Origin of the sequence: Bacillus sp. FSL E2-8868, from assembly GCF_038005505.1 — a bacterium.
Taxonomy (GTDB): domain Bacteria; phylum Bacillota; class Bacilli; order Bacillales; family Bacillaceae_G; genus Bacillus_A; species Bacillus_A mycoides.
In genome coordinates, this window is record NZ_JBBOTI010000005.1 from 57,672 (window position 1) to 173,014 (window position 115,343).

Consider the following 115,343-nt stretch of genomic DNA (forward strand, 5'->3'; position numbering starts at 1 on the left):
AATTATGAAAAGAGGCTAAAAATATGCACTTAAAAGAAAAAATCGCAACTATTATTCAAGGTCAACGCACTGGTGTATTATCTACTGTACGTAACGATAAGCCACATAGCGCCTTTATGATGTTTTTCCACGAAGATTTTGTACTATATGTTGCAACAGATCGAAATTCAAAAAAGATAACAGATATTGAAAAAAACCCCAATGTACATGTACTACTTGGACGTGAAGGAAAGAAATTAGATGAGGATTACATTGAAGTTGAAGGCATAGCTTCCATCGAAGAAGATCAAACATTAAAAAACAAATTTTGGACTAATAGCTTAAAACGCTGGTTACTCGGTGCGGAAGACCCTAATTACGTACTAATAAAAATCAATCCCGATACAATTTATTACATCGATAGTGCTGGTACGACCGAGCCCGAGTTTTTACGACTATAAAATAAAAACAAGCCCCCCTTAGGTGGGCTTGTTTTGTCGAAAGGTTCTTCTGAAAAAAACAATAAAATAGGTGGAACTTTCTAAAGATTCTGTTATATAATAGCAGTAACTTAAATAAACTGTATTAAAACAGATTGAGGGGAGAAATTAAAATTGATGAAAAGAGAAGAACGAAAAAACATGATTGAGTTTATTGAAAAGAAAAAAGGGATTGAACGTGACGAATTATTATTTATGACGGATGATGAAGTAGAGCATATTTATAATGTAACGTACTTTTTATATGAAGAAATAGCAGAGTAGTATAATAAACCCCCACCTTATTAAAAATATAGGGCGGGGGTTTATTTCGTTTTTATACATGAGAATGATTTTCATGTATAATAATGTAAGATTGGAGGAGTTTCACTATGAGTTCATGGCTATTATTCGCACTATTATCAGCAATTGCTGCTGCCCTCGTATCTATTTTCGGAAAGATTGGCTTAGATGGAATCGATGCCAACGTCGCAACAACGGTTCGCTCTATTATTATGGCATTATTTATGGTAGGAGTTATTATTATACAAGGCAAATTTCAAAATATCGGTGATGTCCTCCTAAATAAAAAAGCACTGCTATTTATCACATTAAGTGGAATCGCTGGTGCTTCGTCATGGCTATTTTATTTTCTTGCGTTAAAAACAGGAAAAGTTTCACAAGTAGCACCTATCGATAAATTAAGTGTAGTATTTTCCATTATTCTCGCGATGATTATATTAGGTGAAAAGTTAAACTTTATGACCGGTATTGGTGTAGTCTTTATTACAGCTGGTGTAGTATTTATCGCTTTCAGCTAAAAAAACCGCTATTATTAGCGGTTTTTTCTTTTCCTTATGTAAATCCACACAATCAATATTACAATTGCCGAAACTAATAAAATCCATATTCCATAATGATGTAAACTATATTCAACAAAGCGCCACTTCTCTCCCAGTTTCCAACCTAAGCCAATAAAAACACTTATCCAAATTAGTGCACCACCGTAAGCATACAAACAAAATCGCCACAATGTTAAATTTGAAACTCCAGCAAAATATGCTGTTAAATGACGTACTCCCGGTATAAAGTAGCCAATCATTAAAAGAAATGGACCGTATTTTTCAAATAAAATATGTGTTTTTTCAATATGATTTTCCTTAATTCTAACTTTCGGACCATATTTTTTTAAAACAGGGAGCCCAAGTTTTAAACCTAATATGTAACTTAATGTAATGCCAAGCATTGCACCTGCCATTCCACTTAAAAAAGCAGCTGTTCCTGACATAACTCCTTTTGAAATGTTATATCCAATAAAAGTCAATAAAAACTCATCCGGTATAGGTAATCCAACAATCCCGCCAGCTAAAGCTATAATAATTCCAAAATATCCATAATGTGCGATTAACTCGCCAATATGTTGTTCCATTCGGAAGACACATCCTATACACGATCGTTATCCCATATTGTGCCCATTCTATCTTTAAGACAAACATGGTATACATATTCACTATACATTGTTTTTATAATGAACTCTACTTCTATTCCATTCCTTAAATAGAGATTTAATCAGTGGTTTTTTATCCATCCCCACTGATTATTAGCCTGAACCAATCGGGATTTTACGGGCAGCAGGGCCCCCACTTAACTTCCTTGCATTCGCTCAATTTTGGAGTAGGAGTCTTACTTCCTATAAATAGCGAGATAAAAAAATAAAAATTCATAGGCTTATTTTTTTGTTACAATAAAGGGAAGTTACTTTTTGCAACGGTTTAACTCTCAAGAAAAATGATATATCTAGCAAAAACATAGTTTGGTCTATATAATGCAACTTCTACCTATTAGAGTAACATGCACCCTTTTACATACAACATCATTTTTCTAAATTATACAGGGGGAACGAACATGACCATTGAAAAACAATTTATCCAAAAGATTTACTATAAAACATTTTTAACAGAAGACTCTTCCATTCCGGTAGCGGAAGTACTCGGTGAAGCATATATAAATGAATCAAAAAATGAATTCTCCAATATATCTAATATTCGCTTTGCACAAGGTGAAGTTTATTTTCAAACTAACGACTTTGAAGCCGCTATATTCAAATGGGAGAAAGTAAATAATGAACTTGCTCTCTGGGCTATGAAGAATATTGCAGATGCTTATTTCGAATTAGATTTCTTGCCAAAAGCAGAAGAAATTTATACATCTATCCAAACAGAAGATACAACTCTTACAATGGAAGTTTCCCTACAACTTCTTTCCCTTTATATAGAGCAAAATCGTTTAGGACTAGCATTTAAGACGATTAGCGAGGCTGTTGCATTTCAACCAGACTATCCAAATATTACTGCAATCGCTCGATCGTTCTATGAAAAACAAGAAGATTGGAATAATGCTATTGAACTCGCTGTTCAAGAAGGAATTCGAACAAAATCATTACACTGGTTCGATACTTTAATCAATTATGTGAACAGAGGCTTTACTAAAAAAATTAAACCTGAGTATTTCTATGAATCTTTAAAAGCCTTATATACAATTGATCAAGTTCAATTTAAAGAGCTTGTTATCTCACTTTGGAACAGCTATGAAAATGAATCATTCCATCTCCCTTGGATTCAAACAATAAATCACCTATTCTTACATGTTGAAGTAGATGCTCATGACGATTGGAATGAAATTTCTACTCGCTATCAAGAGACGTACTTCGAATTGATTACTGGACAACATTTCATGCACGAATTACAAGGACTTGTACCAGATTTATTAACAAATTGGTTTAGTTTAATGAGAGCGGAAGATTCTTTACTTGTCTCCGCAGCAGTATTAGCATGGAATGAAGTTTCACCGACAACTCTAGAATCATTACTCGTAAAAAGCGCAGGTGCCTTACTTTCAAATGCATCAGCTCATGCAAATGTTGATATGGCAGACGTATCAGCATTATTTGAAACGATTGCTGTATGGGCTGAGAAGAATGATGTAGATTTAGGTCATCAATTCACACTACTTGTTCGTGAGTTATACGATTTAACTGTTACACAACTTCTAGTAGCAGGAGCTAGCGATTATGATAAATCAGCCTTTATTAACTCTATACTAGGAGAAAATATATTAAATGAGGCTATAACAACTTCAATTACATTTAAAGATGATAGTCAAACTGAAATAACTGAGCTTACAGAACTAGATATACGAAATATACCAAACTTTGACGAACTTCATAACATACTAGCCGTACCTTCTCAGTCAAAACTAGAAAGAAAATGTATTGAAGTTAAATTACCAAGTAGATTTTTACGAAAAAATAAGTTTTCATTCCTTGTCACACCTACTGTGCATGGACAACTTGACAAAAACAGCTCTCACTTTGAATACTTACAGGCAGCAGATAGTCTCATCTATGTCCTAAATTCAGCTTCACCATTACATGATGAAGAGCTCGATACATTATTATATATTCGTGAGCAAGTACCAAATTTACAAATTAAATTCGTCTTACAAACAATTGATACGAATACTAGTGAAAATATCACGAACAGCATTAAAAAGAAAATACTCATACATTTCCCAGAAGCACACTTTTTCCCTTACTCTCCTTCACAAGAGAGTAGTGAACAGCTAGGTAATGTAACAGACTCTATTCTTTCTAACCTTACTCAGCGTAACATGGAAAAAGAACGCATTGAAAAATTATTATGGTTTATCCAAAAAACAATTGCATACCTTGTAAATGAACGTGTGGAATTAGAAAATACGTTAGTGAAATCCGTTCGCTGGAATAAACATATTTTAGTAAAACTTGATGGTTTTATTAATAATCTTACTGCCATTCAAAAAGATAAAATTCGTTCTATTACAGAATCTTATCTCTTAACGAAAGAAGAGATTACGCAGGATATACATTCTCAAATTCCTGAATTGTTGCAGAGTTGCTCTGACCTCGTTCAAGAAGATAGTGATTTCAAACTGGTCCATGAAGAACTAAATGTAGCAATGAATGAAAGAATTCAAAAACATGTACAGCAAGTGCTTCTTCCTAAATTTACTGGGTCTATTCAAGAATGGATTGAAACTGCTCATAATGAATTCATTCAAGCTCAGGCTTATTTAGATGAAATGAGCGATACCTTTAATAAGCTCTATGAGGAAGAGCGTATTAAACTTCCTTGTGATTTCAAATTACTAGATGACTGGGATAGAGATGTTGCAAGAATGACGAATAGAATTACAGTAGCTAACATCAATATTTTATTACGCTTTACACCGACACAATTTTTCTTAAAGAGTGCAGGGAAATTATTCGGTAATATGCAAAAAAATCAATCTATGCTATCAAATAAATATAAACAATATATTGAAACAGAAGATTATACAGAAGTTGCTCAGATGATTTCAAAACAATTCTTCCTTCAATTTGAAGTATTTGAAGGTGCGCTAGAACGGGATATCATGATGTTCTTTAAAGACCCTCTTAGCATATTGAAACAAACCGTAGAAGCGGCCCAACTTGAAATACAAGAAGATGAGCAAACATTAACAAAGCTAAGAACAAACCCAGAAACTTATCATGATCCTTTAACACTCTTTAAATTGCAATTGTTACAACGAAAATTCATGTTAAATATCGACCAAAATAATGAACATATTGCTTCACAAGAAACAATAAATAAAACACCAACTGTTTAAATAAGAAAAACCAAGCAACTAATTCGCTTGGTTTTTCTTATTTTTAATCTACAATTTTCACATGTTCAAATGGATAATATATCGCCATGAACTTTCCTAATACTTCTGTTCTATCAATGAGCCCTAAGCCGTTCCTACTATCCCTACTAACTAAACGATTATCTCCCATCACAAAAATTTTATTTTTAGGAATTGTAATCGGTCCAAAATCTTCAGTTAAATTGATAAGTAATTTTTCTGCCTGTTTTTTATTATTCTTTAAATACTCTTCATTTTTCACTTGATGATTAACATATAATTGATCATTCTTCATCTCAATTACATCTCCTGGTAATCCAATAACTCTCTTCACATAGAAATTATCTGTCTTCACGACAATAATATCCTCTCTCTCATAACTTTCAAATCTCTTTGCAAGTTTATTAATAATTACTTTATCTCCATCTTGTAACGTCGGCCTCATCGATGCTCCTTTTACAGTCGTAGGGAAAAACAAAAAGATTTTTGCCAAAAACACTAATAAACATGCAATTGCAATTATTTCAAAGAATTCACGCAAACGTTTTTTCTTTTGCATCATTCCACCATCTCATCATCTTTTTATTTTTATTATAAGTACTCCGACTGGTTAATTTCCACAAAATTCTGAATTATAACATTAGAATATTACAAATATAAAAATAACAATCCCTATAAATTCACTATTTTTATATACTATGTTTTTCATCTATCAAACAGGACTTTTCCTATGAAATTTATGCTTAGAAAGTATAAGATACTGCACAAATTAAACAAACAAATATAATAGCATAGCAATAAAAAAGATACTCTCAAAATAGTCTATCAACTATTTTTGAGAGTATCTTTTTATAATCCTACATATACAATACACATCTGCGCTGCGACATATGTAAACCAAATCCAAAGCGGTTCATACTTCAGTTTGCGCCCTCCGATATCTGTCACGCCGATAATAAAATCAGAAATCACAAACAGTAAACCACCAAGTGCTGGTATCCACCATATTCCTATATTCTCGTAATATAAGGCGAATGCAAAACATGCCATTCCTCCAACCCACAAACCGTAAATTAGAGCGCCTATTGTAAAAAGTTTGTCTTGTTTTTCATTTCGAATAAAGAAAAACCACCCTATAATTAGAAAGAGTCCGTATACGAATAAACCGATCCAAAAACCATTCCATGAAATACCTGTTTGTAAAAATGCTTTCACATAGAAACAATGTGCAAGAGCGAAAGTAACCATTCCTCCAATTAATCGATGACCAATTGGAATTAATCCTGCCATAAATAAATCCCCTACAGTTGATAAAGTCATACCGAGTGCAACCCACGTACTGTACTCAGCCGATGGATCTTGTAACCATATCCAAATTGCACTTCCTGTTAAAGAAAAACTAAGAATAAGACGAACTGCTAAAGGTAACGGCATATTATTTCTCGTTCTCTTCGTCTGTCCTATTGCATAAATTGCTCCCATTAAAAAAAGAATAATTTGCCCGACTAACACAATGTAAAGTACATTCATAATATGTTCTCCTCAATAAATGCTTTATTCTATCTTTTTTCGTTACATATATCACGTTCTCCTTTTTCTATGTAAAAAAAGAAGAACAATACTGTTCTTCCATTTTAATCGTTTTTCTGTTCTCTATGCTACTTGTTTTTCTTGCTCAACTTTCTTTTTAACCGGGTTACGATTTACTACAATAATTCCCGCTGCGACACATGCTAAACCAAATAGTACAAAGGAATGGATTGCTTCCCCTAAAATTAGACTTGATAGTAGCACACCAAACACTGGTATAAAGAACATATACATCGAGACTTTCCCTACTTTGTTATACTTCATAATTGTATTCCATATACAGAATCCAGCTGCTGATAAGAACGATAAATATATGAGCATAAGTATTGCATGTAGATTAAATGTGAATGGCATCATTCCAACTTGAAATGCACCTATACATAGCAACCCAATTGATCCGAAAATCATCTGATATGCTGTCATATACCCAATATCTAATGTTTTACTACCTTCTTTCGCTAATATGTTTCCATACGAATACATCATGGCTGCCCCAAGAAGTAATAAGCTACCTATTCCAAAATGAAATGATAAACTTCCATCACTCGGTACATTCACTAAAATCACACCGCAAAAACCGATAGCTACTCCAATTACTTTTCGCCTATTTAGAGCATCATCTTTATATAAAAAGTGTGCGAGTAAAATTTGAAAGAATGATGATGTTCCTGAAATAATCGCTCCTTCAATTCCTGAGCTATAACTCATTCCAATATAAAAACATATATATTGAAGAAAAGTTTGAAACAAGCCAATTTGAACTAACTGCTTTCCTGTTCCTTTTTTGAACTTCATATCTTTTCCTAACGCTTTAAAAAATAATAAGAGCATTACACCAGATAAGAAAAAGCGATAGCCAGCAAATAATATTTGTTCCCCGACTTCTTGTGGCTGAATTCCAAGTTCAGCATAGCTTAATTTAATAAAGGGAAATGCGCTTCCCCATAAAAATGTTGCTACTATTGCAGCAATAAACACGCCAATCGGATGGGTAAAAAATTTCTCTGTCTTCAACTTGATGTCTTCCTTTCCGACCTTTTTATGAACAATATTCATATATACCAAAGGAAATGCGAAAACACAAGTTTTCAGTTTATCCCGCTATTCGCCGGGCAGTAAAACTCCCACCTCCAAATTCGGCTGGGGCAAAGAAGTTAGGTGGGAGCCCTGTTGCCCGTAAAATCCCGATTGGCGAGGGCTAATAATCAGCGTGGGATGAACAAAACCACCACTAATTAAAGTTTCACTTTATACTAAAACAAAAACATATCATCTAAGAAAAACATATGCTATACTATAGAATAATTACAACATAATAACTATTAAAATCAGATTCAACAGAAATGCTGCTATCCATTATGGATGGCAGCTTTCGTCGTTTTATAGGGGTTTCGATTTTGATTCTTTTTCTCAATAAGAATTCGGAAGGAGCGAGTATTAATGAACGCAGAAGTAAAAACATTACAAGCACAAAAAGATATTTCTAATCCCTCTTTATGGGATACATTAAAGAAACATTATGAACTTATATTTGCAATCGCATCTGGTATTTTTATTTTAGCTGGTTGGTTATTCACAAAAAATGATGTAATAAGTGCAGGTATTACTTTATATATCCTTGCTTATGTAATTGGAGGATTTGCAAAAGCGAAAGAAGGTATTGAAGACACAATTGAAGAGAAAGAGCTAAATGTTGAAATGCTCATGATTTTTGCAGCTATCGGTGCCGCAGTTATTGGTTACTGGGCAGAGGGTGCTATTTTAATCTTCATCTTTGCATTAAGCGGAGCAATGGAATCTTATACATTAAGTAAAAGCCAAAAAGAAATTTCAGCGCTTCTTGATCTACAACCTGAAGAAGCATTACGTATTTCAAACGGAACTCCGGAACGTGTTCCAGTTGAACAATTACAAATTAACGATATTATTTTAATTAAGCCAGGTGAGCGAGTTCCTGCTGATGGCACAATTCATACTGGTGAAACAAATATTGATGAAGCTGCTATTACAGGAGAACCCATTCCGAATGAGAAAAAATTCGGCGATGAAGTATTTGCCGGCACTGTAAATTTACGTGGTGCTATTGAAGTTAAAATTACGAAGCCGAGCGATCAAACATTATTCCAAAAGATTATTCGTCTCGTTCAAAGTGCACAAAGCGAAAAATCCCCATCACAACTATTCATCGAAAAATTTGAAGGAACATACGTAAAAGGTGTACTACTTGTTGTTGCTCTTATGATGTTTGTTCCTCATTTCTTACTTGATTGGAGTTGGAATGAAACGTTTTATCGCGCGATGATCTTACTTGTAGTCGCTTCTCCTTGTGCGCTAGTTGCAGCCATTACACCGGCAACTTTATCAGCAATTTCAAACGGAGCGAGAAACGGTATTCTCTTTAAAGGTGGTATTCATTTAGAACGTCTAGCTTCAGTAAAGGCGATTGCCTTTGATAAAACAGGAACATTAACACAAGGAAAACCTACTGTAACAGATGTATATGTTCGAGAAGGCATAGCAGAAAGTGAAGTACTTTCTATTACAGCAGCGATTGAAAGTCACTCTACACATCCTTTAGCAGAAGCGATTGTTAAATATGCAAAACATGCTTACGACATTACGATAAAAAAACCAGAAAACGTTGAAGATGTAACTGGTTTTGGATTAAAAGGAATATTAGAAAACAAATCTTATAAAATTGGTAAAGCTGATTTTATTGGAGAAGAAACAAAGACATTTCATAATGGCATTTCTGCTTCACTTGAAAAAGAGGGGAAAACTGTCGTTTATATTAGTGATGAGGATGGTATTCTTGGACTGATCGCTTTAAAAGATACCCTTCGCCAAGAAACGATAGCGGCTATTCGTGATTTGCAAAGCATTGGTGTCGAAGCAATCATGATTACTGGTGATAATGAAGAAACAGCAAAAGCAATTGCCAATGAAAGTAATATAAAAGAATATTACGCATCATGTTTACCGGAAACAAAAGTTGAAACGATAAAGCAGTTAAAAGAAAAGTACGGCATAGTCGCCATGGTTGGAGATGGTATAAACGATGCACCTGCACTCGCTACTTCTAGTATTGGTGTTGCAATGGGTGAAGGAACAGACGTAGCATTAGAGACTGCAGACGTTGTTCTTATGAAAAACGAATTATCTCGTCTCTCTCAAGCAATCCGTTTATCAAAACGAATGAACCGTATTGTGAAGCAAAACGTTATCTTCTCTTTAGCTGTCATTGCAATGCTGATTTGTTCTAATTTCTTGCAGTTTTTAGCTCTTCCATTCGGTGTTATTGGACATGAAGGAAGTACCATTCTTGTAATCTTGAATGGCTTACGATTATTAAAAGGAAATAAGTAACGGGTCCCTGATAAAGGACCCGTTTTTTTTAATGGTAGCTATTGTGACCGTTCGCACTACTGCTCGTTTTATGCTTTGGATGCGAACTGCTCTTTTGTTTATTATTACTTTTATTATTGTGGTTCTTTTTATTATTACTCATGAAATATCCCCCCTGTTCCCTTTTATTATGGAACAAGAGCTCATTTTTCATTACGGGAATTATTGTCACCCGTTCTATAATGATGGAGTAAACCATTAATTTCACCGCCAAGTAAAATTACCCACGCAGTTAAGTAAAACCATAACATTAAAATAATGATACCACCGAGACCACCATATGTATTAGCGTAATTTGCAAATTTATCTACATAATAGGCAAATGAGTACGATACCACAATCCATCCTACAGTAGCAAATATTGCTCCCGATATGACTTCTCTTCGCTTTAATTTCCGATCAGGCGCAAATGTATATAAAAAGCTAAGCAAAGCGATTAAGACAAAGAAACTTGCTACTAAACGCGTAATACTCCAAACATAAGAAAAACTATCCGATAAACCAATTGCTTTAAACACGGCTGCCCCAATCACTTGTCCAAATACTGGGACGATTAGTGCAAACACAATCATAAAAATTATCGCTAACGTGAACACGATAGATAAAGCTCTTGTTTTAATAAAGGAACGGGTTTCTGTTACATCATAAGCGCGGTTAAAAGCGTTCATAACCGCATTCACCCCGTTTGAAGCAAACCATAACATCGATAGTAAACCGAATGATAATAAACCACCATTTTGTTCGTTTACAACTTTATCTACGTTTACTTCAATTAAGTTCATCGCATCTTCTGGTACGTACGGTTCTAATAAATTGAGCACACTTTCTGTTTGAAGGTCAATAAAGCCAAGAAGCGTAATTAAGAAAACAAGCCCAGGGAAAATCGCAAGCAAGAAGAAATAAGCGAGCTGTGCTGCTAAGCCCGCTACATCATCGCGCATCGTCCGGTCATATAAATCTTTCCCAAACGAAAAAGTGCGATTTCTTTTTGCTTTTTCTAGAAATTTCCTCATATTTTTTAGACGCTTTTCTTCTCTTCTTTATTTTGCTTTAGCTCAATGTATGCTTCAGTTTTTTTTTCCTCTGCATTTGAGTCCTTCATAAATAATTCACGCGCTTCTTTCATACCACCATCTTCAGCTACTACTGGCTCTTCTTCTGCTTTAAGCTCATCTACCTTTGGAGATACAGCTTGAATTTCAATCGTTTCCGGCTTTTCTACTGGCACGATTTTTTTCTTACTAAAAATTTCTTTCGTTTCTTTTAACGTTTCTACAACAGACGGCGTCAATTTTTTGATTTCTGCTACTTTCGCTTTTACTACATTGAAATCAGCAAGTTCGCGTCCTTTATCTGTAACAGTTTGCACTTTTTCTTTTATCTTCGAATTTTCACCAATTTCAATCATCTTTGTTTTTGCTTTTTCTGCCGTGTTTTTTACTTTTTCACGGTTTTCTTTCTTTAACATAGATACAGCTACACCTGCAGCTACACCAATCGCAATGTTTCGAGCAATATTATTTTTCTTTGCCATATTCCTTCACCCTTTCATTTCTTATATTAGAAAGTATTACTTTCTAAGCTTCCTCATATTCCTTGTTCATTTCGAATGAAAGCTACTAGCTTTGCACACCCTTCTGTTACAAGGTCATACACTTCTTGGAAGTTCCCTGTAAAGTAAGGGTCAGGAACGTCTGTCCAGCCACCGTCTGGAACAAAATCGGACAGTCTACCAATATAGCCTTCAGTTTTACCAAAACTTTTTAAATCCGCTATATTCTTGTTGTCCATGGCAATAATATAATCAAACTTTGTTAAGTCTTCTTTTTCTACTTGCCGTGCTTTAATTCCTTCAAAAGAGACTTCATTTTCTTTTAAAATTTTTTTTGTTCCTTTATGTGGCGGATGACCAATATGCCAATCTCCAGTTCCTGCAGAATCAATGACAATTTTCTCTTCGAGTCCCTCTTTTACGACAAGATCCCGAAAAATTGCTTCTGCCATTGGAGAACGACAAATGTTCCCAAGACAAACAAACAATACTCGGACCATATTTTTGTTTCTTCCCTTCTTGGTGCATTTCTTACTATATACTTATATAGTATAAACAACCAATTATTAATTATAAAGGAAATCCCTACTAATTTAATAGGATTGAAAAGTTTCATTAACGAAAATGATAAAAAAATGTTAAGATAACCTTATGTTATTTTAAAGGGGGACACTTCGGTGGATTTATCCGTAAAATCAGAAGCAAACGTTGAATATATGGTAGAAGCTATTAAAGAAAAATTACGCATGGTTAATGCTGGAGCAATGAGAGCTGCTAGTTTTAACGAAGAAATGTACGAGGACTTACGTGACATTTATGAGCACGTTATGAAACGTGAAACATTCAGTATTAGTGAAATGCAAGCTATTACTGAGGAATTAGGTACATTAATTAAAAAATGACAAAGAGCCTCACGTATTCGAGGCTCTTTTAATTTCAACAAATTCATGACAACTCTTCTCTTTTCCTCCTCACATTCTAAATTACTGTACAATGAAAGTAGAACCTCACCTTAGATTTTTTCTCCATACATACTACTCTCAAAAAATTGCCACACTACCATTGCTAACTGTTTTTACTGGAGGTGCTTACTTATGAGCAATTGGTACAGTAAGACGAAAAATCAAACATTAATCGACCTAGAAACAAATGAACAACACGGTTTAACAGATAAAATCGTAAATGAACGTTTAAAGCAATATGGTTATAATGAATTAGCTACCAAACAAAAACGTACTTTATGGCAGCGCGTTTTCGCCCAAATTAATGACGTCCTCGTATATGTCCTTATTATCGCGTCCCTTATTTCCGCCTTTGTAGGTGAATGGGCTGATGCAAGTATTATCGCGCTCGTTGTAGTTTTAAATGCTGTTATCGGTGTAATCCAAGAATCGAAAGCGGAACAGGCTTTAGAAGCATTGAAAAAGATGGCAACACCTAAAGCTATCGTAAAGCGAGATGGTGAACTAAAAGAGATTCCATCTGAGCACGTCGTTCCAGGTGATATCGTCATGCTTGATGCCGGGCGGTATATCCCCTGCGATTTACGACTTATCGAAACTGCGAATTTAAAAATTGAAGAATCTGCTCTAACTGGTGAATCTGTCCCTGTAGATAAAGATGCAGTCTACCACCCTTCCATGCAAAATGATGAGCAAGTACCATTAGGTGATCAAAAAAACATGGCCTTTATGTCGACGTTAGTAACATACGGACGTGGCATCGGTGTTGCTGTTGAAACTGGGATGCATTCACAAATTGGCAAGATCGCTACCCTTTTACATGAAGCAGACGATGATATGACACCACTTCAAAAAAGCTTAGCACAAGTAGGAAAATATTTAGGATTTGTCGCTGTAGCTATTTGCACTACTATGTTTCTCATCGGTTTTTTACAGGGCCGGGATACGTTAGAAATGTTTATGACCGCAATTAGTTTAGCTGTTGCAGCCATTCCAGAAGGCTTACCAGCTATCGTTTCCATCGTTCTTGCAATTGGTGTTCAGCGTATGATTAAACAAAACGTTATCATTCGTAAACTACCAGCTGTTGAAGCTCTCGGTTCTGTCACAATTATTTGTTCAGATAAAACAGGTACATTAACTCAAAATAAAATGACCGTTACTCACTTTTATAGTGATCGCACATACGACCAGCTAGAAAATTTGAATGTAAATAATGATGCACACCGTCTATTATTAGAAAATATGGTTTTATGTAACGATGCCTCTTACGGTGCCGACTCACAAACAGGGGATCCTACAGAAATTGCCCTTCTTGTTGCCGGAAGCTCTTTTAACATTCAAAAAGATCATTTAGAAAATAAACATGAACGTGTTAACGAATTGCCTTTCGATTCTGATCGTAAAATGATGTCAACTGTACATACGTACGATGAAGGCTACTATAGCATGACGAAAGGTGCTAGTGATAAACTTTTACCTCACTGTACCCATATCTTTATAAATAATAAACTTGAGGTCCTAAAAGATTCTGATAAAAATCAAATATTAGAAGCTGCCGGGTCAATGTCGCAAGAAGCATTAAGAGTACTTTCATTCGCATATAAACGATACGACTTAAACGATATGGATATAAATCATCTCGAAGAAAATCTCATCTTTATCGGTCTTGTTGGTATGATTGATCCACCACGTACAGAAGTAAAAGATTCAATTACAGAATGTAAAAAGGCTGGTATTCGCACAGTTATGATTACTGGCGATCATAAGGATACCGCCTTTGCAATTGCCAAAGAACTTGGCATTGCTGAAGAAATATCTGAAATCATGATTGGGACTGAATTAGATAACATTCCAGATACAGAACTAGCAAGTAAAATTAATCACTTAAATGTATTCGCTAGGGTCTCTCCAGAACATAAAGTGAAGATTATAAAAGCATTACGTGCTAAAGGAAATATCGTTTCCATGACTGGTGACGGTGTAAATGATGCTCCATCTTTAAAACAAGCAGATGTTGGAGTAGCAATGGGAATTACAGGAACAGATGTCGCAAAAGGTGCAGCAGATGTAGTTTTAACAGATGATAACTTCTCATCTATTGTGAAAGCTGTTGAAGAAGGAAGAAATATTTATCGTAATATTAAAAAGTCTATTCTCTTCCTACTCTCTTGTAACTTCGGCGAAATTATAGCTCTCTTTTTAGCTATTTTACTCGGCTGGGCAACACCACTACGCCCTATTCACATTTTGTGGGTAAATTTAATTACAGATACACTGCCTGCATTATCACTCGGTGTTGATCCTGAAGATCCAGATGTGATGAAGGAAAAACCACGACATGCGAAAGAAAGCTTATTTAGCGGCAGCGTTCCTTTTCTTATTTTCAATGGGGTTGTAATTGGACTTCTTACTTTAACAGCCTTTATCGTTGGGGCAAAGCTCTATACAGGAGATACAAATTTATTTCCTCTCTTCCCAGAGCAAATTGATGAAGACGCGCTATTACACGCTCAAACGATGGCATTTGTCGTTCTTAGTTTCTCTCAACTCGTTCATTCATTTAACTTACGTTCAAGAACGAAATCAATTTTTTCAATTGGGATATTTACAAATAAATATTTAGTCTTCTCACTTCTAATCGGTGTTCTTATGCAAGTGTGTATTATCTCCATCCCACCTCTTGCCAATATATTTGGTGTGCATGCATTAACAATGCGAGATTGGGGATTTGTTCTCTTGTTAAGTATCATTCCGCTTGTTGTGAATGAAATCATTAAATTATTTAAGAGAAAATAAAAGGCAATGAGGAATATTCCTCATTGCCTTTTTGTTTATCCCGCTATTTGCCGTGCAGTAAGACTCCCACCTCAAAATTCGGCTGGAGCAAAGAAGTTAGGCGGGAGATGAACATCTCCCACTGATTAAAGTTTCACTTTATCCTTGTAATTCTTTTTTGATATTCTCTGTTAATGTAGCCATACGCTTGCGACTTTCTTCACGCTCACGTTTATTTTGCTCTTCAATTTGTTGTGTTTCTTGCATACCTCTTGAAATAATGTTCCAAGTTTCCTCAAGTGTTTCCATCTTAATACTAGAAGAACCTGATAATCTCGCTACTTCCACACTCTGAGTTGCGATATTTTGTGCATTTTTCTTAAGTAATTCATTTGTACGGCGATCAAGTTCAGCCATAGAGTCCGCAACAAGCTTTTGACGTTTCGCATTTACCGCTTGAATGATACCATTTTTAAAGATAGGAATCGTTGTAATAAATGCCGTATTGATTTTACCGATTAATTTATTGTTACCGCGTTGAATCATACGAATTTGTGGTGCTGTTAATAGAGCAACCATACGTGCTTTTTCTAAATCATCAATACGCTGTTCTAAAATTTCAACAGAGTTTTTAAGCGATTCTAATTCAATACCCGCTAACTGATCATTATTACGTATGCGCTCTTCGTACATCGGAACTAACTCTGTATTTAAACGCTCTAATAACATTTCCCCTGCTACTACATATTTTTCTAAGTCTAAATAATACTTTAAGTTTTGCTCATATAAACCATCTAACGTACCAATTGATTTTTTCATTTCATCTTGATACTTCGTAATTTCTACGTATACTTTATCCATTTCGCGACCCATCGTCTGATACTTACTAAAGATTTGTTCAATCATTTTATCTGCTTTTTTGAACATACGTGAGAAGAAACCACTTTTCTCTTCCGCAAAGTCTTTACTATCAAATCTGTCCATAATTTTACCAAGCTGCTTTAATAATTCACCAGAGTCTTCTACTTTCGATAAAGACATTGTATGTAAAATTTGATCAGCGAAACGTGAAATTTCCATAGAAGGTTCTTTTCCGAGTTCAATTAATTCTAATTGATCTTTAATGTCTACTGCGTTATAAATACGTTGCACTTCTGCATCTTGTCTAAGTTGCAAGCGAACATCTTGTGCGGTTTGCTCATTCAATTCTGTTTTCGAATCTAGTACGACTGGGTTATTCATATGGTATTCTCCCTTTCCTTATAAAAATGGACGAAATAGTCCTTTTATTGTTTGTGATAAATTTTTATAGGCTGATGAACCATGAAATTCAAGATCGAAATTAACTTCTTCAAGCCAATGTGAATCAAATGCTCCTGATTCAATATACGGTTCAATATCGTTTCTCCCCGTTGGATTAAAGTGGAATACATCTACTCCAATTTGATTTAAAAATAGTAATAACACAGCATCAGAACGACTTAATTCTCCGCTCTTCTCATTATTAAATATAACAATTTTCGGTACTTCTTGCGAATAATCAAATTTCTCAAGCTGCTCTAAAATGTTCGGTGGTATTTGAGAGAGTTGTGCGAAAACATACAGCGCTACATCTTGTTTCGTCTCTTTCGCAATTGGTTTACACATTTCACTTTCACACGTATGGATCATTGCTTCTGCAATACCATGTTGTAATCCTTCTGGTAAACGCTTATGCGGCCACCAATGGCTGTTCATAATTAAATCCGGATGTAACTTCCCCCCGCGGTCCAATGCATCTCGATAATGATATTGGAAATTCGCTTTTTGTTCTTTCGTAAACGGGAATGTATTAATTAATAAACTGTTATCAAATGATGTAACAGCCTTTAGTCGCTGAAAATATTCTTTATCATTCTTTGAAACACCTGATATTTTTGCAAATAAAGAAGGAATATAAATATGCTTATTTTCAACAAAGAATGTTGGGCGTACAAATGCCTTTTCTTTCGTAATTAAAAAGAGTTCATCGTACGTCGTTTTGAGCGTACGGGCTACAGGTGTATACGAACGGAATTGCCACGGTTTGTATAATAATGAATTATCGTGGTGAAGTACTTGCTCGATTTCTTTTGAAGCTTGATAAGCTACCGTTGCGACGCGTTCACGACGCCGATCAGGAAATGGTTCCAATGAAATACGGCCTGAATGAGATACGACAAATGTCTTTCCTTCCTCATCTACACTCTCAAATCCATCTTTTCCTTCTGGGTGATAATAAAGCACATCACAGCCGAGCATAATAAGAAAGTATAAGAAATATATACGACTCTCCGTCGCATCACCGTACCAAACGATACGTGGCATTTGTTTCTTATAATTAATCGTAGAGAACCACTTCGCTACGTAATTTTCACTTAATTTAATCATATCGATTAAGAAACGCCGGAATCCTTCTGTTTTTAAAGATTGATTATGTTGTTTCTCATACAATTTCAATACAGAAATAAACGTCGTATGTATATAATGCTGTAAATCAGGATTGTCTACTTGCGGTAATAGTTGTTTTCCAGACAGATGGGCGACAAGCCTATTTACTGTAAGGCCATTCGGTGCTTCTTGATGTAATGTAAAAACCTCTTGAATATGGCGCAGTTTTTCGGGATCAATCACCTTATTTAAATTTTGTTCATGCAAAACCACGATCCCTTTCACTTCGCTATAATCAAATAGCTCATTGAAATATTCATCTACATCATTAGGAACACCAAGAATACGAGTTGCTATATAACTAAACTTCATCTCATTCTCTGTCAGTTCATATTGTGGGCGTTTTTCTAAAAGCGCTTCAAATTGCTTTAAATCTGATTCGTCTTTTAATGCACATGGTTGAAGTGTAAAACGTGAAAACACAACAGTTCACCTCCAAAAACATTTACTTTTTTTATAAAGTCTCTCTTCTATTATAAACTATTTTTAGTTATAAAAAATGGGCGCTCGCATAACGAGCAAACCCATTTCAATTATTTATGATTATTTTTAGTAGCTGCAACTTCTTCTTTAGCTTGTCCAGAATTCTTCATGTAGTGAAGTATAAACGTTGCTCCAAATGCTACAACTAAAATAATAAAGAATAGCGTATGGCTTACTTCAATATGAATAACAGACAGTAACATTTTTGCTGCAATAATTAAGATTAAAATATATGCTGTCGTTTCAAGTTCTGGAATACGCTCTAACAATTTTAAGAATACGCCAGCGATACCGCGCATCATTAAAATACCAAGCATTCCACCTAATAATAGAATCCAAACTTGATTTGATACACCAAATGCAGCAAGTACGCTATCTACAGAGAACGCGATATCCATTAATTCAACCATCGCAACTGTTCCCCAGAAGACACCAAACATTCTGAAGAGAATACTGTTTTGGTTCATACCATGAGCTTCCTCTTCTTCTGCATTACCTTTTCTTTTATCAATGAAGTATTTAACTGAAAGCCAAGCTAAGTAAAGTGCACCTAACACTTTTACCCATGCTAATTTAATTAAGAACATTCCAATTCCAATTGCAATAAAACGGAATACATAAGCTCCAATCAGTCCATAGAATAATGCTTTTTTTCGTTTTTCTTCTGGAAGATGTTTTACCATTACCGCTAGCACAAGTGCATTGTCAGCAGATAATAACCCTTCAAGTACAACAAGTGTACCTATTAACCCCCAAGATACTGGATCTTGTAACACTTTAATCCACATGTCCAAGTCGAAAAACTGAGCATACGTATCAAGGATTCCTTGCAAAATACTCATCTTACCTTTATCCCCTATTCTTTGCTAGATTTATAGAAAGGTCAAAAAAAGGAAACGAATGTCGTTTCCCTTCTTATGCATCCAAGCCATACGCTTTTACAAGCGCACCTAATCCACCTTGGAACCCGCTTCCTACTGCACTAAACTTCCACTGTCCATTATGACGATATAATTCACAAAAGACAACTGCTGTTTCAATGGAGAAATCTTCCCCTAAATCAAAACGAAGAACTTCTTCGTTTGTTTCTTCATTTGCTAAACGAACGAATGCATTTGCAACCTGTCCAAAGTTTTGATTACGGCCTTCACCATCATAAATTGTAACTGTAATAGCAATTTTATGAACATCTGCTGGAACCTTTTTCAAATCGACAACAAGTTGCTCATCATCACCGTCACCTGCACCTGTACGGTTATCTCCTGTATGTAAAACTGATTCACAAGGAGACTGTAAATTATTATAGAAAATAAAATCAGTTTCCTTCGTACATTTCCCGTTCGCATCTAATAAAAAGGCAGATGCATCTAAATCGAAATCAGATCCACCATCATAAGATTTAATATCCCATCCAAGACCAATTACTGCTCTTGATAAACCTGGGCTTGTTTTAGCTAAATCAATTTTCTGTCCTTTTTGCAATTGAATAACCATATATATTCACCTCTATATTTTAATTTTTAAAAATATATCCATCAGTAATTACGCGTTTCACTGATGGATATATAAATCTATTACTCTACATCTAAACCAAAGTTATTACATAGAGAACCTAATCCACCTTGGAATCCACTTCCGATTGCATTGAATTTCCATTCACCTGCGTGACGGTATAATTCGCTCACTACTACAGCTGTTTCAATAGAGAAATCTTCTCCTAAATCGTAACGAATTAATTCTGCATTCTTTTCTTCATCCATAATACGTACGAAAGAATTAGAAACTTGTCCGAAGTTTTGGCTGCGGCCTTCTCCATCATAAATTGTAATTGTGAAACAAATACGCTCAATGTTAGCAGGAACATTTTTTAAGTCTATTTTAATTGTTTCATCGTCGCCTTCACCTTCACCTGTACGGTTATCTCCTAAATGCTCTACAGCACCATTCGCACCTTTTGGATTATTATAGAAGACGAAATCCTCTGCACCTGAAACTTTACCGTTAGCACCTACTAAGAAGATACTAACATCTAAATCGAAATCATTTTGTCCGTCATAACGATTCGTATCCCAACCAAGTCCTACAAGAACTTTCGAAAGACCTGGATTTGTTTTTGTTAAGTCTACCTTTTGTCCTTTTTTCAATGAAATAGATGCCATATTATACTATTCCTCCTTGGTTTATTTTATTGGTAACGTGATACAATCTCACTTAAGTTTTTATCTTGTGTTCCTTCTCCCACTGCTGAAAACTTCCATTCGTTTCCGTCTCGGTACATTTCACCTGCAATTAAAGTCATTTTACCAGCATAATTATCTGACAAGTTATAACGCGCTAATTCTTCACCTGTTTGTGGGTTTTGAATACGAATATATGCATTGCGAATCATCCCAAAGTCTTGACGACGATTTACACAGTCATAAATATTTACAACGAATACTAAACGATTAATACGGCTCGGAACCTTATGTAATTCTACGAAAATTGTTTCGTCGTCACCAGCGCCTTCACCTGTTAAATTATCTCCTGAATGAATAATACTACCACAAGTAGAAAGTTTGTTGCCGAAGTAAACTAGATCATTTTTGTTTAAAAAACGATCCCCTTCTAACATAACGACAGATGCATCACAATCTACACTTGGTTTACTTCCAAATAAAGAAGACAGAAACCCACCTGATTGCCCAATTGGATCCCAGCCTAAGCCAACCTGTAGTTTCGCTACTCTCGGTTGTCCTTTCGTTAAATCAATCTTTTGTCCTTTTTCTAAAATAATAGGCATGAAGTTTCTTCCTTTCTACAAAGCATTTTCCAACTCGGAAAACATTGTATTCTTCTCTTATATTGTAGCATTATTTATCTAATGAGAAAAAGGATAAATTCTCAATTATATGAAAACAGATACTATATTTATTTATACTGATGTAATAAGTGGTAAATAGAGCCAATCATTCCTGCACAATTACCGCTTTGCGCAAGTTTAATCTCACAATTACTATAAATCTCTTGATTTAAGTATGTTCCTATCTCTTCCTTCACTTCATTTAAGAAATCATCTCCTCTTTCAGTAATTCCCCCACCAATAATAATCATTTTCGGATTAAAAATATAAGCAAGATTGCTAATACCAATCGCCAAATGTTTAAAGAAAATCTTCACGGCTTGAGTAACACCGCTATCACCCTTATCATATAATTCGAAAATTGTTTTACCATCCCACTCCTTTTTACCTTTATATCTTCGTACGAGATGAATTAATCCTGAAATTGAGGCAACCTCCTCAAAAGTTTTCCCTTCTATTAACATGTTCCCCCATTCCCCAGCGCCAAACGAATGTCCACGGTATAACTCTCCATTTATAACAATTGCTCCACCAATGCCCGTTCCAAGCGTAAGCATAATAAAATCGCTTTCTCCCCTCCCTGTACCTTTCCATTTCTCACCTAAGGCTGCACAATTAACATCATTTTCAATAGATACAGGAACTTTTAATACTTCTTGTAATCTCTCAACAATAGAAATATTAGCATAACGTGGAATATGATCCACACCTCCCGTTATAACTCCTTTATCAATATCAACAATTCCCGCTGTACTAATACCAATTCCGGAAATAGTATGTTCAGTCATTAACTTTTTTGATAAACATATAAGTTTTTGAACAATTTGTTCCCCGCCCAAGTGAATTTCTGTTGGGACCTTTTTATGTATTAGTACTACCCCTATTTCTGAAACAATTCCATATTTAATTTGCGTACCACCAATATCAAATGCAATATATTCTTTCATCCGTTGCCACTTCCTCTACTGTTATGAGTGTAAATTCTCCATCACTCTACTATTTGCAAGGAATTTACATTAACTCTTTTCTCCCTTTAGAAATACACCACCTTTTTCTATATATAGTTTTTTTTGCATAAAACTCTTTTTCCTATGAAATATTACAAAGGGGTGTATTTTAGATGGAACAATAATTTTTTCTTCAGGAGGAAAACAATGACAAAAATCTTCATTTTAGCATCAACACTTTCTTTATCCTTTTTTAGCGGCTTAAATATTGGTAATGCTGCAACTGAAAACTTCCATCCAATAACAAACGCTATTGTACAAAATAACGATACTTTAGCAGAAGGTAATTCAAAAGATAATAATAAACCTCCAGGAAACAATGGTTCTCAGGACGATAGTGGTTCTGGTGGCAATGGTTCTGGTGGCAACGGTTCTGGTGGCAGTGGTTCTGGCGGCAATGGTTCTGGTGGCAGTGGTTCTGACGGCAGTGGTTCTGACGGCAACGGTTCTGACGGCAACGGTTCTGGCGGCAATGGTTCTGGCGGCAACTGGCGGCAACGGTTCTGGCGGCAATGGTTCTGGCGGCAGTGGTTCTGGCGGCAATGGTTCTGGTGGCACGATGGTTCTGACGGCAGTGGTTCTGGTGGCAACGGTTCTGGTGGCAATGGCTCTGGTGGCAGTGGTTCTGGTGGCAACGGTTCTGACGGCAATGGTTCTGGTGGCAACGGTTCTGGTGGCAACGGTTCTGGTGGCAGTGGTTCTGGTGGCAGTGGTTCTGGTGGCAATGGCTCTGGTGGCAGTGGTTCTGGTGGCAATGGTTCTGACGGCAATGGTTCTGGTGGCAACGGTTCTGGTGGCAACGGTTCTGGTGGCAGTGGTGGCTGGTGGTTCTGGTGGCAACGGTTCTGACGGCAATGGTTCTGGTGGCAGTGGTTCTGGTGGCAACGGTTCTGGTGGCAATGGTTCTGGCGGCAGTGGTTCTGGTGGCAACGGTTCTGGTGGCAGTGGTTCTGGCGGCAGTGGCTCTCAGGGCGGCAACCGTGTTAAAGGCGACAGCAGTTCTCAAGGTGGCAATGGCTCTCAGGGAGGCAACCGTGTTAAAGGCGATAGCGGCTCTCAAAGCGGTAACGCAAAAGATAATGCAACAAAACAAGGCAATAAATTGCCTAATACTGCAACGCATTATCCTGCATCTATTTTAATTGGTCTTTCGACATTCCTAATTGGTGTGTTACTATTTATTCGTCGTAAAAACGCAAAATAAAAAAATCATCCTTCCATCTAAAAATACATGAAACAGATTATAAAGTGAAACTTTAATCAGTGGGGATTTTGTTCATCCCCCACTGATTATTAGCCTTCACCAATCGGGCTTTTACGGGCAGCAGGGCTCCCACCTAACTTCTTAGCTCCAGCCGAATTTTGAAGTGGGAGTTTTACTACCTGGCAAATAGCGGGATAAAACTAAAAAGACTTTGATTGCATTTTATTATGCAATCAAAGTCCTTTTTGTCATCTAGTAGAAAGAGTATTAATACGCTTTTCCCCAATACACCATCTGCTTCGCTTTTTTACTACAGCAAATACATTCGTCAGCTAAACTTTCTTGTTCGAACGGAATACAACGTGAAGATACTCCAACTTCTTCTTTTAATTTTTCTTCACAAGCTAGTTCTCCACACCACATCGCTTTAATAAAACCTTGCTTTTCATCAGCCGCTTTTTTCATCTCTTCGAAATTCGTCACACTATACGTATTCTCATCGCGAAATACTTTTGCTTTGCTAAATAAAGAATGGTGAATTTCCTCAAGTAGTACTGGAATGCGTTCTTCTAATTGATCCATTGATATAAACTCTTTTTCTTTCGTATCTCGCCTTACAAGTACAACTTGATTCTTTTCAATATCCTTTGGACCAACTTCTAATCTAATTGGAACACCCTTCATTTCATACTCATTAAATTTCCAGCCAGGTGTTTTATTGCTAACATCTATTTTTACACGTGCAACCTTCTGAATACGTCCTTGCAACTCTGTTGCTTTTTCTAACACACCTTCTTTGTGCTGAGCAATAGGAACGATAACAACTTGTACTGGAGCGACTTTCGGTGGCATTACAAGTCCGTTATTATCGCTATGAACCATAATAAGTCCACCTATCATTCTTGTTGATACACCCCAAGATGTTTGATGTACGTATTGCCATTTACCGTTACGGTCTAAAAACTTAATATCAAATGCTTCAGAGAAATTCGTTCCAAAGTTATGAGATGTTCCTGTTTGAAGTGCTTTTCCATCATGCATTAAACTTTCAATTGTATAAGTTGCCTTCGCTCCTGCAAACTTTTCTTTTTCTGTTTTTTGCCCTTTAATAACCGGAATCGCTAAATACTCTTCACAAAAAGCAGCATATAGATTTAAAATATTTAATGTTTCAATTTGAGATTCTTCTGCCGTTTCATGAATCGTATGACCTTCTTGCCATAAAAATTCAGTTGTACGAAGGAATGGTCTCGTCGTCTTCTCCCAACGAACTACTGAACACCACTGGTTATATAACTTTGGTAAATCATTATATGATTGAACAATTTTTGAAAAATGCTCACAGAATAGAGTTTCAGATGTAGGACGTATACAAAGTCTTTCTACCAATTTCTCATCTCCGCCATGAGTAACCCATGCTACTTCAGGAGCAAATCCTTCAACATGATCTTTCTCTTTTTGTAATAAACTCTCTGGAATAAACATTGGCATGTACACATTTTCATGACCAGATTCTTTTAATTTTTCATCCATCACTTTCTGCATATTTTCCCATAATGCATAACCGTATGGACGTAAAATCATACAACCTTTCACACTTGAATAATCAACAAGCTCCGCTTTTTTTACAATATCGGTATACCACTGAGCAAAGTCTTCTTCCATTTTCGTAATGGCTTGTACTTGTTCTTTTACCATAGTTATTCTTCCTCCTTTAGAAAATAGAAAAAGCCCGCGTCCCCAAATAGGGACCGAGCTTTGTCGGCGTTACCACCCTGATTCATACACAAAAAAATTGAGTATGCTCTCTTTTTGATAACGGGAATTTCCCGCTGCATATGCAGAACTCAAAGGTAGGTTCCATATCGCCTCTTTAAGAATCTTCCAGCCAAAAGGATTCTCTCTCTGCAAAAAGGTAAGACATGTACTATTCCTTTTTCATCGTTATAACAAAATAAATTTGTTGAATATCATAATATAAATTTTATTTCAAAACAAGAGTCAATTTTCTTATTTTTATACATTTTTTTCAATTATCACTGTTTTATACGTAACTTTTCCGAACTATTTTTACAAGTTGATGAGCAACCATACCAATTAGTGTACCAATTAAAACGAAGAAACAAATAAATCCGTATCCCATTCCTTCCCAACCACCAATAGCGATCATTGTTACAGGAAAGAAAGCTAAACAAAGAAGTACTAAACTAAGTGCAAATATAATATCAAACTGTTTATCTGGAAAACGTTTCTTTAGTAAATATGACATAAAAAATACAAGGAGAACGGTGACTCCACCAATGATGTAAAAGATACCAAATCCATCTAGCCAATCCATAGTATTCCCTCCTTCCATTCATTCCCTTATACTTATTATATGTTTAATTTTTCTGAAAATAAATAACGAAATTTTATTCAAAAATATATTTTTATTACCAGGTATTAATAGTAATATATAAGAATAGGTTTTATATAATCAGGAGGGAAACTTTATGGATAAAGCATTAACAAATCGCGTCATTATTTTATCTTTCGACTGCTTATCAGCTTTAGATTTTCCTATATTACAAAAACTACCTAATTTCCAAACTTTAATAAAAAAGGGCGCGATTGCGAAAAAAGTGGAGCCAATTTATCCTTCTGTAACATATCCAAGCCACTCAACAATCGTAACCGGTAATTATCCTAATAAGCATGGCGTTGTCAGCAATACATTACTTCAACCAGGACGTGATTCACCAGATTGGCATTGGTACCGAAAGTCCATTAAAGGAACAACTTTATATGATGAAGCACGCAAAGCAAATTTAACGACAGCAGCCCTTCTATGGCCTGTTACTGGAAGAGCAAATATCGATTACAATTTACCAGAAATTTTTCCAAATAGACCATGGCAAAATCAAATTTTAGTTTCATTATTTAGCGGTAGCCCGCTATATCAATTAGATTTAAATCATCGTTTCGGCCATATACGAAATGGATTGTCACAGCCTGAGCTTGATAATTTCGTCCTTGCTTCTGCCCTACATACAATTCAGACAAAAAAGCCTAATGTTATGTTTGTACATTTTACTGATTTAGATACTCAAAGACATTACCATGGCTTCGAGTCTGAGGAAACAGTAGCTGCAATCCACAGACACGACGAACGCCTAGGAAAAATTATCCATACATTAAAAAAAAGTGGTATATACGAAGAAAGTACAATTATTGCACTTGGTGACCATAGCGCTTTAAGTGAAAACAAGGCAATCCAATTAAATGTCCTATTCTGTCAAAAAGGGCTTATATCCGTAAATAAACGTGGAAAAATACACGATTGGAAAGCTTATTGCCAAAGCTGTGATGGATCTGCCTACGTACATGTAAAGGATAAAAATGATACTGAAACGATTAAAGAGATTCAACTTCTTCTTGAAGAGCTTCTTCAGGATAAACAAAATGGAATTGAATTTATTCTGCACGATGAAGATGCAAAAGAACGTGGCGCTGATGGTAATTGCTTATTTATGCTAGAGGCCATGGAAGGTTATTACTTCATTGAAAATTATACAGGTGATTTCATAAAAGAAATTAATAAAGAAGATGTTAATTCTAGTAAGAAATATACATTTGGAACGCATGGATATTCCCCAACAAAACCTAACTATGAAACAATTTTTATGGCTGCTGGGAAAGGCATTCAAAGCGGCGTTACAATTCCGTATATGAGACTGATTGATGAGGGTCCGACTATCGCTAGGTTACTCGGCTTGCACTTAGGTGAAACAGACGGCGCAATTGTAGAGGATTTACTTCAATTGTAAAGAACTGTGTATATATGTAAAAGTTATGTAAAAATCATCACTGTTTCTCTTTTTATAATTTTTATTTTTGTACACTGTTAGTAGAACAAATTTAAGGGGGAACATTATATGAAAAAAATGTCCAGACAAGAAAAAAGCTGGATATTGTACGATTGGGCGAACTCGGTATATTCGCTCGTCATTACAACTGCATTATTTCCAATTTACTTTAAAGCAGCTGCAAAAGAAGCTGGACTATCTGGTGCAACTTCAACAGCCTATTGGGGATATGCAAACTCGTTCGCTACACTTTTAATTTCTATACTCGCTCCTATTCTCGGCACGGTTGCTGATTATAAGGGATTTAAAAAACGATTTTTCACATTCTTCTTTGGACTCGGTATCGTATTTACAAGTATGCTAGCAGTTGTTCCAACATCTCAGTGGTACTTATTACTAGGATGCTATATGCTCGCATTAGTTGGCTTTGCTGGAGCAAATATTTTTTATGATGCATTTCTAGTAGATGTTACCTCTGGGGATAGAATGGACCGAATTTCTACGCGAGGTTTTGCATTAGGTTACATTGGGAGCACAATTCCTTTTATCGGTTGTATTGCTCTTATTATTCTTGCTCAAAAAGGAACTATCCCCTTATCAGTCGGAATTGCTAGTCAAATTTCCTTTGCAATAACAGCTCTTTGGTGGGGACTATTTACGATACCAATGCTAAAAAATGTAGAGCAAACACACTATATTGAACGTCATCCAAGACCAATTGCAATGAGCTTCAAGCGCCTTGCTAATACGTTTAAAAATATTAAAGAATATAAAACTGTATTTATGTTCCTAATAGCTTACTTTTTCTACATTGATGGGGTAGATACAATTATCACTATGTCTACTGCTTACGGAACAGATCTCGGTATTAGTGCAACCAATCTATTAATCATCTTATTTGTAACACAAATTGTCGCTTGTCCATTTGCTTTATTATATGGAAAACTATCGGAAACATTTACCGGTAAAAAAATGCTATATGTCGGCATTATCATTTATATCATTATTTGCACATATGCTTATTTCTTAAAAACGACGTTTGATTTCTGGATTTTAGCAATGTTAGTTGCTACTTCTCAGGGCGGGATTCAAGCACTTAGCCGTTCTTATTTCGCAAAACTAGTACCGAAAGAATCTGCAAATGAATTCTTCGGATTTTATAATATCTTTGGTAAATTCGCGGCAATTATGGGTCCGGTATTAGTTGGTGTCACAACACAATTAACAGGAAAAACAAACGCTGGTGTCCTTAGTATTATTGTCTTATTTATTATCGGTGGATTCTTATTAACTAGAGTACCCGAAAATGATACGTCCGTTACACCACCTAATCCGAAAACTAAAACAATATAAGAGAAAGATCCCCTTCACACAAGAAGGGGATCTTTTTCTTATATTTTTAACGATAACGCCCCACAATTAAAAACTCTAAAGCTTGTACAAAAATAGTTTATCGACAGTTGTTCCTAATACTTCTGCTAACCGGAATGCTAGTGCTAAGCTTGGATCATATTTATTATTCTCAATTGCATTTATCGTCTGTCTTGATACGTTACACTTATCCGCTAATGCACCTTGTGAAATATTATTTGCAGTGCGCAATTCATAGATTTGATTTTTCACACCGTTTCTCCTAACCTGTAAAATCGTTTTTACATCATCAGTATATAGTTGGTACATGTCATTGTCAAAAGATTGCCACAAGAAAAGGGAGCAATTCTGCTCCCTTACAATAGCTATTTCGAAACTAATCAATTCGTCATTTCCTCTCGATTCACAATATCTTCTTTCTTTATTTGCATACGTAAAACCGGACCTATCGCAAATAAAATAAGTGCCATTGCTATACAAAATACAGTAACTAGTGAGGTCATCTCCTTCAATCCTCCAGCTAGTGAAGTTCCAATTAACATTGCCCCCATGAACAGTGGTAAAATCGTTCCATTTACTCTGCCAATCATATTTTCTGGTACAAGTTGAATCATAAGCGTACCGACAACGATATTGACACAGGCTAAACAAATACCTGTTCCAAATCTCATGAAACTAGTAATCCAAAATGATGTAGATAACCCTTCTACTAAAAATGACATCGCTAATATGCTCATACCGAATACAAACATCTTTTTCGGATTCACTTTTGAAGCGAAAACTGCAGCAACAATACCACCAATTAACATACCGATTCCATCAGCTGCGGCTAAATATTGAACGGCTTCCTTTTCCATTCCAAGCCTTTCTATTACAAGAAACACTTCTAATGGATTCGTTAGTCCAACAGCTAAGCCCATAATGGTGAAAGTGATCGTAATCATACGTAAATTTTTCGTATGAAGAACGTATTTCCAACCTTCTTTTATATCATTTTTTAATGAACCTCTCGCCACTTGCTCTTGTTCCACCCATTTTGGTAAAAATGAAAGAGCGATAGCAGATAACAAAAATAAAATAATTAAGCTATATAGTGACGTAAATAAACCAAGTTGTGTGTACACAAGCGATCCTACCACTGGTCCAAAAATCATAAATAGCGACTGTAATGTTTGATTAAATGCAATCGCATTTGCTACCTGTTCTTCTTTTACATAGCGTTTAAATATACGCGAAGATGATGGCTGTGAAAACTGACCTACAATCGCGGAAATGAGTGTTGCAAAAAATATAGCCTGCCAATAATCCAGCTTTAGCAACAAGACAATTCCTACAATAGACAGTACGCTTAATACATCTCCAGCGACCATCGTTCTTTTCGGATTCCAGCGATCAGCTAGCGCCCCACCGATAAACGAGAAAATAAAAATAGGTGCATATTCCATAACCGATAACAAAGAAACTGAAACTGGATCATTATTCGTTCGCTCCATTATGAAATACAAAAGAGCCATATTTCTGATCCAAATTGCAAATTGTTGTAAAATATCAGATGCCATAACGAGCATAAATGCTCGGTTTTTAAATAAAGCGTTCATTTTCATTCCCCTTTCATAAACCGACCGTTCGGTCTAATTTATTTTGTAAGAAAAGCAACTGACCTATTATTCAGCTGCCATTCCTTTTAACAATACATCTATTGCCTTTTTATAAATACGTTTCAGCTCTTTATAATCTAACTCGTAGTAAAGTACTCCAAGCCCCGATAATAATCCATTCACAATATACATAAGATCACGCGTATCATCTTCTTGAAACTCTCCAGACTGTATACCTGCTTCAATTAATTTCTCAACCATAACATATGATTCTCTAGTTAAAGCTAACAGTTCATCCAGAATTTCTTTACTTACAACTTGGCTCATAGAGAATTCCTCTATTGCATTTGAAATGGGTTGCTGTATGTCCTCTACATAATATTCCGCGAGACCATATAGTTTTTCAGTACTAGTACTATACAACTTCTCTTTTTCATTCCATTTTTCAAGCCAATCATACGTATGCTGTTTCACTACAAATAAAAATAATTCTTCTTTACTTTTAAAGTGATAATAAATGCTTCCTTTACTTCTCTCTGTAATTTCACAAATCTCTTCCATAGATGTAGCTGCATAGCCCTTCTGTGAAAACAGACTTTCTGCTTTATAGGCAATTTCTTTCTTTATCTCTTCTGCGCTTCTTCTCATATTCACACCTCTTTAAACCGACCGTTCAGTCTAATAATAACAAATAAAAAACCTCTATCGCAAGAGGCTATACTCCTTATTTAAGAAAACGTACTTTCAAACCACATTCGAATCATATGTATTATTCCAAATTTAAATCCTAATTTAGTAAGAAATACGGTTCCCTTTTCATTTCCCCTAGCATGTTAAAAATATTTAATCAAACGTTTGTTTAACTGTTTTTATGCATGTGGAAGCCAACTAATCAAACGTTTGTTTAAAAAGAAATACGCCCCCTATAGGGCGTATTCTCATCAATCACCGCCGCCTCCACCACCGCAGCTACCTCCACTATCTCCACCAAAAGAACCTCCGCAATCATGTGAACCTCCATCGTGCGAGCTATCATTATCCGATCCAGCAAAGAAAAATAATGGTGATGAGCTGTTGGATGAATTATGAATGTTATTTTGTTTTGTAAGATTTACCTTCTTTTTGTTTGATCGAACTGCTGTTGCGATCGTTCCAACTACAACAAATAATAGTATGACAATAATAAATTCCATATAAAAGCCTCCCTTAACCTTCGAATAATTGAATGGTTCTCTCTAAATTTTCAAGTGAAATGAAGCGCGATTCACGAAGGATCTCTTTTCCAGTATAAAATAATAAAACTGTTGGCCCTGTAAATACTGCATATCGCCCCGCAATCTCTTGCATGTCTTGTAGTAATATTTCTACTTTCTCTACGTAATCATAATTCTCTAATACGCAATTTACTTTTCTTAACATAACATCACAAACACCACAATTTTCCGTTTTAATAAACAGCAGTACCAATTGTTGTCCTTCAATATATGTCGCTAATTCTTCTATCGTTTCAAATGTATTCATCTTATCCCTCTTAGCGTAATTTACGAAATACTTTATCCTGATACATACGAAAAGCCGAACTATCTTTAATCTTTCTCTTTTCCATTACCTGCTGAAAACGCAGCGTTTTTGCTGTTAACTCTTCTTGTAATTCTTTTCTCTCTACTTCATCATAACAGCACGCAATTAAGTCTTCTATTTTTAATATATCTTTTTGTAGTTCCATTTCTGGTGGAATCATACCTGCATTTTTCAAGATTTTATAACTCATTCTAAGTTCTGGAGGTACCATTGAAAGGTCTTCTAATTGTAGTGGTTTTCCTTTCCCCGGAATATGATCGAGATCACCATTCCGTATTGCTTGTCGAATTTTTTCTTCAGCAATGTTCAAAAAGACATCCACACCATTCGCTCCTTTACATATTTTTACTATTATTTTACATGATATTTTCTCATCTTGCTACGCTATTACAAATTGACTTTATACAATTTTTTCTCAAATTTAATTACAAGGAGCCTTTTCCTCCCTAATCAATATTTTATTTTCATGTGTAGTCTGTATTAGAGCCATTTAATATTGAGAAAATCTTTGCGAATCAAATAAAGCGTTTACACCAAATCTTGCATTTGCTACGATTTAATCACCCCCAGCTCCCTTGTATAGACTTCGTGATGTCTGATCATTTTTATCTAGACGTTTCATACGTCTAGATTCACTTTGGTTTATTGGCGCATGCCTTTAAATATATCTTTTATTTTGAAAGGAGAAATGACTATGAGATCAAAAAAATTCACGCTACTATTACTATCCCTACTACTTTTCTTACCTCTTTTTCTCACAAACTTTATTACTCCAAATTTCGCATTAGCAGATTCACCAAAGCAAGGTCAAAAAATTGTTGGGTATTTTCCTTCATGGGGCGTTTACGGACGTAATTATCAAGTTGCAGACATTGATGCATCAAAGCTAACTCATTTAAACTATGCTTTCGCTGATATTTGCTGGAATGGAAAACATGGAAACCCTTCTACTCACCCCGATAATCCAAATAAACAAACGTGGAACTGTAAAGAATCTGGTGTACCACTGCAAAATAAAGAGGTCCCTAATGGTACTCTCGTACTCGGTGAACCATGGGCTGATGTCACAAAATCTTATCCGGGATCGGGTACAACTTGGGAAGATTGTGATAAATATGCCCGCTGTGGAAATTTCGGAGAACTGAAACGATTAAAAGCTAAGTATCCTCACTTAAAAACAATTATTTCAGTTGGTGGCTGGACTTGGTCTAACCGCTTTTCTGATATGGCCGCTGATGAAAAAACAAGAAAAGTATTCGCTGAATCTACAGTAGCTTTTCTTCGCGAATATGGATTTGACGGCGTTGATTTAGACTGGGAATACCCGGGTGTTGAAACGATTCCTGGTGGTAGTTATCGTCCTGAAGATAAACAAAACTTCACCCTTCTGCTTCAAGATGTTCGAAATGCATTAATGAAAGCTGGTGCAGAAGATGGTAAACAATATTTACTAACAATCGCGTCAGGTGCAAGCCAACGTTATGCGGATCATACAGAGCTAAAGAAGATTTCTCAAATACTGGATTGGATTAATATTATGACATACGATTTCCACGGTGGGTGGGAAGCTACTTCTAACCATAATGCTGCACTATACAAAGATCCAAATGACCCCGCAGCGGATACGAAATTTTACGTAGATGGTGCGATAGACATTTATACAAATGAAGGGGTTCCAGCGGATAAACTCGTATTAGGTGTACCTTTTTACGGACGTGGATGGAAAAGTTGCGGAAAAGAAAATAATGGGCAATACCAACCTTGTAAACCAGGTAGTGACGGAAAGCTCGCTTCTAAAGGCACTTGGGATGATTATTCTACCGGTGACACAGGTGTGTACGATTATGGTGATTTAGCATCTAATTATGTGAATAAAAATGGTTTTGTTCGCGGATGGAACGATGTAGCGAAAGTACCTTATTTATATAATGCGACTACAGGAACCTTTATTAGCTATGATGACAATGAATCTATGAAATATAAAACAGACTATATAAAGACAAAGGGTTTAAGTGGCGCAATGTTTTGGGAACTAAGCGGGGATTGCCGTACAAGTCCAAAATATAGTTGTAGTGGACCAAAATTACTTGATACGCTAGTAAAAGAATTACTTGGTGGACCTATTACTCAAAAAGATACTGAACCACCAACAAACGTAAAAAATATTACTGTTACAAATAAAAATTCAAACTCAGTTCAATTAAACTGGACTGCATCTACTGATAACGTAGGCGTTACTGAATATGAAATTACTGCCGGAGAAGAGAAATGGAGTACAACAACAAATAGCATTACAATTAAAAACTTGAAACCTAATACAGAATACACATTTTCAGTATTAGCAAAAGATGCCGCTGGTAACAAATCACAACCTACTTCTATTCTTATAAAAACAGATGATGCTAACACAACACCTCCTGGTGGAAATGGCAATGCTACCTTTTCAGTCACTTCAAATTGGGGAAGTGGTTACAACTTCTCAATTATAATTAAAAATAGCGGAACGACCCCTATTAAAAACTGGAAATTAGAATTTGATTATAACGGCAATTTAACACAAGTTTGGGATTCTAAAATTAGTAGTAAAATAAATAATCATTACGTAATTACGAATGCAGGATGGAATGGTGAAATTCCTCCTGGTGGATCAGTTACAATCGGAGGGGCAGGAACAGGCAATCCCGCCGAACTTGTAAATGCATCCATTAATGAAAACTAAACGTAACCTCCATTAATTATTTCACTAAAGTTTGAATTTAGGTTTGAGTGCTCTATCCTAAATTCAAACTTTTAATTTTATGAAAAATCACAATTTATATTATAATAACCTATTATAATTATATTTAGTTTCTAATATGAAGTTCGCGTGAAGTTCATCTGAATTTTACATGAATTTCCTTTAAGTTCTATTGTCTTCCCATACTAATCACATTATCCTTTATATATAGGAATCATTTCCATTCCATTTCAAACTATCTATATATATAAAAAAGATAGTAGCCTATTAGGGAAAGGCATCTAGTATTATTATAAATATAACCAAAGAAAAAGAACTCTTATGGTGCGCTTATAAGCGCACCATAAGAGTTCTTTTTCTTACAATTCTCATTTGAGAGTTCTCGAAAATCATGTTAATCACAAAGAAAAGGCATTAGCTCATAAAAGCTAACGCCTTTTCTTTGTGATTATTGTTAAACGTTCCATTTTTCGATATTCCATATTTTCGTTATCCATGCTTCATAGAAAGAGGGCTCATGTGAAACAATTAAAACTGTACCTTTATATTGTTTTAACGCTTCCTGTAAATCCGTCTTAGTCTCTGTATCCAAATGGTTAGTTGGTTCATCTAAAATTAAAACATTGCTTTTAGTTACGATAAGTTCGCATAATCGTACTTTTGTTTGTTCTCCTCCACTTAATAACTGGATAGGTTTTAATACATGTTCTTCTTTCAATCCGCACTTTGCTAATGCTTGTCGGATTTCTTTTCTTGTCATATCTGGTCTCCCTGCCCATACTCTTTCTAGTGCAGTTATTTCTGAGGAAAATTCCTCTTGTGCAAAATAAGCGGGTTTTACTCGTTCCCCAACAGAAACTGAGCCGCCTAACGGTTTTATTTGTCCTAGTAATGTTTTTAACATTGTTGTTTTTCCAATCCCATTATGACCAATAATCGCAATCTTTTCCCCTTTTTTCACTTGAAAATCCAATTCTGGAAATAACGGTTCACCATAACCAATTTTCAGTTTCTCTACCTGTAATATACGACTCACTGGCTCAGTATAAACATTAAAATCAAAACGGGCGCGAGGTACATCGTTAACCTTTTCAACCTTTTTCATTTTCTCTAATACTTTTTCACGACTTTTCGCTTGTTTCGCTTTACGAATTTTATTTTTTTGAATAAAACCCTCTAAATGTGCAATTTCTTTTTGTTGTTTCGCATACGCCGCTTGTAATTGTTTCCTTTGTAATTGATAACTTTGCAAAAAGGTTTCATAATCTCCCGCATAGCGCTTAACCTTTCGTTCTTCTAGATGATAAATAACATTCGTAATATTGTTCAAAAATATTTCATCATGCGAAATGATAATATAAGCTTTTTCATACATTTGTAAATATGATTGCAACCATTCTATATGTGCTGTATCTAAATAGTTAGTTGGCTCATCTAATAATAAAACATCCGCTTTTTCTAAAAGGAGTTTCCCAAGTAACAACTTTGTCCGCTGACCACCACTTAACTTTGAAACATCCTTTTCCAATCCTATTTCAAACAAGCCTAAGCCTGTTGCTACTTCCTCAATTTCTGTATGAATTTGATAAAAATTAGAATTCTCCAATATAGTTTGTAACTCTCCATACCTTACTAACAATTTCGCTACTTCTCCTGCTCCAGCCATCTCTTCTGTAAGTTTTAACATGTCACGTTCCAACTCATACAGGTTAGAAAACGCACTTTGCAAGTATTCTTCAATTGTTATGCCTTCTTGTAAATCTATATGCTGTTGCAAAAAGCCAATCTTCACATGTGGAAACCATTCAATGTTTCCATCATCATGTATAAGTTCTCCTGTTAACAAGCGTAATAATGTGGATTTTCCAATTCCATTTTTCCCTACTAGCCCAACATGTTCGCCCTTTAATAATCGAAAGCACGCATTATATAAAATGGTTTTCTCACCATATGAATGACTTACATTTTCTACTGTTAATATACTCATCTTTTTTCTCTCCTTTTCTTATGATCCATAAGCTAAATAGAGAGAACAACAGTATAAAGCCTTATTTAGTTATACATATAAAAATGGGTAAGGTGAATACACCTTACCCATTACATATTATCGTAAGAAAGGATTAAGGTTCTTTACCTGCTGTCTTCAATTTAGCTTATTTGTTAAAAATGGGCAGACTTCTCCCGTATCAAGCTAAAACCATTTGAAGAACAGTTGATAAAGTCATTTTATCCTTTCACTCCTTTAACATTTGTTATATTAAGAGTATAAACCACTCTGTTATATTCTATTCTCTACTTTTTCTTTTGTTCCTTCTTCCAATTTATCCGATGTTAATGAACCCACTATTTCCCCTATAGATTTCATCTTTCTCCTTCAATAGAAAAAAGCCTCTTAACAGCAATTATACAAAAAACTGTTAAAAGACTTTTTTCTATTTTTTCATGTAAGGAGCCAATACTCTTAAAATTTCTTCCTTATCCTTCTTTAACTCAAGAGATGTTAACATATCCATCGTTCGCGGCCTAGGTAATTCCACTTGGACCTCGCCAACTATTGATGCTGGTCTTTGAGATAAAATAAATACGCGATCAGAAAGTAAAATTGCCTCATCTAAGTCATGTGTAACCATAACAATTGTTTGCTTTTCTTGATGCCAAGAATTTAAAAGCCAACTGTGTACTTCCATTTTTGTAAATGCATCTAATTTTCCAAAAGGCTCATCCAGCAGCATAATTGGCTTTTCACATAAATACGTACGAAGGAAACTAATTCTTTGACGCATTCCACCTGATAATTCATCTGGATAATGATCTGCATATTCATCTAGCTCAAATTGCTTTAATGCTTCCATTCCTTCTGTCAGCCTTTGTTTTTTAGGCTTCCCTTCGATTTCCAATGGAAGAACGATATTTTGCAAAGCCGATCGCCACGGTAGTAATAAATCTTGTTGTGGCATATAACTAACAACATCTTGTTTTTTTACATACTCTTCGTTATAAAACACTTCTCCGCTCGTTGGCTCTTCAACACTTGCAATCATATTTAATAATGTACTTTTTCCACAACCACTCGGACCTACAAAAGAGACAAACTCTCCCTCTTGTATAGACGCACTAATATTTGCTAATACATTCTTTCCATCGAAAGCTTTTACAATATCTTTTATTTGTAATCCACTCATTTTTCACTTGGAAGGAATTCATTTGTAAAGGCATCTTTTACATCGATTTTCTTTTTAATAACTTTGTTGTCATATAAGAAATTCATGTAATTTGTCCAAATCTCTTCCTTCTGTACTCCCCACGCTTTTGCATCATCTTGATACTTTGTACTTAACCACTTTTGGCTTTCTTGTACTAATTCTTTATTCACATCTGGAACAGCTTTAATTAAAATATCCGCAGCTTCTTTCGGTTCTTTAATTGCAAAATCATAACCTTCCGTCGTTGCCGTCATAAATTTTTTCACAAAATCTTTATCTTGCTTCGTATGTTTTTCACTTGTAATAATAACAGGACTATAGAAATCAAGCGCTGGATCTAAGTCTTTTACCATAATTGTATTTAACTCTTTTCCTTGACGCTTCGCTTCAATTCCATCCCATCCATAATAAATCCATTCAAAGTCTGCATCACGACCGATTGATTTAAAGAAATCTGTTTGTCCAAGAATAATTTTTTCAACTTTATTAAAATCAGCTTGATGTTTCTCCATAATCGTCTTTAACGTCGCTTCTTCTGCTGGTCCCCCCCAGCCGCCATAACGTTTACCTTCAAAATCTTTCGGTGACGTCATATTATCTTTTTTTAGAGATGCAAAAGCAGAGGTATTATGCTGAATAATTGCACCAACAGAAACAACTGGGATTCCTTCAACACGAGCTAATGTTACATTTTCTTGTGCGCTTATCGCAAAGTCTGCTTTCCCAGAAGCAATCATCTGCTCTGCCGTTACATTATCACCAGGCTGGATAATTTCTACATCAAGCCCTTGCTTTTTGTAATAATCTTTCGTTTGCGCTACATATAAGCCAGTATGATTCGTATTTGGAAACCAATCTAAAACGACTTTTACTTTTTTATCTTTACTTGAACTTTCTTCTTTCTTCGCCGGATTACATCCGGCAACAGTTACTGCTAATAATGCAGCTAACATAATTTTTAAACCTTTTTTCATTTTCTGCCGCCCTTTCTGTATATCCATGGTGCTGTTATTCTTGCCATAAATTCAACAATAAAGTACAGACATAATGTCACCATGACGATAATCGCTGCAACACCAAATACTCGAGCCGTTAAAAAGGATTTTGTTGCTCTTGTAAGCATAACTCCTAATCCTTCGCTGGCACCAAGCCATTCCCCAATAATCGCCCCCATCACACTATATGTAACAGCAATTTTTAAACCTGAGAAAAAGTATGGGAGTACTGCTGGAAACTTTACTTTCTGGTAAACTTGCCATTTCGTTGCCTTCATTGTTTGTAACAGTTTCAGCATATTTTTATCTACCGTTTGGAAACCTTCTAAAATGCTAAGCGCAATTGGGAAGAAACAAACAAGAATAACAACCATTACTTTTGGCAACATTCCGTATCCAAACCAAATAATAAATAATGGTGCGAGCACAACGATTGGAATTGTTTGCGAAATAACGAGCAATGGATTCATTAAAATCCGAAATAAAGGGATGACATCCATAATGATAGCAATACTCGTCCCAAGTAAAATTGCAAAAAACAACCCAATTATTACTTCCTGTAACGTTTGCACTGTATTCGGTAATAGTAAATCTTTCATTCCAATTAACTCTTGCACAATTGCAGACGGCTTCGGTAAAATCCACGGCTCAATTTTAAATAATGAAACAGATCCTTCCCATATAGCAATGAGAAGGATAAGCCAAATTGTTGTGATTATTTTAGATCGCTTCTGGTTTTGCATATTCATCACGGTACTTCCAAACTTTTTCGTCAATCGTTACGCCTGTACTTGGACGATAGTGAATTTTAATAGAAGTGATTACTTCTTCTGCTCCAGCATCGACGCAAGCTTGTTGCGCGCGTTTAATGACGTCAAGAAGTACATCTAATTCTCCTTCCAACGTTGTTTCCATTGCCCCTACTTCATAACGAACTCCCGACTGTTGTACAACTTCAATTGCTTTATCAACAACGGAATACACATCTTTGTTCTTCGCTTGTGGTACTACTGAAAATGAAATTGTAACTTGTTGTGACATAATAAAATCCCCCTTACAAAATATGGTTTCAAAAAAAGAAAAGGCTTTCCTACCATGTAGGAAAGCCTTGTATACAAGTTATTCTATAATAACTTATGCTACATCACTTTAAAGTAACTCCCTACGCTGGCATTATCCAGATCAGGTTGAGGGTCGATGTATACTTACATCCTCTCAGCCAATTGGCTCCCCGGTTCTTAATTCGTTTTCATTGTAGCATGATTTATTTTATTGAACAAACAAAAGCATGTATAATCATTTCATTTAACTTTTAAATTCCCCAATTAACTCTTGTAACTCCTGTGAAAGCCAACTTAAAGAACTAGCTAATTCAGCAATATCTTGTACAGACATTTCCTGTTCTTTCATACTCTCTTCAATATTACTACTACTATTCGCATACATATTTGCGATATGTGATAGTTCATTTACAACACGAACAATATTTTGGCCATTTTGCAAAATATCACTTGAATTGCTAGAAACAGCTCTAACTTGATTTGTAACAGATTGTGCTGATTTTGAAATTTTTTCAAAGAAAGCACCACTACTTTCAACAAGTTTAATTCCAGATTCTACTTCTTTTGAAGCTTTTTGCATTGAAACAACAGCTTCTTCCGTTTCAGCTTGTGTTTCCCCGATTAATTTTGCTATATCTTTTGCTGATGCTTCCGTCTGCTCTGCTAATTTACGCACTTCATCAGCAACAACGGCAAATCCCCTTCCGGTTTCCTCAGCACGTGAAGCTTCAATAGAAGCATTTAAAGCTAGCGAATTAGTTTGATTTGAAATACCTGTAATTACTGTTACAATATCACTAATTTCTTTTGATCTTGTTTCCAAAGAACAAATAATAGAAGATAAATCTTGTACTGCATTTTGTATTATGTTCATTTGATTAATCGTCTGTTCAATAACACCATTTCCTTTTACTGAATGATGATCCATACCTTCAGACTCTTTCGCCATTTGTTTTGCAGCATTCGTTATCTCTTCCATCTTATCTTCCATTTCATATACAATACCTAAATACTGTGGTACTGAAGTTTCTTGTGACTGAGCGCCCGCTCTTAACTCAACCATAGAACTTACGATTTCTTGAACTGCCATGCTATTCTCTTTCGTACTCACTGACAATTCTTGTGAAGATGAGTAAACCTGTTCTGCTGTCTGCTTCACTTTATCTATAATTCCTTTAAACTTCTCGATGGTATTATTAAAATACGCATTAATAGTACCAATATCATCTGGTCTTTCCTCTAATTTAATACTTAAATTACCTTCACCGACTTTGCGCAATCCTTCACGTAAATCTCGCAATGGAGCAAGTGCGTTACGCACAATTAAGAATTGAATAACAGTTGCAATTAAAACAGAAATACAAATAAACATTAAACCTTGTATAATGAATTTTTCCTTTGTACTAGGAACGATAGAGGCATCTACATCGGCTGCAACAATTGCCACAATATTATCTTCTCCATCTTTAATTGGCTCTAATATCGTTACCCATGATCCTAATTCGTCTTCATATACTTCTGTCATATTTGCTTTTTTCGTACTCATTACTTTATCATATGCTTTCATCCAACGATCTGGTTGTTTATAATAGTCTCCCGGCTTTACTTCAACAACATTTGCTAAACCTGTAGACAAACCGACGATTTGTAACTCACCTTTTTCATTTTTTTTCGCTCCAACAACATACGTTTGTCCAACACTGTTCAATTCTTTCGTTGATTCATCTAATTTCTCTGTTAATTTCTCTCTTTTTTCTCTTTCTGCCGTTGGGTCTTTTGCAACATCTCTCAATATTTCTGCGTCTAATTTATGTAATACCGTATCTCCTGTTTCAAAAGAATGCCTTTCAAATATAGACATCATACTATTTTGAAACATATTAAAACTTAACGCTCCCATAGTACCAACAAGCGTTAAAATAACGAGTACAGTTAACAATACATTCTTTTGAAGAAACGATAGCTTATGCCAATATTTTTTCATTCACATTACCTTCCTTAATTCAGTTAATACAAAATAATAATTTCAAAACACACCTTTAATTGATAACGATTCTCAAATATAAACCAAAAAAAAGACCAATGAAAAAGCATTGGCCAAGACCAACCCTATCCGTCCGGTAACTGGCTAGCTTAGCCCTTCGACCTTAGCTCCTGTAGTTTTGCGTCCTCATGTTTCCATAAGTTTGCCTTTCTCGCTGAACGAGTTGAACGATATGGGAGTTCTATGAGAATTACAATATTCTCTTCCAAATATTACAACATAAAAATTAAAATGTCCACCCATTTAAAGATGTAAATATAAAGTTTTAATGTATTATTTTTTCGAAATAATTTAACAAAATAAGTGAATGTTACATTTCTTGTGTTATATAATAAAAAACGTATATAACACAAGGATTATTCCGGATATTCATTTAATTTTCATTCAAATTAAACTATTCGAATATATCTTAACTTACGAATTTCGGAGGTAGTTTATCATGTTTTGGCTACAATTTCTTACGTTACTACTCTGCATTTTTATTGGTGCACGCCTAGGCGGAGTTGGTCTAGGAGTAATGGGTGGCGTTGGTATGGCAATACTTGTTTTCGTCTTCCACTTACAACCTACAGCTCCTCCTATTGATGTAATGCTTATGATTTTAGCAGTAATTACAGCTGCCGGTGCTTTGCAAGCTGCTGGAGGAATGGATTACCTTGTCTACCTTGCTGAGAAAGCATTACGAAAAAATCCAAAGCGTATTACATTTTTTGCTCCTATTGTTACTTATTTATTCACGCTATGCGCGGGAACTGGTCATGTCGCTTATTCTGTACTTCCCGTTATCGCCGAAGTATCTCGCGAATCAGGAATTAGACCTGAACGACCAATGTCAATTGCCGTTATCGCTTCCCAGCAGGCAATTACAGCTAGTCCAATATCGGCTGCAACAGTTGCACTTTTAGCAATGTTAGCCGACTATAAAATCACCTTGTTAGATATTTTAAAAGTCAGTATCCCTTCTACTTTTATTGCTTGTATGGTAGCTGCATTCGTTGCTAGTAAAATGGGAAAAGAATTAAATGAAGACCCTGAATACTTGAAGCGATTAAAAGAGGGAATGATCCCTAAACTTGAAGAGAAAAAAGAATTTGCGGGTGTAAAAGGCGCTAAATTATCAGTTATCCTTTTCCTAGTAGGAACTTTCCTTGTCGTACTTCTTGGTTCATTTGAAGCCCTTCGTCCGGGATGGATGGTTGACGGGAAGTTAGCTCGTCTTTCCATGCCAAACACAATTGAAATGGTCATGTTAACCATTGCTGCTCTTATTATTATTTTCTGTAAACCAAATGTGGAAAGCATTGTAACTGGTAACGTCTTTAAAGCAGGCGCAACAGCAGTTGTTGCTATTTTTGGTATCGCTTGGATGGGAGATACTTTCTTCAACGGAAACTTAAATATAATTCAAGGATCAATTCAACACTTAGTGACAAGTGCACCATGGCTATTTGCTATTGCACTATTCATTCTATCTATTTTACTGTATAGCCAAGCAGCAACAGTTCGTGCTTTAGTGCCACTCGGACTATCACTTGGTATTCCGCCGGCATTACTTATTGCGATGTTCCCTGCAGTAAATGGATATTTCTTCATTCCAAACTACGGGACAATCGTTGCTGCAATTAACTTTGACCGTACTGGTACAACAGGAATTGGTAAATATGTTTTAAATCATAGCTTTATGATTCCGGGCCTGATCGCAACCTTTACTTCTATTGGAATTGGAATGCTCTTAATTTCCATTATGTTTTAAAGAAAAAGCACAAACCTTTATTTAAAAAGGTTTGTGCTTTTTTAATCAAACGTTTGTTTAAACTTTTTTGGCAGTCTATTCCTCCATATAGCATTTAAAATATTACATGGGCTTTTTCTACAAACTTTTATTTACTTCTTCAGCTAATTTCCTCGTACTTTCATAAGCAGATTCCGCTAAACTAATTGCTGAAATAACTGAAACACCGTCCGCACCCGCTTCTATAACCGCAGCTGTATTTTCAATTGTAATCCCACCAATACCAACAATCGGCATTGTAATTCCTTGTTCTCTAAAATGAGCTAAACCTTTCGTTCCTTGCACAGCTTTCGTATCTTTTTTTGTACTCGTTGGGAAAATAGGGCCAACTCCTAAATAATCAGCCCCGTTTTCAATTGCAAAGCGTGCTTCTTCAATTGTATGGGCAGATACACCGATAATTTTATCTCCCATCTTTTCACGAACAGATGTAATTCCTTCATCATCTTGTCCAACATGCACGCCATCTGCATCTAACTCGAGGGCTAGTTCCACATCATCATTTACGATGAATGGTACACCGTACTCCTTGCAAAGCGCTTGTAGTTCTTTCGCAAAATCAATACGTTTCTCTCCCGTTAAAGCCCCTTCTCCCTTTTCACGAAGTTGAAAAATTGTTATACCACCTTCTAGTGCATCTCTCAATACTTGTAGTGGCTCCTTCGTACAATTGTTACTTCCCATAATAAAATATACTGGTAATAACCTAGACATTTCAGCCTTTGTAATACGCGGCATCTAGTTCCCCTCCTTACTGTATAACCTCAATCTTTCCATACTTCTCAATATCATCTGAAGTTGTATTCGCTAACTGATTTAAAAATTCAATTTGAAAGCTTCCTGGTCCATTCTCTACTGTTTTCGAAGCCGCTATTTCTGCTGCTACTCCATAGAATGTTAATGCGGCTACTGCTGCCTTTACATAATCCTTTTCTACCGCTACAAATGCTCCTATTACAGAAGTTAGTAAACAACCTGTTCCAGTAACTTTCGTTAAAATAGGATGTCCATTTCGAATAAGAATAGTTCGCTCTCCATCTGTAACAACATCTTCTTGTCCAGTAATTACCGCAACTGTATTTAATTCATCTGCTGCCTGTTTTGCAATATTTACAACATTACCGTTGCCAGTACCAGCGTCTACACCTTTAATTTCCCATTTCTCATTAATAACGTTAGCTATTTCAGCTGCATTTCCGCGGATAACAGCTAAATCGATTTCAGCTGGAATATATCTCGCAACTTCTGTTCGATAAGAAGTTGCTCCTGCCCCAACTGGATCAAACAATACTGGTACATCATTCTTATTTGCTGATTTACCAGCAAGTAACATCGCTTCTACCTCTTCAGGACGAAGTGTACCCATATTTAAAACAAGGGCTCCCGCAATACTAGCCATTTCTGCTACTTCTTCTTTTGCATACGCCATTACAGGTGATGCTCCTAATGCTAACAAACCGTTTGCTGTAAAATTTGTTACAACAACATTTGTAATATTATGCACGAGTGGATTAGACTCTCTCACCAAATCCACTACTTTACTAATTTCTTTCATATTCATCCTTTTCATCTCCTAACTATAGTGATGGGAGATACACAAAAAGGCACTTTGCGCGTACGCAAAGTGCCTGAACATGTGCTTTTACACTCTCCCTACGCTGGCATTATCCAACAGGTTCAAATGGTCAATGACGGACTAGTCATACTCTCAGTTTGCATCCACAAACTCCCATGTGTTTATTATTCATCTACTTCAAAGTCTACTCTTATTCTAGTAAAATAACAAGTTCTTTACTTTTATAAAATGATAGGGATCAGAACTCTCCGGGTTCAACCATTCTTCGCCTTTATATAAGTAAAACTCTCACACGTATATTTCACCACAAATAACTCAAACCGTCAGCAAGACTGAATAGAACAAAGATGTATGCTATATTTAACGTATGGAAATTTGAAAGGATGTTTTTAAATATGGCAAAAAGTATTGTAATTGCTGAAAAACCTTCTGTTGCACGTGATATCGCACGTGTACTGAAATGTGATAAAAAAGGGAACGGCTATCTTGAAGGTAGTAAATATATTGTTACTTGGGCTTTAGGTCATCTCGTTACATTAGCTGATCCAGAAAGCTATGATGTGAAATATAAACAGTGGAATTTAGAAGATTTACCAATGCTACCGGAGCGTTTAAAACTAACCGTTATTAAACAAACAGGGAAACAGTTTAACGCTGTAAAAAGTCAGCTTCTTAGAAAAGATGTAAATGAAATCATTATAGCTACTGACGCCGGTCGTGAGGGAGAGTTGGTCGCACGCTGGATTATCGATAAAGTTAAAATGCAGAAACCGATTAAACGTCTATGGATTTCATCTGTTACCGATAAAGCAATTAAAGATGGCTTCGCAAATTTAAAACCAGGAAAAGCATATGACAATCTATACGCTTCAGCTGTCGCACGTTCAGAGGCTGACTGGTATATCGGACTTAATGCGACTCGAGCATTAACTACTCGCTTTAATGCCCAACTAAATTGTGGTCGTGTTCAAACACCTACTGTAGCCATGATTGCAAGCCGTGAAGATGAAATCAAACATTTCAAAGCTCAAACTTACTATGGTATCGAAGCTCAAACAGCTGAGAGATTAAAGCTAACTTGGCAAGATACAAAAGGAAATAGCCGTAGCTTTAATAAAGAAAAAACTGATGCAATCGTGAACAAAATTAGTAAACAAAATGCTACTGTTGTAGACATTGATAAAAAACAAAAGAAATCGTTCGCTCCTGGTCTTTACGATTTAACTGAACTACAACGTGATGCGAATAAAATATTTGGTTACTCTGCGAAAGAAACATTAAACATTATGCAAAAATTATATGAACAGCATAAAGTTTTAACGTACCCTCGTACAGATTCACGCTATATTTCATCTGATATTGTCGGAACACTTCCAGAGCGTCTGAAGGCTTGCGGAGTTGGAGAATACCGTCCTTTAGCACATAAAGTATTGCAGAAACCTGTAAAATCTAATAAATCATTTGTTGATGATAGTAAAGTAAGTGATCATCACGCAATTATTCCAACAGAGAGCTATGTAAACTTCTCAGCTTTCACAGATAAAGAACGTAAAATTTATGACTTAGTTGTAAAACGTTTCTTAGCTGTTTTATTCCCGGCCTTTGAATATGAACAACTAACATTGCGCACGAAAATTGGTGACGAAACGTTCATCGCACGCGGAAAAACGATTTTACATGCTGGTTGGAAAGAGGTTTATGCAAATCGGTTTGAAGATGATGATGCAAGCGATGATGTAAAAGAACAAATCTTACCTCGCATCGAAAAAGGCGATACATTAAACATAAAACTAATTGTCCAAACATCAGGTCAAACGAAAGCACCTGCACGCTTTAATGAAGCAACATTACTTTCAGCAATGGAAAACCCAACAAAATACATGGATACGCAAAACAAACAACTTGCTGACACGTTAAAGTCAACTGGTGGATTAGGTACTGTAGCTACACGAGCTGATATTATCGACAAGTTATTCAATTCGTTCTTGCTTGAAAAACGTGGTAAAGATATTCATATTACTTCAAAAGGCCGTCAGTTACTTGATTTAGTGCCAGAAGAACTGAAATCTCCTACACTAACTGGTGAATGGGAGCAAAAGTTAGAAGCTATCGCTAAAGGAAAATTAAAGAAAGAAGTATTCATTTCAGAAATGAAGAACTATACGAAAGAAATTGTTGCTGAAATTAAATCGAGTGATAAAAAATATAAACACGACAACATTTCAACGAAGTCTTGTCCAGACTGTGGTAAACCGATGTTAGAAGTAAACGGTAAAAAAGGTAAAATGCTTGTATGCCAAGATCGCGAATGTGGTCACCGTAAAAATGTATCCCGCACTACAAACGCACGCTGTCCTCAGTGTAAAAAGAAACTAGAACTTCGTGGTGAAGGAGCGGGCCAAATTTTCGCATGTAAATGTGGCTATCGTGAGAAACTTTCTACATTCCAAGAGAGACGTAAAAAAGAATCCGGCAGCAAAGCTGATAAACGCGACGTTCAAAAATATATGAAACAACAGAACAAAGAAGAAGAACCATTAAACAATCCATTCGCAGAAGCATTAAAGAAATTAAAATTTGATTAAACAAAAAGGTTCCTACCACTATCGGTAGGAACCTTTTTATTAATGAATGATTTTACTTCCTTTTGCATTCTCAACGAATTTTTCACTTGATTTGTTAATTGGTGTTTTCAGTAATAACGCAGCAACAATCATAACTACTACGAAAACACTTAACACAAGTAAATCTCTAGTTACTATATCCCAAAGCATTCCGCCAACTGTTTCACGAATTGCACTAATTGCATATGTGAATGGTAAGAACGGATAAATCGCTTGGAAGAACGGTGGTGTCATTTGAATTGGGAATGTTCCGCCTGATCCTGCTACTTGCAGTACAAGTAAAATGATCGCCATCGATTTCCCAACGTTTCCGAAAATAGAAACGAGTGAGTATACGATACAAACAAAGACTCCCCCAATAAATAAACTAAATAACACAAACCAGAACTTATCGACTACGTACGTACCGAGTAAGAATATATCTCCCATTGATACGATAAACGCTTGTGAAAGACCTATCGTTAAGAATGTTAATAAACGTCCGAAGTAAACTTCATGGCTCTTATAATTCGCGCCCTCTTCGTGTACTTCTACCGTTAATAATGAAACCATTAATAATGCGCCTACCCATAATGCAAGCACTGTATAGAATGGTGACATTGCTGAACCGTAGTTCGGCATTGCAAATAATTTATTCTCTTTTAAATTTACTGGATTTGCAAAGTAGTCACTTTGCTTTTCAACATCGTTTTTCAATAAGCGTATGATGTCTTTTATATCCTCTTCAGATTCAAAATCACGAATTTTATCTGCTAATTCTTTAATCTTTTTCTCAGTCTCCGGCATTTCAGCTTTAATGTCTGCAATTTTCTTTTGACCATCTACTAAGCCTTTTGATGAATCTTCAAGTAATTTTTTCACATCTGGAAGCTTCTTATCTGCCTCGCCTAAAATTTGAGATGTATTTTTAGACATCTCTTTTGTACGAGCAATTGCTGCATTGAAATTTGGAGTGATTTCTGAGTCATATTTAGCTAAAATGTCACCAATTTGGCCCGAAACATTTTTAGACACTTGATTAATACTTTCAATAACATCTGCTGCTGGTTTTTGACCTTTATTAATAGCGTCAATTCCTTTATCAGTTAAATCGATTCCTTTTTGCAAACCATCTTTTAATTTATTTAACTTAGCAATTGTGCCATTAAGATTTTTTCCATTATTCACATCGGCTAAAACTTTATTTGTATTTTCCATAACAGGAATCATATCATTAACTAAATTCCACCCTGCTTGGAACTGACCATTTAAATCATTTAAGGCTACTTTTGTAGAATCTAATCCATTAACGCCTTTATTACTTAAATCTTCTTGTGCTTTTTGAAGCTCTGCTTTTATTCTGTCATAATCATTTTTCGCTGTATCATATTTACCTTTAAACTGTTCGTATGCATCTCTACCTTTTTGTATTCCACTATTAGCCTTTTGTATATCTTGATTCAAGTTTGTTTGAAGTTGCTGCGCATCTCCATGTAAATTTTCAGCTTTATTTTTCAATTGATCAGCTGTGCTTACTGCTTTTTCAAAATCAGCTACAAATGTTGCATTATAGTCCTTCTCCGCCTGATTAACTAAATTATTCACTGTGTCTAGTTTTTGATTAATACCATCTCGCACATCTTGTTTAACTTCTTGTCCCGAACTAATTAAATCTCCTACATGCTTAACTCTGTTATTAACATCCACCATAGAATTTTTAAGCACTTTTAGACTTTCCGCTCTGTTTCCAAAGAACTGCTTACCAAAGTCCGTTGAAGCTGATTCTTTAAAAGTTGTAAAGAAATCAATTAAATATGAAACACTATCAATACGGTCTTGGAGAAGTTTTGAAGCATCCTGAACGTTTTTCTGAGCTACAGCTGGGTCCACACCCTTATTTTGAAGCCCATCCATAACACTTTTCACATATGAGGTTCCAACACGAGTAGAATTGAAAACATTGTTTACAGTTTGATCAATATTTGTAGCAATATTTTTATAACCTTCACCGTTGATTTGTGGAAGTGCTGGAATTTCTGGTATCTGTGGGATAGTGAAATTGTTAGACAGTTCCGGAAGATTAGGTAACTGTGATGCATCCGGAAGATTCATATTAAAATCAAATGCCGGATTTTTTAAATAATCTGTGATTTTAGCTGCACCATCCATCCCCTGTTTCATTACGGTTAAATTGTTCTTAATAGTTCCTGGTGCACGTTTCAACGTTTCGTCATTTCTTGCAAAAAATGCATCTAAACTCTTGAGTGTATCTTGCCCATCATTAATAACACTTTCTACAACTGGCAACTCTTTCTGCGCTACTTTCACAACATCTTCTGCCCGAGTCGCATCATCTAATGCCTTATCCACAAGTGTATTCATTTCTGGGAACTGTGCTTCTAACTTAAATACGAGATCCTTGACCTTCTCAATACTCGGTAAGTTAGTTTCTAAATCGATTCCAAGGTCATTGAAGATTTTAAAAATCTCACCGTTTGCTGTTTTAACAAAGTTTTTACTAACCTCTTCTGTAAGACCCGATGCACCTTTAGCTGTAATTTTCGGTGCAATCGCATTTACTTTTTCATTTACATAGTAATCAAGTTCTGGTTTCTGTGGATTTTCATTCAAGACCGTTGCAATCTTTTCAGAAAAATCTTTTGGAATAGTAATACTTGCGGAATAATCTCCACGCTCTACTCCATAAATTGCTTGCTTTTCATCAACAAACTTCCACCCGAAATTTTTGTTCTTCTTAAGTGAATCTACAATTTCTTCCCCGATGTTAATATCTTTCCCTCTTAAATTTGATCCAACATCTTGGTTAGAAACTGCAATTTGGATTCCTTTCGTATTTCCGTAAGGATCCCAAGAAGCTTTAATGTTAAACCATGCATATAACGATGGTAAAATCATTAACCCTAAAACAATAACAATTGCAGCCCAATGTTTGGCTACATTCCGTAAATCTGTCTTATAAATACGCCAAATTTGTTTCATAAAAGTTATCACCTAATTATATATTTTTCCTTCTTTAGAAAATGATACATACATTTTGTAATTATATCACTTTCTACATCGTGGATTAAACGAAAACATACTATTTTTCCCATTAAATATTTCACTTACTTCATTATATAACGAAGTAAAAAAAGCATGCATACAAAATGACCAAATTAGTTTTACATTCAATAATAACAAATATATAGGAAATGTCATAAAAAATACAAGTATTTTCTCTTGGGAATACTTGTATTTATCAAAAAACCCTCCCAGCTTTTCATTATCTGTGAGGGTTTCTTCTATTATATATCTAATTGTACTTCTACACCGAAATGGTCAGAAATTACATTTCGATTTGTTCCAGTAAAAATGACTTTTGAAGAAGTAACTGTTTTACTTTGATTGCTTAATATTAGGTCGATTCGTAAGTTTTGTTTATTTTCATCCCAACCAGCAATCTCTCCTTGGACAGTTGTTCCTTCATCCTTCTCTATCGCTAGTTCATATGTGTCATATAAACCTTTTTGCATCATATACTCATAACCCTCTCCTTCCAAACGAGCATTGTTATTAAAATCACCCATTAAGAAGGAAAGTTCATTGCTATTTACACGCTCCATTAAACGATCAACTTGGTCTTTGAATGATTCTTCTTCATCATTCCACCAGCCAAGATGGCAAGAATAAAACGTTATATTCTTATCGTTATAAGCAATTGTTGCACTTACAATTTTGCGTGTTTTCCAATACGTTGTATCCTTATTTTCTGAGACAAAGAACGTATCTTCCTTTACAATGTTGTGCTTTGTTATAATTGCTAATCCTTCTTCGTACACATCATATCCAATATGAGAGAAATCCCAAATAATATTGTATTCTTTTACATTTAATGCTCTTAACTCTTCTAGCAGTAAAAGTCCAAAATTATCTTTTTTCTTGTTACCGCATATATTTTCAGCTTGTATAGACTGACTTACTTCTTGCAATGCGATCACATCATAATCTTCTTCTTGAATTGCTTTAGCAAGATACTTTATTTTTTCAATTTGATTCTCTTCTTGCCAAGAGTGACAATTTAAAGTTAGCAATTTCATATTATTACGCACCTAACATATCTTGAATGTCTGACTTTAATACGTCAGCTTTCGGGCCATATACGGCTTGTACACCTTTATCTTTAACAATAAGTCCTAAAGCACCATTTTGTTTCCATTGTGCTTCTGGTGCAACAACATCTAAATCTTTTACTGTTATACGTAAACGTGTCATACAAGCATCCACGTCAGCAATATTATCTTTTCCGCCCAATAAATCAATAACTTTTGTTGCTAATGAACCATCTTGTACATTTCCTGTTCCTTCTGTTGACTCATCTTCATTATCAATATAGTTACCTGCACGCCCTGGCGTTGGTAAATTGAATTTTTTAATTAAGAAGTTGAATAACGTAAAGTTAAGGCCGAAGAACACTAATGAAACAATGACAAAGTTGATTAAATCTCTCGTTAAACCTGCATTGATCATCATTGGTGTACGTGTAATTAACTCAATAAATCCAAATGCATGAACACGTAAATTAATTAAATCCGCTAATGCGAATGCAAGTCCTGTTGTAATTGCATACACAACATATAATACTGGTGCAATAAACATGAACATGAATTCAATTGGTTCTGTTACACCTGTTAAGAATACTGCTAATGCAGCTGATAAGAACATTGGTTTATATTTTGCACGTTTTTCTTTATCAACATTACGGAACATCGCAAACGCAATCCCCATTAACGCTGCCGTTGAGCCGATAACTTGTCCAGCTTTGAAACGAGCTGGTACAACGTTATTTAATAAATCGTTATATGCTTTCGTATCTCCATTTGCTAATAAGTTATTTAAATCTGTAATCCATGCAAGCCATAACGGATCTTGTCCCGCTACAATTTGTCCAACCTTTGAGCCAGTTAACATCGTATATGTTCCGCCTAGCTCTGTGTAGTTCATCGGAATTGTTAACATATGATGTAATCCAAATGGTAATAATAAACGTTCTAACGTTCCATATACAAACGGTGCAATAACTGGTGCACTATCTTTAGATGCTGCAATCCAGCGACCAAATTCATTTAATCCACTTTGGATAAATGGCCATACAAGTGATAATACAATCGCAGTGACTGTAGACCAAACAATTACAACGAATGGTACGAATCGTTTTCCATTAAAGAATGCTAATGCCTGTGGCAGTTTATTATAATTGTAGTATTTGTTATATAAAGTAGCTCCTAAGAAACCTGTGATAATCCCTACGAAAACTCCCATGTTTAATGCTGGTGCACCAAGTACAGAAGTAAAGTAATCTTTTACAAGTAAATCTCCTGCTAAAAATGAAGAAACTGTCGCTTTTGAATCCGTTAACATTTGAGCGTTTACACCAAATATAGCTCCTGTAATTCTGTTTGTTAAGACGAATGCTAATAGTGCTGCAAATGCACCACCTGCTCGATCCTTCGCCCAAGATCCCCCAATTGCTACTGCGAATAAGATGTGTAGATTTGTAATAATTGCCCAACCGATGTCTTCCATTACTCGAGCAATTGTATGAACTGCGTTAATATCCCCAGCAGACATCCCAATTAACTTACCGATGGAAATCATTAAACCAGCTGCTGGCATTACAGCTACAACCACTAATAATGCTTTCCCGAACTTTTGCCAAAAATCAAAAGACGTAATTTTCATCTGTTCTTCCTCCCCTTTATTTATAACAACATAATGATTTAAATTATAATTTCTGTTTCTCTTATGAAAACGATTCCTTATGTTACTTTTTTCTCTTTACGCAACCGTTTTCATAAATCTATTTTAATAAAAGCGTTTTCACATTGCAATAGAAATTTATTTTTTTTCATAAAAAAAGATGCTCAAGGAGCATCATTTTTTATTATGAAATGCGATAAACCCTTGTTTCATAAGGTTTCAACGTGATTGTAATTATTTGTTCATGTTCCGCAACTTCATAGTTATTTAAAAGCAAACGTTTGCGTTCTAATGCGAATAAACTCTCATTATACACAGCTTCCTCTTTTGAGATATTACTAATTACAATGACTTTTTCATCCTGTAGCGTACGTGTATATGCATAAATTTGTGGATCGTCTTCTAAAAGTAAATCGTACGTACCGTAGTTCAGTACATCGTGCTCTTTTTTCAAGGCAATCATTTTCTTATAGAAATTGAAAATAGACTTTTCTTCATTTTTTTGCTTTTCAACATTAATTTCTTTGTAATTTGGATTCATGCTAAACCAAGGTGTACTTGTTGTGAAGCCAGCATTCATTTCATCGTTCCACTGCATAGGTGTACGTGAATTATCGCGGCAAGAAGCCCATATAATTTCCATCATATCTTGATGTGATACGCCCTCTGCAATTTTCTCACGATATAAATTTTTAATTGCTACATCATCGTAATCTTCAATATTCGGGAACTGAACATTTGTCATACCAATTTCTTGTCCTTGATAAATAAACGGTGTGCCGTGCATAAAGAAATACATCGCTCCTAAAGCCGTTGCACTTTCACGCCAATATTCTTTATCATTTCCCCAAGTAGACACAATACGTGGCTTATCATGATTTTCAATATATAAAGCATTCCATCCCTTATTTTCTAAACCTTTTTGCCACTTTGTTAATACTTTTTTCAACTCAACAACATCAAGATCTTTCTTCTTTTCTGCATCCCATAAGCTTAAATGCTCAAATTGGAATACCATATTGAATTTACCATTCTCTTCTCCAACCCAAAGATCAGCATCTTCAACTTTCACACCATTTGCTTCTCCAACAGTCATAATATCGTATTTAGCAAATGTATTTTCTTTTAATTCTTCTAGTAATGGCTGAATACCATTTACATTCATATGTTTGTCAAAAGAAGGCACATACTTTAACCCTTTTGGATTTGGCATATCCTTGAGGCCATCTTCTTTTTTTATATGACTAATCGCATCGACGCGGAAACCATCAATACCTTTATCAAGCCACCAATTAACAGTATCATATAAAACTTCACGAACTTCTTTATTCTCCCAGTTCAAATCTGGTTGTTTACGCGAGAATAAATGTAAATAATATTGCTCTGTCACTTCATCATATTCCCATGCAGAACCATTAAAGATACTTTCCCAATTGTTTGGTTCCGCGCCGTCTTTACCATCCTGCCAAATATACCAATCACGCTTCGGATTGTCTTTAGAAGAACTTGATTCAATAAACCATGGATGTTCATCACTTGTATGATTAATAACTAAATCAATAATAAGCTTCATGTCACGCTTATGAACTTCATCTAGTAGCATATCAAAATCTTCCATCGTACCAAATTCATCCATAATATCTTGATAGTCACTAATATCATAACCATTATCGTCATTAGGTGATTTATACATTGGACAAATCCAAATTACATCTATACCTAAATCTTTTAAATAATCCAGCTTTGCAATAATCCCCTGTAAATCTCCAATACCATCACCATTTGAATCCATAAAGCTACGTGGATAAATTTGATAAGCGACAGCTTCTTTCCACCATGTCTTATTCATACTAATTCTCTCCTTTTGCATCCCATCGGATTTTTTATGCAAACGTTTTCGTAACACTATCATAACAAAATATGAATAGTTTGCAACTGTTTTCATTGAACTCTATGTAGTTTCCTTATTCTTATGCCTTATTTATTTCTCACAAAGATAAAGTGAAACTTTAATCGTTAAGGAGGTGTCCATTCCCCGCTGATTATTAGCCCTTACCAATCGAGATTTTACGAGCAGCCCTATCTTCTTTTTTTCAGCCGGATTGTCTTACCGCTCGCAAATAACGGGATAAATCTAACCCTTCTCTTCTTCTCGTCCATGCGTGTTAAATACACTCTTCATATACTAATACAAGCTCATATTATTTCAGAAAGGAGATATAAATTGAAACAAACAAAATTAACTGGTCGTATCGTCGTTCCCTCGGATCCTGGGTATGACATAGCCCGAATAAATTTAAATTTAAGCATTCCAAAATTTCCTTGTATTATTGTTTTTTGTCAAAATAAAAATGATGTGTGTAACGCCTTAAAATGGGCACGTGAGCGTCATATACCATTTCGCTTAAGAAGTGGACGACATAGCTACGAAAATTTCTCTCTTTTAAATGGCGGGCTTATTATTGATGTGAGTGAAATGAAGCAAATTACGGTTAGTACAGGAAAATTAACAGCAACAATTGAAGCGGGTGCAAATCTTGGCACTGTGTACAAAGAACTTTGGAAATATGGTGTTACAATACCAGCTGGCACAAGTGCAAGTGTCGGAATTGTGGGGTTAACACTCGGCGGTGGCATTGGCATGCTTTCACGCTTATTTGGACTAACATGTGATCAATTAGTAGAAGTCGAAATGGTACAAGCGTGCGGGAAATTTGGTGCAAAAATCATTCGTGCAAATGAACAAGAAAACCCTAACCTATTTTGGGCATGCCGTGGCGGTGGCGGTGGAAATTTCGGGATTATTACTTCCTTAACCTTTCGAGTCCACCCTATTAAAAACGTATCAATTTTCTCACTTACATGGGAATGGAAAGACTTTATTGCTGCATTTCAAGCTTGGCAAAACTGGGCACCTTATATAGATGAACGTCTCACTTCATCAATTGAATTATTCTCTAAACAACGAAATAAAATCGAGGTGAAAGGTGAATTTGTCGGCTCTCCTTCTGAACTCTATCATCTATTATCTCCTCTTCTTGAAACTGGTAATCCTTCTCTCTTTATAGATGAAGTCCCGTATATAAAGGCTGTTCAATTCTTTAATAGCGGCAATATTCCTAAAAAATTCAAACGCTCTGGTTCCTACGTATATAAACCTATCCCTCTTAAAGGTATTCAAATCTTACAATATTTTCTTTCTCATGCACCAAATAAAGATGCGAGTATTTGGCACCAATCACTCGTAGGTGCTGTAGAAAACATTTCGCCTAATGAAACAGCTTATTTCCACCGCAAGGCAATCATTGCTCAAGAATATATTACTTCTTGGAAATGCAACGATGAAGAAAATCGAAATATACGCTGGGTTAAAGATTTACGGGAAAGCTTAGATCCTTACACACTAGGAGACTATGTCAATTGGCCCGATATCGACATAAAAAATTGGCAAACTAGTTATTATGGCTCTAATTTTCAAAGGTTGCGTAAAGTGAAGACAGCATATGACCCTTGTAATGTTTTTCGTTTTCAACAAAGCATTCCTCCTTTCCATACGTAAAAAGGAAGAACAGAATTCTGTTCTTCCTTTTTACATTGAAAATCGTTCAATGGTTTGTTTCAAGTCCGCTGCTTGCTTCTCTAAATCCTTTAATAATTGATCGATTACTACCATATTTTTAGATTGTTGCAACGTCACACGTGCCACTTCTTGTGAACCAGCTGATGTTTCCTCAGCAATTGCTGCTACAGCCTTCGTCTGTGCTCCTGTTTGATGAATGTGACTCACTTGTTCGTTCATATAGCTACTAATTTGCTTAGTTGCATCGGCAACTTCCATAATACTCGATGACATTTCTTTTAAAATTAATTCAGTAGCTTCTCCTCGTTTTGCCTCTTCTTTAGCTGTTTTCACTTGCTCCGTCATTTTCAATGCGACTTGTTGCACTTCCTCTTGCATATTTCGTAATAACTGCGATATATTTCTTGCAGAATGATCGCTTTCATCAGCAAGTTTACGTACTTCTTCAGCTACAACTGCAAAGCCCCTTCCATGCTCTCCAGCACGAGCTGCCTCAATAGAAGCATTTAATGCTAATAAATTCGTTTGACTAGCAATCTCACTCACAACAGAAACAATATGTTCTACTTGTTTCATTCGTTCTTCTAACTTCTGTACATTTTGCATCGAATCTTCATTCTCTTTTGCCAATGTTTGAATGCCTTGAATTAAAGAAGTAAAGACACGTGTACTTTGTCCTAAAGCTTGAACCATTTCTAAAGACAATTCGTCGGACTTTTTTGCTTTTTCTTCTACTTCACTCGCAATAGAGGTTGTTGTATCGACAGTTGAAACAATCGCCTGAATGGAAGCTGCTGATTGCTCGGCGCCAGAAGAAATCTCTGCAAGAGTTTCAGACACACCGCGTGCTTGCTTTGTCGCTTCCCCTGTTTGTCTTCTAATTTGCTGAACTTGATTATTTGTATACGAAAATGTAGTATCAATATTTTTTACCATACCTCTTAAGTTCTCGAGCATCATATTAAATGCAACACTTAAAGATTTAATCTCATCATCTACTTTTGGCAACGGGACATCTTCACGAATATCACCATCAGCCGCTTTCCTTGCTGCTTCTTCCAACTTTCGAAGTGGTTTAATTAAAAATATTGCTGCCCCATACGCTAAAATTCCAGACCATACTACACCTAATAACATAACGATAATATTATAAACAGTTTGACTTACATAACTTTGAAAGTAATCATATATAACGTAAATGAAAATTAAACTTGTTGAATATGTAATGAAAGCTAAAACTGTAGTAAATAACATAAGCTGTATACGCAAGCCAAAGGAAAATGTTTTTCTTTCTTTTTCCATCTCTTCTTTCCCCCTTCTTATAAGCAATATAAGTGCTACCTATATATTATTATCCATATTTTCGTTATAGAAAGATATAGAGATTTTAAAAATCATAATTCCCTTGAATATCAAATTCCGTCAAAAAAATAAAGGATTCTGACAATTTGTGACTAATAACAGAAATAAGGGGAAACATTTGTAAAATATATTTTTGACTGGGGGTTTTGTATGATTCAAGTTCGAAATCTAGTAAAATCATTCGGCTCGCTTGATGTTTTAAAAGGAATTGATTTAGAAGTAAAAGAAAAAGAAGTTGTTGTTTTAATTGGTGCCAGTGGTTCCGGTAAAAGTACATTACTTCGCTGTCTTAACTTTTTAGAAATGTACGATGAAGGTGAAATTCACTTACAAGGTGAACGAATTGATCCAAAGCATTCAAATTTAAACAAAGTCCGTGAAAATGTCGGTATGGTTTTTCAACACTTTAACCTCTTTCCTCATATGACCTCACTAGAAAACATCATAGAAGCACCTATTCACGTAAAAAAATTGGAGACAGCAGACGCGAAGGATGTTGGGAATCAACTCCTACAAAAAGTCGGCCTACAAGATAAGGCGGATGTAACTCCTCACCTACTTTCAGGTGGTCAAAAACAACGCGTTGCGATTGCACGAGCTCTTGCTATGAATCCTAAAATTATGCTATTTGATGAACCTACCTCAGCCTTAGACCCTGAACTTGTTGGAGAAGTATTGCAAGTTATGAAAGAACTTGCTGAAGAAGGAATGACCATGATTATTGTTACTCATGAAATGAATTTCGCAAGAGATGTAGCTGATCGCGTCATATTTATGGATGACGGAAAGATTGTAGAGGACGCTCCGCCAGCACAATTCTTTTCAGCTCCATCACATGAACGAGCAAAACAATTTTTACGCAACGTTTTATAATGTAACTTCTGTTTCAAATGAAAAGAAATACATCCATACGGTGCACAACTAATTGTCCAAATAAAATATCTCAGTAACATACTTAAAACCATCCGTATGATCAATATATAGGAGGGGTTTTATGAAAAGAAAACTATTAACCATTGTTGCGAGTATTACATTATGTACATCCTTCATACTAGGAGCCTGTAGTAAGGAAAGTGCTACTACTTCTTCAAATGGTGAAAAAGAATTTCGTTATGCGATGAGTGGCTTATATAAACCTTTTAACTATAAAGAAAATGACGGAAAGCTTGCCGGTTTTGATGTGGAAATTGGTGAGGCACTTGCGAAAAAAATGAATATGAAACCCACTCCTATTACAAATCCATGGGAAACGCTAATTCAAGGTCTACAATCGAAAAAATATGATGCTATATTGGGCAGTATGGCAATTACAGAAGAACGCTTAAAAGCTGTTAGTTTCTCCAATCCTTATTATCGTTCTGGTGCCCAAATTTTTGTGGCTAAAAAGAATACATCTATCTCTTCTCCAGAAGATTTGAAAGGTAAGAAAATTGGTGTTGTAAAAGCTAGTACCTTTAAAGACCTTGTTGCAAAACATACAGATCAAATCACAGAATATGATAGCGATATTACTGCACTTATGGACTTAGAGCCTGGACGTATTGATGCAGTAATCACTGATCAAATGGTCGGTTTACGTATGATCAAAGAAGGTAAATCAAATATAAAAGAAGCTGGAAAACCATTAAATCTTGATGAAATGGGAATTGCTATTCGTAAAGATGATAAAGAAATGGTTGAGAAAGTAAATAAAGCTTTAGATGAAATCATTAAAGATGGTACGTATGAAAAGATCAGTAAAAAATGGTTTGGGCGTAATATTCTCGGTGAAGAGGAAAAAACGAAGTAAATTAGCTAGTCAAATGTTTCATACATTATGCCCCACTTTTTATGTGGGGTATTTCATTCCCTACTAAAATCCATACAATATGAGGTGACACATATGTTTGAAATTTTTATGTCTACTTATCCCACACTCTTAAAGGCTACTATTGTCACATTACAATTAACACTAACATCCCTATTACTTGGTTCACTAATTGGATTACTATTCGCTTTTTTTCGAATCTCTAACAATAAGATTTTAAATAGTATTGCTCATGTATATATCGCCATTATTCGTGGTACACCTTTAATTGTTCAAATTGCCATTCTCTATTTCGGTATTACATCGATTATTGTCTTCACTCCTTTTTGGGCAGGAGCAATTGCTTTAGCAATCCATAACGGTGCATATATTACTGAAATTTTCCGCGGATCCATTCAGTCCGTTGATCGTGGACAATTGGAAGCTGCTCGCTCTTTAGGGATGCCTTACCCTTTAGCGATGCGCCGGATTATATTACCACAAGCATTTCGTCTGTCTCTTCCCCCTCTAGGGAACCAATTTATTATTGGATTAAAGGATTCTTCACTTGTCGCTTATGTAGGAATGTCCGAATTATGGGGATCCGGTTTATCAATTGCCGCAGGTAACTTCCAGCAATTAGATACATATATCATTGTTGGTGTATACTATCTCGCACTAGTTCTTCTATTTACTTATCTTGTTAGTCTTCTAGAAAAACGACTACAACGAAAAGAAAATAACTCTGTCCAGGTCAAGACGAAGAACAAGAAAGAAGTCTCTTTATAACAAAAAGCAAGCTCTAAGAGAGCTTGCTTTTTCATCGTAAGATATGTCTATTATTGATTTACTTTTTTTATAGTCTCTTTTTCCTCTATATGTTCCTCACGATATGAAATATTATGAGGATCCAATCCATTTCCTAAAGAACCATAGAAATGCTCCCTATGCGGATCAACTAATTCACTTCCGTGATAATACACACGTGGTGTATTCCAAAGTGCTGCCAAAGCTTTTGTCATCGGCATTTCGTGATAGCGTTCCGGCCACATTTCTTTAATTTTATCTTTTACTAATGGATAGTATTTAGAACTCATAGCAGGAAACAGATGATGTTCTGTATGGTATGAGAAATTGAAATGTAAAACGTCTACCCAGCGCGGTACTGTTACTGATAAACAGTTTGCTAAAGGATCATTTACTGGAACAATAGGATTTAAGCGGTGATTTGTTGCGATATACGCCATTACAATAAAGTTAGCAATTAACAACGGAATCACGTATGCAAAGAACCACTTTGTAGGTCCCATAATAAACAATAAACTAATCCAAACTGTCCAGGGCAAAAGAAGTTGAAGCCATACAGATTTTTGATTGGATGACTTAAATTCTTTTATAAAATGAAAGAACATTCGAGTCGAATGTAACGTAAATTGAATTGTTAGTGACAGGAAACTAAAGAATGAACGTACATGAAGAGGCATGCGATATACCCAACTCAAAAACTTACTCTTTTTCAGTTTCTCAAATGTCGGCCATGCATCTGGATCATTCTCTTCATGCTGTGTGTGAACATGATGCGTTGCATTATGCCACTTTCTCCAAAGTTTTGGGCCAGTTGATAATGGCATAAATGCTATCGCACCTAAAAAATCACGAAGCCATGCCTTTCTTACAACTGTTCCATGTAAAATTTCATGTCCTAAAAATCCAAGTGAAGCAAAACATAATCCAAGAACAATTGCAATTCCTAGATTTGCCCACACATTCAATTCAAATACACCGATCGTTATTAAACCAGCCAATGCCACAAGTAAATAAGCCAGTCCACCAAATAATCGATTAGGCACTGGTTTAAATGCTTTTTTCGGCAAATGTGGTGCTACACGTGCTGCATACCACCCAAACGTATGAAGCTCCTTCATCCTTTTGCCCCTTTCTTATGCCGCGCCCCGCGCAACTTGCATATATCAATTCTTGCTTCCAGATTGATTTTACTACGTGATCCAAAAAGCATTTATCATAAGGAAAATATACTCACTCTATCGTCACTTAATTTTCGCTTTTATTATCAATGAAAAACATTTCTCTTTTTACTCTCTATCAACCTTTCCACATGATGAATCATAACAATAGAATTTCTATATTGTCAACAACTTTTATGACCTAGTAATAAAAGTTGGTTATATTTTTATAATTATACTTTATTTCACTAAAGAAAAAGCATAGATTTCATAAGGCTTTATCAGGTATATATACCTATCCACTTAAACAACATAGACTCTATCTTATTCAAGAACTCTCTATGTAATCAACAAATGGAATCACTTGAATTTAGCTTTATATAAATCCTACTTCTTCATACTGCCCCAATAAAATAATTATATTAAAATATTTTTTCTTTCGTTTAGTAAGAATAGAACGCTACGAAAACAACATACATGAATTCCATATAATATGGAAATATTAAAAGGAAAATTGTTCTAATTTGGAGGTTTTCAAAATGACAGATGACACATTTCCGCAGTTACCATCATCCTATTGGATTGAATCTACTCAATTTCCTACTTTTCCTCATTTATCCGAAAATATAAAGACAGAAGTTGCTGTTATCGGAGCTGGTATTACAGGCATTACCACCGCCTATTTACTCGCTAAAGAAGGAATGAAAGTCGTTTTAATTGATTCTGGTTCTGTTTTAAATGGAACAACTGGGCATACAACCGCAAAAGTAACAGCTCAACATGATCTTATTTATGATGAATTAATAAACAATTTTGGTGTCGAAAAAGCCAGGCTTTACTACGAATCAAATAATAAAGCTCTACAATTCATAAACGAGACTGTACAAACATATAAAATCGACTGTAATTTCACAAATGAAGATTCGTATTTATATACAACTACCAATAATGGCCTGCGAAATTTAACGAAAGAATATGAAGCCTATCAAAAATTAAATATTCCTTGTGACTATGTTCAATCCCTGTCGATTCCTATTCCCGTACAATCTGCACTTGTGATGAAAAATCAAGCGCAATTCCATCCCCTACTTTATTTAAAAACACTTTTAGAAAAGTTTGTGGAAATGGGTGGAAAAGTTTATGAGCAAACAACAGCTATTGATGTGGAAAAAGGAGATTATCCACAAGTTATTACAAAGGGTGACCATCGCATCACTTGTAAATATATTGTCTCTTGTTCACATTTTCCTTTTTATGATGCTAATAGCTTTTTCTTTACGCGAATGTACGCAGAACGCTCCTATGCCCTCGCAATAAAAGCAAAAACGGATTATCCAGGGGGCATGTATTTAAGTATCGATGATCCAAAACGCTCCATACGTTATACGACAAGCAATGGAGAAAAGTTGATATTGATTGGCGGAGAGAGCCATAAAACAGGCCAAGGAATTAATACGATGCTTCATTATGATGCACTATATTCCTTTGCTGAATCTACTTTTGGAGTAGATGAAATTCCTTATAGATGGTCAGCGCAAGATTTAATCACGCTAGATAAACTCCCTTATATCGGACATATTAACGAAAGGAATCCAAATATATTTGTGGCAACTGGATATCGTAAATGGGGAATGACGACTGGAACTGCAGCAGCTCATTTACTGAAGGACTCCATTCTAAAAGTCCACAGCCCATATAAAGAACTGTTTGCACCATCACGCTTTCATGCAAATCCGGATATAAAAACTTTCCTCTCTCAGAACATTGATGTTGCTAAACACTTAATTGAAGGAAAAATTGAAACCGCATTACGTAAGCCAGAAAATCTTGAAGTTGGCGAAGGTTCTGTTGTACATGTCAACGGTAAACGAGCAGGTGCTTATAAAGATAAAGAAGGAAAGTTACATATCGTCGATACAACTTGCACACACCTCGGCTGTGAAGTTGAATGGAATAGCGGTGATTGTACTTGGGATTGCCCTTGTCACGGTTCCCGTTTTTCAATTGATGGGGATGTTATGGAAGGTCCAGCAGATCAACCATTAAAGCGAGTTGATAACGAATAAAAAAACAAAGAAGTTCAACGGGAATCCTGTTGAACTTTTTTATTTTTCATGACACCTTTTCATATAAATTTCGACATACGCAGGGAAATATTAACATTAAATAAAATAAAATAATATATTCATCTACAAATAAAAGGAGTGAATACTATGCAACCTTCTGCTCCACCTCATCTAGAATCTACAGAAACTATCTTTTCAAGTTCTATTACAAAACTTGTTGTTTTTATTTGTTGGCTAGCCATTCTAGCTGACGGATATGATTTAGGTATTTACGGCGCCGTTCTGCCAAAGCTCCTAGAAGACAAAAGCTGGGCACTATCACCAGCCCACGCTGGAACAATTGCCAGCTATGCTTTATTTGGGATGTTTATTGGTGCTATTCTAGTTGGAACCATTACAGATCTAATTGGACGAAAATGGACACTTATATGCTGTTTAGCCCTTTTTTCTATCACAATGGGCTTAGCTGCAATTGCTCCTTCTCCTGAATTATTTGGGTTATCTCGATTTATCGGAGGAATCGGATTAGGCGGTGTTATCCCAACGGCTTCAGCACTTACTGTTGAATATTCACCAAAAAAACGGCAATCTTTTATTTATGCTCTTATGTTTACCGGCTATCCTTTAGGTATCGTGTTAGGCGCTATTTTATCCATGTTTATGCTAGAAGATTTCGGATGGAGAATTATGTTTGGCATCGGAATGATTCCGCTACTCCTCATTCCTTTCATTATTCGTTATTTACCTGAGTCCATTCAATTTTTATTATCGCGAAATCGACAAGAAGAAGTGAATAAAATTCTTAATCGCTTTCAAATTGAATTCCATGTAAAAGATGAAATTCCTGAAACACCATCTAATATACAAAAGAAAAATGGATTTCTTACGTTATTCTCAAAAGATTACATAAAAGCAACACTACTTTTTTGGCTCACTTATATAATGGGAATGTTTTTAATATACGGTTTAAATACTTGGCTACCACAGATGATGCGCCAGGCAGGATACCCTCTTGGATCTAGTTTATCATTTCTACTTATACTAAATATTACTGCAGCTATCGGTGCATTATTTGCTGGGGCGATTGCCGATCGTATAGGAGCAAAAATTGTTATTAGTATCTCCTATCTTATGGCAGCCATATGTATTGGACTATTAACAATTAAACCATCTGTTACAATCATTTATCTTTTAATTGGTCTTGCTGGAATTGGATCAGTCGGTATTACTCAAATATTAAATGCTTATGTAACACAATACTTCCCATCACATATACGAGCTACCTCCTTAGGCTGGGGACTTGGACTTGGCCGAGTTGGTGCGATTGCTGGCCCTATTCTTGTCGGTATTATTATGACAATGCAATATGACTTGGCGTGGAATTTTTACTTATTCTCCTTTGCAGGTCTTATCGCAGCTATATCTGTTTTCTTTATTCCTACAAAATAAAGTGAAACTTTAATCAGCCCTCACCAATCGGGCGTTTACGGGCAGTTGACCTCCCACCTAACTTCTTCGCTCCAGCCGAATCTTGAGGTGGGAGTCTTACTGCCCGTTAATGCGGGATAAAAAAGAGCACAAACTCACTTGTGCTCTTTTTCATATACTTCAAACAACATATCTCGAAATAATGTATTCAAACTCTCAATATCAATCCCTAATCCCTTTTCAATCCCTTTCACGTATTGCTGATAATAATCAATTTGTTCTTCTAAAAATTGATTTAGCACCTCAATTTTCAATCCAACGTCCAATTCAGTACCTGCTTTTTTCTTTATTAACAACTTTTCAATTTCATTCAATACACTAGGCTCTACTGATAGTTCCATAATTAACCGGTCAAATTCTACTGGGGGCAATGTCCCTTTCTCTTCTAACCATTTGCAAGCTAAAATAGGACGTAGTACGTAAAAGTACTTTTTCAACTTTACATTTTCAACTTGCAAAAATTCACGATAATTTTTTGAAGCCATATGTAAGTAATGATATATCGTTGCTTTTGGATCAAAATTCTTTTCACTCTTTTGCTGAAGCTGTTCTGGAAAGTTAGAGTTTTTCGAATAAAAAATTGGTGATCGAATCCACTCAAGTAAGGCTGGATTTGACTTCGCGAATAGTTGCAATGCCTTTTTAATATCCCAACCACTTATGTCTAAATCATCACTAATTGGATATTCGATTACATCACGCTTATCATGGATTGATAAATACCATTCTACAGGGTGTATATAAACAAACCTAACATCATAATCACTATCTTTCGATGGAAACCCCCACGCCCGACTCCCTGATTCCACAGCGAATAAAATTTTCACACCATTCTCTTTTTCAATTCGCTCTAGTTCTAATTCAATTTTCTCTCTCATTTCATACCATCTCCATTTTTTGATTATTTCCCTGGGAATTCGACAAATATACGACTAATTTTACTATATACCAAAACAGCTGTCAGACAATTTCTGACAGCTCAATAAAGCACTTATTTTTTCTTTTCCATTACAGTAGCCCCAATGCGTTCAAACTCTTTTTGAATTTCCTCTTTATATGCATCCACTTTTGAAAAATCCATAGCAGCAATATAAATTCGTTCTAATTTATCACGAACTGATTTTGCTTTTGCTAAGAAAGACATTGCCTCATTCATTTTTGCTTTATATTGAATGGAAACGTCACGAATTTCTGTAGCATACTTCTCATCCGTCCCTGGTTTAACAATAAGAGCATACATATCTATAATCTCATCACCTTCGCGACTTGGAAAATATTCATGTGGTGCGGTACTATCAAAAATTGCAAATCCTAATTCTCTTACGATAACCATATCAAGACTATTCGGGTCAAATCCGCAATGATATACTTCAACGTCAAAACCTTTTTCTTCTGCTGCCTTCGATAACTTTTTAAGCATTGTTGATTTTCCAGAACCCGGGCGTCCTTTTATAAAATAACGATGTGGTAATCCTTCTGTTAAATTAGGAACAAAATCAACTGCTCCTTTCGGTGTAGCAGCTCCTAAAAAACGATGTTTCACAATCGATTGTTTTCCCTTTTTATCTGCAAATAATTTCTGAATTAGCTGATCTGTTAGTTCATTTGCTTTATTAAAATCAATGTTATTAATATATATTTTCTCCCACTCATCATGTATAACTAACGCCTCTTTAAAACATCCGTAAGCAGATTTGAAAGCCTTGCCCGCTTCTAATACAAACCGTTCAATTTCTAACTTCTGCTTTCTTAATTTATCTGAGTCCCAAGCAACTCCTAAATTTATATACTCTTCAATAACTCCTGGCATTTTCGGCTCAATAACATGCGGTGATGTTCCATCAACAATTCCTACTTTTAATTTCGGAATAATCACTCCATCAACTGACTTATTATCAGAAGAACAATGCAAAAGTTCAATATCATATCCTTTTTCAACCCATTCACGACCTATTGCCTTAATTAAAGAAGATTTTCCCGTTCCTGGGCCTCCCTTTAAAATAAACAACCTGTCTAGCCCCTTCAAATTCTCTTCGTATAAGCTGTGAAATCCTCTAGCTGTATTTCCACCGGCATAATAATTCAATACATTCCCTGTCACTGCACTCACTCCTTCGCAGCATTCTACTTACATAAGCTACAATATGCGAGCAACTTTATTTGGGTGAACACCTAATTTGTATTGCACGAAAAAAGGAAATGAATTACAATTTAAATATCACAAATATTCCGAATTTAAAACCGAATAAACCTTTATCAAGAGAGGCAGAGGGACCGGTCCTTTGAAGCCCAGCAACCTCAGTTTATGCAAACTGAATAGGTGCTAATTCCTGCAAAATGCATTGCATTTTGGAAGATAAAACTCAACTAGTATGTAAAGCTCATCTTTCTTGATTATGAAGGGTGGGCTTTTTATTATTTGAAAAAAATATATTGGAGGTATGTAAAATGAAAGTAATTGATCTATCACAAACGTTTGAAAATAATATGTCTCAATTTCCTGGAACACCAAAAATCCAACTAGAAGCCATTACAAGCGTTGAAGAAACAGGTTATCAAGTTACGAATTTTCATTCTGTCGTTCATGTTGGTACGCATTGTGATGCGCCTGCTCATTTCATTTCAGGCGCAACCACTATTGATCAATTATCCCTAAATCAATTTGTAGGCGAAGCTGTTCTTATCGATGTGACTCATGTTCAAGAGCGAAAATTACCTAAGGAAGTATTACATACTGTCGACATAAAAGAAGGCGATATTGTCATTTTCCATTCCAATCTATCTAATAAATGGAATACCGAAGCTTATGAGAAAGAAGCGTTTTATCTTTCCGAAGAATTAGCTGAAGAACTAGTTCAATTAAAAGTAAAATCTGTCGGTTTAGATTTTATTTCTCCTGATGAGGTAACGACAGAAACATCACCGATTCATCACATACTGTTAGGAAATAATATTTACTTAATTGAAAACTTAACAAACTTAGATGCCATTAAAGCGAAACGATTCTTTTTCTCAGCAGCACCTTTAAAAATTAAAAATAGTGACGGTGCTTTCGCAAGGGCATTCGCTGTTATTTTTTAAACATGGTCTACAAAAAAAGCAAAGATCACTTTTGACCTTTGCTTTTATATTTTTTATTTAAGTTAAAAAAGAATTGCTCCACCTTTGGTCGTATCCACGCTAAATAATCTTTATCTTTCTTCTTTGTACAAGCTATCTCTTCTCCATCTACCATTTCGACAAGTTCTAGCTCTAACAGTTGCCTCGTAAATGCTACCATATTTACTTCTTCTGCTGGATATTCTTCTTTTAATTTCTCCTCAATTTCTCCCAATAAAAAACCGTCACGCATCATTGCTAGTGCATCAATCCAAAGTGGCGGCATTTCATATGTCTCTCCTGTAATCGTATCTTTTACAATATAGTTCTTTTGCTCTTTTCGAAATTGAATCGTGTGTAAACATACAGTCGAATTTAATGTTAATTCCATCATACCACCCCTTTCATCATATCCGCATAGAAAAAAGGATGCGCGTGCACCCCTTCTTTTCTTTTCATAACACTACTGAACCGTTACATGAGCTAAAAGCTCTATGTCGATATTTTCCTCCATTATAAACGAAGTTTTTTATAAAAAAAACCCTTCTTGAAACATTTTATAAAATGTTTATATTTACACAACAAGAACACTTTTCTGAAAAGTAATTTCGTCTAATGCACTACACTGTTGGTAAATAAATTTCCACTTTCGTTCCTATCCCCATACTACTTTCAATCGCGATACTCCCTTGATGTTCTTCAATAATTTTATATGTAATCATTAATCCAAGACCTGTACCATTCTCTTTTGTTGTATAAAAAGCTTTTCCGATCTTTTCTATTTTCTCATTTTCTATCCCAAGACCTTGATCTTCAACAGAAATACACAAGTTCTCTCCAGCTTTTTCATATGCCAGAATCCGAATATTCCCGCCTCCTGGCATCGATTCAATTCCATTTTTGATGATGTTTAACAACACTTGTTTTAATTGCTTATCATCACCATTTATAACGGGTAAATTTCCATCTACTTGCAAATTAAATTTAACTTTATATTGAGTCGCATAGCTTTCCATTAACTGTACAACATATAAAAGGATTTCCCCTATATTACACCATTCATAATTTGTTGGTTTCGGTTTTCCTAATAACATCAATTCACTAACAAACCCATTAATTCTCTCAATTTCTTGCAGCATAATCTCATAGCTCATCGTATCTTCAGGATTTCTTTCTTTTTGAATTTGTGTAAATCCTTTTAAAGCTGTTAATGGATTTCGAATTTCATGAGCGATTGTTGTAGACATAGTCCCAATAACCGCTAAATTTTCTGTCTCTTTCATACTGTTCATCATCTCAACAACTGTCCTTACATAAGATTGAAATCTCTTTAATAAAGAATGCGAAATGATGAAAAAGAATATACATAATACAAGCGGAATCACAACTTTTACATCTTGTAATATCAAAGTAAAAAATACATATTTTCCAATTACACTACAGGAAACGAAATAAAAATATTTTCTGTTCACGAAAATCGGTGCAAATAGAATTAAAAATATTTCAACCATATTTCCATTTTCAAAAACACGATCACTGTGTAAATAAATCATTAAGTTATTAATAAGATCAATAAGCATGTACCCAATTAAAAATAAGTATTTCACAAAATATACATAACCTTGTTTTTGAAGATATATTGAAATAGGAAATAAAGATATTACTAATATATATACACCTATTCCCATACCACCTTCTGGCCACCCTACCCTTGCTTCATTAATATTCATAGCGGGATAAACAAAATAATAGATAACGTCATATAAAAAGAATATAATATAGAATAATAATATAAATACTTTTAAAGCTTCTCTTTCTTCATAAATCAAGCTCTTGTATTTGTTCATATAAAAACTCCTCTTGATCAATACAAAAAAACATTTCAAGTGTTATCTCTTTAAATTATAATTATGAAATTGCTTTCAGGGCAACATGTAACCTTCTAATACTAAAAGGAAGGAGATACAGCTCCTTCCTTTTCAGTTACAATTTATATCCATCTTACCCTATCATTTAGCAATCCATCTGTAAAATTATTATGTCCTACTACAAAATCCTTCATATATAAATTTAAATATTCCCCATACTTACTTTCAGTATTTAATAATAATTCTTCTACATAATAAGCGCCTTGTCCAAAAGTATCTAACAGTAAACTACATAAGCCAGCATAAATTCCACACCCTACTTGGAAGTACGTCGCATTTGTTTTATATTTTCGAAAAACTTGGCTACTATTCATTACATTATACATGTATGTCTCATTATGTTCATAAACGAGTAACACACCGACTAAATCTTCTCCTATAATATCATCTTCTGCTGGATTAAATACTTTACGATTCCAATTCCATAAATCTTCCACTTTGTCTAAGTTCTGTCTAATTAAGTTTGTTGTATACTCATTGATCCGATAAAGAAAACCCACTTCCATATTAAAAGATTTCCCTAAAATTAAAACTTCTTCATGTGGCATTAAGCAACCATAAAATTCTTTTTCACCTAACTTTACTTTATACTCTGAAGCATATACATCCTCATAAAAGTAAAGTGGGCGATGATGACTCATATACATAGGATAACTCCATATCGCTTCATCAAGAAAACGCTCAACTGCCCATGATGCATAAAGTGTATGAGGTTTTATAAGCTCTTTATCATTCAAAAATGAATTATCATGTTCTACAATATAGCATGCTCGCGGCTTTTCATTTGGACGTTCTTTCATAAGCTCAACAACCATCCATTGAACAACACCAGGATTCATACCTGAGCCTATAATCGCTCTTGTATTTGTAAATGTTTCTTTCTCCTTCTCAAACCTCGTATACCTTTCCGTAAGCTGAAAACCAAGTAAACTATCGTCTTGATCTACTGCCTCATTTTCCAAAGCCGAATTAATATAACAAATGCCAAGGTCATTACAACAACTCAGTACCCTAATTGTATCTGCACCTGAAACATCAATAACAACCTTCGTTCTTTTTTCCTTTAAATGATGTTTAAATTTGACTACATCTTGAAGGTTTATTTCATATAAAAAAAATTGCTCTTTCAAATTTGGAAACAACTCATCATAATAACTTTTATCTTTTTGTTTTATATCCACCAAATGGAAGTTCACATTCTTTATCACTTCATAAATTGGATCTTTTTCATTTACTACCGCTTGATTCAAAATTGCTAACACTGCTTTTGCTGCTCCACCAGCACTGCCAAGTAATGTAATCGAAAACGAATCTGGAAACTGCTCCACAAACAAAACCCCTTTAATAAAGTAGTTGAGCAGCACTTCCTCAAAAGTGAGTTGAATACACAAAAAGGTAGCTCGTACACCTTTAGTACAAGATTGCCCCTTCAAAGATCACACTAACATACCTATATGATATTCAATTCATTTCCCCCTCATATCCAAATCGAATTAAACAAATAGGCTCGACCTTTTCTTCCCTATATATAAAAGAAAAAGCCAGCCCTTTCAACTAGCCTACGGACAATGGACAGATTTCACATGTTGAATATTCACGTACATTTTTGCGTCACGTGCTTTTAATATTTCAATATGCCCTTCATCAATTTTCGTCATCTTTCCGATTTTATTAGATTCCTCGCCTAAATCAAACACCATAATTTTCCCTGACATTTTAATAAGCTGTTCTTCAAAAGTTCTAGCTAGAGTAATATTTAATGGATTTACGGGGAGTTCATTTTTATTGAGGGAATAAGGCACTTGGTTCTCTTTATAAGGAATTAACCACTTCAAATGCTTTAAAGATATATATACAGTTTTGTAAACAGGGCTATAAAAAACAATATAATCGTTCATCACACTTGTAACATAACCGTGTATCGGAACATTTCCTGCCACATAAATTTCTGTAAAAATCCCTTTAGATGTGATTAATACTTTTCTCAAAGAAATTGAAGGTGATTCCCTCTTAATTACAGAGTCCACACCAGGCTTTAATATTTCTTCATCATGCTCTCTTAAAAATTTATAATACTGGATATGGTATAAAGATATATATACATAGTCTTGTCCATTGTAAAGAACTACAATATCATTTCCTACATCAATTAATACACCTTTAAATCTTTTTTCACCGATTAATTTAACGTATATATTTTCTCCAATATTTTTGTTTAACTCATTCATCTATATCCTCCTTTCTATAAAATACTACTTTTCCTGCCTTCCATTTCTAAAAAAATAATCAGGGCAATGTTCTGTCTTTTAATAGTAAGAGATCCTTTTCATATATCGTTCATAATTGTAGCGAACTATGAAATCGTTCTTTACTTCCAATCATAATGCCCCTCTTATTTATTAAACATTATTCATCTTCATTCTTTTTACATTTCACTATTTGACTCACACTCTTAATATGATAATTAATTATATAAATAACTTCATCACAGTTTACTAGTATAATACATTCTTCATGCACTTCACTTAATAAACCTTCTACACACTCTGGTCCACCGCGATTAATCTTTATCCACTTATACTTCAGGTCTTTTAATACATCAAAAAAAGTATCTTCATCAGAATAGAAACATGAACCATAGTAATCGTCACATTTTGTTTCTTTCACTTTCTTGACTAGACTCTTCACATGTTTCAGCTGATAATACACTACTTCTCCATGAGGTAATTGTAGTGTAAGGTAATCTTTTCCTAACGATAACAGTACACCTACTCGACTTTCTGGTCCGCGCAGATTTACTTTTACATTCTCACCGACTAAACCTTTAATTTGATCACAGCATAATACGCTCTCCAAGTTCGTATCCTCCTTCCTTATTATCTTCCTCTACTTGATTGTCTTTGTGCACGAGTTCGACCTGAATTATTGCTTTCACTGTTGCTTTCACTGTTACTTTCTTCGCTCTCTCCGCACACTACGGGGCTATAACTAACACTCTTAATATGAGCTATTGAGATTAATATAACTTCTTCTTTTACAATTAATGTCACATAATCACAAGAAACATCTTGTAAAATACCTTCAATTTTTTCTGGGCCACCCCGATTAATTTTCACCCAGCGATATTTGAAGCTTTGAAGTAGCTTTTCAAAGTCATCTTCATATTCCAACCATCCATAATCATCTGCTTCACAATCTTTCGTATTTTTTGTAACACTTTTTAGATGGCGAAGCTGATAGTAAGAAAGCTCTCCTTTTTCACTCTTTAATACAAAGTAATCCGAACATACTGCGACTATTATTCCTTTTTGAGATTCTGGACCACCTCTGTTTACTCTCACGTAAGATCCAATTAAGTCTTTCAAAAAATCACAATGAAATAAACTCACGAGAAAACCCCTTCCATTAATTTATAAGCTTTTGCACTGATAGTATATGTATCTGTACAGGTTATGTTCGCTATGTTTGTCCCCGCTATGAAAAAATATGCTTTTAACTAATAGTACTAATCCCTATAAAATCTTCTTTCCCTTAAAGTAACTCTAGGATTTCGGATGAATTTTTCATCCCTTAATATAAAAACCCCCCGTATTAAGATACATTTCTGCATATCTTAATACGGGGGGTTTTTATAAATTTAATCTTCGTCTTTAACATCCATATCTTCTGGAATTGGTTCATTTAATATTTCTTCCACTAGCTGCTTATATTTCTCCATTTGTTCTAAATGTGTATTAAACTGTTCCTTATTTATTAAATATTGCTCTCCATCAAACAATGCACGAACTTTCTTTTGCTGAATTAAGTCTTCAACATACGATTTTGGTAATTTCAAATACTCCGCAGCCTCTTCTATCGTTATATACAATGTGTTCATTCCTTTATTATTTTTTCATATACATAATGTATCTTACTTTATTTTTGTAAACAAATAAAAAAGATTTTGTAAATACAAATTAAAAAGCAGGTAGATGCATTCCATATATTGTATAATAGTATAGTAAGTATTTTTTTAAATATAGAATGGTATTACCCATTTACACAAAGGAGAGTTAACATATGGCTACTCGTCACATCATTACAATGTTAGAAAAAACATTACGAGTTGAAACAGAAAACACAATTTCTCATCTATCTAAGTCTTTATCCGATCGTATTCTTTCACAAAGTGCAGCAGTACATGAAAATAATTGTTATCATACGATTGGTGAATGGTACAAAAATCATTTCTTATTCCAACAAGATGATTTCCTTTGGGCTAAATACGTTTTCTATGATGCATATTGTGAAGCTATAAAAAAACAAGGCAATCTTACAAAACGCGTTCGTCAAATATTAGAATCATTAGCTCGACAACACGGAAAACAATATATTGTTTCTATACAAAATATCCCATTTCCTAATGAACAGGAAAAAGGGACAGCATAATTTAATAATGTTCCGCACAAACCAACTATAGATTCATTGTTTCCTAGAAAGATTTACAAATAAAATGTTCAAGTCTTTGTGTTCCCTTTTTATAGAAATACATTCATATGACATGAACTAATGAAAACGGTGTCATGAAAATGATTGAAAATATAGTAAACAGGAAAAACCCCATTTGTATCTCTCGTCCATAGAAATAGAGATGTAAATGGGGGTATACTTGTTCCTTTATTATTTCATCATCTGCTTAATCAATTCTCGATTTCTCTTCTTAAATACTTCATTATGGGAAGAAACCATTCCGTACTCACTTGCATCAGGTTGAATAAATTGTTTCGCTTTATTCACAGCATTTCCAGCATCTTGGAATGCCCCTGCAATTAAATGTAATTTTCCGTCATGCTTTAAAATATCTCCAGCGGCATATAATCCGTCTACCGAGGACTCACTATTTGCATTCCCTGCAATATAATAATTATCAACAATAGCAACATCTAGCTCACTATTTTCTAATAATGTTATATCGCGTTCATATCCATGATTAATAATAACTTCATCGATAGATAAATGAGAAACTTCTCCAGTTTCATGATTTGTTAATTCTACATATTCAATCGCTTCATGGTTATCACCAGCAATTAATTTTGTAATCGATGTATTAAAGAAACACTCTGCTGAACTGTTCATAAGTTGTTTTACTTGTGCTTCATGACCAGATAATTCTTCTTTTCTATATGTTAAATAAACTTTTTTCGCGATTGGTTCTAATTCGTTCGCCCAATCAATTGCGGAGTTCCCTCCGCCTGAAATAATTACCGTTTTATCTTTGAAACGTTTTAACGATTTAACTGTATAATTTAAATTTGAGACTTCGAATCTCTCAGCACCTTCAATTGATAACTTTTGTGGATTCAATATACCACTCCCAGTTGCGACGATCACTGTTTTTGAAAAATGTTCTTCCCCAGAGCTTGTTTTCAACGTAAAAATACCCTCTTCATTACGAATAATTGATTCTATTTTTGTATTCAATACAACTTCAGGCTGAAATGTTAATCCTTGTTGTACAAGTTGCTCAATTAATTTCTCACCAGTGACCGGTAATAATCCGCCAATATCCCAAATCATTTTCTCCGGATAAACATGTATTTTTCCACCTAACTGTGGTTGAAATTCTATTATTTTCGTTTTCATCTCTCTTAGTCCACTATAAAAAGCTGAATAAAGCCCTGCAGGTCCTCCGCCTATCACAGTTACATCAAACAATTCTTCTTGATTCATTCGTGTCACTCCTCAGCTACTAATAATTGATTATCATTCTCAATAAAATATAACTTGTTTTTATAAATTTTACAATCAAAATCACTATTGACAATACACCTATATAAAATTATAGTATTTAAAGAATCAATAGTGATAATCATTATCAATTTGTTAATTATTAGCAACTGTGAGATTACATCTTCTTCTATTACTATGGTGAATACTACATGGTAAAATCTCAAGTTCAAGATTGTTAATAAGACTTTTGTATTACCACTAACTTTTCAAAAGATCAAAGCTAAACAATTTATTGTATATCACATATCATCTATCAAAAGGAGAAAGACGATGAAAAAATTATTTATTTCACTAACAGTTCTGTTCGTCCTTGTTATGAGTGCTTGTAGCAACGGTTCAACAGACAAGAAGAACGACGCAAAAGGTAAGAAATCAGAAACAATTACATACCAATCTGAAAATGGTAAAGTAGAAGTTCCAGCAAATCCACAACGTGTTGTTGTCCTATCATCATTCGCTGGTAACGTAATGTCATTAGGTGTAAATCTTGTTGGGGTAGATTCATGGTCTAAACAAAACCCACGTTTCGATAGCAAACTGAAAAATGTCGCTGAAGTATCAGATGAGAATGTTGAAAAGATTGCTGAATTAAATCCAGATTTAATCATTGGTTTATCAAATATTAAAAATGTTGATAAGTTAAAGAAAATCGCTCCTACTGTAACATACACTTACGGAAAAGTTGATTACTTAACACAACACTTAGAAATCGGTAAATTATTAAATAAAGAAAAAGAAGCAAAAACTTGGGTTGATGATTTCAAGAAACGCGCACAAACAGCTGGAAAAGACATTAAAGCGAAGATCGGTGAAGATGCAACCGTTTCTGTTGTTGAAAACTTCAACAAACAGCTTTACGTATACGGCGAAAACTGGGGCCGTGGAACAGAAATTCTTTACCAAGAAATGAAATTAAAAATGCCTGAAAAAGTAAAAGAAAAAGCTTTAAAAGAAGGATACTACGCATTATCTACTGAGGTATTACCTGAGTTTGCTGGTGATTACTTAATCGTAAGTAAAAACAAAGATACTGATAACTCATTCCAAGAGACAGAATCATATAAAAACATTCCAGCAGTAAAAAATAATCGTGTATATGAAGCAAACATGATGGAATTCTATTTCAATGATCCACTTACATTAGATTTCCAACTAGACTTCTTCAAGAAGAGCTTTCTTGGTCAATAATACAAACATGAGGAATTCTTAATTTAAGAATTCCTCTTCCTTTATTCTATAAAAAGAAAAGATGTGAAACGAATGAAAAAAGAGCAAGACAACCTACGTTCCAACGCTTTTACATACAAATTAATTTTGAGTATCATTGCATTCTTTCTTATTTTTATGTTTGCAATGGTGTTAGGCGCTGCAGATACTTCTATAAAAGACGTATGGTTAGCACTTACTTCCTCTGCTAAAGGAGATAAGCTATCCATCCTTCGTGAAATACGTTTACCACGTGAGGTTGCTGCTATTTTTGTAGGAGCTGGACTCGCTGTTTCTGGTGCAATTATGCAAGGATTAACGCGAAACCCACTTGCCGATCCTGGATTACTTGGCCTAACTGGTGGCGCAAATGCTGCACTTGCACTAACACTTGCCTTCAATCCTTCTATAAGCTACCTTTACTTAACACTAGCTTGCTTTATCGGTGCTGCAATTGGCGCTATTATGGTATTTGGAATTGGCATGGTGAAAAAGGGCGGACTTTCCCCTCTTCGAATTGTATTAGCTGGTGCTGCTGTTTCAGCATTTCTACTTGCAATCTCAGAAGGTGTTGGCATTTACTTTAAAATTTCACAAGATGTATCAATGTGGACGGCTGGGGGCGTAATTGGAACGAGTTGGAGCCAATTAAAAATTATTATTCCGGTTATTTCAATAAGTATATTTATCGCTATCTTACTTGCAAAGAAATTAACAGTTCTTAGTTTCAGTGAAGAAGTTGCTGTTGGACTCGGTCAAAAGATTATCGTCATTAAAACAATTTTATTTATCATTATTATCTTGCTTGCAGGTGCTTCTGTAGCGCTTGTCGGAAACATGGCATTTATCGGCTTAATGATACCTCATATGGTTCGTCCAATCGTTGGACCAGATTACCGTTTTGTTATACCGATGTCAGCGATCGCTGGTGCTTCCTTTATGCTGCTCGCAGATACAATCGGACGCACAATTAACGCTCCGTATGAAACACCAGTTGCTGCAATCGTCGCAATTGTAGGATTACCATTCTTCCTATTTATTGTACGTAAAGGAGGAAGATCTTTCTCATGATGCAATCTATTATAAAGAAACAACGCCTTATCATACTTGCATTACTCATACTTACCATCACAACAATTGTAATTGGAATGGGACTCGGTTCTGCCGCTCTCTCCTATGACAGATTAATCCCAACACTTATGGGACAAGGTACATTTAAAGAAGAATTCGTTTTATATTCTTTAAGGCTACCTAGAATCGTCATTACATTATTAGCCGGTATGGCACTCGCTTTATCAGGTGCTATATTACAAGGTATTACCCGAAATGATTTAGCTGAACCTGGTATTCTCGGCATTAACGCTGGTGCTGGTGTTGCAGTTTCTGTTTTCTTTCTATACTTCCCGATAGACGTAGGTTCATTTCTTTACCTACTACCAGTCGTTGGATTTATCGGTGCGTTTCTAACAGCTGTTCTAATTTACGTATTTTCATATAGCAAATCCACAGGCCTTCAGCCAATAAGATTAACATTAACCGGCATCGGTTTTTCATTTGCACTATCTGGCGCGATGATTGTACTTATTTCATCTGCAGATCGTATGAAAGTAGACTTTATCGCTAAATGGATTGCCGGAAACATTTGGGGAGATGACTGGACATTTGTTTTAGCAATGCTTCCATGGCTAATCGTATTAATCCCATTTGTCTTCTATAAAGCAAATCGATTAAATATACTAGCATTAAACGAACCAGTAGCAATCGGTGTTGGAATTGAAATTGAAAAAGAACGAAGATACTTATTAATCGCCGCCGTTGCACTTGCTGCCGCTGCTGTTTCCGTAACAGGAGGCATTAGCTTTATCGGACTTATGGCTCCTCACATCGCCAAATCTTTAGTAGGTCCAAGGCATCAAATATTCATCCCTATCGCCGTTTTAATCGGCGGATGGTTATTACTACTAGCGGATACAATTGGACGAAATATCGTCGAACCTAGCGGTATTCCAGCTGGTATTGTCGTTGCTTTAATTGGTGCACCCTACTTTATGTATTTGTTATTGAAGAAGGCATAGAGAAACACCCTCAAGATTTTTTTCTTGAGGGTGTTTTCATTTCATTCTACTGCTGCCCATACCCTTCAAACTTCTTCGCCAAATTCTCCATCTCGTCTTCTGGCAGTAATTTCGGTTCTCCGACACTTTTCGTTTGATAATAAATTTGAGCACAAAACTCTATTTCTTCTGCAATAGTAAACGCCATTTTTATATTATTTGCACCAGCCATTAAACCATGGTTCGCAAGTAAAACTGCACGGCGATCAATCATGCCCTCGAAAGCAGCCTCTGCTAATTGCTCCGTACCAAATGTTTCATACGGTGCACAGCGTACATTCGGGCCTGCAAAAGCAATTAAATACGATACTGCAGGAAGTTCCCACCCTAATGATGCAATCGTCTTCGCGTAAGGAGAATGTGTATGCACAAGCGCATTTATATCTTCACGATTTCTATAATAGATAAGGTGCATATCTAATTCGCTTGATGGTTTTCTCTCTCCTTCTATCACTTCACCATCTAAATTCAATATAACTACATCTTCAGGCGTCGTTTCATAATAATCTAGACCACTTGGGCTAATTGCAACAAGACCTTGTTCACGATTGAAAATACTAATATTACCGCCAGTCCCCTTTGTTAAACCACTAGAAATCATTTTCTTTCCGTACGCTACAACTTCTTCTCTTTCTTTTTGCAGTAACATATACATCCCCCTAGTAAGAAACTTATGATGACTATTTTTCTAAAAACTATCTACTTATTGAAATAGATTTTTTAAATTCTCCATAAACGGTGCTTTTACAATCCCTTTTTCCGTAATAATCGCTGTTATATTTTCATATGGCGTGACATCAAATGCCGGATTGTATACTTTACTTTCTTGCGGAGCAGAGTATTGTCCGAAACGATTGATCACTTCAGAAGCATCCCTTTCTTCAATTGGAATTTCTTTTCCTGTCAGTGTTTTCAAATCAATTGTCGGCGTTGGTGCTGCTACATAAAACGGAATGTTATAATATTTAGCCAAAATCGAAACACCTAATGTTCCAATTTTATTTGCTACATCCCCGTTTGCTGCTACACGATCACATCCAACGATTACTGCATCGATTTTCCCTTGTGACATGACCATTGCCGCCATATTATCTGTAATGACCGTTACATCAATTCCCGCTCGCTGCAGTTCTAATGCCGTTAACGTTGAACCTTGTAATCTAGGGCGTGTTTCATCGGAATAGATTTTTAAGTCCCATCCTTTTTCTTTCGCTAAGTACATTGGAGCTGTCGCAGTGCCATACTTAGTCGTTGCTAACGCACCTGCATTACAATGCGTTAATACCCCCATGCCATCATGGAATAATGTTAATGCATGTTCTCCAATTTGACGGTTAATTTCTTCATCTTCTCTATGAATCTCTTGTGCTTCTTCTAATAATCTATCTTTCAACTGCGCAATTGATAAGTGAGCATTCTCTTTCGCGACACTTTCCATTCTTTCAAGCGCCCAAAATAAATTTACTGCCGTCGGTCTTGATGTCGCTAAGTATGCACATACCTTTTTTACTTCCGCTATGAATTCTTCCGCCGAACTTTCCGCAACTTCCTTTACTCCTAAATACACACCGTAGGCTGCTGAAACACCTATTGCCGGCGCTCCTCGTACTTTCATTACTTGAATCGCATCCCACACACCCTCAGCCGTTTTAAAAGATTCATAGACTACTTCGTTCGGTAATACCGTTTGATCCAATAACACTAAAGCATCATCTTTCCACTGAATTGGTATTAATTGCTCTGCCATCATCTTCTCCCCTTATTTCGCACTATGCATTGACTGTTTTTTTAACGTTTCTACAAAGCTGCTACCTGTTTTATATTGATTCGCTTGTAAAATAAACTTCTTCGCTGTCTGAAGACAAATTCGCTCCGCTCTAGCACGCGCCTCTTCATTCTCAATACAAGTCATATCCTTTACCTTCGCTAGACCAACAATACGACGAATTAACTCAAGCCCCGTCACTGCAGCTGTATCCTCTAATACAGATTGTAAATAAACTCGGTTAAAGCCTTCTTCCTTCGCCATAATCTCTGTCACATGAATATCCCAAGCATCTAAAAACTTCTTCTTAAATAAATCAATTACATCTATCATGGTAGATTCTATCCAGTTCATATATGTATCTTTCTCAATACCAGATTGCATCACTGCATCTGCATTCACCCATGCAAACATTAAATTCGCCATTATATTCCCAACGTCATATCCCATAGGTCCATAAAAAGAAAATTCAGGATCAATAACCTTTGTAGAATCACTTTTTACAAAAACAGAACCAGTATGTAAATCACCGTGAAGCAGCGCTTGTGCATTCGTCATAAAAGAAAACTTAAGTTTTGCTACTTCCATACGAAGCTCTTTATCACTATAAATATGTTCTCTAATCCATCCTTCGTTTAATTGAAACAATTCGTTGCGTTTATTATGATTTGTAAATGGCTCTGAATATACGAGGTCCTCTGTAATCTCACATAACTCAGGATTTATATAATTTTTCACGAGTTCCTTCTTTTCTTTATGATTCATTACAACATCTGATGTTAATAGAAGAGTGTTTACCATAAAAGTAGTTAAATCATCAGCAAGCCTCGGAAACATTTGATGATTTATGAGTGCTGTACGCAATATTGTGTGATCTGATAAATCTTCCATCACGCAACAATTCATCACACTATCAAACAAATATACATTTGGCACGAGTCCAGATGCTAACTCTCCTTCTAATCGCAAAACATCTGATTCTATACGGATTCGATTCGTCGACAACTTAAACTCATCTGAAATACGCGCTGTATCCCCAGCTTGCTTTACAATGACAGAAATGTTCTTCTGTTCATCCCAAACGCGGAACACATAATTTAAATTACCATCACCTATTTCTTTACACTTTAGCCCCTTTGCATGCTCGAACTTAGGTAATTTCTCTTGCACATATGCAATCACATCTTTAGCTTCCATTAAAAAATACTTCGTGAACTTAGACATGGTTTCCCCTCCACACTAAATGTAAACGTTTTCTAAAAGCCGTAAAAAATAATAGACTGAAACTTTTTCAATCTATACTATATCTTCTCTATTGCAATACATATCTCGCTTTTATTATATCTTGTTAGAAATGAGCGTCAATGTTTCTATTTCTCATTGCAATATACTTCTTATTATATATATTTAAGATGACAATAATTGTTCACAAAGATTCCGATACATTTTGTTTTATTTATTGCACAATTCTTTGTAAAATAGAAGTAAGCAGTTCCTTTTCAAATCCACAACTTCTAAGAAATATTTCCTTCCTAAGAATTTATACTTACACCATGTCCTAACATACACACTACTCTTTCAAACACTCATTGAAAATTTATGACTTGAAAATTACCTTTTAATTCCCTAGCAGCCTTAATTGAGAATAAATATTAATTAAATTGGTATAAAGTTGGTTTATTCTCTTGACAAAATAACCACTTCTATATGATAATTAATATCGAATTAGAATTATTATAGTTAATTAAAAAATATATTTTATGAGCAAACTAATTTCCGATGCTCAAAACCAACCTTTAGGAGGAATTTTAATATGTTATTAATCGGCACAGAAGTAAAACCGTTTAAAGCTAATGCTTACCATAATGGAGAATTTATCCAAGTTACTGACGAAAGTTTAAAAGGAAAATGGAGCGTAGTTTGTTTCTACCCAGCAGACTTCACATTCGTTTGTCCAACTGAACTTGAAGACTTACAAAACCAATACGCAACTCTAAAAGACTTAGGCGTTGAAGTATACTCTGTATCTACAGACACTCACTTCACTCACAAAGCATGGCACGATAGCTCAGAAACTATCGGCAAAATCGAATACATTATGATTGGTGACCCAACTCGCACAATCACTACAAACTTCAACGTTTTAATGGAAGAAGAAGGTCTTGCTGCTCGTGGTACATTCATCATCGATCCAGACGGCGTTATCCAATCTATGGAAATCAATGCTGACGGTATCGGCCGTGACGCAAGCATCCTTGTTAACAAAATTAAAGCAGCTCAATACGTACGTAACAACCCAGGTGAAGTTTGCCCAGCTAAATGGCAAGAGGGTTCTGCAACACTTAAACCAAGCCTTGACCTTGTAGGCAAAATCTAAGGAGTTCGATCAAAATGATACTAGATGCAGATATAAAAACACAACTATCCCAATACCTTCAGTTAATGGAGAACGATATTTTACTTAAAGTAAGCGCAGGAGACGATAACGTATCTAAAGATATGTTATCTCTAGTAGATGAATTAGCTACTATGTCATCTAAGATTACAGTAGAAAAAGTTGAACTAGAGAGAACACCAAGCTTTAGCGTAAATCGCCCTGGTGAAGACACTGGTGTCGTATTCGCTGGTATTCCATTAGGACACGAATTTACTTCATTAGTGTTAGCTTTACTACAAGTTAGTGGACGTGCTCCAAAAGTTGAACAAAAATTAATCGATCAAATCAAAAACATTCAAGGCGAATATCATTTTGAATCTTATATCAGCCTAAGTTGTCATAACTGTCCTGATGTTGTACAAGCTCTTAACGTGATGAGCGTTCTAAACTCTGGTATTACACATACTATGATTGATGGCGCTGCATTTAAAGAGGAAGTAGAAAGTAAAGACATCATGGCAGTACCAACTGTTTACCTAAATGGCGAATCTTTTGGAAGCGGTCGTATGACACTTGAAGAAATTTTAGCTAAAATGGGTAACGGTCCAGATGCATCAGAGCTTTCTGATAAAGATCCATACGATGTTCTTGTTGTTGGTGGCGGCCCAGCTGGTGCAAGTGCAGCAATTTATGCAGCACGTAAAGGCATCCGCACTGGTATCGTTGCTGAGCGCTTCGGTGGTCAAGTAATGGATACTATGGGTATTGAGAACTTCATCAGCGTAAAACGCACTGAAGGTCCTAAGCTAGTAGCAAGCCTTGAAGAGCACGTAAAAGAATACGACATCGATGTAATGAATCTACAACGTGCGAAACGTTTAGAGAAAAAAGAACTTATTGAAGTGGAACTTGAAAACGGCGCTATTCTGAAAAGTAAGAGCGTAATCGTTTCAACAGGTGCTCGCTGGCGTAATGTTGGCGTACCGGGTGAAGCTGAGTTCAAAAACAAAGGTGTAGCATACTGCCCACACTGTGACGGTCCATTATTCATCGGAAAAGATGTAGCGGTTATCGGCGGTGGTAACTCTGGTATTGAAGCAGCTATCGACTTAGCAGGTATTGTTAAGCACGTAACTGTTCTTGAATTCATGCCAGAATTAAAAGCTGATGCTGTATTACAAGAACGTCTTAACAGCTTACCAAACGTAACTGTTCTGAAAAACGTTCAAACGAAAGAAATCACTGGTACTGATAAAGTAAACGGTATTTCTTACATCGATCGTGAAACTGAAGAAGTACACCATGTTGAATTACAAGGTGTATTCGTTCAAATCGGTCTTGTGCCAAACACAGACTGGTTAGGCGAAACAGTTGAACGCGTTCGCGGTGAAATCGTAACAGACAAGCACGGCGCTACAAACGTACCAGGAGTGTTTGGTGCAGGTGACTGTACAAATAATCCGTACAAACAAATCATCATCTCTATGGGTTCAGGTGCGAATGCAGCTTTAGGTGCATTTGATTACTTAATCCGTAACTAATTATATAAACGTGAGTAAAAGACGCGCTACCTATTGGTAGCGCGTCTTTTTTATTACATTGTATGTAAATGGTCGTCAAATGCCTTCCAACATATTAAATCATACGGTGGTTCTATATCTAATACTACATTTATATCTTCTGCTGCTACTTGTATTCTTTTGGCCGGGGTATCTCTTTTTCCTGAAGAATAAATAGCAAGCTTAATTATTTCCTGCTTTCCATCTTCATAAATCCTTTTCTTTAAGTCTAATTGGTCAATTTGTTCTTTTGAAGGAATCTCTTTCCCTTCCCAATCACACATTTCAAATAGAGGATATCGATCCCCGTACCATTCCTCAATAATCTCAATGACTTTAAGAATAATATAATTCCCCGATACTAATTCGTAACTAACAGCATCGCCTGCTTTTAAAGAAGTATTCGCTATAAATCTCTTCGGTACTTTTTTAGCTTGTGGCTGCGGAGATTGTAACTGTTCTCTAAGTTTATTTAACACTACTTCACGTTTTCTCTGTAATTTAGGTTCATCCTCCCAGCGGGATAAATCTGCACCACTCTCTATTATTTGCAATGCCTCAAGTTTAACATTCTCTTGAAGTCTTCCTAACTTCCATTGTATGCAAGCAAATGCTAGCCAAAAAACAATAATCTCTTCATCATCTAGTTCAGTCTGGTATTCCTCAATTACAATCCTACTTGCTTCTTCATTTGAATATTCATTTCCTAACAAATCCTTATAAATTAACTGAATATCTTTAGCAATATCATCTGACAATATCACTACTCCCCAAGCCCCCATACATTAACGCTCCAATCTATACACTAAAAATCTCTCATTCCCATTCTTCTCATAAGCACCCGGCAATCTAACCTCTCGCTTCAATTCAAACGCAGTCTGGTTCTCTAAGAAGAAAATATAATCTTCAGAAGGATAGTATAAAATAATATCCACTTCCCTCTCTATTTCCTCTACCGAAAGCAAAATGTTATTTACTACATTCATAAACACTTGGACAGAAAATGGATTGAAGAAATAAAACCGGTTATCACGTGGATCAATCTCATATTCCTGTGCTAAACAACATTCAAACCGAATTTTATCTTTACTGTTTCTCACTTTTCGCGCATAACGATCACGATTATCCATTGCTTCTTTATAAAACTCTTCATTCATTTCAATCCCAACGGCCGAAGCACCACACTTATGGTGCATGTAAAAATTCAATCTCCCTTTTCCGCACCCAAAGTCTACAATTCGATCGCTACTTGTTATTTCATATTGATTCAATAACTCATCTAATCCGCTATATGGCGTCGGTTCATAACGGTGATAATGCATAGACTTATTAAATCCTTTTTGCTCACCGACGGTTTTTATATTTAATACAGCATCGTAATATTGTTCGTTCATTCGTTTGCTCCTATTAAGAAATATTACTATTATTATACACCACGTACTGAATGCTCATTTTTATCAAATTAATTGGTACGTGAAATTATATTATCGCGAAATCGAATATATCGACTTAACAACAAATTCCTACCAAAAAAACAGGAGCTTTCTAGCCCCTGTCTTCTAATACTTTCAATACAGTTTGTTTCAATATTTCTACTCCATCCATTATACAGCTATGATCAAACTTCATATACGGATGGTGTAATCCAGGTTGTAAGTTCGCCCCTAGTCCAAGCATGACAGCTTTTAAATGGGGTCTTTTCACTGTATAGTAATGGAAATCATCGCTTCCTGTCGTATACAGTGGTCCAGTACATCCCTCTTCCCCGTACACTTCAAGAATGCCTTTCCGCATGAAACGCTCAGCTTCTTCTGACACTTCAGCTCCTGGTGCGAGATCAATCCACTCATAAGAAAGTTTAGATCCCATTGATTCAGCTGACTGAATTACTTGCTCTATTTTTCGCTTCAATTCATCTAGTAATATGTTATTTTCTGCTCTTACATCTAAACTAAAGTGCCCGTTACCTGGAATAATATTTAGATTATCACCACCAGCTTGGCATCTCGTCATCTTAACAGAATAAGACGTCTGCGGCGGTAACCATATATTTTTCAATCCAATATTGATCATCGAAATGACATCAATTGCATTTATACCTTGATGTGGGCGTGCCCCGTGTGCATCATCTCCATGAATCATCCCTTCTAAAAATGCTGCAGCTCCGTGACGAATAGATGGGGCTGCTTGTTTCAAAGGCAGTTCTTCAATCGGCCTTAAATGAACACCAAATAAGAAATCAGCATCATCCACGGCGCCCTTCTCTACCATCTTTAAGGAACCATTTCCTTTTTCCTCTGCCGGCTGAAAAATAAATCTAACAGTACCACTATCCCATCTCATATTTTTCAATTGTAAAATAAGGCCCATCACAATTGTCATATGAGCATCGTGGCCGCACGAGTGATTCGCTTTAAATTCTCCGTCTACTTCTTGCCATAGTGCATCCATATCAGCACGAATCGCGATAACTGGATTCCCTCTTCCGATTTCAGCGATCACGCCAGGGCAATCATCAAATATTTTATATGAAATTCCTTCTTCTTTTAGAAAGTTAGTAATATAAGCTGTCGTTTCATATTCCTTCCAGCTTACTTCAGGGTTTTCATGTAAATGCTGAAAAATTTCAGTTAAACGCTCTTGTAGTTCTAATGTTTTCAAAGCTTCATTCTCCTTCCCCTAATTACAAACCATTCAGATTAATTATACTTATGAAAAACAGATGTTTTTATGAACATATTGAATTTTAAGAAAAAAGTCAATTGTTTATTTTTTAATACCGTTAATACCCGATTTCAACTCATCTTATAAAGATATCCATACAAATAGAAGATTCGATATTTTCTGTTTTTATATTGACGCTTACATCTATTTTTAGTTATTATAACTTAATAACGTCTATTTTGCGACAATTCTAAAAATAAAAACATACATAATGAGGAGGCAGTTTATGAAAAGAGAAATACCTTTTGGCATAGCAATAATCCCTATTATCATTACAGTTGCAGTTATGATGGTTACAATTGTTGCATTAGAACAAAGCCCTCACGTCCCACTTATTATCGGTACAACCGTTGCTTCGATCGTCGCTTGGCGATACGGTTACAAATGGAATGACATTGAAGAATCGATGTATAAAGGAATTCGCCTTGCATTACCCGCTATCGTTATCATTATTCTTGTAGGTTTAACGATCGGTGCTTGGATTGGCGGCGGAATCGTCGCTACTATGATTTATTACGGCTTAAAACTTTTAACTCCATCACTATTTTTAGTTTCAATTACAATTATTTGTTCTATCGTTGCATTAGCAATCGGTAGCTCTTGGTCTACAATGGGAACAATCGGTGTTGCTGGAATGGGAATTGGCCTAAGTATGGGAATCCCAGCTCCAATGGTTGCTGGCGCTATAATTTCTGGTTCTTATTTTGGCGATAAAATGTCACCGCTTTCAGACACGACAAACTTAGCAGCTGGATTAACAAATACAGATTTATTCACACATATTCGTCATATGTTATTTACTACAATTCCAGGTTTAATTATTACTCTTATCGTCTATGCTTTCTTAGGAAGAAGCTTCGGCGATAACAATATCGATGCAAAAAGCATCGATCAAACGTTACAAGTATTGCAACAAAACTTTGTTATTTCGCCTTTCCTATTAATTATACCCGTAGTCGTTATGGTATTGGTCGCTAAAAAAGTCCCTGCTATACCAGCTATTCTCGTAGGTGTTATTTTAGGATTCTTATCACAAGTCTTTATTCAAGGTGGCTCTGTCTCATCAGCTGTCGGTGCACTCCAAAGTGGATTTGTCATAGACACTGGAAACAAGCTAGTAGATGAACTATTTAACCGTGGTGGCTTAAGCTCTATGATGAATACAGTTTCTATGACAATTGTCGCTATGACTTTCGGCGGAGTACTAGAACATACTGGCATTCTTCGCTCAATTGTAAATCAAATTTTAAAATTAGCGACATCATCAAAAGGACTTATCGCTTCTACCATCGCATCTTGCTTTGCAACGAATCTTACTTGCTCTGAACAATATATTTCGATTGTTGTTCCTTCAAGAATGTATGCAAATGCGTACACAGAAAAAGGACTACATTCTAAAAATTTATCCAGAGCATTAGAAGATGGTGGAACATTAACTTCTGTTTTCGTACCTTGGAATACATGTGGTGTATTTATACTCGCAACACTTGGAGTCGGTGCATTCGAATATGCTCCTTATGCTATATTGAATTTCATCGTACCTATTATCTCAATCATTTATGGTATAACTGGCTTCACAATTACGAAGCTATCTGATATTGAAAAAGCAGACCTACTGAAAAAACAAAAAGCACAACTAGAAGCTTAAAATTTTTGAAACGAATACAACGGTAAATTCAGCTCATATATTGCACGAGGGCGCCCTTGTTGATAGGGCATTTCCTCGCCGCAAATATTGGCATATCTGTAATCAACTAATTTCTTTAACAGCCTTTCCGTCGATCGCCGAGTCACTTGTAAGTACTCAGAAAGATCCGCCGCTGTAAATTTCAATGATGGATGCGATTGACTAAACTGAATAATTTTTGACAAGTTTGCAGGACTAAGCTTCGTTTCCTTCGCTATTTTCATTAATTCAGGATTATCGTTTTTTAAACTTTGTACTCTCTGTTCTTTCGGGAACGGACCAAATAATTCTTTATCACTTGTTAGTATATAAAAGCAGCTTTCTATCGGATTATTCTTTGCGAAACCTCGAGCGATTTTTGCATTTTGTTCCGCTTCATTTACTGTTTTTCCGTAACCAAATCCAATAGATACTGCGCCTTCTATATTCATAAATAAACGGTCTATCGTATTTTTTTTTATACTCAATTCAATATCACCACGAGTTGTATACAAAATAAAAGTCATTTCATCAACTTGTTTAAATGAACCACGTAATTCTTTTGAAATTACATTTAATTGTTCAAGCGAGCTTTCTTGTAACTCTATAAAGGATATAATACAAGCACCAACAGTAGCTGAATGGCTTTTTGCTAACTCAGCTTTTATTTTTGCATCTTTTAACCCATGTATAATTGATTGCGTTGGATCTATCATACGCTCTGAAGGAATCCCTATTTTTTGAAGTTCATCGTAGACAGCGTGAATACTAGTTAAAGCTAAATCAACCTCTCCAGATTGATATTTAGCTAAATGAAAATCAATGATGCTCTTAATTTCATCATTACTCCATAACATATTTTCATAATCCATCACTTGCGGCGTTTCTTGTAGACCGATGTCATGGAACACATTTGTAATAAACGAACGATCTACTAAATCAATTGAAATTTTATGAGGTTGAATACTTTGATGGTATATTATAGAAAGGAGTGAAGATGCGACAGTTGTCTCGTCTTGCTGCAAATATACACTTGGAATTGGTAATTGTTCTCTTATTTCTTTTGCCATATAATAAGGTAGGGCACCCGAGAAAAAGATAGCATCACAAGGTTTTAAACGCTTTAATAGTTCAGAAGATTCTGCCGGATGAAGGTAAATATATGGATCAATCTCTATTTCTTCTAGTTTATGAGCAATAGGTAAAAGATTCTCCATAAACTCTTTTGAACCGACAACTGCAATTTTTATCATCATTTTCTCTAACTCCTTATCATTAATTAACGACTATTTAACGTCAACTATATCAAATGTACAAAACCATTGTAAACAGGAAGGGGTCTTTATTCAATGAAAATTACAGCTATTCATCTTTACGCAATTCGTTTACCACTTCGCGATCCGTTTGTTATTAGTTATGGTTCTTATTCTGATATGCCTTCTATTATCGTCAAAATGGAAACAGATGAAGGCATTATCGGTTACGGTGAAGGCGTTGCTGATGATCACGTTACAGGTGAATCATGGGAAAGTACTTTCCATGTTTTAAAACATACACTAGCTCCTGCTCTAATTGGGAAAAATCCAATGAATATCGAAAAAATACACGATATGATGGACAATACAATTTATGGTATTCCTACCGCGAAAGCTACGATTGATATCGCTTGTTTTGATATACTGGGTAAAAAACTAAATCAACCTGTATATCAATTAATTGGAGGACGCTACCATGAAGAATTTCCTGTCACTCACGTCTTAAGTATCGCCGATCCAGAAAATATGGCTGAAGAAGCAGCTTCCATGATTAAGAAAGGTTACCAATCTTTCAAAATGAAAGTCGGCACGAATGTAAAAGAAGATGTAAAACGAATTGAAGCTGTACGTGAACGTGTAGGAAATGATATCGCGATTCGTGTTGATGTAAACCAAGGCTGGAAAAATAGCGCAAACACATTAACAGCACTTCGTTCATTAGGACATTTAAACATCGACTGGATTGAACAACCTGTTGTAGCGGATGATATTGATGCAATGGCTCATATTCGTTCGAAAACAGATCTTCCGCTTATGATTGATGAAGGACTAAAAGGCTCTCGTGAAATGCGCCAAATTATTAAATTAGACGCAGCTGATAAAGTGAATATAAAACTAATGAAATGCGGCGGCATATATCCAGCTGTAAAACTCGCTCATCAAGCTGAAATGGCAGGCATTGAATGCCAAGTTGGATCCATGGTCGAATCATCTGTTGCCTCTTCCGCAGGATTCCATGTCGCTTTCTCAAAAAAAATCATTACTAGCGTCGAGCTAACAGGACCATTAAAATTCACGAAAGACATCGGAAACTTACATTACGACGTACCATTTATTCGCTTAAACGAAAAGCCGGGACTCGGCATTGAAATAAACGAAAATACATTACAAGAATTAACCGTCTTTCAAGACGTTGTACGCTAAAGGAGGACTAACACATGACGATTCTTTACGAAGGAAAATTAAAACAAAACAACGATTCATTTCACGTTACATTACTATCTTTAGAACATATGGAACAAATTTTATCATTACAAAACGTTATAGTTGAAGCGCTAGAAGATAAAGGTCGTTTACAACCACTCTCGCTAGAAGAATTTCAATACATTCTAGAAGGAAACGGCATGATGATCGGGGCGTTTATACAAAACGAGCTCATCGCATTTCGTGCCCTACTAGTCCCTCCTATCGACGATGAACATTTAGGGCTTGATATTGGTCTACCAGAAAGTCAGCTACACCGCGTCATCTATCAAGAAATCTCAAACGTTCATCCAAACTGTCGAGGAAATGGCATGCAAAAAATATTAGCCACAGTCATCATGGATGAATTACAAAAAGAAGACAGCCAGTACGACTATGTTTGTTGCACCGTTGCACCTTTTAACATTCCAAGTTTAAAAGATAAATTTGCGCAAGGGATGGAAATTGCTGCACTGAAGGAGAAGTATGGCGGTAGTATGCGGTATGTTTTTGTGAAGGAATTGCGTAAGGACACAGAAAGAGATTGGACGAATGTTAAAAGTGTTCCGATGAGTGATGTTAGTGAAAAGCAAGCGTTACTTTCAGAGGGGTATCGTGGGTATGCGATGGAGAGAATAGACGATACTTTCACTGTGAAGTTTGGACGATAATCTATGTACAAAGAGAACCCTAATTCATTAGGGTTCTACTTTATTTCATTCCACAATCTAAAGTAATAACTAAACCGTCATCTTCCAACTAGATAACGCTAACCAGTTTTCCATTTCCTTATAATCAGGCATTATCTTGCCAACAAGACGCCAAAAAGAGCGATCATGATTTAAATGAACCATATGACACATTTCATGAACAACTACATAATCAATTACCCTTTGAGGTGCCATTGCTAGCTTCCAATTAAACGTTAGCTGTAGATTTGAATCACAAGTTCCCCACGTACGACTACTATCTGTAATACGAATAGAACGCGGTTTTGTTTTAAAGTTACTTTGATGCGCTTTAATACTCTTCTCTACTAATGCCTTGCACTGCTTATAGTAAAATCGTTTTAAAGCCTGCTGGATTTTCTCATTCTTAAGCTCATTCACGTAAATGTGTAGCTTATCCCCTTCAAAAACTGCATTGTCTTGCGTAATACTTGCATCTTGAGAAATCTGTATCGGATACGTATTCCCTAAATACAGAAAGCCCTCGCCTTGATCATAATCCTTTTCCTGTGGTCCAAGCGCTCGCTCCTGCATGTCCTTACGTGTTTTCTGAATCCAATCCCATTTCTCCTCTAGCAGCTGGACTAAGTATTCAACAGGTGTTCCCTTTGGAGCCTGCACTTCCACATTTCCGTACGAATCTACAAAAAGACGCACCGACTTTTTCTTCTTATAAGTTATATGAAAATTAATTGTCTCATCTAAATATGTATGTACCATTTCATCACCTAGTGTATTATTTTACAAATAAAAAAGAATAGGACACAAACGCCCTACTCTATCTATTATATCATTTACTGTTTCACCGAACTTATTATCCTCTGTACTTTACACCTAATCCCTTAATGAAATTCCTTGCGTATCTATCGCCGCACTCTTTGTAATGCTTATGGCCTTTCTTTCTTAATAAAGCGCCTAACTCTCCTTTTGTTACGATGACGCCTACACTGTCTAATATATCAAGCACATCTTCACTCGTTAAAGATAGTGCTATTTTCATTTTCTTTAAAAGAAGGTTATTGGCACTCTCCTTGCTCTGTACAGGTGCCGGTTGCCCTGGTTTCGGATCTTGCTTCCCTCTTTTTAAAGTAATAAATCCATTTAAAAATGCCTCTAGCATCATCATGTCGCATGTTAATACGTACTCATCTTCGATTACATCATCATTTTCAGCTTCATGTTGTGGACTTCTCTTTACTTTTGTAAGCATATCAAGTACGTCCTCTTTCGTTACTTCCATCCCGCCAAGTTCAAAGATTTCTACCATATCTATATCTCTTATATCTAAAGCGTACCTTACTCTTTTTAATATATCGTTGTTGCTCATTGCCATTGTATTTCCTCCTGAAATGTTGATTATAGTAATGCTTTTAGCATGTATAAATTAATATCGTTAAGTTACTACTTTAACATTTTAGAGGTAGGTTTTGTAGTCTTAGGTGGATTAATGCTTTTGGGGATGATTTTAAAACAGCAAAAAAGGATGGGATAATCGCGCAAAATTACGGATGGGGATTTACTATTAATTAACACACTTAAAAATGGACTAACCTGATATAGGTTAGTCCATTTCTTTTTATGCAACTCTAATTTAGTGGGCAACTCAAACATGAATGTTACGCAAAATTCAGGTGAAATATATTGATTGTGTTTACTTAGGTTTTCCTTTTTATTTGTGGTACGGTTCACCGTAACTAATCTAAATGAGGTTATTGTTCATTATTTTCATAATTAAATTTAACAAAAAAGGTAGTGCCTTCCGAGCCTGTTTGAATTTCTATTTTCGCATTATGCCGGGTAGCAATAGCATAACATACGCCTAATCCCAATCCAGTTCCATTATCTTTGGTCGTGTAAAATGGAGTACCCAGTTTCTCTAATACTTCAGGCCTGATACCTTTTCCTTGATCCCGCACTGCAAGCACCACACAATTTTGACATTCCTTGTAGGTGCTAATGGTTAGAATTTTCCCTGTGCTCATCGCTTCTAAGCCATTACGGTATAGGTTTATTAATAATTGCCGTATCTCATTACGATTTAAAAGTAATTCTGGAATGTCATTTGTATCGACTTGAATATATTTATTTTGATTATACGTATCAATCTTTATTAAAGGAATAATATCGTGGATAATTGAATTTAAATCTAACATCTGCAAATCCGATTTCTTTGTATTACCCATTGAGAGAAATTCAGTAATAATAGAATTGGCACGGTCAAGTTCTTCAATCATTAATTTAAAGTACTTATTATGTTTCTCATAGGTGTGCTCTTCTTTTAATAACTGCAAAAACCCTCGTACTGTTGTCATTGGATTTCTGATCTCATGGCTGATACCTGCTGCCATTTGTCCTATTAAATCTATGTTGGATAACCTTTTCAATTCCTGCTCATATTGCTTTTTTTCCGTTATGTTTTTAAAAATACAACAAATACCATCATCATACGGGTATGCAATAACTTCGTGCCAATATTCATCAGAGATAGAAAAAAATTCGAAATGAACTGTAACTCGCTCTGACATTGCACGATGAAATTCCTTATACATAACTGCGTCGACGCTACTCGGGAAGACCTCCCATATATTCTTACCTAATACATCTTTTGCTGTTTTTCTTTGTGGAAAATATTGATGCTTATTTACGTACGTGAATTCCCATTTATTATTCAAAGTAAAGAATCCATCCGTAATAATTTCAATCACACTTGTAACTTTTTCATTAGCAGCAGCTAGTTCTCTCGTTCGCTCTTCCACCATGCTTTCAAGTTGATCCATATATAACAAGTTTGAAAACGTAGGAGCTGTGGCATCAACGATAGATTTTGCCAGTTGAATTTGGGAATTATCGTAATTGTGAGCTTTTCCCTCTTTGCCAACGACGATTACCCCTAATACTTCTCCCATTGAAACCAATGGAATCATCAGTAGACCCTTACTATCTATATTTTTTGTTTGAATAACCTCTTGGATCTTGGCTTCATAGCTTTTCTCCATCCAATCCGCTTCTGTCCAATCACAGTCCTTGCTTAACTTCGTTGTTTTAATCGTTGTTTTGTCTAGCGGGTCTAAAAGGTGGGCAGCCATGTTTTTACTCTCTAAAATCTGTCCTAAGTAAAAAAAACATTTATCAAAACTCTCCTGTATCGAGGAACACATTGATAAATCACGGGTAACATCTAGTAACAGCTGCTTCTCGGCAATAAGGTTTTCCTTTTGTGTTAAATTATTTGCGTTTTGAATTGCGACCGCAGCCATATTTACATAAGCTTCAACACTTTGAATCTCTGAATCTGTTAAGTTCATTGGAACTCCATAATCAAATAAAAAAACCAGACCAAATAACTCTTGTCCAAATGAGATAGGCAGGGCTAATAAGGACTTAATTTTGAACGCATCAACTGGTCTTGGATCCGGCCGATGATCCTTTGAGGTATCAGGGATATAGATGGTTTTTTTTGTTTCAATAACTTCTTTTGCCAGTAAGTCTATTTCAGGATCAATTACCTGAGTATCGAGCGTTACGCCATTTATGGTCTCTGGTTTCCCTGCAAACCCTCTAAATGTTCCATCTTCCTGGGGTAAATAAATTCCAACAGCGTTGCACCTAACAATCTCCTCTGATATCGCCATTGTTACACGCTGCAATACTTCACGTAGTTCTAATTTTGTATTTATTATTTTTGTTATATTCGCGAGCCTAGAATATCTCGTCTGATCACTTAACATTCACATAGCCTCCAAGTTATAGGCATAATAAAATAAACATGATAATATCAGTGAAAATCAAGACCAACCTGCCATTTTCAATTTTCTCCTGTATTCTTTTCTTACCCTTGTTTTACATAGAATACCTCACTTACTTATGATACGGTTCACCTTAATTAAAATGAAACAAACACTCGTAAAATCGCTACACCCTATCCCCTCTAACTTTCAAAAGTTACACTGTTTCACTATCTCCATCCTTATCAACACTCGCCTCAAACTTATCAAGCAACGCACGCACTTCATCAGTTGATTTCGTGTTCATCAATTGATTTCTTAGTTCAGCAGCTCCAGGGAATCCTTTTACATAAATTTTGAAAAAGCGATGAAGCCCTGTGATTGAGCGTGGTAGTACTTCTGCATATTGATCTTGAAGATCAAGCTGTAGTCTTAGAAGATCAAGGTGTTCTTTACTGCTATGTTCTCTTGGCTCTTTTTCAAAAGCAAATGGATTTTTAAAGATACCTCGTCCAATCATAACGCCATCAATACCGTATTTTTCAGCAAGTTCCATTCCAGTTTGACGATCAGGAATGTCTCCATTGATTGTTATTAGCGTATTTGGTGCGATACGGTCACGTAATTTTTTAATTTCCGGAATTAGTTCCCAGTGCGCATCTACTTGACTCATTTCTTCTCTTGTACGTAAGTGAATAGAAAGGTTCGCAATATCTTGTTTGAAAATGTGCGTTAGCCAATCCTCCCACTCACTTAACTCTTTAAAGCCAAGTCGTGTTTTTACACTGACAGGTAGTCCACCCGCTTTTGCTGCTTGAATAAGTTCTGCCGCAACGTCTGGACGTAGAATAAGACCACTACCTTTTCCTCTTGATGCTACGTTCGGTACAGGGCAGCCCATATTAATATCGATACCTTTAAATCCTAGCTCTGCCATACCAATACTCATTTGGCGGAAATATTCAGGAGTATCTCCCCAAATATGTGCGACTATCGGCTGTTCATCTTCTGTAAAAATTAAACGGCCACGTACACTTTTCATACCTTCTGGATGACAATAGCTATCCGAGTTTGTAAACTCTGTGAAAAATACATCTGGGCAACCAGCTTCACTTACTACGTGACGAAAAACAACATCTGTCACATCTTCCATTGGTGCAAGTACAAAAAACGGTCGTGGTAAATCATTCCAAAAATTATCTATCATTTCAAATTCAAATCCTCTCACTATGAATACATCTTCAAACTCTCAATTAAAAAATATAAATCCAAATAACACCAGTACATTTGGGCATTTATAATTTGTGAAAATCAGTAATATTTATTTTAACTAAAATCGTTGCTGAATGGTATTTTTATAAACCAAAAAGCAGATGGTATAGATTTTTCTATATCAACTGCTTTTTTATTATACCAACTTAAGCCAAGCCACACACTCCACATGCGTAGTATGCGGGAACATATCAACAGGTTGTACTTCCTGCGTTTTATATCCGCCTTCTTCTAGCACTTTTAAGTCGCGTGCTAATGTTGCTGGGTTACACGATACGTATACGACGCGCTTTGGCTTCATGTCGATGATTGTGTTTAGTAATGCTTCATCACAGCCTTTACGCGGTGGGTCTACGACCATTGTGTCGGCGATTACGCCTTCTTTGTACCATTTTGGAATGACTACTTCTGCTTCTCCTACGCCAAATTCAGCGTTTGTCATGTTGTTTAGTGCTGCGTTTCGGTTTGCGTCTTCGATTGCTTCTGGGACGATTTCAACGCCGTACACTTTTTTCGCTTTTTGTGCTAGGAATAAGGAGATTGATCCAATTCCGCAATAGGCATCAATTACTGTTTCGTTACCATTTAATTTTGCGTATTCTAACGTTTTATCGTATAGCACTTTCGTTTGTTCTGGGTTTACTTGATAGAATGAACGTGCTGAAATCGCAAATTTAATGTCACCGATAAAGTCATAAATATATTCTGATCCGTACAGTACTGTCGTTTTGTCTCCGAAAATAACGTTTGTACGTTTCGTGTTTACGTTTTGAACGATTGATTTTACTTCTGGGAATTTCGCTGCGATTTCTTCAATGATTGCTTCTTTATTTGGCAATTCAGCTGTACGTGTAATGAAGACAAGCATAATTTCCCCTGTTACTTGTCCGTAGCGAGCCATTACGTGGCGAAGTGTTCCTTTGTTACGCTCTTCATTGTAAGCCGAAATACCGTGCTTTTCACAAATACGTTTTACTTCTTGAATTAATGTATCGTTTTCTTCCGCCTGAATTAAGCATGATTCCATATTAATGATGTCATGCGTTCCTTGACGATAGAAACCAGCTACAAGTCCACCTTCACGTTCTCCAATTGGCACTTGTGCTTTATTGCGGTATACCCACGGGTTTTTCATGCCAAGTACAGGATGAACAGGAACATCACTTAATCCACCGATGCGCTGCATAACGTCACGTACTTGTTTTTCTTTCGCTTTTAATTGTCCTTCATATGTTAAGTGCTGAAGTTGACAACCTCCGCACTCGTTGTACACGGGGCATTCTGCATCTTTACGATATGGACTTTCTTGATGAAGCTTCATTAAACGACCGAACGCGAAGTTTTTCTTCACTTTAATAATTTTAATTTGCGCTTCTTCACCTGGTAATCCGTTTTTTACGAAAATAGGATATCCCTTCACTTTCGCAACACCGGCACCATCATGTGTTAAATCTTCAAACACTACATCTATAAACTCGTTTTTTTCAACTGGTGGCGTCATTTTTATACTCATTTTCCGACCTCTCTTTTTCATAACACTGCGTTACATTTTATCATACTTATATGGTCTATTTCTATTAGAAGAAAAAAAGCTATTGACGATAGTTCTCTAGTAATGTTACGCTACTACTAATTTAATACGGACGATGTTACCTCATATATAGTCGATAATATGGATCGAGAGTTTCTACCCGGCAACCTTAAATTGCTGGACTATGGGGAAAACTAATGAATATTAGCCTATGTATAAAAAAGACTCCTATTGATTAGCTTTCTCTCATAGATGAAAGTGAATCCATAGGGGTCTTTTTTTTATTTTTCGAAAAGGTCAGACATCTTACGTATGACATGAAACTTCCATTACTTTATTTTTAGTAATATAACGAGCGTTTTATGTAAAAACTTTATACGAACTTCTGAAAGGGGCAACTACATGCAATATGTAATGAGCATTATCGGTATTCTTGTCGTTTTAGGTTTATGCTTTGCTTTGTCAAACAATAGAAGTAAAATCAACTTCCGTGCAATTGCTATTATGATTAGTTTCCAAATTTTAATCGGTTGGTTTATGTTTGGCACAAAGATCGGACAGCAAATTATCATCTTCATTAGTAAAGTTTTCAACAAACTAATTAAACTTGGTACGACAGGTGTCGATTTTCTCTTTAATGGAATTCAAAGAGATTTTGTTTTTTTCTTAAACGTATTACTAATTATCGTATTTTTCTCAGCACTACTTTCTATCTTTAGTTATTTAGGTGTTTTACCATTCATCGTTCGTATTGTCGGCGGTGCACTTTCAAAAATTACTGGTTTACCACGCGTTGAATCATTCCACGCAGTAAATTCTGTATTCTTTGGTTCAAGTGAAGCGTTAATCGTTATTAAAAATGATTTACAACATTTTAATAAAAACCGTATGTTTATCATTTGTTGTTCTGCAATGAGCTCAGTTTCTGCCTCTGTAACAGCATCATACGTTATGATGTTAGATGCGAAATATGTATTAGCGGCTCTTCCGCTAAACTTATTCTCAAGCTTAATCGTTTGTTCATTATTAACACCAGTTGATACGAAAAAAGAAGACGAAGTGGTTCAAAAATTTGATAGAAACCTATTCGGAGATAGCCTTATCGGCGCTATGATTAACGGTGCGCTTGATGGTTTAAAAGTAGCTGGTATCGTTGCTGCGTTAATGATTGCCTTCATTGGTGTTATGGAAGTTGTAAACTACGTAATTAGCGCTGCTTCAGGTGCAATGGGATATGCTGTTACTTTACAACAAATCTTCGGTTATATACTTTCTCCATTCGCATTCTTAATGGGTATTCCAACTCAAGATATTATCCCAGCTGGTGGTATTATGGGTACGAAGATTGTATTAAACGAGTTTGTAGCAATCCTTGATTTAAAAGGCGCTACTGCAACATTAGCTCCACGTACAGTTGGAATCGTTACAGTATTCTTAATTAGCTTCGCAAGTATTAGCCAAATTGGTGCGATTGTTGGTACAATCCGTGCCCTTTCTGAAAAACAAGGAAGCATCGTATCAAAATTTGGTTGGAAAATGCTATTTGCATCAACACTTGCTTCTATTTTATCTGCAACAATCGCTGGATTGTTTATTTAATAAAAAATCACCTTCGCTTAGACAGCAAGGTGATTTTTTTATTATCATCATTTAAGAAACTGAAGAAAACTCTAATGCCTCTTCCTTATTAATAATTTCTCCCTTATATTCACCTTTCACCGAAATATCAATAATTGATTTATTTCCTGTTTCCATTTTCCCTAAAGAAAACATATATATTAAGTCATCTTTTTTTAACATCCATTGTTTTCCGTGCCAAGGACCAGTTAACTTCTGTTCTGGCGATGCCAGTATTTCTCCAAAATATTCACATTCGCCTAGAGATGTTTTTACTGTATTCTTCTCCGTATCAATAACTATATATTTAAGAAGTTTTATACTTTCACTTGAAAAAATCTCTACTTCATGGTCACTTTTTTTCTTGAATTTCAGCTTTCCATCCTTTGTATTAACCAATTTACTTTGATCAATTGCATTTAGTACAAACTCATACTCTTCTTTTGTAACACCGAAATTAGGATGATATGGAAAACTTTTTTTCTCTGCATGCTCTTCTACGTATTTTAAATACCATTCCATATTATTCACTAGATGCTCTCTCATTCTTTGACCAATATTCCCTACCTTTTTAAGAGCATCTGGATCCATCTCTAATGTCATAATATCCGCCGTCACTTCCGCATTCATAAGATGCGGCGGAATATACTCTTCCACACTATTCGCTTTACTCGTTTCACTTTGACAACCGACTATGAATAGCGATATGAGAAGGATATATACTATTTTTTTATATTTCATTTCTATTCTCCACTCCATACATCATTCTTACTTAAATTTATAGCGGTTTTATTATAGTCCAAAACCCTTATATTTTAATATAAACTACTCTACATATGCAAAATTGCATATTAATAAACCTTTCTCTTACTTTAAAATTAACTTAAATCTTTTACCAAAATATACAAATTACAAATGAACAATGTTATAATTTGTAAAAAAATACATTGGAGGATATTATGAAAGCTCACGCCCTTTTCGACTTCTTACACTTACTAGTTTTAAGCATGAAAAGCTATTATGTATGGGGAATACCTATCTATGTCTTTATTATTCCTCTCATTTTTGTAGTAGGTTATATTATTATCAATTCCAATAAGAAACGAAAGAATACATCGATTCAAAGTCATTAATCTATCGCCTAATAGCTCCTCCTAAAAATCATATTCCCCTCATTTTCTTCAAATGATATGATGAACAAGGGTATATCCCCACCTCTCTTATAGCGGTGGGGATTTTAATGTAAGCATGCAACATAATACACAATAGAAGGTGATTTTATGAGAAAATACGCAGCGATTGCTTTATGTACATCTGCCATTCTAGCAGGATGTAATACTAGCAATGTAGAGCCTAAAAAAGAAAAAAAGGTTCAAGAGGTTAAGAAACAAGAAGAGACGGTGCGGGAACAAGGTAAAATTTCTTATAATCCAATTACGCACGAATCTACAAACGCAAATATTCATATTACAGACATAAAAGATTCTTTAACCGAAGTACAATATAAAATTTGGCGCACTGCTGATGGAAAGGAAAGTGCTAAATCCTTTTCTTCTAAAGAGAAAAATCAACAATTTACACTTCCCTTTGATATAAAAGAATTTGAAGGAAAACGCGGTGAATATCAAATTGAAGCTACAGGAACAACAGAGGGCGGAAAAACTATTCCACTTACGAAATCTACTATTACTTTCGAGCAAAAAGTTCCTGTTCTTATGTACCACGCAATTGACGATTATCATGGACAAGGTATTAAAGATTTATTCGTATCACCCGCTAACTTTGAAGCACAAATGAAGTATTTAAAAGACAATGGTTATACATTATTAACATTTGAACGCTGGAGCGATATAAATAAAGTAAACAAGCCGATTTTCGTTACATTTGATGACGGTATGAAAAATAATATGAATGCATTTCATGTTTTACAAAAACTAAAAGACGATACATTTAAACCAGCGGCAACAGAATATATGATTGTTGATAACGTTGATGTAGAAGGAGCTCTTTCTACATCTGAAATAAAAGAAATGGTTGATTCAGGTATTTTTTCTGTACAATCTCACACAGCAACACACGCAGACTTGCCGAAAATTACAAACTATGATGAAGAGTTAAAAGGATCAAAAGAAAAGCTAGAGAAAATAACAGGTAAGCCTGTTATCGCAATTGCTTATCCATTCGGTCATGTAGATGATAAAGTTGTCGCAGAAACAAAGAAACACTATCAATTTGCAACAACAACGAAGCCTGGACAATTCATTACGAAAGGTGAACCTGATGAGTTGTTAAAAATGAAGCGTGTTCGCATACACCATACAACGACTGTAGAACAATTTGCTTCTTCGATTAAATAACTATTAGAGCTCAATACATTTTGAGCTCTCTTTTTACGTTATATTTATATATATTTTTAGAATTTTCTTGTATTATATATAGTAAGAAATCTTTCAAACTAAAGGAGATTATACATATGTCATTTGAACAAACGTTAGAGAAATATGCTGCCCTTGCAGTCAATGTTGGTGTTAATATTCAACCCGGACAAACTTTATCAATCAGTGCACCTCTTGAGGCTGTACAGTTTGTACGCCTCGTTACAGAAAAAGCATATAAATCTGGTGCAAAACACGTATATGTTGATTGGAATGATGAGACGTTAACACGCTTAAAGTTCGATCTAGCTCCTGAAGAAGCTTTCTCTGAATTCCCTTCTTGGAAAGCAAATGCTCGTGAAGAATTAGCAAAAGAAGGCGCTGCATTTATGTCCATCTATGCAGAGAATCCTGATTTATTAAAAGGTGTAGAACCAAAGAAAATTGCAACAGCTCATAAAGTAGCTGGAGAAGCGATGAAAGTATACCGTGATTATGTACAAGCAGATAAAGTAAGCTGGTGCGTAATTTCTGTTCCTACGAAAGAATGGGCTGCAAAAGTATTCCCTGACGTAGCGCCAGAAGAACAAGAAACAAAACTATGGGATGCTATCTTCAAAGCTACTCGTGCTGATTTAGAAAATCCTGTGGAAGCATGGAAAGAACATGATGAAACACTACATACAAAAGTAGATTACTTAAACGAAAAACATTATAAAGCTCTTCACTATACAGGCCCTGGAACAGACTTAACAATCGAACTTCCAGAGAAACATGTATGGGCTGGTGCTGGTAGCTTAAATGAAAAGAACGTAGCATTTATGGCTAACATTCCAACTGAAGAGGTATTTACAATGCCTCTTAAAACAGGTGTGAACGGCCAAGTATCTAGCACAAAACCGTTAGCATTTGCAGGTAATATTATCGATAACTTTACATTAACATTCGAAAACGGACGTATCGTAGACTATAAAGCTGAATCTGGTGAAGAGGCTTTAAAACATTTAGTAGAAACAGATGAAGGTTCTCACTTCTTAGGCGAAGTAGCTTTAGTACCTCATGATTCACCAATTTCAAACACAAATATTTTATTCTACAATACGCTATTTGATGAAAATGCATCTTGCCACCTTGCAATCGGAAATGCTTATGCATTTAACTTAGTTGGCGGAAAAACAATGTCTAAAGAAGAACTTGCTGAAAATGGCGCAAACGCTAGTATTACACACGAAGACTTCATGATTGGATCAGCTGAGCTTGATATCGACGGCATTACAGCTGATGGAAGACATGAGCCGATCTTCCGTAAAGGTAACTGGGCGTTTTAATAAAAATAAAAGGCTATCTTCCACGCCGGAAGATAGCCTTTTATGATGCCGATGACACTTTCAGTCCAATTACTCCTAAAACAATAAAGAGAATACAAAATGCTTGGAATAAATTAATATGCTCTTTAAAAAAGTACACACTAATGATTGTAATAAGTAGCGTTCCCACACCAGACCAAATTGCATAAGCAATGCTTAAATTAATCTTTTTAACAACGATAGCAAACACGCTGAAACAAATTCCATAGAATACGAAAATAAGTACACTTGGAACAAGCTTTGTTAAACCGTTCGATAACTTCATCGCAATCGTTCCAGCTACTTCAAAAATAATTGTTACGAGTAATAATAGCCAATATACCATACTAGAATCTCCTTCTCTGTTACCTTATAGAGATTCTAGTATACTACTTATAGTCCTAACGAAATATATTTAATTTCTAAATATTCCTCGATACCGAAATGGCCTCCTTCACGGCCGATACCACTTTCTTTAAAGCCCCCAAATGGTGCTTGTGCAACTGATGGAAGGCCATCGTTTAAGCCGATAATTCCGTACTCTAACGCTTCACTAATTTGGAATGCTTGGCTAATATCTTTTGTGAAAATATAAGCAGCCAAGCCATATGGTGTATTATTTGCTCGTTCGATTACTTCTTCAACTGTTTTAAATCTCGCAACTGGTGCAACCGGTCCAAATGTTTCTTCATTCATACAAAGCATCGTGTCATTTGCCAATCCAATTACTGTTGGCTGAATGAAATAACCATCTAACTCTGCAAATTTATGGCCACCGTATAAAACTTCTCCGCCCTTTTGAATTGCATCTTCAATATGTTCTTGTACTTTCGAAACTGCATTCGCATCAATAAGTGGACCTACAGTTGTTCCTTCGCCGAATCCATCTCCGACTTTAAGCTGCTCTACAGCTGTTGTGAACTTCCCTGCAAATTCTTCATACACTTCTTCTTGAACAAAGATGCGGTTTGTACATATACACGTTTGTCCTGCGTTACGGAATTTCGAACCAATTACCGCTTCTACCGCCTTATCTAAATCAGCATCATTCATAACAATAAATGGAGCGTGACCACCTAATTCAAGCGAAACCTTTTTCATCGTTTGCGCAGCGCTAGCCATTAATTCTTTTCCAATTTCAGTTGATCCTGTAAAGGAAACTTTTCGAACGCGCTCATCTTCCATCCACGTATCAGCAATTGCTTTTGCACTACCTGTTACAATATTTATTACACCTTTTGGAATATCTGCTTCATGTGCTAATTCAACTAACTTCAATGCAGTTAATGGCGTTTGACTCGCTGGTTTCACAACTGCCGTACAGCCTGCTGCAAGTGCTGGAGCTACCTTTCTCGTAATCATAGCAGCCGGGAAATTCCAAGGCGTAATAGCTGCCATAACCCCAACTGGTTGCTTCATAACTAAAATACGCTTATTCGGATGAGAAGCAGGAATCATTTCACCGTATATTCTCTTTCCTTCTTCTGCGTACCATTCAACAAAACTATTTGCATAATTCACTTCACCAAGTGCTTCTGCAAACGGCTTCCCTTGCTCTCTCGTCATGATTGCTGCAATTTCTTCTTTATTTTCATCAATGAGCGTGAACCATTTTTTTAACTTTACTGCACGATCCGCTGCCGTTAATTTTGACCATAATTTAAAAGCCTCATGTGCAGCATCAACTGCTTGCTTTGCCTCTGTAATCCCGCCCTTTGGTACAGTTGCAAATACTTCCTTTGTCGCTGGATTATTCACTTCGATTTGTTCTTGCAGTGTAATCCACTCACCATTTATATACATCGCTTTTTTATCTAAGTTTACGAACGTCGCTTTTTTATCCAATGTTTTCTTCCTCCTCTATGAACTTCTTAATCTTCCTAGTGGCAGCAGATTGACTTATTTGTAAAAACTCAGCCACTTTATAACTTGATCCATACGTTTTATACGCTTTAAGAATAATATTTCTTTCTACCTCTTCCAGCATTCTATAAAGACTTTGTCCGGATTGTTCAACTGTGGCCTCTTGCATAGATAGTGGCAAATCTTCTACCGTTACAAAATCATCTGCAGTGATAACAATTCGTTCAATTACATTTTCAATCTCTCTATTATTTCCTTCCCAAGGGTACCCTACAAACATTTGTAACGTACTAGGAGCTAACTTTACATCACGTCCGTACTTTTTATTAAAATGCTGTAAATAATGATAGATGAGCGGCAATATATCTTCTGTTCTCTCCCGAAGTGGCGGAATTGAAATTGGAATGACATTCAGACGATAGTATAAATCTTTCCGGAATGTTCCTTGTTTCACCATCGTACTTAAATCTCTATTTGTTGCCGCTACAATTCTAACGTCCACCTTTTTTAATTCTCTTCCACCTATAGGACGAAACGTTTTTTCTTGCAATACTTGCAAAAGCTTCGCTTGAATTTCAAGCGGCATTTCACCAATTTCATCTAAGAAAAGAGTTCCTTTATGCGCTGATTCTAATAGCCCCTTTTTCCCTTCACGATTTGCACCTGTAAAAGACCCACCTGAATATCCAAAAAGCTCAGATTCGATTAAATTCGTCGGCAATGCCGCACAATTAATTTCATAGAAACTTTCATTCTTCCGGTGACTCACTTCATGCAAATGGCGTACTAATCGGCTTTTTCCCACTCCAGTCTCACCTAATACGAGAACAGTACTATCTACTACTGATACTTTTTTTATTGTTTCGATTATTTTTTGCATAGCGATACTTTTAAAAATAAGTCCTTCGTGTTCATATGTTTCTCTTAATTCTTTTTTATATGTTTTTAACTGATTATCCATTTCCTCTACCTTTTGACGTAATTGATAGAGTTCTGTAAGATCACGAGAATAACTAATCACTCTTCTTAAATTTCCCTCATCATCAAAAACAGGCCTTGTACGAACATGCAAATACTCTCCTGATTTCGTTGTTTGAACAAGTTCAACTGGCCTTTTCTTTTCAATTACTTCTAACGTTGCAGACGGATAAAAAATCCCTTCTTTTTGTAGTTCTTTTACATGCTTTCCTACTAATTCCTTAGCAGAGAGCTGGTAATGTCTTTCACACATGCTATTTACACGTACAACGATTCCTTTATCATCCGTAACAAAAATTTCGTCAAATGCATATTCAAATACATCTTGTAAATCCATCAACACTCGTTCCTTTTCTGCAACCATCCTAGCCACCCCTTACTTTAAATCCATCGATTCACTTCACTACCTTTATTATAAAGTGAATTTTCTGCATTTTATATAGAGTAAGCTAGAATGTTTTCAATTTGTTATTTATACAAATCTATTTATATTTTTCAACACATAATTCGCTGCCTTGAAAAATACAGAATGCCATCGCAACCACACCCTCACTTTGTTTTAGCTTGGCATGGGGAAGGAAAAGGGGCTGATCGATTCTATGCATGACCAGATGCTCTCTTCCGCCTAAAAAGAAAAGCTTTATGCCCTTTTTTAAGTTATCCCAATTCTTTAAACACGAGCGATATTTGCTTGCTCATAACAAGCTTGCAATGATTCTTCAATTATTGTTAAACCTTCCTCAAGTTGCTCATCTGTAATCACTAATGGCATTAAAACACGAATAACATTTCCATATGTTCCTGCTGATAGTAGAAGTAATCCATGCTTATTTGCTTCTGCACATAAATTAGACGCTAATGTTTTATCAGGCACTTTCGTCTTGCGATCTTGAACGAGCTCGAATGCACACATTGCCCCTAAGCCGCGCACATCACCGATGCAATTATATTTGTTTTTCATCTCTTGGAATCGGTTCATTACGACTTTCCCTACTTCTATCGCTCTATCATTTAATTTCTCTTTTTCTATTACATCAAGCACAGCTAATGCAGCCGCACATCCTAGTGGGCTTCCTGCATATGTTCCGCCCAGTTCTCCCGGTGCAGACTCATTCATAATTTCTTTACGTCCAATCACGCCACTTATCGGTACACCAGCACCTAATGATTTAGATACCGTAATTAAGTCTGGAACGACATCATAATGATCAATTGCAAAGTACTTTCCGGTACGACTAAAGCCTGTTTGAATTTCATCAGCTACAAATAAAATACCGTGCTCTGAACAAATGCTGCGTACTTCTTGAACGAATTTCTTACTTGGAACGATAAATCCGCCTTCCCCTTGAACAGGTTCCATTACAACTGCTGCAATTGTTTCTGGTGCTACTTCTGATATGAAGAAGTTCTTAAACTCTTCAATGATAAAGTCATCATACTGCTCTTCTGTTAAACCTTCTGGGCGACGGTATTCATATGGGAATGGCGCTTTATATACTTCTGGAGCAAATGGGCCAAATCCAAATTTATATGGTTTTACTTTACTTGTCATCGTCATTGTCATTAATGTACGCCCATGAAATCCTTTAGAAAATGCGATAATTCCAGGTCTCTTCGTATATTTACGAGCAATCTTCACTGCATTTTCAACCGCTTCTGCCCCACTATTTAAAAACAGCACTTGTTTATCGAAATTACCTGGTGCTACTGCGGCAAGCTTTTCCGCTAATTCAATATATGGCTCATACATCATCACATTAAATCCAGTATGAATATATTGATCTACTTGTTTATGAAGCGCTTCTTTAACGGCTGGATGACAGTGTCCTACATTAATTGTCCCAATTGCTCCTGCGAAATCAATGTACTGATTTCCATCCACATCTGTTACGAGTGCACCATTTGCAGACTGTACAAATGTTGGAATACCATTACTTACTCCTTTTGGTACTATATTTTGGCGGCGTTCTAATAAAGACGCTGCTTTCGGTCCTGGAATTTGTTCATTTACTTTAGCAAATTTTTTTGTGTTCATTGTGTACCCCATCCTTTTCTATACAATGTTTTCTCTTTATATTGCAAGATGTATGCCAACTTCCTCTTTCTAGTATTCATCCCATTCTCTTACTATCTCGGCATAAAAAAATAAGTCTATAAAGACTCATATAGAGTCCTTATAGACTTATTCATTTATACATTAGACTTTCCTTGTTCCCAAATAAACTCACCTGAATGAGAAATTAAATCTTCAACAGATTGTAATACTAAATCTGCAAGTGGTTCTAATGTTTGACGATCACCCGTACCAGATAGTACGCCAATCGCATAACAGTCGCCACCATTTTTCGCTAAATGTAAATCCGTCGGTGTATCCCCGACGACTGCTACTTCACATGTCTCTAAATTAAATCTCTCACAAAACGACTCTACAATTTTTTTATCTGGCTTCTGTGCTGGAAATGTATCTGAAGCTATAACACAATCAAAAAAAGCTTCCAATTGATATTGCTTTAAAAATAATTCTGTCGGCGCGAAATCATCAGCTGTAACGACACCTAGAATAAATCCTCTATCCTTTAACGCTTGTAAAACTTTCGGTAAATCTGCCGTCATTCTCATATGTGAACGATGCTCGTACATAAGAGCAAACAACTTTTCACTCACCCATTGATGCATCTCTTCTTCTCTAGATGATGCAATATACTTACAAAGCCCCTTGGCCACATCAAGACTCGTTCCAGCAGCGAGCGCACTACGCGGATGAACAAATGCTCCATCTACGCCAATCTCTTTTAATAAAGCCTGCTGCATTGATTCTGGTAATTGATATAAATTTATACATTCTGCAACAAGCTCTTCAGCTACTTTTATCCAAATTGAATGAAAATCCATTAATGTCCCATCTTTATCAAATAGTATCGCTTTTACCTTCTCCATAGCACCCTACCTCTCATTTCTTATCTCTTCCAGTGTATCAATAAAATATGGATATAAAATAAACGGATTGTAAAAATACCATAAAAATCAAACTAACTTACAATTTACAATTCATCTGCACATAGAGAAACTTTAATCAGTGGGGGAATCTTATTGCTCGCAAATAGTGAGGTGAAAGCAAAAAAAAGATGCCTTTACAGGGCATCCTCTTGATGTTCAGGAACAAATAGTTCCAGACAATGATATATATTTTCAAATTCCATTGGTGCATCTCCGCCATATTCACCATCTAAGTTGATCATTAATTTATCAGGTGAATGCACTTTAATACGATTCGCTTGTGTATATAGTACTTTCGGATTGTTAATATGTTCCCCACGCTGCGCTTGTGTTGCTGCTTTAATTAAATCAGCGATAGAACCTTTTTTCAGTACTAATAAATCAAATAATCCATCGTTAATAGATGCATATGGTGCTACTTTTTCGAATCCACCAACTGAACGAGTATTCGTAATTAAAAACATCGTAATTTCTTCTTGTAGCAACTTCCCATCATACTCAATTTCAACATATGTTGGATGTAATGATGGTAACATTTCGATTCCTTTTAAATAGTAAGCAAGTTGGCCTAATACCGTTTTTAGCTTGCTTGGTACTTCATATGTTAATTCTGTAATACGGCCGCCACCAGCGATATTAATGAAATATGTATCATTTGCTCTACCAAGATCTAACGGTACCGTTGTTCCTTCACAAATAATATCCGCAGCCTCTTCAATAACACGAGGTACACCGATCGCACGCGCAAAATCATTTGTCGTTCCAACTGGAATAATTCCAAACTTTGGACGATGCTCATGTCCTACTAAACCGTTCACTACTTCATTTAACGTACCATCACCACCAGCTGCGATAACAACATCAAACTTACGATCCGCAGCTTGCCTCGCTGCCACAGTCGCATCCCCAGGACCAGTTGTCGCATGACAAGACGCTTCATATCCAGCTTGTTCTAATTTTTGTAATACTTCTGGTAAGCTCTTCTTAAATAGCTCGCGCCCAGAAGTAGGATTATAAATAATTCTTGCTCGCTTCATCATTTATTAGCACAGGAAATTCCTTATTCATTGAAAAACGAATACACCGAACCCTTATTCAGTATCCCTATGCTTACCTCCTCTCATCTTCCTATCCTTCTTTAATTCCGCTCAAACAGGCAGTAAGAACCCGATTCGTGTAGCCCATCAAAAGTAACTATTCACTCCTGATAGTTTTGCTTTATTTAACCAAGAAATTTATCCCGCTATTTACGGGCAGTAAAACTCTCACATCAATTTACATATAATGAATAATAATTATCTATTATTTCATGAGATGAAAAAACTCTCTATGTCTAGATTTATCATTATTCCCACCTTTTTGCAACTATCATACCATAGTTGCTATACAAACATTTTTTCACTTTTGACAGTTAATCAAACGTTTGTTTAAATTATTTTTCCCCATTTAAACAAACGTTTGATTAACTCAGAAAAAACACCCAAATACGGGTGTTTTTTCTGTTTAATCTTTAAGAATCTATACTATTTTAGCGTTCAAAAATAAGAATTCTTCTCTTTTTTTAGCGCTTATTAATCTCTTCAAGTAAGATTTTATTAACAAGCGGTGGATTTGCTTGTCCTTTTGTAGCTTTCATAATTTGACCAACTAAGAAGCCAATTGCACGGTCTTTACCGTTTTTAAAGTCTTCAATAGATTGCTCATTATTATCAAGAATTTCTGTTACAACCTTACGAAGTGTTCCTTCGTCAGAAATTTGAACAAGACCTTTCGCTTTAACGATTTCTTCTGGGTCTCCACCTTTTTCAATTAATTCATTAAATACTTTCTTCGCGATTTTAGAAGAAATTGTACCTTTTTCAATTAATTGAACCATTTTAGCTAAGCCAGCTGGCGTTAATGCAACGTCTTTTAATTCTTTTTGTTGTTTGTTTAAGTATGCAAGTACTTCACCCATTAACCAGTTTGATGTTAATTTCGCATCAGCACCGTCTGCAACTGTTGCTTCAAAGAAATCAGACATCTCTTTCGTTAATGTCAATACATGCGCATCATAAGCTGGTAAGCCAACTTCTTCAACATAGCGAGCTTTACGTGCATCTGGAAGTTCTGGAATAGAAGCACGAATTTCTTCTTTCCACTCATCGTCGATGTAAAGTTCAACTAAGTCTGGCTCTGGGAAGTAACGGTAATCGTCAGATCCTTCTTTTATACGCATTAAGATTGTTTTCTTCGTTGCTTCATCATAACGACGTGTTTCTTGTTGGATGATACCACCAGATAATAATTCTTTTTCTTGGCGCACTTGCTCATGCTCAAGACCTTTTTGCACGTAAGTGAAAGAGTTTAAGTTTTTCAGTTCTGCTTTTGTACCGAACTTCTCTTGTCCAACTGGACGAAGTGAAATATTCGCATCACAACGAAGAGAACCTTCTTCCATCTTACAATCAGATACACCTGTATATTGAATGATTGATTTTAACTTCTCTAAGTACGCATATGCTTCTTCTGGAGTACGCATATCTGGCTCAGATACGATCTCGATTAAAGGCATACCTTGACGGTTGTAGTCTACTAATGAACCGTCAGCTGCATGCGTTGATTTACCAGCATCTTCTTCTAAATGAAGACGTGTAATACCGATACGTTTCTTTTTACCGTCTACTTCGATTTCAATCCAACCATTTTCACCAATTGGCTTATCAAATTGAGAGATTTGGTAAGCTTTCGGATTATCTGGGTAGAAATAGTTTTTACGGTCGAACTTCGTTTCCGTTGCGATTTCACAGTTTAATGCCATTGCGGCTTTCATTGCAAAGTTAACTGCTTCCTTATTTAAAGTAGGAAGTACCCCTGGGTATCCTAAGTCAATTACACTTGTTTGTGTATTTGGCTCCGCTCCGAATTCTGTTGGACTCGCAGAGAAAATTTTCGAATTTGTTTTTAACTCAACGTGAACCTCTAAACCAATAATTGTTTCTAAATTCATCTATGCTCGCCTCCTTACAGACTTGCTTTTTTTGTATGATAGTCTGTTGCTTGCTCAAACGCATGTGCAACGCGGTAAATCGTCGTTTCATCGAAGTGTTTACCAATGATTTGTAGACCAAGTGGCATGTTGTTAGCACCGAATCCACACGGAACAGAAATCGCTGGAACACCCGCTAAGTTTACTGGAATTGTTAAAATGTCATTTGCATACATTGTCATTGGATCGTCCACTTTTTCGCCCACTTTAAATGCTGGAGTTGGCGTTGTTGGTCCAATAATAACATCGTAGTTAGCAAATACATTTTCAAAGTCATTTTTAATTAATGTACGTACTTGTTGTGCTTTTTTGTAATATGCATCATAGTAACCAGAGCTAAGAGCAAATGTACCAAGCATAATACGACGTTTTACTTCATCACCGAAACCTTCGCTACGTGTATTTTTGTAAAGATCTAATAAGTTATTTACATTATCAGAACGAACACCGTAACGTACGCCATCAAAGCGTGAAAGGTTCGCAGATGCTTCAGAAGAAGATAATAAGTAATACGTTGCTAGAGCGTATTTAGAGTGCGGAAGAGATACTTCCTCCCAAGTTGCGCCCATACCTTCTAATACTTTTAAAGCAGCTAGTACTGACTCACGAGCTTCTTCGCCAACACCTTCGCCTAAGTATTCTTTCGGTACAGCAATACGTAAACCTTTAACATCACCTGTTAAACCAGCTAAGTAGTTTCCTACTTCAACGTTTGCAGAAGTTGCATCCATACGGTCAATACCTGAAATAGCTTGTAATAAGTATGCATTGTCTTCTACTGTACGTGTAATCGGTCCGATTTGGTCAAGTGAAGATGCGAATGCTACTAATCCGTAACGAGATACGCGTCCGTAAGTTGGTTTTAAACCTACAACGCCACAATATGCAGCTGGCTGACGGATAGAACCACCCGTATCAGAACCTAGAGAGAATAATACTTCTCCTGCTGCTACTGCTGCTGCAGAACCACCACTAGATCCGCCTGGAACGTAATCTAAGTTCCATGGATTTTTTGTAGCGTAGAAGCCTGAGTTTTCATTTGAAGAACCCATTGCGAACTCGTCCATATTTAATTTACCGATTGTAACTGTGTCAGCAGCTTTTAGCTTTTGTACAACTGTCGCATCGTAAATTGGATCGAAGTTTGCTAATATTTTGCTCGCACAAGTTGTACGAAGACCGTTAGTTACAATGTTATCTTTTACACCAATTGGCATACCGAATAATAAACCATTATCCTCAGCACCAATCTTTGCATCTAATTCTTTCGCTTTCGCGCGTGCATTTTCTTCATCTAATGTAAGAAAAGCTT

At 35.7% G+C, this 115,343-nt stretch carries 98 protein-coding genes, 3 pseudogenes, 5 riboswitches and 1 other annotated feature (1 of these 107 only partly in view); of the genes and pseudogenes, 32 read left to right on the forward strand and 69 right to left on the reverse strand.

Annotated features, from left to right (window positions below; translation table 11 throughout):
* The first annotated feature begins 23 nt into the window (after positions 1-23).
* The 3 genes from NSS74_RS27095 (at position 24) to NSS74_RS27105 (ending at position 1,279) form a co-directional block, all read left to right on the forward strand.
* Positions 24-440 (forward strand): pyridoxamine 5'-phosphate oxidase family protein, encoded by a 417-nt coding sequence (locus NSS74_RS27095; RefSeq protein WP_002140268.1) that lies wholly within the window; start codon positions 24-26, stop codon positions 438-440.
* Between the two features lie 156 nt (positions 441-596).
* Positions 597-743, forward strand: coding sequence for a BH0509 family protein (locus tag NSS74_RS27100; protein ID WP_000817786.1), 147 nt, complete (start codon positions 597-599; stop codon positions 741-743).
* Positions 744-850: 107 nt separating this feature from the next.
* On the forward strand, positions 851-1,279 hold the full coding sequence (locus NSS74_RS27105) for an EamA family transporter (RefSeq protein ID WP_002140267.1): 429 nt from the start codon (positions 851-853) through the stop codon (positions 1,277-1,279).
* 14 nt (positions 1,280-1,293) lie between these two features.
* Here NSS74_RS27105 and NSS74_RS27110 read toward each other — a convergent pair whose 3' ends face one another.
* Positions 1,294-1,887, reverse strand: coding sequence for a DedA family protein (locus tag NSS74_RS27110; protein ID WP_002140266.1), 594 nt, complete (start codon positions 1,885-1,887; stop codon positions 1,294-1,296).
* A 476-nt stretch (positions 1,888-2,363) separates the two neighbouring features.
* On the opposite strand from NSS74_RS27110, the gene NSS74_RS27115 reads away from it, so the two are divergent.
* Complete coding sequence (locus NSS74_RS27115) at positions 2,364-5,147, forward strand: tetratricopeptide repeat protein (RefSeq protein WP_340814696.1); 2,784 nt, start codon at positions 2,364-2,366, stop codon at positions 5,145-5,147.
* Positions 5,148-5,190: 43 nt separating this feature from the next.
* Here NSS74_RS27115 and lepB read toward each other — a convergent pair whose 3' ends face one another.
* From lepB to NSS74_RS27130, 3 genes are all read right to left on the reverse strand, one after another.
* Entirely contained in the window at positions 5,191-5,727 is a 537-nt protein-coding gene (gene lepB, locus NSS74_RS27120; RefSeq protein ID WP_002010249.1) for a signal peptidase I, read from the reverse strand.
* Between the two features lie 287 nt (positions 5,728-6,014).
* Positions 6,015-6,695, reverse strand: a complete 681-nt coding sequence (locus tag NSS74_RS27125; RefSeq protein WP_002029577.1) for a lysoplasmalogenase — start codon at positions 6,693-6,695, stop codon at positions 6,015-6,017.
* Between the two features lie 123 nt (positions 6,696-6,818).
* Positions 6,819-7,769: a DMT family transporter gene (locus NSS74_RS27130; RefSeq protein ID WP_002125011.1), complete on the reverse strand. Its 951-nt coding sequence runs from the start codon at positions 7,767-7,769 to the stop codon at positions 6,819-6,821.
* A gap of 426 nt (positions 7,770-8,195) precedes the next feature.
* Here NSS74_RS27130 and NSS74_RS27135 point away from each other — a divergent pair, with 426 nt between their 5' ends.
* The gene (locus NSS74_RS27135; RefSeq protein WP_098636254.1) at positions 8,196-10,121 is read left to right on the forward strand and encodes a heavy metal translocating P-type ATPase; all 1,926 of its coding nucleotides are present in this window, start codon (positions 8,196-8,198) and stop codon (positions 10,119-10,121) included.
* Positions 10,122-10,303: 182 nt separating this feature from the next.
* Here the strand turns inward: NSS74_RS27135 and NSS74_RS27140 are convergent, their stop codons facing one another.
* Genes NSS74_RS27140 through NSS74_RS27150 form a run of 3 tightly spaced genes read right to left on the reverse strand, consistent with a single transcriptional unit; the run spans position 10,304 to position 12,212 of the window.
* A complete protein-coding gene (locus NSS74_RS27140) occupies positions 10,304-11,173 on the reverse strand; it encodes a YihY/virulence factor BrkB family protein (protein WP_340814697.1) in 870 nt (289 codons plus the stop codon).
* A 5-nt stretch (positions 11,174-11,178) separates the two neighbouring features.
* Complete coding sequence (locus NSS74_RS27145; protein WP_002063654.1) at positions 11,179-11,694, reverse strand: DUF4075 domain-containing protein; 516 nt, start codon at positions 11,692-11,694, stop codon at positions 11,179-11,181.
* A gap of 53 nt (positions 11,695-11,747) precedes the next feature.
* Entirely contained in the window at positions 11,748-12,212 is a 465-nt protein-coding gene (locus NSS74_RS27150) for a low molecular weight protein-tyrosine-phosphatase (RefSeq protein ID WP_002140258.1), read from the reverse strand.
* Positions 12,213-12,389: 177 nt separating this feature from the next.
* Here NSS74_RS27150 and NSS74_RS27155 point away from each other — a divergent pair, with 177 nt between their 5' ends.
* Positions 12,390-12,614 (forward strand): DUF1128 domain-containing protein, encoded by a 225-nt coding sequence (locus NSS74_RS27155; protein WP_002010236.1) that lies wholly within the window; start codon positions 12,390-12,392, stop codon positions 12,612-12,614.
* Between the two features lie 192 nt (positions 12,615-12,806).
* Complete coding sequence (locus NSS74_RS27160) at positions 12,807-15,473, forward strand: cation-translocating P-type ATPase (RefSeq protein WP_002140257.1); 2,667 nt, start codon at positions 12,807-12,809, stop codon at positions 15,471-15,473.
* Between the two features lie 138 nt (positions 15,474-15,611).
* Here NSS74_RS27160 and NSS74_RS27165 read toward each other — a convergent pair whose 3' ends face one another.
* From NSS74_RS27165 to NSS74_RS27195, 7 genes are all read right to left on the reverse strand, one after another.
* Positions 15,612-16,694: a toxic anion resistance protein gene (locus NSS74_RS27165; RefSeq protein ID WP_002029585.1), complete on the reverse strand. Its 1,083-nt coding sequence runs from the start codon at positions 16,692-16,694 to the stop codon at positions 15,612-15,614.
* Between the two features lie 18 nt (positions 16,695-16,712).
* Entirely contained in the window at positions 16,713-18,344 is a 1,632-nt protein-coding gene (locus NSS74_RS27170; RefSeq protein ID WP_002140256.1) for a YceG family protein, read from the reverse strand.
* Positions 18,345-18,454: 110 nt separating this feature from the next.
* The gene (locus NSS74_RS27175) at positions 18,455-19,246 is read right to left on the reverse strand and encodes a TerC family protein (protein WP_000025698.1); all 792 of its coding nucleotides are present in this window, start codon (positions 19,244-19,246) and stop codon (positions 18,455-18,457) included.
* A 73-nt stretch (positions 19,247-19,319) separates the two neighbouring features.
* Complete coding sequence (locus NSS74_RS27180; protein ID WP_002091197.1) at positions 19,320-19,898, reverse strand: TerD family protein; 579 nt, start codon at positions 19,896-19,898, stop codon at positions 19,320-19,322.
* An 80-nt stretch (positions 19,899-19,978) separates the two neighbouring features.
* On the reverse strand, positions 19,979-20,563 hold the full coding sequence (locus NSS74_RS27185; protein WP_002010225.1) for a TerD family protein: 585 nt from the start codon (positions 20,561-20,563) through the stop codon (positions 19,979-19,981).
* 26 nt (positions 20,564-20,589) lie between these two features.
* On the reverse strand, positions 20,590-21,186 hold the full coding sequence (locus tag NSS74_RS27190; protein ID WP_002029589.1) for a TerD family protein: 597 nt from the start codon (positions 21,184-21,186) through the stop codon (positions 20,590-20,592).
* A gap of 128 nt (positions 21,187-21,314) precedes the next feature.
* A complete protein-coding gene (locus tag NSS74_RS27195; protein ID WP_002140255.1) occupies positions 21,315-22,193 on the reverse strand; it encodes an ROK family protein in 879 nt (292 codons plus the stop codon).
* A 207-nt stretch (positions 22,194-22,400) separates the two neighbouring features.
* Here NSS74_RS27195 and NSS74_RS27200 point away from each other — a divergent pair.
* Positions 22,401-23,457: pseudogene (locus NSS74_RS27200) on the forward strand (cell wall anchor protein).
* Between the two features lie 267 nt (positions 23,458-23,724).
* Here the strand turns inward: NSS74_RS27200 and proS are convergent.
* On the reverse strand, positions 23,725-25,155 hold the full coding sequence (gene proS / locus NSS74_RS27205) for a proline--tRNA ligase (RefSeq protein ID WP_002140252.1): 1,431 nt from the start codon (positions 25,153-25,155) through the stop codon (positions 23,725-23,727).
* 45 nt (positions 25,156-25,200) lie between these two features.
* Positions 25,201-25,408: a binding site (T-box leader), on the reverse strand.
* Between the two features lie 93 nt (positions 25,409-25,501).
* A complete protein-coding gene (locus NSS74_RS27210) occupies positions 25,502-25,795 on the reverse strand; it encodes a YesK-like family protein (RefSeq protein WP_002124993.1) in 294 nt (97 codons plus the stop codon).
* A gap of 154 nt (positions 25,796-25,949) precedes the next feature.
* Between NSS74_RS27210 and NSS74_RS27215 the strand changes: the two genes are divergently transcribed.
* A complete protein-coding gene (locus tag NSS74_RS27215; protein WP_002140250.1) occupies positions 25,950-27,263 on the forward strand; it encodes an alkaline phosphatase family protein in 1,314 nt (437 codons plus the stop codon).
* 108 nt (positions 27,264-27,371) lie between these two features.
* Positions 27,372-28,655: an MFS transporter gene (locus tag NSS74_RS27220; protein ID WP_002140249.1), complete on the forward strand. Its 1,284-nt coding sequence runs from the start codon at positions 27,372-27,374 to the stop codon at positions 28,653-28,655.
* A 75-nt stretch (positions 28,656-28,730) separates the two neighbouring features.
* On the opposite strand, the gene NSS74_RS27225 is transcribed toward NSS74_RS27220, so the two are convergent.
* From NSS74_RS27225 to NSS74_RS27255, 7 genes and pseudogenes are all read right to left on the reverse strand, one after another.
* Positions 28,731-28,982: a helix-turn-helix transcriptional regulator gene (locus NSS74_RS27225; RefSeq protein WP_002010192.1), complete on the reverse strand. Its 252-nt coding sequence runs from the start codon at positions 28,980-28,982 to the stop codon at positions 28,731-28,733.
* 71 nt (positions 28,983-29,053) lie between these two features.
* On the reverse strand, positions 29,054-30,271 hold the full coding sequence (locus NSS74_RS27230) for an MFS transporter (RefSeq protein WP_002124988.1): 1,218 nt from the start codon (positions 30,269-30,271) through the stop codon (positions 29,054-29,056).
* Positions 30,272-30,337: 66 nt separating this feature from the next.
* Positions 30,338-30,919, reverse strand: a complete 582-nt coding sequence (locus NSS74_RS27235; RefSeq protein ID WP_002124986.1) for a TetR/AcrR family transcriptional regulator — start codon at positions 30,917-30,919, stop codon at positions 30,338-30,340.
* Between the two features lie 80 nt (positions 30,920-30,999).
* Positions 31,000-31,083: pseudogene (locus NSS74_RS27240) on the reverse strand (histidine kinase); the annotation flags it as partial.
* 129 nt (positions 31,084-31,212) lie between these two features.
* Entirely contained in the window at positions 31,213-31,464 is a 252-nt protein-coding gene (locus tag NSS74_RS27245) for a hypothetical protein (protein WP_002029564.1), read from the reverse strand.
* Between the two features lie 13 nt (positions 31,465-31,477).
* Positions 31,478-31,792 carry a thioredoxin family protein gene (locus NSS74_RS27250; protein WP_002140247.1) on the reverse strand — a complete coding sequence of 105 codons (315 nt, stop codon included), beginning with the start codon at positions 31,790-31,792 and terminating at the stop codon, positions 31,478-31,480.
* Positions 31,793-31,802: 10 nt separating this feature from the next.
* The gene (locus NSS74_RS27255) at positions 31,803-32,174 is read right to left on the reverse strand and encodes a DnaJ family domain-containing protein (protein ID WP_002140246.1); all 372 of its coding nucleotides are present in this window, start codon (positions 32,172-32,174) and stop codon (positions 31,803-31,805) included.
* A 372-nt stretch (positions 32,175-32,546) separates the two neighbouring features.
* On the opposite strand from NSS74_RS27255, the gene NSS74_RS27260 reads away from it, so the two are divergent.
* Positions 32,547-34,571 (forward strand): glycosyl hydrolase family 18 protein, encoded by a 2,025-nt coding sequence (locus NSS74_RS27260; RefSeq protein WP_002140245.1) that lies wholly within the window; start codon positions 32,547-32,549, stop codon positions 34,569-34,571.
* A gap of 472 nt (positions 34,572-35,043) precedes the next feature.
* Here the strand turns inward: NSS74_RS27260 and NSS74_RS27265 are convergent, their stop codons facing one another.
* The 6 genes from NSS74_RS27265 to NSS74_RS27290 form a co-directional block, all read right to left on the reverse strand.
* Positions 35,044-36,576, reverse strand: a complete 1,533-nt coding sequence (locus NSS74_RS27265) for an ABC-F family ATP-binding cassette domain-containing protein (protein WP_002140244.1) — start codon at positions 36,574-36,576, stop codon at positions 35,044-35,046.
* 445 nt (positions 36,577-37,021) lie between these two features.
* A complete protein-coding gene (locus NSS74_RS27270) occupies positions 37,022-37,771 on the reverse strand; it encodes an ABC transporter ATP-binding protein (RefSeq protein WP_002139487.1) in 750 nt (249 codons plus the stop codon).
* Positions 37,768-38,766 (reverse strand): ABC transporter substrate-binding protein, encoded by a 999-nt coding sequence (locus tag NSS74_RS27275; RefSeq protein WP_002124979.1) that lies wholly within the window; start codon positions 38,764-38,766, stop codon positions 37,768-37,770. The genes NSS74_RS27270 and NSS74_RS27275 overlap by 4 nt, the downstream gene beginning before the upstream one ends.
* On the reverse strand, positions 38,763-39,536 hold the full coding sequence (locus NSS74_RS27280) for an ABC transporter permease (protein ID WP_002091231.1): 774 nt from the start codon (positions 39,534-39,536) through the stop codon (positions 38,763-38,765). The genes NSS74_RS27275 and NSS74_RS27280 overlap by 4 nt, the downstream gene beginning before the upstream one ends.
* Entirely contained in the window at positions 39,508-39,828 is a 321-nt protein-coding gene (locus NSS74_RS27285; protein WP_000082898.1) for an MTH1187 family thiamine-binding protein, read from the reverse strand. The genes NSS74_RS27280 and NSS74_RS27285 overlap by 29 nt, the downstream gene beginning before the upstream one ends.
* A gap of 101 nt (positions 39,829-39,929) precedes the next feature.
* A riboswitch (TPP riboswitch) is annotated at positions 39,930-40,031 on the reverse strand.
* A gap of 61 nt (positions 40,032-40,092) precedes the next feature.
* On the reverse strand, positions 40,093-41,832 hold the full coding sequence (locus tag NSS74_RS27290; RefSeq protein WP_340814699.1) for a methyl-accepting chemotaxis protein: 1,740 nt from the start codon (positions 41,830-41,832) through the stop codon (positions 40,093-40,095).
* Between the two features lie 132 nt (positions 41,833-41,964).
* A riboswitch (cyclic di-GMP riboswitch) is annotated at positions 41,965-42,049 on the reverse strand.
* A 282-nt stretch (positions 42,050-42,331) separates the two neighbouring features.
* Here NSS74_RS27290 and NSS74_RS27295 point away from each other — a divergent pair.
* Positions 42,332-43,645, forward strand: a complete 1,314-nt coding sequence (locus tag NSS74_RS27295) for an anaerobic C4-dicarboxylate transporter family protein (RefSeq protein ID WP_002029556.1) — start codon at positions 42,332-42,334, stop codon at positions 43,643-43,645.
* Positions 43,646-43,762: 117 nt separating this feature from the next.
* On the opposite strand, the gene thiE is transcribed toward NSS74_RS27295, so the two are convergent.
* Positions 43,763-44,422, reverse strand: coding sequence for a thiamine phosphate synthase (gene thiE / locus NSS74_RS27300; RefSeq protein ID WP_002139484.1), 660 nt, complete (start codon positions 44,420-44,422; stop codon positions 43,763-43,765).
* Positions 44,423-44,435: 13 nt separating this feature from the next.
* The gene (thiM, locus tag NSS74_RS27305) at positions 44,436-45,245 is read right to left on the reverse strand and encodes a hydroxyethylthiazole kinase (RefSeq protein WP_002140242.1); all 810 of its coding nucleotides are present in this window, start codon (positions 45,243-45,245) and stop codon (positions 44,436-44,438) included.
* 72 nt (positions 45,246-45,317) lie between these two features.
* Positions 45,318-45,427: riboswitch (TPP riboswitch) on the reverse strand.
* Positions 45,428-45,655: 228 nt separating this feature from the next.
* Here thiM and topB point away from each other — a divergent pair.
* Positions 45,656-47,845, forward strand: a complete 2,190-nt coding sequence (topB, locus tag NSS74_RS27310) for a DNA topoisomerase III (RefSeq protein ID WP_002140241.1) — start codon at positions 45,656-45,658, stop codon at positions 47,843-47,845.
* Between the two features lie 39 nt (positions 47,846-47,884).
* Here topB and NSS74_RS27315 read toward each other — a convergent pair whose 3' ends face one another.
* From NSS74_RS27315 to NSS74_RS27330, 4 genes are all read right to left on the reverse strand, one after another.
* Entirely contained in the window at positions 47,885-50,863 is a 2,979-nt protein-coding gene (locus tag NSS74_RS27315) for a YhgE/Pip domain-containing protein (protein ID WP_002140240.1), read from the reverse strand.
* A 305-nt stretch (positions 50,864-51,168) separates the two neighbouring features.
* The gene (locus NSS74_RS27320; protein WP_002140239.1) at positions 51,169-51,960 is read right to left on the reverse strand and encodes an endonuclease/exonuclease/phosphatase family protein; all 792 of its coding nucleotides are present in this window, start codon (positions 51,958-51,960) and stop codon (positions 51,169-51,171) included.
* A gap of 4 nt (positions 51,961-51,964) precedes the next feature.
* On the reverse strand, positions 51,965-53,602 hold the full coding sequence (locus tag NSS74_RS27325; RefSeq protein ID WP_002140238.1) for a PTS transporter subunit IIBC: 1,638 nt from the start codon (positions 53,600-53,602) through the stop codon (positions 51,965-51,967).
* Between the two features lie 202 nt (positions 53,603-53,804).
* A complete protein-coding gene (locus tag NSS74_RS27330; RefSeq protein ID WP_002140237.1) occupies positions 53,805-55,469 on the reverse strand; it encodes a glycoside hydrolase family 13 protein in 1,665 nt (554 codons plus the stop codon).
* Positions 55,470-55,844: 375 nt separating this feature from the next.
* On the opposite strand from NSS74_RS27330, the gene NSS74_RS27335 reads away from it, so the two are divergent.
* Positions 55,845-57,179, forward strand: a complete 1,335-nt coding sequence (locus NSS74_RS27335) for an FAD-binding oxidoreductase (RefSeq protein ID WP_002140235.1) — start codon at positions 55,845-55,847, stop codon at positions 57,177-57,179.
* A 30-nt stretch (positions 57,180-57,209) separates the two neighbouring features.
* Here NSS74_RS27335 and NSS74_RS27340 read toward each other — a convergent pair whose 3' ends face one another.
* On the reverse strand, positions 57,210-58,160 hold the full coding sequence (locus tag NSS74_RS27340; protein WP_407707508.1) for a methyl-accepting chemotaxis protein: 951 nt from the start codon (positions 58,158-58,160) through the stop codon (positions 57,210-57,212).
* Positions 58,152-58,502 (reverse strand): annotated as a pseudogene (locus NSS74_RS28045) (HAMP domain-containing protein); the annotation flags it as partial. The gene NSS74_RS27340 and the pseudogene NSS74_RS28045, both read right to left, overlap by 9 nt.
* A 210-nt stretch (positions 58,503-58,712) precedes the next feature.
* Between NSS74_RS28045 and NSS74_RS27345 the strand changes: the two are divergent.
* The 3 genes from NSS74_RS27345 (at position 58,713) to NSS74_RS27355 (ending at position 61,137) form a co-directional block, all read left to right on the forward strand.
* Positions 58,713-59,435 (forward strand): amino acid ABC transporter ATP-binding protein, encoded by a 723-nt coding sequence (locus NSS74_RS27345; protein WP_002029539.1) that lies wholly within the window; start codon positions 58,713-58,715, stop codon positions 59,433-59,435.
* A gap of 121 nt (positions 59,436-59,556) precedes the next feature.
* Positions 59,557-60,351, forward strand: a complete 795-nt coding sequence (locus NSS74_RS27350; protein ID WP_002016697.1) for an ABC transporter substrate-binding protein — start codon at positions 59,557-59,559, stop codon at positions 60,349-60,351.
* Positions 60,352-60,444: 93 nt separating this feature from the next.
* The gene (locus NSS74_RS27355; RefSeq protein WP_002140233.1) at positions 60,445-61,137 is read left to right on the forward strand and encodes an amino acid ABC transporter permease; all 693 of its coding nucleotides are present in this window, start codon (positions 60,445-60,447) and stop codon (positions 61,135-61,137) included.
* A 50-nt stretch (positions 61,138-61,187) separates the two neighbouring features.
* On the opposite strand, the gene NSS74_RS27360 is transcribed toward NSS74_RS27355, so the two are convergent.
* A complete protein-coding gene (locus NSS74_RS27360; protein WP_002091268.1) occupies positions 61,188-62,273 on the reverse strand; it encodes a fatty acid desaturase family protein in 1,086 nt (361 codons plus the stop codon).
* Between the two features lie 578 nt (positions 62,274-62,851).
* Between NSS74_RS27360 and NSS74_RS27365 the strand changes: the two genes are divergently transcribed.
* Both NSS74_RS27365 and NSS74_RS27370 read left to right on the forward strand, forming a co-directional pair.
* Positions 62,852-64,378, forward strand: coding sequence for an FAD-dependent oxidoreductase (locus tag NSS74_RS27365; protein WP_002140232.1), 1,527 nt, complete (start codon positions 62,852-62,854; stop codon positions 64,376-64,378).
* Between the two features lie 147 nt (positions 64,379-64,525).
* Positions 64,526-65,827 carry an MFS transporter gene (locus NSS74_RS27370; RefSeq protein ID WP_002016702.1) on the forward strand — a complete coding sequence of 434 codons (1,302 nt, stop codon included), beginning with the start codon at positions 64,526-64,528 and terminating at the stop codon, positions 65,825-65,827.
* A 134-nt stretch (positions 65,828-65,961) separates the two neighbouring features.
* Here the strand turns inward: NSS74_RS27370 and NSS74_RS27375 are convergent, their stop codons facing one another.
* Positions 65,962-66,744: a nucleotidyltransferase domain-containing protein gene (locus NSS74_RS27375; protein WP_002140230.1), complete on the reverse strand. Its 783-nt coding sequence runs from the start codon at positions 66,742-66,744 to the stop codon at positions 65,962-65,964.
* A gap of 113 nt (positions 66,745-66,857) precedes the next feature.
* A complete protein-coding gene (locus NSS74_RS27380; protein ID WP_002140229.1) occupies positions 66,858-67,967 on the reverse strand; it encodes a PRK06851 family protein in 1,110 nt (369 codons plus the stop codon).
* Between the two features lie 149 nt (positions 67,968-68,116).
* Positions 68,117-68,229, forward strand: a riboswitch (SAM riboswitch).
* Between the two features lie 85 nt (positions 68,230-68,314).
* On the opposite strand from NSS74_RS27380, the gene NSS74_RS27385 reads away from it, so the two are divergent.
* Complete coding sequence (locus tag NSS74_RS27385; RefSeq protein WP_002140228.1) at positions 68,315-68,947, forward strand: cyclase family protein; 633 nt, start codon at positions 68,315-68,317, stop codon at positions 68,945-68,947.
* A 25-nt stretch (positions 68,948-68,972) separates the two neighbouring features.
* Here the strand turns inward: NSS74_RS27385 and NSS74_RS27390 are convergent, their stop codons facing one another.
* The 7 genes from NSS74_RS27390 to NSS74_RS27420 all read right to left on the reverse strand — a co-directional run bounded on the left by NSS74_RS27390 (position 68,973) and on the right by NSS74_RS27420 (position 74,770).
* A complete protein-coding gene (locus NSS74_RS27390) occupies positions 68,973-69,356 on the reverse strand; it encodes a hypothetical protein (protein WP_033715352.1) in 384 nt (127 codons plus the stop codon).
* Positions 69,357-69,585: 229 nt separating this feature from the next.
* The gene (locus tag NSS74_RS27395; RefSeq protein ID WP_002140225.1) at positions 69,586-70,812 is read right to left on the reverse strand and encodes an ATP-binding protein; all 1,227 of its coding nucleotides are present in this window, start codon (positions 70,810-70,812) and stop codon (positions 69,586-69,588) included.
* Positions 70,813-70,955: 143 nt separating this feature from the next.
* Positions 70,956-72,221 carry a hypothetical protein gene (locus tag NSS74_RS27400; RefSeq protein WP_012260248.1) on the reverse strand — a complete coding sequence of 422 codons (1,266 nt, stop codon included), beginning with the start codon at positions 72,219-72,221 and terminating at the stop codon, positions 70,956-70,958.
* Between the two features lie 231 nt (positions 72,222-72,452).
* Positions 72,453-73,121, reverse strand: a complete 669-nt coding sequence (locus tag NSS74_RS27405) for a hypothetical protein (RefSeq protein ID WP_002016710.1) — start codon at positions 73,119-73,121, stop codon at positions 72,453-72,455.
* Positions 73,122-73,299: 178 nt separating this feature from the next.
* On the reverse strand, positions 73,300-73,749 hold the full coding sequence (locus NSS74_RS27410) for a hypothetical protein (protein WP_002140223.1): 450 nt from the start codon (positions 73,747-73,749) through the stop codon (positions 73,300-73,302).
* 20 nt (positions 73,750-73,769) lie between these two features.
* On the reverse strand, positions 73,770-74,282 hold the full coding sequence (locus tag NSS74_RS27415; protein WP_002091282.1) for a hypothetical protein: 513 nt from the start codon (positions 74,280-74,282) through the stop codon (positions 73,770-73,772).
* A 248-nt stretch (positions 74,283-74,530) separates the two neighbouring features.
* Positions 74,531-74,770 (reverse strand): helix-turn-helix domain-containing protein, encoded by a 240-nt coding sequence (locus NSS74_RS27420; protein ID WP_002010190.1) that lies wholly within the window; start codon positions 74,768-74,770, stop codon positions 74,531-74,533.
* Between the two features lie 182 nt (positions 74,771-74,952).
* Between NSS74_RS27420 and NSS74_RS27425 the strand changes: the two genes are divergently transcribed.
* Positions 74,953-75,321: a hypothetical protein gene (locus NSS74_RS27425; protein WP_002010187.1), complete on the forward strand. Its 369-nt coding sequence runs from the start codon at positions 74,953-74,955 to the stop codon at positions 75,319-75,321.
* Positions 75,322-75,552: 231 nt separating this feature from the next.
* Here NSS74_RS27425 and NSS74_RS27430 read toward each other — a convergent pair whose 3' ends face one another.
* Complete coding sequence (locus NSS74_RS27430; RefSeq protein WP_016121395.1) at positions 75,553-76,602, reverse strand: NAD(P)/FAD-dependent oxidoreductase; 1,050 nt, start codon at positions 76,600-76,602, stop codon at positions 75,553-75,555.
* A 330-nt stretch (positions 76,603-76,932) separates the two neighbouring features.
* On the opposite strand from NSS74_RS27430, the gene NSS74_RS27435 reads away from it, so the two are divergent.
* The 3 genes from NSS74_RS27435 to NSS74_RS27445 are packed head-to-tail and all read left to right on the forward strand — an operon-like array spanning position 76,933 to position 79,943.
* Entirely contained in the window at positions 76,933-77,850 is a 918-nt protein-coding gene (locus NSS74_RS27435; protein ID WP_000732562.1) for an iron-hydroxamate ABC transporter substrate-binding protein, read from the forward strand.
* A 48-nt stretch (positions 77,851-77,898) separates the two neighbouring features.
* A complete protein-coding gene (locus tag NSS74_RS27440) occupies positions 77,899-78,939 on the forward strand; it encodes a FecCD family ABC transporter permease (protein WP_002029518.1) in 1,041 nt (346 codons plus the stop codon).
* Positions 78,936-79,943 (forward strand): FecCD family ABC transporter permease, encoded by a 1,008-nt coding sequence (locus NSS74_RS27445; RefSeq protein WP_002140220.1) that lies wholly within the window; start codon positions 78,936-78,938, stop codon positions 79,941-79,943. Before NSS74_RS27440 ends, NSS74_RS27445 begins: the two co-directional genes overlap by 4 nt.
* 46 nt (positions 79,944-79,989) lie before the next feature.
* Here the strand turns inward: NSS74_RS27445 and NSS74_RS27450 are convergent, their stop codons facing one another.
* Genes NSS74_RS27450 through mtnK form a run of 3 tightly spaced genes read right to left on the reverse strand, consistent with a single transcriptional unit; the run spans position 79,990 to position 82,971 of the window.
* Positions 79,990-80,631: an L-fuculose-phosphate aldolase gene (locus NSS74_RS27450; RefSeq protein WP_002029515.1), complete on the reverse strand. Its 642-nt coding sequence runs from the start codon at positions 80,629-80,631 to the stop codon at positions 79,990-79,992.
* Positions 80,632-80,685: 54 nt separating this feature from the next.
* Positions 80,686-81,729 carry an S-methyl-5-thioribose-1-phosphate isomerase gene (mtnA, locus tag NSS74_RS27455; protein WP_002140218.1) on the reverse strand — a complete coding sequence of 348 codons (1,044 nt, stop codon included), beginning with the start codon at positions 81,727-81,729 and terminating at the stop codon, positions 80,686-80,688.
* A 12-nt stretch (positions 81,730-81,741) separates the two neighbouring features.
* A complete protein-coding gene (mtnK, locus tag NSS74_RS27460) occupies positions 81,742-82,971 on the reverse strand; it encodes an S-methyl-5-thioribose kinase (protein WP_002140217.1) in 1,230 nt (409 codons plus the stop codon).
* Positions 82,972-83,560: 589 nt separating this feature from the next.
* On the opposite strand from mtnK, the gene ahpC reads away from it, so the two are divergent.
* Both ahpC and ahpF read left to right on the forward strand, forming a co-directional pair.
* Positions 83,561-84,124 carry an alkyl hydroperoxide reductase subunit C gene (gene ahpC / locus NSS74_RS27465; RefSeq protein ID WP_000924420.1) on the forward strand — a complete coding sequence of 188 codons (564 nt, stop codon included), beginning with the start codon at positions 83,561-83,563 and terminating at the stop codon, positions 84,122-84,124.
* 14 nt (positions 84,125-84,138) lie between these two features.
* Positions 84,139-85,665 carry an alkyl hydroperoxide reductase subunit F gene (ahpF, locus tag NSS74_RS27470; RefSeq protein WP_002124933.1) on the forward strand — a complete coding sequence of 509 codons (1,527 nt, stop codon included), beginning with the start codon at positions 84,139-84,141 and terminating at the stop codon, positions 85,663-85,665.
* A 53-nt stretch (positions 85,666-85,718) separates the two neighbouring features.
* Here the strand turns inward: ahpF and NSS74_RS27475 are convergent, their stop codons facing one another.
* From NSS74_RS27475 to NSS74_RS27485, 3 genes are all read right to left on the reverse strand, one after another.
* The gene (locus NSS74_RS27475; RefSeq protein ID WP_002140216.1) at positions 85,719-86,465 is read right to left on the reverse strand and encodes a hypothetical protein; all 747 of its coding nucleotides are present in this window, start codon (positions 86,463-86,465) and stop codon (positions 85,719-85,721) included.
* 3 nt (positions 86,466-86,468) lie between these two features.
* Positions 86,469-87,077, reverse strand: coding sequence for an SAM-dependent methyltransferase (locus NSS74_RS27480; protein WP_002124931.1), 609 nt, complete (start codon positions 87,075-87,077; stop codon positions 86,469-86,471).
* Positions 87,078-87,228: 151 nt separating this feature from the next.
* On the reverse strand, positions 87,229-88,344 hold the full coding sequence (locus tag NSS74_RS27485; protein WP_002124929.1) for a M20 peptidase aminoacylase family protein: 1,116 nt from the start codon (positions 88,342-88,344) through the stop codon (positions 87,229-87,231).
* A gap of 289 nt (positions 88,345-88,633) precedes the next feature.
* Between NSS74_RS27485 and nhaC the strand changes: the two genes are divergently transcribed.
* The gene (gene nhaC, locus NSS74_RS27490; protein ID WP_002140215.1) at positions 88,634-90,055 is read left to right on the forward strand and encodes a Na+/H+ antiporter NhaC; all 1,422 of its coding nucleotides are present in this window, start codon (positions 88,634-88,636) and stop codon (positions 90,053-90,055) included.
* Here nhaC and NSS74_RS27495 read toward each other — a convergent pair.
* Positions 90,052-91,329, reverse strand: a complete 1,278-nt coding sequence (locus NSS74_RS27495; RefSeq protein ID WP_002140213.1) for a hypothetical protein — start codon at positions 91,327-91,329, stop codon at positions 90,052-90,054. The two genes, nhaC and NSS74_RS27495, sit on opposite strands and share 4 nt — an antisense overlap.
* A 93-nt stretch (positions 91,330-91,422) precedes the next feature.
* Here NSS74_RS27495 and NSS74_RS27500 point away from each other — a divergent pair, with 93 nt between their 5' ends.
* Both NSS74_RS27500 and NSS74_RS27505 read left to right on the forward strand, forming a co-directional pair.
* Entirely contained in the window at positions 91,423-92,532 is a 1,110-nt protein-coding gene (locus NSS74_RS27500; RefSeq protein WP_002124921.1) for a mandelate racemase/muconate lactonizing enzyme family protein, read from the forward strand.
* A 14-nt stretch (positions 92,533-92,546) separates the two neighbouring features.
* On the forward strand, positions 92,547-93,242 hold the full coding sequence (locus tag NSS74_RS27505; protein WP_002124919.1) for a hypothetical protein: 696 nt from the start codon (positions 92,547-92,549) through the stop codon (positions 93,240-93,242).
* A gap of 69 nt (positions 93,243-93,311) precedes the next feature.
* Here NSS74_RS27505 and NSS74_RS27510 read toward each other — a convergent pair whose 3' ends face one another.
* The 5 genes from NSS74_RS27510 to rlmD form a co-directional block, all read right to left on the reverse strand.
* A complete protein-coding gene (locus NSS74_RS27510; RefSeq protein WP_002124917.1) occupies positions 93,312-94,019 on the reverse strand; it encodes a M48 family metallopeptidase in 708 nt (235 codons plus the stop codon).
* 94 nt (positions 94,020-94,113) lie between these two features.
* Positions 94,114-94,632, reverse strand: a complete 519-nt coding sequence (locus NSS74_RS27515) for a YehS family protein (RefSeq protein ID WP_002124916.1) — start codon at positions 94,630-94,632, stop codon at positions 94,114-94,116.
* Positions 94,633-95,008: 376 nt separating this feature from the next.
* Complete coding sequence (locus NSS74_RS27520; protein WP_002140210.1) at positions 95,009-97,027, reverse strand: GAF domain-containing sensor histidine kinase; 2,019 nt, start codon at positions 97,025-97,027, stop codon at positions 95,009-95,011.
* A gap of 214 nt (positions 97,028-97,241) precedes the next feature.
* Positions 97,242-98,231 carry a tRNA dihydrouridine synthase gene (locus tag NSS74_RS27525; RefSeq protein WP_002091313.1) on the reverse strand — a complete coding sequence of 330 codons (990 nt, stop codon included), beginning with the start codon at positions 98,229-98,231 and terminating at the stop codon, positions 97,242-97,244.
* Between the two features lie 201 nt (positions 98,232-98,432).
* On the reverse strand, positions 98,433-99,809 hold the full coding sequence (rlmD, locus tag NSS74_RS27530) for a 23S rRNA (uracil(1939)-C(5))-methyltransferase RlmD (protein ID WP_002140209.1): 1,377 nt from the start codon (positions 99,807-99,809) through the stop codon (positions 98,433-98,435).
* A 121-nt stretch (positions 99,810-99,930) separates the two neighbouring features.
* A riboswitch (purine riboswitch) is annotated at positions 99,931-100,032 on the forward strand.
* A 197-nt stretch (positions 100,033-100,229) separates the two neighbouring features.
* Here rlmD and NSS74_RS27535 point away from each other — a divergent pair.
* Positions 100,230-101,426, forward strand: coding sequence for a NupC/NupG family nucleoside CNT transporter (locus NSS74_RS27535; protein WP_002010061.1), 1,197 nt, complete (start codon positions 100,230-100,232; stop codon positions 101,424-101,426).
* Between the two features lie 51 nt (positions 101,427-101,477).
* Here the strand turns inward: NSS74_RS27535 and NSS74_RS27540 are convergent, their stop codons facing one another.
* Complete coding sequence (locus tag NSS74_RS27540) at positions 101,478-102,185, reverse strand: hypothetical protein (protein ID WP_002140208.1); 708 nt, start codon at positions 102,183-102,185, stop codon at positions 101,478-101,480.
* Between the two features lie 539 nt (positions 102,186-102,724).
* Here NSS74_RS27540 and NSS74_RS27545 point away from each other — a divergent pair.
* Both NSS74_RS27545 and NSS74_RS27550 read left to right on the forward strand, forming a co-directional pair.
* On the forward strand, positions 102,725-103,801 hold the full coding sequence (locus NSS74_RS27545) for a polysaccharide deacetylase family protein (RefSeq protein ID WP_002140206.1): 1,077 nt from the start codon (positions 102,725-102,727) through the stop codon (positions 103,799-103,801).
* A 116-nt stretch (positions 103,802-103,917) separates the two neighbouring features.
* A complete protein-coding gene (locus tag NSS74_RS27550; protein WP_002029496.1) occupies positions 103,918-105,147 on the forward strand; it encodes an aminopeptidase in 1,230 nt (409 codons plus the stop codon).
* A 40-nt stretch (positions 105,148-105,187) separates the two neighbouring features.
* On the opposite strand, the gene NSS74_RS27555 is transcribed toward NSS74_RS27550, so the two are convergent.
* The 8 genes from NSS74_RS27555 to gatA form a co-directional block, all read right to left on the reverse strand.
* The gene (locus NSS74_RS27555) at positions 105,188-105,511 is read right to left on the reverse strand and encodes a DMT family transporter (RefSeq protein ID WP_002029495.1); all 324 of its coding nucleotides are present in this window, start codon (positions 105,509-105,511) and stop codon (positions 105,188-105,190) included.
* A gap of 47 nt (positions 105,512-105,558) precedes the next feature.
* Positions 105,559-107,010 (reverse strand): NADP-dependent succinate-semialdehyde dehydrogenase, encoded by a 1,452-nt coding sequence (gabD, locus tag NSS74_RS27560; protein ID WP_002140205.1) that lies wholly within the window; start codon positions 107,008-107,010, stop codon positions 105,559-105,561.
* Entirely contained in the window at positions 107,003-108,370 is a 1,368-nt protein-coding gene (locus NSS74_RS27565; RefSeq protein ID WP_002029493.1) for a sigma-54 interaction domain-containing protein, read from the reverse strand. Before NSS74_RS27565 ends, gabD begins: the two co-directional genes overlap by 8 nt.
* Positions 108,371-108,676: 306 nt before the next feature.
* Positions 108,677-110,041: a 4-aminobutyrate--2-oxoglutarate transaminase gene (gene gabT, locus NSS74_RS27570; RefSeq protein WP_002140204.1), complete on the reverse strand. Its 1,365-nt coding sequence runs from the start codon at positions 110,039-110,041 to the stop codon at positions 108,677-108,679.
* Between the two features lie 155 nt (positions 110,042-110,196).
* The gene (locus tag NSS74_RS27575; protein WP_002140202.1) at positions 110,197-110,943 is read right to left on the reverse strand and encodes an HAD family hydrolase; all 747 of its coding nucleotides are present in this window, start codon (positions 110,941-110,943) and stop codon (positions 110,197-110,199) included.
* Between the two features lie 194 nt (positions 110,944-111,137).
* Entirely contained in the window at positions 111,138-112,043 is a 906-nt protein-coding gene (locus NSS74_RS27580) for a diacylglycerol kinase (RefSeq protein WP_002010051.1), read from the reverse strand.
* A gap of 521 nt (positions 112,044-112,564) precedes the next feature.
* Complete coding sequence (gene gatB, locus NSS74_RS27585; protein WP_002010050.1) at positions 112,565-113,992, reverse strand: Asp-tRNA(Asn)/Glu-tRNA(Gln) amidotransferase subunit GatB; 1,428 nt, start codon at positions 113,990-113,992, stop codon at positions 112,565-112,567.
* A gap of 14 nt (positions 113,993-114,006) precedes the next feature.
* Positions 114,007-115,343, reverse strand: partial view of an Asp-tRNA(Asn)/Glu-tRNA(Gln) amidotransferase subunit GatA gene (gatA, locus tag NSS74_RS27590; RefSeq protein WP_002010048.1) — the 3' portion only. It continues 121 nt past the right edge of the window; the window shows 1,337 of its 1,458 coding nt (coding positions 122-1,458); the start codon falls outside the window, past its right edge; it ends in the stop codon at positions 114,007-114,009.

Bases quoted from the DNA above. Each gene is read 5' to 3' on its own strand.
- NSS74_RS27095 (WP_002140268.1), top strand. From the start codon at position 24: ATGCACTTAAAAGAAAAAATCGCAACTATTATTCAAGGTCAACGCACT.
- NSS74_RS27100 (WP_000817786.1), top strand. From the start codon at position 597: ATGAAAAGAGAAGAACGAAAAAACATGATTGAGTTTATTGAAAAGAAA.
- NSS74_RS27105 (WP_002140267.1), top strand. From the start codon at position 851: ATGAGTTCATGGCTATTATTCGCACTATTATCAGCAATTGCTGCTGCC.
- NSS74_RS27110 (WP_002140266.1), bottom strand. From the start codon at position 1,887: ATGGAACAACATATTGGCGAGTTAATCGCACATTATGGATATTTTGGA.
- NSS74_RS27115 (WP_340814696.1), top strand. From the start codon at position 2,364: ATGACCATTGAAAAACAATTTATCCAAAAGATTTACTATAAAACATTT.
- lepB (WP_002010249.1), bottom strand. From the start codon at position 5,727: ATGATGCAAAAGAAAAAACGTTTGCGTGAATTCTTTGAAATAATTGCA.
- NSS74_RS27125 (WP_002029577.1), bottom strand. From the start codon at position 6,695: ATGAATGTACTTTACATTGTGTTAGTCGGGCAAATTATTCTTTTTTTA.
- NSS74_RS27135 (WP_098636254.1), top strand. From the start codon at position 8,196: ATGAACGCAGAAGTAAAAACATTACAAGCACAAAAAGATATTTCTAAT.
- NSS74_RS27140 (WP_340814697.1), bottom strand. From the start codon at position 11,173: ATGAGGAAATTTCTAGAAAAAGCAAAAAGAAATCGCACTTTTTCGTTT.
- NSS74_RS27145 (WP_002063654.1), bottom strand. From the start codon at position 11,694: ATGGCAAAGAAAAATAATATTGCTCGAAACATTGCGATTGGTGTAGCT.
- NSS74_RS27150 (WP_002140258.1), bottom strand. From the start codon at position 12,212: ATGGTCCGAGTATTGTTTGTTTGTCTTGGGAACATTTGTCGTTCTCCA.
- NSS74_RS27160 (WP_002140257.1), top strand. From the start codon at position 12,807: ATGAGCAATTGGTACAGTAAGACGAAAAATCAAACATTAATCGACCTA.
- NSS74_RS27165 (WP_002029585.1), bottom strand. From the start codon at position 16,694: ATGAATAACCCAGTCGTACTAGATTCGAAAACAGAATTGAATGAGCAA.
- NSS74_RS27175 (WP_000025698.1), bottom strand. From the start codon at position 19,246: ATGAGTATTTTGCAAGGAATCCTTGATACGTATGCTCAGTTTTTCGAC.
- NSS74_RS27180 (WP_002091197.1), bottom strand. From the start codon at position 19,898: ATGGTTATTCAATTGCAAAAAGGACAGAAAATTGATTTAGCTAAAACA.
- NSS74_RS27185 (WP_002010225.1), bottom strand. From the start codon at position 20,563: ATGGCATCTATTTCATTGAAAAAAGGACAAAAGGTAGACTTAACAAAA.
- NSS74_RS27190 (WP_002029589.1), bottom strand. From the start codon at position 21,186: ATGCCTATTATTTTAGAAAAAGGACAAAAGATTGATTTAACGAAAGGA.
- NSS74_RS27195 (WP_002140255.1), bottom strand. From the start codon at position 22,193: ATGAAAGAATATATTGCATTTGATATTGGTGGTACGCAAATTAAATAT.
- proS (WP_002140252.1), bottom strand. From the start codon at position 25,155: ATGGTAAAAGAACAAGTACAAGCCATTACGAAAATGGAAGAAGACTTT.
- NSS74_RS27210 (WP_002124993.1), bottom strand. From the start codon at position 25,795: ATGGATTGGCTAGATGGATTTGGTATCTTTTACATCATTGGTGGAGTC.
- NSS74_RS27215 (WP_002140250.1), top strand. From the start codon at position 25,950: ATGGATAAAGCATTAACAAATCGCGTCATTATTTTATCTTTCGACTGC.
- NSS74_RS27220 (WP_002140249.1), top strand. From the start codon at position 27,372: ATGAAAAAAATGTCCAGACAAGAAAAAAGCTGGATATTGTACGATTGG.
- NSS74_RS27225 (WP_002010192.1), bottom strand. From the start codon at position 28,982: ATGTACCAACTATATACTGATGATGTAAAAACGATTTTACAGGTTAGG.
- NSS74_RS27230 (WP_002124988.1), bottom strand. From the start codon at position 30,271: ATGAACGCTTTATTTAAAAACCGAGCATTTATGCTCGTTATGGCATCT.
- NSS74_RS27235 (WP_002124986.1), bottom strand. From the start codon at position 30,919: ATGAGAAGAAGCGCAGAAGAGATAAAGAAAGAAATTGCCTATAAAGCA.
- NSS74_RS27245 (WP_002029564.1), bottom strand. From the start codon at position 31,464: ATGGAATTTATTATTGTCATACTATTATTTGTTGTAGTTGGAACGATC.
- NSS74_RS27250 (WP_002140247.1), bottom strand. From the start codon at position 31,792: ATGAATACATTTGAAACGATAGAAGAATTAGCGACATATATTGAAGGA.
- NSS74_RS27260 (WP_002140245.1), top strand. From the start codon at position 32,547: ATGAGATCAAAAAAATTCACGCTACTATTACTATCCCTACTACTTTTC.
- NSS74_RS27265 (WP_002140244.1), bottom strand. From the start codon at position 36,576: ATGAGTATATTAACAGTAGAAAATGTAAGTCATTCATATGGTGAGAAA.
- NSS74_RS27270 (WP_002139487.1), bottom strand. From the start codon at position 37,771: ATGAGTGGATTACAAATAAAAGATATTGTAAAAGCTTTCGATGGAAAG.
- NSS74_RS27275 (WP_002124979.1), bottom strand. From the start codon at position 38,766: ATGAAAAAAGGTTTAAAAATTATGTTAGCTGCATTATTAGCAGTAACT.
- NSS74_RS27280 (WP_002091231.1), bottom strand. From the start codon at position 39,536: ATGAATATGCAAAACCAGAAGCGATCTAAAATAATCACAACAATTTGG.
- NSS74_RS27285 (WP_000082898.1), bottom strand. From the start codon at position 39,828: ATGTCACAACAAGTTACAATTTCATTTTCAGTAGTACCACAAGCGAAG.
- NSS74_RS27290 (WP_340814699.1), bottom strand. From the start codon at position 41,832: ATGAAAAAATATTGGCATAAGCTATCGTTTCTTCAAAAGAATGTATTG.
- NSS74_RS27295 (WP_002029556.1), top strand. From the start codon at position 42,332: ATGTTTTGGCTACAATTTCTTACGTTACTACTCTGCATTTTTATTGGT.
- thiE (WP_002139484.1), bottom strand. From the start codon at position 44,422: ATGCCGCGTATTACAAAGGCTGAAATGTCTAGGTTATTACCAGTATAT.
- thiM (WP_002140242.1), bottom strand. From the start codon at position 45,245: ATGAATATGAAAGAAATTAGTAAAGTAGTGGATTTGGTGAGAGAGTCT.
- topB (WP_002140241.1), top strand. From the start codon at position 45,656: ATGGCAAAAAGTATTGTAATTGCTGAAAAACCTTCTGTTGCACGTGAT.
- NSS74_RS27315 (WP_002140240.1), bottom strand. From the start codon at position 50,863: ATGAAACAAATTTGGCGTATTTATAAGACAGATTTACGGAATGTAGCC.
- NSS74_RS27320 (WP_002140239.1), bottom strand. From the start codon at position 51,960: ATGAAATTGCTAACTTTAAATTGTCACTCTTGGCAAGAAGAGAATCAA.
- NSS74_RS27325 (WP_002140238.1), bottom strand. From the start codon at position 53,602: ATGAAAATTACGTCTTTTGATTTTTGGCAAAAGTTCGGGAAAGCATTA.
- NSS74_RS27330 (WP_002140237.1), bottom strand. From the start codon at position 55,469: ATGAATAAGACATGGTGGAAAGAAGCTGTCGCTTATCAAATTTATCCA.
- NSS74_RS27340 (WP_407707508.1), bottom strand. From the start codon at position 58,160: ATGATGCTCGAGAACTTAAGAGGTATGGTAAAAAATATTGATACTACA.
- NSS74_RS27345 (WP_002029539.1), top strand. From the start codon at position 58,713: ATGATTCAAGTTCGAAATCTAGTAAAATCATTCGGCTCGCTTGATGTT.
- NSS74_RS27350 (WP_002016697.1), top strand. From the start codon at position 59,557: ATGAAAAGAAAACTATTAACCATTGTTGCGAGTATTACATTATGTACA.
- NSS74_RS27355 (WP_002140233.1), top strand. From the start codon at position 60,445: ATGTTTGAAATTTTTATGTCTACTTATCCCACACTCTTAAAGGCTACT.
- NSS74_RS27360 (WP_002091268.1), bottom strand. From the start codon at position 62,273: ATGAAGGAGCTTCATACGTTTGGGTGGTATGCAGCACGTGTAGCACCA.
- NSS74_RS27365 (WP_002140232.1), top strand. From the start codon at position 62,852: ATGACAGATGACACATTTCCGCAGTTACCATCATCCTATTGGATTGAA.
- NSS74_RS27370 (WP_002016702.1), top strand. From the start codon at position 64,526: ATGCAACCTTCTGCTCCACCTCATCTAGAATCTACAGAAACTATCTTT.
- NSS74_RS27375 (WP_002140230.1), bottom strand. From the start codon at position 66,744: ATGAGAGAGAAAATTGAATTAGAACTAGAGCGAATTGAAAAAGAGAAT.
- NSS74_RS27385 (WP_002140228.1), top strand. From the start codon at position 68,315: ATGAAAGTAATTGATCTATCACAAACGTTTGAAAATAATATGTCTCAA.
- NSS74_RS27390 (WP_033715352.1), bottom strand. From the start codon at position 69,356: ATGGAATTAACATTAAATTCGACTGTATGTTTACACACGATTCAATTT.
- NSS74_RS27395 (WP_002140225.1), bottom strand. From the start codon at position 70,812: ATGAACAAATACAAGAGCTTGATTTATGAAGAAAGAGAAGCTTTAAAA.
- NSS74_RS27405 (WP_002016710.1), bottom strand. From the start codon at position 73,121: ATGAATGAGTTAAACAAAAATATTGGAGAAAATATATACGTTAAATTA.
- NSS74_RS27420 (WP_002010190.1), bottom strand. From the start codon at position 74,770: ATGAACACATTGTATATAACGATAGAAGAGGCTGCGGAGTATTTGAAA.
- NSS74_RS27425 (WP_002010187.1), top strand. From the start codon at position 74,953: ATGGCTACTCGTCACATCATTACAATGTTAGAAAAAACATTACGAGTT.
- NSS74_RS27430 (WP_016121395.1), bottom strand. From the start codon at position 76,602: ATGAATCAAGAAGAATTGTTTGATGTAACTGTGATAGGCGGAGGACCT.
- NSS74_RS27435 (WP_000732562.1), top strand. From the start codon at position 76,933: ATGAAAAAATTATTTATTTCACTAACAGTTCTGTTCGTCCTTGTTATG.
- NSS74_RS27445 (WP_002140220.1), top strand. From the start codon at position 78,936: ATGATGCAATCTATTATAAAGAAACAACGCCTTATCATACTTGCATTA.
- NSS74_RS27450 (WP_002029515.1), bottom strand. From the start codon at position 80,631: ATGTTACTGCAAAAAGAAAGAGAAGAAGTTGTAGCGTACGGAAAGAAA.
- mtnA (WP_002140218.1), bottom strand. From the start codon at position 81,729: ATGGCAGAGCAATTAATACCAATTCAGTGGAAAGATGATGCTTTAGTG.
- mtnK (WP_002140217.1), bottom strand. From the start codon at position 82,971: ATGTCTAAGTTCACGAAGTATTTTTTAATGGAAGCTAAAGATGTGATT.
- ahpC (WP_000924420.1), top strand. From the start codon at position 83,561: ATGTTATTAATCGGCACAGAAGTAAAACCGTTTAAAGCTAATGCTTAC.
- ahpF (WP_002124933.1), top strand. From the start codon at position 84,139: ATGATACTAGATGCAGATATAAAAACACAACTATCCCAATACCTTCAG.
- NSS74_RS27475 (WP_002140216.1), bottom strand. From the start codon at position 86,465: ATGGGGGCTTGGGGAGTAGTGATATTGTCAGATGATATTGCTAAAGAT.
- NSS74_RS27480 (WP_002124931.1), bottom strand. From the start codon at position 87,077: ATGAACGAACAATATTACGATGCTGTATTAAATATAAAAACCGTCGGT.
- nhaC (WP_002140215.1), top strand. From the start codon at position 88,634: ATGAAAAGAGAAATACCTTTTGGCATAGCAATAATCCCTATTATCATT.
- NSS74_RS27495 (WP_002140213.1), bottom strand. From the start codon at position 91,329: ATGATGATAAAAATTGCAGTTGTCGGTTCAAAAGAGTTTATGGAGAAT.
- NSS74_RS27500 (WP_002124921.1), top strand. From the start codon at position 91,423: ATGAAAATTACAGCTATTCATCTTTACGCAATTCGTTTACCACTTCGC.
- NSS74_RS27505 (WP_002124919.1), top strand. From the start codon at position 92,547: ATGACGATTCTTTACGAAGGAAAATTAAAACAAAACAACGATTCATTT.
- NSS74_RS27510 (WP_002124917.1), bottom strand. From the start codon at position 94,019: ATGGTACATACATATTTAGATGAGACAATTAATTTTCATATAACTTAT.
- NSS74_RS27515 (WP_002124916.1), bottom strand. From the start codon at position 94,632: ATGGCAATGAGCAACAACGATATATTAAAAAGAGTAAGGTACGCTTTA.
- NSS74_RS27520 (WP_002140210.1), bottom strand. From the start codon at position 97,027: ATGTTAAGTGATCAGACGAGATATTCTAGGCTCGCGAATATAACAAAA.
- NSS74_RS27525 (WP_002091313.1), bottom strand. From the start codon at position 98,231: ATGATAGATAATTTTTGGAATGATTTACCACGACCGTTTTTTGTACTT.
- rlmD (WP_002140209.1), bottom strand. From the start codon at position 99,809: ATGAGTATAAAAATGACGCCACCAGTTGAAAAAAACGAGTTTATAGAT.
- NSS74_RS27535 (WP_002010061.1), top strand. From the start codon at position 100,230: ATGCAATATGTAATGAGCATTATCGGTATTCTTGTCGTTTTAGGTTTA.
- NSS74_RS27540 (WP_002140208.1), bottom strand. From the start codon at position 102,185: ATGAAATATAAAAAAATAGTATATATCCTTCTCATATCGCTATTCATA.
- NSS74_RS27545 (WP_002140206.1), top strand. From the start codon at position 102,725: ATGAGAAAATACGCAGCGATTGCTTTATGTACATCTGCCATTCTAGCA.
- NSS74_RS27550 (WP_002029496.1), top strand. From the start codon at position 103,918: ATGTCATTTGAACAAACGTTAGAGAAATATGCTGCCCTTGCAGTCAAT.
- NSS74_RS27555 (WP_002029495.1), bottom strand. From the start codon at position 105,511: ATGGTATATTGGCTATTATTACTCGTAACAATTATTTTTGAAGTAGCT.
- NSS74_RS27565 (WP_002029493.1), bottom strand. From the start codon at position 108,370: ATGGTTGCAGAAAAGGAACGAGTGTTGATGGATTTACAAGATGTATTT.
- gabT (WP_002140204.1), bottom strand. From the start codon at position 110,041: ATGAACACAAAAAAATTTGCTAAAGTAAATGAACAAATTCCAGGACCG.
- NSS74_RS27575 (WP_002140202.1), bottom strand. From the start codon at position 110,943: ATGGAGAAGGTAAAAGCGATACTATTTGATAAAGATGGGACATTAATG.
- NSS74_RS27580 (WP_002010051.1), bottom strand. From the start codon at position 112,043: ATGATGAAGCGAGCAAGAATTATTTATAATCCTACTTCTGGGCGCGAG.
- gatB (WP_002010050.1), bottom strand. From the start codon at position 113,992: ATGAATTTAGAAACAATTATTGGTTTAGAGGTTCACGTTGAGTTAAAA.